Source organism: Streptomyces sp. WG5, assembly GCF_049974565.1.
GTDB lineage: Bacteria > Actinomycetota > Actinomycetes > Streptomycetales > Streptomycetaceae > Streptomyces.
Window position 1 is genome coordinate 112,111 of record NZ_JBNGGC010000010.1, and the last position, 115,014, is coordinate 227,124.

Genomic DNA, 115,014 nt, shown 5'->3' on the forward strand with positions numbered 1-115,014 from the left:
CGCGACGCGGACCAGGTTGACCTCCGGCTGCTGCGCGGTCAGCTGCACCCCGGCAGTCTGGGTGTGGAAGCGCAGCATCAGCGACTTGGGGTTCTCCGCGCCGAACTCCTCGCGCATCACCCGCGCCCAGATCCGGCGGGCCGCGCGGAACTTGGCGACCTCCTCCAGGATCGTCGTACGCGCCACGAAGAAGAAGGACAGCCGGGGCGCGAAGTCGTCGACGTCCATGCCGGCCGCGACCGCCGTGCGCACGTACTCGATGCCGTCCGCGAGGGTGAACGCGATCTCCTGCGCGGGTGACGCGCCCGCCTCGGCCATGTGGTAACCCGAGATCGAGATGGTGTTCCACTTCGGGATCTCGGCCTTGCAGTACTTGAAGATGTCCGCGATCAGCCGCAGCGACGGCTTGGGCGGGAAGATGTACGTCCCGCGCGCGATGTACTCCTTCAGCACGTCGTTCTGGATCGTGCCGGTCAGCCGGTCGGCGGCCACCCCCTGCTCCTCGGCGACCAGTTGGTAGAGCAGCAGCAGCAGCGAGGCGGGGGCGTTGATCGTCATCGACGTCGACACCTTGTCCAGCGGGATCCCGCCGAACAGCACGCGCATGTCGTCGATCGAGTCGATCGCCACGCCGACCTTGCCGACCTCGCCGCTCGCGATCGGGGCGTCCGAGTCGTGCCCCATCTGCGTGGGCAGGTCGAAGGCGACCGACAGCCCCATCGTGCCGTTGGCGATCAGCTGCTTGTACCGGGCGTTCGACTCCGTCGCCGTACCGAAGCCCGCGTACTGACGCATCGTCCACGGCCGGCCCGTGTACATCGACGGGTACACGCCCCGGGTGAAGGGGTACTTCCCCGGCTCGCCCAGCTTCTCCGCCGGGTCCCAGCCCTCCTGGGCCTCGGGCCCGTAGACCGGTTCGATGGGCAGTCCGGACTCTGACTCGCGCGCCATGGTGTGATGCCTCCCGCTGAGCACATGTTCGAACGGCTCGAACTACCCGTCAATTGCTCGCCACTGCAGACCGATCGTCCGACGGACTGTATCCGCGCGCGTGCGCCCGGTGGAGAGGCGCACGCTGGGACCTTGCTCACAACCTCGTTGCGGTCCCGGTCACAACGATGCCGCGCCGTTCGCGAAGCGTCATCCGCGGGGAACATCTCGGGGGACGTCCGTGCAGGATGGTGAGACGGCGGGGGGCCGTGATGCGTATGACGCGGGTGGGAAACAGGGGAAGGGCGGCTGCCGTCGCCCTCGCGGCCGTACTGGCGGCGGGCGGCTGCACCGTGCAGGGCACGGTCACCGACGGCAAGGGGCGCGCGCCGGTGCGCATCGACGTCACCGGCGCGCCGCCGAAGCACACACCGGCCGGCGACGGGCCGGCGAGCGCCCCGCCCGCCCGCAGCGAGCCGCCGGTGCTGTGGAGGCTGGGCGACACCGGCCGGGACGTCCGCGAACTCCAGGCCCGGCTCCGTCAGGTGGAGTGGCTCGTCGACGGCCCGACCGGGACGTACGACGACCTGACCGAGCGCGCGGTGAGCGGTTTCCAGGGCAAGCGCGGGCTGCCCGTGACGGGCCGCACCGACACGGTCACCTGGCAGCGGCTGCTGGGGATGTCGCGAGAGCCGGGCACGTGGGAGCTGTACCTGATGGGCGGGCAGCCGGCCGCCGCACCCGACCCGCGCTGCCTGACCGGCCGGGTGCTGTGCGTCAGCAAGTCGAGCCGGACGCTGCGCTGGATGGTCGACGGACGGACCGTGTCGACGATGCCGGTGCGGTTCGGCTCGCAGTACACGCCGACCCGGGAGGGCGTGTTCCACGTCTACTGGAAGTCCCGCCACCACGTCTCGACGCTCTACGACTCGGCCATGCCGTACGCGATGTTCTTCAGCGGCGGCCAGGCCGTGCACTATTCGTACGACTTCGCCGCCCGCGGCTACGCGGGCGCCTCGCACGGCTGCGTCAACGTACGGGACGAGGCGGCGATCGCGGATCTGTACGCCCAGGTGCGCAACGGCGACAAGGTCGTCGTGTACCGGTGAGGTGGCGAGGCGCACGAGGAAGGGGGGCGCGGGCGGGACCGGGGGAACGTGTCCCGCCCGCGCCGAGGTGCACGAGCCGTAGGTACGGGGGGAACCCCGGCTCGGTGCAACAGCCGATGACCAGTCGGCTCACTCATTACTGCGCCACGGTGCCCGAAAGTGTCACACCCGCGGCGGGGAAAACCTCCGGAGTCCGAGAAAGCGCAGGTCGGAGGGCATCTCCGAAAGCGGACGAGGTGTGCGCCGGGTAGGCCGGCCGCTGCTGCGCCAGAGGGGGGAGGGCCCAGGGGGCGCGCGGACCGTGGTGGTGCCCGGGGGGCGGGGTTATGTGAGGACCGTCGTCGTCATCGTCCTTGCCGCCCTTGTCACCGCCGCCCTTCTTTCCGCCTTCGCCTCCCTTGCCGCCGTTGCCGCCGTTGCCGCCTTTACCGCTGTTGCCGCTGTTGCCTTCTTTGTCCGGCTTGTCGCCCTTGCCGCCCCTGCCGCCGGAGCCACCCGAGCCCTTCTCGCTCTCCCCGGACTCGTCGGGCTCCCTGCCGTCCTTGCCCCTGCCGCGGCCCGGGGCGGAGCCGGCAGACCCGGCGAGGAGGTCGCCGCAGTACTTCCCGACCCGGGACGAACCCCCGGCCGCGTCCTTCAGCGCACGCCCGCGGGCGCCCTCCGGCTCCCTGCCGGCACGTACGTCACGGCAGGCCGCCGCGAGGTCCGGCCACCCCCGGCCGGAGCCGTTCTCCGCCCGGTCGTGGGAGGTGTCGCCGGAACCCGCTCCGGGGTCGGAGCCGCGGTCCTCGGCCGTGCCGCCGTCCGCTCCGCTCTTCGCGCCGCCCCGGTCCGGCGCGCCGGGCGCGGGGCCGCCGGGCGCCGGTCCGCCCTCCACGCCCTCGAGCGGTGAGGGCGAGGTGCGCGAGTGGTCGGGGGACGCGGCGGCCGAGACGGTGGCGGCGGGTTCCGGTTCGGCGCCGTCGAACGGCGCCGGCAGGACTCCGGTTCCGGCGGCGACCGCCACCCCGCCGACCATGCCGGCGGTCAGCGCGGCGGCCAGCCCGAAGCGCAGCGGACGGCTCCAGCGGGGCTGCCGGGTGCCGTCGCCGCGCGGGCCGATGCGGATCAGCCCGGCGTCGGAGGGCTGTGCGCCGGCGCCGCTCCCGGCGGCGGCCGGCGTCCCCGTCGGCGCGGCCTTCCGCTCGGCCCGCGCCGCGCGGAAGGCGGCCAGCGCGGCGGCCTCGCCGGGGAGTTCCCCGCCGCTCGGCACCGGTGGCGCGGAGAGTGCGCCCAGCGCCCGGGCGAGCCGTTCGGCCCGGTCGCGGTCCGCGGGGTCGACAGCCTCGAGTGACTCTCCGCGCAGCAAGATCTCCGCCGTTTCGCGGTCCAGCCACCTGTCCTGCTCGTCGGCCATCACATGTCCTTCTGCGTCCGCGCACGCGTATGCGTCACAGTCGCGGACGTCACCGCACGGTGGTGCGGTTCTCGCTGAGGCGGCAGGGCGTCGAGCCCGCCACCCGATTCCGGATCGCCGCCGAGCAGCTCGGCCAGGCGCTTCAGGCCGCGGTGCGCCGCCGTGCGGACGGCGCCGGGCCGCTTGCCCAGTGTCTCGGCGGCGCTCTTGGCGTCGAGGCCCACCACCACGCGCAGGACGACGGCCTCGGCCTGGTCCTGGGGCAGCCGGGCGATGAGGGAGAGAGTACTGCCGGTGGCCAGGGCCTCCATGGCCTCGTCCGCGGTGTCGGACTCGGCGGGCCTGCCGGTCAGCTCCGTCTCGTCACCGCCCGTCGCCGGCCGGCGACCGCGCATGCGGATGTGGTCGAGCGCGCGGTTGCGGGCGATACGGGCGGCCCAGCCCCGGAACCGGTCGGCGTCGCCGTCGAACCGTTCCAGGTCACGGGCGATCTGCAGCCAGGCCTCGGACGCCACGTCCTCGGCGTCCGGATCGCCGACCAGTGTCCGCACGTATCCCAGCAGCCGCGGATGCACTGCGCGGTACACAGCCCGGAACGCGGTCTCGTCCCCGTCCTGTGCCGCACGCACCGCGGCGGTCAGCTCCGCGTCGTCCCCCAGCACCGAGCCTCTCTTTGCGCCTCAGCCGGCGCCGCTCTCGCGGACCGGGTACTCGCCGTCGTGGTCCCTCACTTGATGGTCGCGGTGGTCCACTGCGGGTGTGGAGCGGGAGTGAGGCTCCCACTGATCGGCGCGAATGGCACGTTACGTCTTGAAACCGCCACTCGTCCATGTCCTCATCCCATTGCCGTACAAGATGCAACTAAGCCGTGACGCGGTGGGGTGTGACAGAAAACGCAGCCGCGGCGCTGTAGGGAGTACGGGCCGCCGCGCGGCCCGTGCCGCGCGACGGCCGGGGCCTCTCCTGTGGGGGGTGGCGGCCCCGGCCGTTGCCTCGGCCGCCTCGATCGTCGTCGGTGAGGTTACTGGCCCTTGCCGGGGGTCCGGTCCGCCGACCCCGTGCCGCCTCCGCCGCCGTTCCCGTCGGCAGCGTCACCGGCGTTGCCGTTCGACCGGCCCGGCTGGGCCGGCCCGGCCGCGCCGCTCGGCCTGTTCGTGCCGCCCGGGGCTCCGGGGGTGCCAGGAGTTCCGGGGGTTCCGGGAGTGCCAGAGGCTCCTGGGGTGCTCGGGGTTTCCGGGGTGCTCGGGGTCCCCGAGGTGCTCTGCCGGTCCCCTTCGGCGCGCTGCTCCGCGCAGTAGGAGGCCACGTTCCCCGGATCGCCCGCCGCCGCGACGAGCCCCTGCCAGGCCGTGGCGTCCAGCGCCTTGCCGCGGCCCTCCAGCCGCTCGTACGCGCGGCAGCGGGCCTCCGTGTCCCCGGCGGCGGCCGGGCGGTCCGGCCCCGCCGAGGTGGCGCCGGGAGCCGTGCGGCCGGGGCGCGGGGTGTTCACGGGCCGGACCTCGGTGCCGCCCGTTGCGGCAGGCGGACGGGAGCGGTCCGGCCCGGCGGCGTCCGTGGCCGAGCCGCCTCCGCCGCCGATCGCCGCGTAGGCGACGCCGCCCAAGGTGATGCTCGCGAGCAGTACCGAGAGCGCGGTCTTCAGCGTGCGCCCCGCGCCTGTGCGCGCACGCGGGCGCCAGTCGTCCCGCCGGCGACTGCGCGCCGCCCGGCCCGGCGCCGCGTCCAGGGCGTCCCGGAACGCGGCCACGGCCCGTCGCTCGCCCTCGGCGTCGACGCGCTCGTCCCGCAGGGCGGCGGCGAGCAGCCGCTCCATCCCGGGGGTGTCGTGGCGGGCGGGACGGGGTCCGGCGTGGCCACCGCCTTCGCCGTGCTGTGCGCCCATGTCCGCCTCCGTTCCCGCTCGGTCGGCCGGGACGCCGCCGTCGGTGCCCGTCATGTCGACTCCCCCAGCGTCCTGGGCGCGTCATCCGTCACACGGTCGACACCCATCTGCCGTGCCAGCCGCTTCAGTCCCCGGTACGTCGCCGTGCGCACCGCGCCCGGCCGCTTGCCGAGGACGCGCGCGGCGGACGGCCCGTCGAGGCCGACGACGACCCGCAGCAGCACGGCCTCGGCCTGGTCGCGGGGCAGTCCCGAGACCAGGGCCAGGGCGGCCTCCGTGGACAGCGTCTCCAGGGCCTGGTCGTGCGTGGAGTGCGGGCCGGGCAGGTCCAGGACGTCCTGTTCCAGTGCCGTCGCCCGGGGCCGTACCTTCTGGCGGCGCAGGTGGTCCAGGGCCCGGTGCCGGGCGATCGTCGCCGTCCAGCCCCGGAAGCCGGCCCCGTCGCCCCTGAAGCGCCGCAGGTCGCGGGCTATCTCCAGCCACGCGTCCGACGCGACGTCCTCGGCGTCGTCCCCGACGAGTCCGCGCAGGTAGCCCAGCAGGCCGGGCTGCACGAACCGGTAGGCGGCCGCGAAGGCGGCCTCGTCACCTTCCTGGGCCCGCGCGACGGCCGCACCCAGTTCCCCGTCGTACACCTGTACGCGACGGGGTTCACCTCGCTGGCCCAAGAACCGTCCTCGTCCGTACCGAGTTCTCCGCGCGCTCGGGTGAGCCCGCCCCCACGGTCATCAGCGTCGGCGCGCACGGAAGTGTCACAGGGAACGGACGTGTCACGGCGCGCGGTGCGGACGGAGGGCCCTCGCGTGACGGCGGGCGGGACGCGCAGAGCCCGCCCGGCACACGAGGACCTCGCCGCCGCGGGTGCCCGGGCCGAGCAGTGTGCCGCGTGGCCACCCGCGGCCGGGGCCGTCCGTGCGCACTCCGCCGGTCAGGAAGCCGGCGGTCCGCGGGCCGGCCGGGGAGCAGTCCCGCGGCAGCCTGTCGCCGGCCGTGGCGCGGCGGACGAACGCCGCCGCGTGAGCCCGCGTCGCGCGGGCGCGCGGTACGCGGTCGCCCGCCTCGTCCCGCTGCTCCGTCCGGACCACCCGCCCCTTCACGCCGGTGACGGGAGTCCGCGCCCGCGGCCCGGCTCCCCCGCCGATCCAGCGGACGGGGCGCCCCGGGTGTCACAGGTCCGCGTCCGGTGCGCCGTTCCGGCGCGCTCCATGACAGATGAATCGTTTCCGCACGGTTCTCGGCCGGGCCGTCACCGGATCACCCCCGCGTCCCGGCACAGCAGCCGGAGCGACCCGTCGCCGGCGAAGCAGCGGCGGGCCTCGTCGATCGGGTCCCACAGCCGGCCGTCGGGCGTGCGGACCCAGTGGTCGCCGCCGGTCGCCCACCATTCGCCGCCGACCTGCCGCACGATCACCTCGCCCGCGTAGGCGCCGAGTCCGCGCAGCACCGCCTCCACGGCGGCGTACGGCGCTCCCTCGCGCCGGATGCCGTCGATCACGCGGTCGACGCGCCACAGGCTCTGCGCCGAGTAGTCCAGGCGTATCCGGGCGCCCTCGCGCATCGTGGACACGGCGTCCGCCGCCCACCGCACCGGCTTCGCGGCGGCCGCCGGCCGGGGTTCCTGCTGGGTCGTCAATCCGCTGGTCACAGTCGTCACATGTGCTGGAGCGTTGCCGGGCCGACTTTCGTCACACGGTTGCGCGGGCCGTTCCGCAACCGGCGCAGGACCACCCCACCTCCACCACGACCGCCGCACGTCCGCCGCGCGTCCCCCGCACGATCGACACAGACGGGGACGGTGGCGGACCCGCGGCCGTCCGGTGGCCGGTACGGCGGTCAGCCCGGGCCGGTACGGCGGTCAGCCCGGGTGCCCGGCCCTGCGGTCAGCCCCGTCCGCGCGCCCGGCGGGACACCACCGCGCGCAGCACCCGGCGGCCCTCGGTGGAGACTTCCATGGCCCGGCGCAGCCCGGCCGGGCCATGGCCGGCGAGCACTTCGAGGACGGTGACCTGGCGGCGCAGTTCGGCGGCGACGAGCGGCGACAGCCCGTCCGTACCGCCCGTGCCGCCCTCCGTACCGCCTTCCGTGCCGCCCTCCCGGCGGGCGGCGGCCTCGGTGGCGGCGTCCGCCGCGGGGTCGAGGAGCCGGTGGACGCGGAGTGAGGCGACGGAGCAGGCGTCGGCCCACGCCCGCACCCCGGCGCCGGAGCACTCGGCGGGCACGGCGGCCAGCATCCGGCGGGCCAGGAACACGGCCTCGTCCTCGCCCTCGGCGTCGGGCCCGGCGAGCCTCTCGCGCACCTGCGCCAGCCCCGTCGCCCAGTCGGGCCCGTCGCCGGCGTCGCCGGCCAGGCTCGCCCACAGGGGTCTGAGGACCTCGTCGTCACCACCCAGCAGGGGAACACAGCGATCGAAACAAGCCAGTCCACTCCCGGCGAGTCCGCGTGTGTCGGCCCGCGCGATCAGTTCCACCAGGCTCATCCGATACCTCCCTGTTCCTGCCGCCCCGTCCCGTTCACCACCACGGAGCCCGCACTTCCCCTTACTGCGTGCGACGGAGCGGGAGTGTCACAGCGGCACCACACCCAGCCTGTCGAGGAACCGGAAGAAGAGGTTTTCGGCCACCGGCCCGTCATCGCGGACGGCACCGGCACCGGCGGCTGCTTCGGCACCGATCTCGCCACCGGCCTCGGCACCGGCACGCGGGTCGGCCGACAGCACCTCCGCCAGCTCCCCGGCGCTCGCGGTGCGCCCGGCCTCGGCGGCCCAGGCCACGGCACGTTCGGCGGCGTCCCGGGGCTCCAGGAAGTAGTCCTCGAGGGTGAGCCCGTCGTTCTCGGCCCCGAGGTACCCGGCCATCGCGGCCCGGGCCAGGCAGGTCGTCCACGCCCCGCTCTCCGGCGCCGCCGCCTCCACGACCACGCAGTCGCTGTCCATGACGTACCCGAACAGCGCGGGCGCGCCGGTCTGCCCGGCCAGGTCGTTCATGTTCCCGACGTCTCCGTCACCGCCCGGGAACTCCCACACCTGCCAGCCGTCCGACGTGGACCGGCGCAAGGTCATGTCCGCGGCGCCCGACAGCGCGTCCAGTTCCGCGAGCGGCCGCTCGGCGCGGCCCACGACGAAATACCCCCAGTAGCCCATGTCCCGGCTCCCCCCGGCGTGTCGGTTCGGCTCGTCCACAGACCACCACAGCCGTACGGGAGTTCGCAGCCGTATCGGACAATCCGCGCGACGGCCGGAGGGGGCGTGCGGAATCAGTCGAGCCGGTTCGCCAGCGCCTTGAAGTCCGCCCAGGACAGCTCGGGCTTGTCCGGGTCCCACAGCTTCTGGACCGTCGCCGCCAGGGGCAGCCGGATGCCTTCGGCGACCTGGGCCTGCGTCTGGGCGTTCGGCAGGTCTCCCCAGACGGCGAAGCTGCCGCCCAGGATCTGGTCGTCGTACTTCGCGTCGACCGCGGTGGTGCCGCGCACGACGCGCGGGGTCCACTGCTCGTAGATGCGCTCGCCGGTCGGGTAGACGAAGGTCTGCGGCTCGCCGAGCACGTAGTAGAGGAACTCGTCGTTGTAGTTGAGGACCTCGCGGCCCGCGCTCAGGTACTCCGCGGGCGGACGGGCGCCGATCTCCTTGCCGGTCCAGTAGGCGACCTTGATGTCCTTCAGGGGTTCGACGGACGTGTCCTTGAAGAAGCCGTCGTTCCACGCGCGCGGTATGCGGTCGTGGGCCAGGGCCGTCTCGGCCCGTCCGTTCAGCCAGCCGGTGGTGAGGTCGGCGACGGTGGCACCGGAGCCGTACGCCTTGCGCGCGGCGGCGGCGAGCTGCGGGTAGGACGCCTCGGGGTCCGCGACGACGAGCGCCTGGTACTCGTCGGCGCCGAGGTGGAACCGGGAGCCGGGGAAGAGGTCGGCGTACTCGTCGATCAGGTCGTCGACGATCTCGGCGGCCTCCGGCTTGGAGATGTCGATCGCGCCGCGCGTGGGCGTGCCCTGCGCGTTGCGCAGCTGGAGGTCGGGGTGGGCGGCGATCACCGCACCGAGGTGGCCCGGCGAGTCGATCTCGGGGACGACGGTGATGTGCCGGGAGGCGGCGAGGTCGATGATCTCCTTGACCTCGGCCTTGGTCAGGTGGTCGTCGGAGACGATCTCGGGGTGCGAGTCGGACTCGATGCGGAAGGCCTGGTCGTCGGAGAAGTGCAGGCCCAGTTCGTTGAACTTCAGGTCGCCGAGTTCGCGGATCCGGTCCTTTATCCAGTCGGCGTCGTAGTGCTTGCGCGCGATGTCGAGCATGAACCCGCGCCGCGGCTTGGCCGGCTCGTCCTTCACCACGCCCTCGGGGGCGCTGCCCCCGCCGTCCACGGCCTGCTTCAGGGTGCGGGTGCCGTAGTAGACGCCCGCCTCGGCCGGCCCACTGAGGGTGACCCGTCCGTCGCGCACGGTCATGGTGTACGACTCGGGGTCGGCGCCCTTCTCCTCCTTGACGTCGAGCAGCACGTCCCCGGCGCGCCCGCCGTCCTCCTCCCCCGCGTACGTCAGCCCCAGCTCGCCCGCTATCAGGCGCCCCTCGTCGGCGAGCCGGGCGTCGGCGACGACGACGCGGTGCGCCTTCTCCGGCTGCCAGCCGGGGCCGCGGGCCGGGGTGTGGTCGCGTACCGCGGGTATGGTGAGCGGCTCCTCGGACAGCGGGTAGGAGCGGCTGGGGCTGGGTGCCGCCGCCTCTTCGGACGGCCCCGCGGCCGAGCCCCCGGGCCCGCCGCCCTCACTGTCGGTGGCCCACAGGCCGACTCCCAGACCGAGCGAGGCGACCACCGCACCGGTGATCACGGCCCGCTGCCTCACCTTGCGCGCCGGTGTCCGGCGTCCGTGCTGGCTCACAGCGCCAACCTACGGCCGTGAGCTCCACCATGCGTCCACCACATGTTCCGAAACTCTCCCGTTCGAGTGAAATTCGGGCATCGGACGGACACGTCATGCCGTCACTCGATACCGTGACGCCACATCTCTCGCACGATCCCCTGCCGACACACACGTGAAGCCCACAAGGAACCACGCTGCCTTCGCACCGTCTCCCAGACCTCCCCGGCCGAGTGGCCATACCGGTACCGGCGCAAACCCGCGCCGCACCGGTAACCGCCTCCTCACTGGAGCACTTCAACACCGCCCCCGCCGACGAGGCCGTCCAGGCCCTCCTCACCTGCCTGAACAGCCACCACTGGGCCCACCGCCTCGCCGCCCACCGCCCCTACCCGGACCTGCCCGCCCTCCTGGCGGCAGCGGACGAGGCGGCGTACGACCTCTCCCCGGACGACCTGACGGAGGCCCTGGCGACGGAGGCCCTGCCGGCCCTGCCCGCGGACACGTACGCGGCGGCCCACACGGCCCTGGGCGCGGCCACCGCGGTCTACGAGAGCCGATTCGGACACGCGTTCGTCATCTGCCTGGACGGCATGCCCGCCCACGAAGCGCTGGACCACGTACTCGAAGGCATCCGGTCACGATTGGCAAACGATCCGGAGGAAGAACGCGGAGTCGCGGCAGAGGAACTACGGCACCTGGCCAGGGCCCGGCTGGCCGGCTCCCTGAGCGGCGCGACCCCCTGACATCGGCGGTGCGCGGCCGGCCACGGGCGACCCGCGGCCCACACCCGGCAAACCGCCCGAACCACCCGCCTGAGGCCCGTCCGCTGCTCTTTTGAGTGCAACTTTGATCACACAGGCAGGCCCCCCGTGAGCGCCGCAGGCAACCGTCGCTACGATGCTGGGGGCCGGTGGACCGTACCCGGCCGGGCCCGACCGACAAGGAAAGCCGGCGCGGCCCCAATCCCCGCTCCCGGAGGAAACTTCCGTGCCGGCTGGAACGCTGTACCGCGGCCGGGAAGGAATGTGGTCCTGGGTGGCTCACCGAGTCACCGGCGTCCTCATTTTCTTCTTCCTGTTCGTCCACGTGCTGGACACCGCTCTCGTCCGTGTGTCCCCCGAGGCCTACGACACCGTCGTGGCCACCTACAAAACGCCGATCGTCGCGCTGCTGGAGTACGGCCTCGTCGCGGCCATCCTCTTCCACGCGCTCAACGGCCTGCGCGTCATCGCCGTCGACTTCTGGGTCAAGGGCGCCCGCTACCAGAAGCAGATGCTCTGGACCGTCGTCGGCCTGTGGGTCGTGCTGATGATCGGGGCGATCTACCCCGTCCTCGGCCACGCCGCTCGTGAACTGTTCGGGAGCTGACGCCAATGTCCACGACTGAATCCCCCGCTTCCGGAGTCGGCCCCGTCGAGGGTGCCTCGGTCTACACGGTCGACAACCCGGCGCCGCTCATCGAAGCCCCCCGCCAGCGCACCAAGAAGACCCCCAAGTCCACCCGGGGCAACTTCGAGATGGTCGCGTGGCTGTTCATGCGCCTGTCCGGCGTGGTGCTGGTCGTCCTGGTCATCGGCCACCTGCTCATCCAGCTGGTGCTGGACGGCGGCGTCTCGAAGATCGGCTTCGCCTTCGTGGCGGGCCGCTGGGCCTCGCCGTTCTGGCAGGTCTGGGACCTCCTGATGCTCTGGCTCGCGATGCTGCACGGCGCCAACGGCCTGCGCACGGTCATCAACGACTACGCGGAGCGTCCGAACACCCGGCTGTGGCTCAAGGGCCTGCTCTACACCGCCACGGTGTTCACCATCCTGCTGGGCACGCTGGTGATCTTCACCTTCGACCCGAACATCCGCTAGGCACGGGGCTGCGAAAATCATGAAGGTACACAAGTACGACACCGTCATCGTCGGCGCCGGTGGCGCCGGCATGCGCGCGGCCATCGAGTCGACGAAGCGCAGCCGCACCGCCGTCCTGACGAAGCTCTACCCCACCCGCTCCCACACGGGCGCGGCGCAGGGCGGCATGGCCGCCGCGCTCGCCAACGTGGAGGAGGACAACTGGGAGTGGCACACCTTCGACACGGTCAAGGGCGGTGACTACCTGGTCGACCAGGACGCCGCCGAGATCCTGGCGAAGGAGGCCATCGACTCGGTCCTCGACCTGGAGAAGATGGGCCTGCCGTTCAACCGGACGCCGAACGGGACGATCGACCAGCGCCGCTTCGGCGGTCACAGCCGGAACCACGGCGAGGCCCCGGTCCGCCGCTCCTGCTACGCGGCCGACCGCACCGGTCACATGATCCTCCAGACGCTGTACCAGAACTGCGTCAAGGAAGGCGTGGAGTTCTTCAACGAGTTCTACGTCCTGGACCAGCTGATCACCGAGGTCGACGGCGTCAAGAAGTCCGCCGGCGTGGTCGCGTACGAGCTGGCCACCGGCGAGATCCACGTCTTCCAGGCGAAGTCCGTGATCTACGCGTCCGGCGGCACCGGCAAGTTCTTCAAGGTGACGTCGAACGCGCACACGCTGACCGGTGACGGCCAGGCGGCCGTGTACCGGCGCGGGCTGCCGCTGGAGGACATGGAGTTCTTCCAGTTCCACCCGACCGGCATCTGGCGCATGGGCATCCTGCTGACGGAGGGCGCCCGCGGTGAGGGCGGCATCCTCCGCAACAAGGACGGCGAGCGCTTCATGGAGAAGTACGCGCCGGTCATGAAGGACCTCGCGTCCCGTGACGTCGTCTCGCGCTCCATCTACACCGAGATCCGCGAGGGCCGCGGCTGCGGTCCCGAGGGCGACCACGTCTTCCTGGACCTCACCCACCTCCCGCCGGAGCAGCTGGACGCCAAGCTGCCCGACATCACGGAGTTCGCGCGGACCTACCTCGGCATCGAGCCCTACACGGACCCGATCCCGATCCAGCCCACCGCGCACTACGCCATGGGCGGCATCCCGACCAACGTCGAGGGTGAGGTCCTCGCGGACAACACCACCGTCGTCCCGGGCCTGTACGCGGCCGGCGAGGTCGCCTGCGTGTCCGTCCACGGCGCCAACCGCCTGGGCACCAACTCGCTGCTGGACATCAACGTCTTCGGCAAGCGGGCCGGCATCGCCGCCGCGGAGTACGCGCAGAAGGCGGACTTCGTCGAGCTGCCGGAGAACCCGGAGTCCCTGGTCGTCGAGCAGATCGAGCGGCTGCGCAACTCCACCGGCACCGAGCGGGTGGCGACGCTGCGCCGCGAGCTGCAGGAGACCATGGACGCCAACGTCATGGTGTTCCGCACCGAGCAGACGATCAAGACGGCCGTCGAGAAGCTCGCCGAGCTGCGCGCCCGCTACCAGAACGTGGCGATCCAGGACAAGGGCAAGCGGTTCAACACCGACCTGCTGGAGGCCGTCGAGCTGGGCAACCTGCTCGACCTGGCCGAGGTCATGGCGGTGTCCGCGCTCGCCCGCAAGGAGTCGCGCGGCGGTCACTACCGCGAGGACTTCCCCAACCGCGACGACGTCAACTTCATGCGCCACACCATGGCGTACCGCGAGGTGGGCGACGACGGCGCCGAGTCCATCCGGCTCGACTACAAGCCGGTCGTCCAGACCCGCTACCAGCCGATGGAGCGTAAGTACTGATGGCTACCCCTGTCATGGAGAAGAGCGACAAGGCCCCCGAGCCCGGCTTCGCCGACTCCCCGTACATCACGGTCACCTTCCGCGTCCGCCGGTTCAACCCGGAGGTCTCGGCGGAGGCGACCTGGGAAGACTTCCAGCTGGAGATCGACCCGAAGGAGCGCGTCCTCGACGCGCTGCACAAGATCAAGTGGGACCTGGACGGAAGCCTGACCTTCCGCCGTTCCTGCGCGCACGGCATCTGCGGGTCGGACGCCATGCGGATCAACGGCAAGAACCGCCTCGCCTGCAAGACGCTGATCAAGGACATCAGCCCCGAGAAGCCGATCACGGTCGAGCCCATCAAGGGCCTGACGGTCCTCAAGGACCTGGTCGTCGACATGGAGCCGTTCTTCCAGGCGTACCGGGACGTGATGCCCTTCCTGATCACGAAGGACACCAACGAGCCGACGCGTGAGCGGCTGCAGTCCGCCGAGGACCGCGAGCGCTTCGACGACACGACGAAGTGCATCCTGTGCGCCGCCTGCACGTCCTCGTGCCCGGTGTTCTGGAACGACGGGCAGTACTTCGGCCCGGCCGCGATCGTCAACGCGCACCGCTTCATCTTCGACTCGCGCGACGAGGCCGGCGAGCAGCGGCTGGAGATCCTCAACGACCGCGACGGCGTCTGGCGCTGCCGCACGACCTTCAACTGCACGGACGCCTGCCCGCGCGGTATCGAGGTCACCAAGGCGATCGCCGAGGTGAAGCGGGCACTGATCACGCGCCGCTTCTGACGTCCGCCGGCGCGTGACGCCGTACGTCCGTGAGGGCCCCGTCTCCCCTGGAGACGGGGCCCTCTGGCGCATGCCACCCGATCGGGCAAGAACGGTCGCCGGAAGAGCCCCGCGGGCCTGATCCGGCCTGCGTGGACGCTCTCGGCACCAGCCCACGGGAGGCACGTGATGTCCGCTGCGTCCGTCGAGCGATCACGACGCCGGGTCGGTCACCGGCCAGGACCGACGGTCGCGGGCCCGTTCCAACGGGCGGCGGCACCACCGCGTCGATCGGTGGTGCCGCCTCGTTCTGTCGTCAGCGTGGTTCGGGGCCCTCGGCCGTACGGCCGCGGGGAGCGGTCCCGGGCCCCGGTACGCCGGGGGCCAGCCGCGCAGCGAGAGTCGGGGCCCGAGAGCGGCCGTCCGCCCGGGCGGGTGACCCCTTCGCCGCCCCGCCGCGGGTCCGGCCCACTGCGCGTCGCGCGCACCTAATGTGACGTCATGTCAGATCATGAGTCGTACGAACTGCTCGGGTTCGACAACGTCCTGCTGCCCGTCGGCGACCTCGCCGAGGCCGTCGGCTTCTACGAGCGGGCCGGCTTTCCGGTCGCCTTCCGGCTCGACGAGGCCGGGATCGCCCTGCTGAAGGCCGGCGGCGAGACCCCGGGCCTCCTGCTGCGGGTGGAGGAGGAGTTCGGGCGCCGGCCGCCGCCGTGGCCCTCCGCGCGGGTGTGGCTGGAGGTGATGGACGCCCGCGCCGCGGACCGGGCACTGCGCGACGCGGGGGTGGAGCCGCTCGGCGACCCCTTCCCCGTCGCCACCGGCTGGACCGTGGAGTTCGCCGACCCGTGGGGCAACGTCATCGGCCTCACGGACTACTCCAAGCGGCCGGAGCTGGGCCGCCGGCCCTGACCCACCGCACCCCCGAATACTCACTTGAACGCGTTCAAAAACAGGTCTACAGTCTCCTCCGTCAGCGTTTTGAACGCGTTCAAGAAGGGGTGGGGCATGGACCGCACCGTCATCGCCTACGTCATCTACCTGCTGGTCAGCATCGGCCTGACCGTCTGGGTGGCCCGCACGCTCAGCCGCAACGGCCGGGTCTTCCTCGCCGACGTGCTGCACGGCAACGAGAAGCTCGCCGACGCTGTCAACCACCTGCTGGTGGTCGGCTTCTACCTCGTCAACCTCGGCTTCGTCGCCCTCTACCTGAGCGGCGACGAGACCATCGCCGACACCCGCCAGATCTTCGAGGCGCTCTCGACCAAGCTGGGCGTGGTGCTCCTGGTGCTCGGCGTGATGCACCTGGGCAACGTGTACGTGCTCAACCGGATCCGGCGGCGGGGGATGATGGAGCGGGAACAGGTCCCGCCGGTCCCGCCGCAGGCCTGGGTGGCCCCTGCGGCCGGTGCCTGAGCCGATGGCACCGACGGCACCCGCTCCCCCGACGGCCGCCGCCCCGGTACGCCGGCTCACCGTCCTCTACGACGCCGAGTGCTCCCTGTGCACCCACGTACGGGACTGGCTGCTGCGGCAGCCCCGGCTGGTGCCGCTGGAGCCGGTCCCGGCCGGGTCGGACGAGGCACGCCGGCGCTTTCCCGGCCTCGACCACTCGGCCACCCTCGACGAGGTGACCGTCGTGGGCGACGCCGGCCAGGTCTACCGGGGCGCCGCCGCCTGGATCGTCGTCCTGTGGGCCCTGCGCGAGCACCGGCGACTGGCCCACCGGCTCAGCACGCCCACCGGGGCGAGGCTGGCCCGCGGTGTCGTCCTGGCCGCCGCCAAGTGGCGGGGCGCGCAGCGGCGATGGGGCGGCCAGGGGTACCGCCGCGCCGGCATCGACGGGGGCGGCGCGAAGCGCCTCGGTGAGGGGCGGCGGCCGGGTGACGGATGGGTGTACGAGCCGCGCCTCGGGTGGAGGTACACCGGACCCGGCTGCGACGACGGCACCTGCGCCAGTCGTTAGGCTCTGGTCCCGTGCCTGCGAAGAACGACGGCCCCGACGACGGAGCCCCCCTCAGCAAGTCCGAACAGACCCGCGCGCTGATCCTGGAGACGGCCATGCGGCTCTTCCAGGAACGCGGTTACGACCGGACGACCATGCGGGCCATCGCCCAGGAGGCCGGGGTCTCCGTCGGCAACGCGTACTACTACTTCGCCGGCAAGGAGCACCTGATCCAGGGCTTCTACGACCGGATCGCCGCCGAACACCAGGCGGCGGTCCGGGAGGTCCTGGCCCGGGAGACCGACCTGGAGGCACGGCTGGGGGGCGTGCTGAAGGTCTGGCTGGACATCGCGACGCCGTACCACGAGTTCGCCGTGCAGTTCTTCAAGAACGCGGCCGACCCGGACAGTCCGCTCAGCCCCTTCTCCCCGGAGTCGGAGCACGCGCGCGTGGAGGCCATCAACATCCACCGGCAGGTCCTGGCGGGCGCGAAGACCAAGGTGCACGCGGAACTGCGGGACGTCCTGCCCGAGTTGATGTGGCTCTCCCAGATGGGCCTCTGCCTGTACTGGATCTTCGACCGCACGGAGGGGCGCGAACGCAGCTACCGCCTCGCCGAACGCGGCGCCCGGCTCACCGCGCGGGGCGTCGCGCTGGCCCGCTTCCGGGTGCTGCGCCCGCTGGTGCGCGAAGTGCACGAACTGTTCACGGACTTCCTGCCCGGGATGACCAAGGCACTCCCGGACCCGGCGAAGAGGACGGCACCCTCCGCGGACCCCCCTGGGGACGACGCCCCCGAGGAGGGCCCGCGGGGCGGGTCCTAGGCCTCCAGCGAGGCCAGCTCGATCACCGTGATGTCCGACTCCGCCCCCACGCGCGTGGGCGGGCCCCAGGCGCCCGCGCCGCGGCTGACGTACAGCTGGGTGTCGCCGTAGCGCTCCAGGCCCGCGACGGTGGGGTTGGCGAGGCCGGCGAGGAGGCTGCCCGGCCAGAGCTGGCCGCCGTGGGTGTGGCCGGAGAGCTGGAGGTCGACGCCGTGGTCGACGGCGTCGTGGATCTGCACCGGCTGGTGGGCGAGCAGCACGCACGCGCGGGCCCGGTCCCGGTCGCCGAGGGCCTTGGCGTAGTCGGGGCCCTGGCCCTCGTCCTCGCCCGCCACGTCGTTGACGCCGGCGAGGTCGAAGTGGGGCAGCTCGGTGCGGGCGTTCTCCAGCGGGATCATCCCGAGCCGCCGCACCTCGGCGACCCACTGCTCGGCGCCGGAGAAGTACTCGTGGTTGCCGGTGACGAAGTACGCGCCGTGCCGGGCCTTCAGCCGCGCCAGGGGGGCCGCCGCCGGGCCGAGGTCCTTCACGCTGCCGTCCACCAGGTCGCCGACGACGGCGATGAGGTCGGGCTGCGTGGAGTTGATCGTGTCGACGACCTTCTGCGCGAAGCCCCGGCCGAGCACCGGGCCGAGGTGGATGTCGCTGACCACGGCGATGCGGTAGCCGTGCGCCGCGCGCGGGAGCTTGGCCAGCGGCACGGTGACCCGCTTCACCGTCGGGCCGTTCAGCACGCCGTACGTGCCGTAGCCGACCGTCCCCACGGCCGCCGCGGCGGCGGCACCGGCGACGACCCGGGAGACGAAGAGGCGGCGGGAGGGCAGGGCGAGAGGGCTCTCGGGCGTGCCGTCGGCCGGGGCGCCGGGGGCGGCCGGCGCCCCGGGTATCCCAGGTGTCTCAGGTGTCTCAGGTGTCTCAGGTGTCTTGGGCGGGGCCGTTCCGGCCGGTATGCGCTCCGTGTCCGCGGCCGGGGACCTCAGCGGCTCCGGCTCCGGCTCGGCCGCCGCCTGCCGCGCGGCCGCCCGCCGCTCCAGGAAGCGCCGCAGCAGCGGGCGGACGGCCTCGCCCACGAGCAGCGCCAGCACCAGGTAGAGGCACAGGGCCAGCCACAGGTAGCCCGGCCAGGCCAGGACGCGCTCGAGCCAGAAGGGGGCCACTCGCCTGGCGACCAGCGCGCCCACGGCCAGTACCCAGCCCCCGGCGATCACCACCACGCCGATGCGGCGCACGGGGCCGGGGCCCCGGGTCGTGTCGCGGAACAGACGCCTCCACACGTACCAGTTGGACGCCACGAGGACGCTCACCACTGCCAGCGCGACAAGCGCGTAGACGACCACCATGCCGTCGTATCCCCTCGGTTGTGGCGTCCGTGACGCCTATGACCTTCGGCGCAGTGCGCGCAGCGAGAGCAACCCGATGACCCCGACGGCCGTCCCCAGTACGAAGGAGACGACGGCGAGCAGCAGGTGCACCCAGAAGTACGCCGTGGGGTCGCCGTCCTCGAACGCGAGCCCACTGCTGTCCTTGATCAGATTTTTGACGAAAGTGATCCAGATGATCCAGCTCCACACCCCGAAAGCGAGCAGGAACCAGGAGACGGGGCGGCTGAGCTTCATGCACCCAGTATCGCCGCCGGGTGTCCGGATCCGTGCCCGGGGTGGGGAGGGGGGTGGGACCGCGCCGCTCGCGGGCGGTACGTTCTCGCTCGTGCCCGCACCCAAGAAGGCCGTCAGGCGATCCCTGTCGGTCACCTCCGCCGCCGTGACCGCTCTCGCGCTCCTCTCCCCCGTCGCGCTCGCCGCCCCGAGCCCCTCGACGAACCCGTCGGCCAGTCCCTCCGCCACTCCCCCCGCGTCGATGTCGGCCGTGGGCGGCGCCCGGCTCGGGCAGCCCGGGACGCAGGTGGACCTGGCCGGTGGGGCGCCCGTGCTGCCGAAGGACCTCACCGCCCGCTCGTGGATCGTGGCCGACGCCGAGTCCGGTGACGTGCTCGCCGCGCACAACGCGCACTGGCGGCTGGCCCCGGCGAGCACGCTGAAGATGCTGTTCGCCGACACACTGCTGCCGAAGTGGCCGAAGACGGCCACCCACACGGTCACCCCCTCCGACCTCGCCGGCATCGGCGCCGGCTCCAGCATGGTCGGCATCAAGGAGAAGGAGACCTACACCGTCCACGACCTGTGGCTCGGTGTCTTCCTGCGCTCCGGCAACGACGCGGTGCGCGTGCTGTCCGCGATGAACGGCGGTGTCGGCCAGACCGTAGAGGACATGAACGAGCACGCCGAGGAACTGCAGGCCCTCGACACGACCGTGGTCAGCCCCGACGGCTACGACGCGCCGGGACAGGTCTCCTCCGCGTACGACCTGACCCTGTTCGCCCGCTCGGGGCTGCAGAAGAAGGACTTCCGCGAGTACGCCTCGACGGTCCGCGCGAAGTTCCCGGGCGAGACGAAGAAGGACGAGAAGGGCAAGACGTCCCGCACGCCCTTCGAGATCCAGAACACCAACCGGCTGCTCGCCGGCGACTCGGACGTCTCCGTCTACCCGGGCATCGCCGGCGTGAAGAACGGATACACCACCAACGCGGGCTACACCTTCACGGGCGTCGCCGAGCAGGGCGGCAAGGTCCTGCTCGTCACGGTCATGAACCCGGCGAAGGACGAGCACAACGAGGTCTACAAGGAGACCGCCCGCCTGTTCGACTGGGGGTTCGCGGCGGCCGGCAAGGTGCGGCCGGTGGGCGAGCTGGTCCCGCCGAAGAGCGCCGTGCAGGCGAGCTCCGAGCCCGGTGCGGGCGCCTCCGGGGAGGCCGGCGGCAGCGGGAAGGGCGCGGCCGGCACGAAGCCGGTGGCGGGCGCCCCGGCCGCGGACGGCTCCGGCGGCATCGGCATCGCGGCCGGTCTCACCGCCGGACTGCTGGTCCTGCTCGCGGGCGGCGCGTTCCTGGTCAACCGGAAGTGGCCGCTGCCGGACCTGGTCCGTCGCCGGACGCGCCCGTGACGTTCCGTCCCCCCGTTTCGCCCACTTCCTCCTCTTTGCTTCCCGTCGCCGTCCAGGAGGCGCAGAACAGCACCAGCTTCGAGGTGAAGTTGATCCACAGCAGCAGGGCGACGGGGACGCCGAAGGCTCCGTACATGCTCTTCGCGGCGACGCCCTGCACATAGCCGCTCAGCAGCAGTTTCAGCAGCTCGAAGCCGATCGCGCCGATCAGCGCGGCCCGCATCAGGCGGCGGCGCTCGGGCTGGACGCCGGGAAGCAGGGTCAGCACGTACAGCAGCAGGAGGAAGTCGGCGAGTACGGCGACGGCGAACGCGGCGACGTAGAGCAGCACACCGCCGAAGCCGCCGCCGAGACCCAGCTGGCGGATGATCCAGCCGACCAGCGACGAGGCCACGGTGGAGATGCCGACGGTGACCAGGAGCGCGCCGCCGAGGCCGACGAGGACGCCCGCGTCCTTGGCCCGGTGCAGGACCGGGTTCTCCTCCTCGTCGGGCAGCTCCCAGACGGCGCGCAGGCAGCCCCGGGTGGCGTCGACCCAGCCGACGCCGGTGAACAGCAGCAGGGCGCCGGAGATGAGGCCGACGGTGCCGGCGTTGTCGATCAGGCCCTGGATGTCGAGCTGGTCGGAGATGCCGGGGATCTGCTCGGCGATCGTGTCCTGGAGCCGGCCCTGCTGGTCCTCGCTGAGCGTGGCGGCGGCGACGGCGGCGGCCAGGCTGAGCAGCGGGAAGAGCGCGACGAAGCTGGTGAAGGTCATCGCGGCGGCCAGGCGCGTCCACTTCACCCGGTCCAGCCGCTCGTACGAGCGCCACGCGTGCGTGGTCATCAGCCGTGCCGCCCACGGCCCCACCACGGGGAGCTTCTTCAGCCAGTCCATGATCCGACCCTGCCCCCGCTCGCCCCGGTCCATGATCCCGTCGTGCCACCGGTTCCGGCCCCGGTGCGGAAGACCAGTGTCCTTGTGCCCCAGAACCGCAGGGCCGTGGCCAGGACCATGCCGATTCCCGCGCCGGAGACCGTGTCGGCGCGCTGGGAGGTGAGGCCGAGGCCGTAGTGGCTGACGGCCAGGCACAGCAGCTGTACGGCGGCTCCGGCGGCGTTCACCGCGAAGAAGACGGCGTACGGGCGCAGGCCCCGGGGGCGGGTGTGCCGGTAGGTGCCGAGCGCGTTGCCCGCGTAGGCCACGGAGCAGCCGGCGACGAAGGAGAGGGTCTTCGCGGTGAGCGGGTCGAGGCCCACCGGGCCGCGCAGGGCCGTGAAGAGGGTGAGGTCGACGGCGTAGGCGAGGAGTCCGGCGGCGGCGAAGCCGATCACCTCGCGCCGTGTTCCCTTGGCGGGGCCGTCTACCAATTGGCCACCGCCAGGCCGTACATCGCCGCCCACACCACGCCGATCAGGGCGAGCGCCCGGTCGCGCAGGACGACGTCCTCGGGTTCGCCGGCGGTGCCGCGGTCGGCGAAGATGGCGTAGCGCAGCACGGCGAGGACGAAGGCGACCATGGACAGCTGGCGCCAGGGCAGCACGCTGGTGTGCGGGACGCCGCCCTCCTCCATGGCCCACAGGCAGTAGCCGAGGACGGCGACGCCGGCCGCGAGCTGCCAGACGAAGCGGAGGTAACCGGTCGTGTACTCGGTGAGCAACGCACGCGTGGCACCGGCTTTTCCGGCCATCTGGACGGCTTCGGAGTAGCGCTTGGCGGCGACCATGAACAGCGCGCCGAAGCCGGTCGTGACGAGGAACCAGCGCGACAGGGGGATGCCGAGCGCGAGTCCGCCGATCATCGCCCGCATCAGGAAACCGGTGGTGACGACGGCGAGGTCGACGACCAGGACGTGCTTGAGGCTGACGCAGTACGCCAGTTGCATCGCGAGGTAGGCGGTCAGCACGACCGCGACCGCGGGCGGGCACAGCCACGCCGCGACGACGGGCCCGAGGACGCCCAGGGCCCCGCCGGCGACGTAGGCGACCGGCACCGGGACCTGCCCGGCGGCGACCGGGCGGTGCCGCTTGACCGGGTGGGCGCGGTCGGCCTCGGCGTCGCGGGCGTCGTTGACGAGGTAGACGGCGGCGGCGCAGGCGGTGAACAGGGCGAAGACCAGGGCGAGCCGGCCGAGGGCGTACCAGGAGAACAGCTCACCGGCGGCGGCCGGGGCGGCGACGACCAGGACGTTCTTGATCCACTGGCGGGGGCGTGCGGTCCTGAGCAGACCGGCCGGGACGCCCGCCCCGCGCGGCGGCCCGGGCTCCCGCCGCCGCTCCGGTGCGCGTTGCCGCAGGACGGCCGTGTCAGCCACGGGTGCCTCCGCGCATCCAGTCGGCGCCGAGCCGGGCCGTGAGCGCGCCCAGGGCCGCGCCCGCCGCCACGTCGGAGGGGTAGTGGACGCCGGTGACCAGCCGGGAGGCGCACACCGCGGCGGCGAGCGGCCAGGCGGCGTGCACGCCGAGCGCGCCGAAGACGACGGCGGCCGCCGTGGCCGAGGTGGCGTGGCAGCTGGGGAAGGAGTGCCGGCCGGCGGTGCGCACCAGGGGTACGACGTGCGCGGGGCGTGGTCGGCGCACGACGCGCTTCACGCCCATGCCGACGAGGTGCGCCCCCGCGGTGAGGGCCGTGCCGCGCAGCCAGGCCGTGCGCCGCGTGCCGTCCACGGCGGCCGAGGCGAGGCCCGCCGCGAGCCACAGCGCTCCGTGCTCCCCGGCCCGGGACAGGACGCGCGCGGCACCGGCCACGCGCGGGTCCGTGCCGCAGGCTCTGAGCGCCGTCACGATCCGGTGGTCCATGTCGTCGAGGTCGTCCATGTGGACTCACTGTTCACCCCGGCGGCACGGGAAGCCCGGCAGGATCGAGCGACATACCATTAATCACCCGTTTCAGGGACGGGCGGAATGTTTTGGAACTAATCGTTCACATAGTGGCGATACGGTCGCCGGCATGTCTGCCGACACCGTTCCCGACGCCGACTCGGGCCCCGCCACCGGGTGGGGCCCCGACGACGACTGGGGCCCCGTCACCGGGTGGGGCCGCACCGCGCCGACCGCCGCCCGGCTGATCCGCCCCCGGACGTACGAGGAGGCCGCCGACGCCGTCCGGGACTGCGGGGCCCGCGGGGGCATCCCGAGGGGCCTGGGGCGGGCGTACGGGGACGCCGCGCAGAACGCGGGGGGCGCCGTGCTCGACATGACGGCCCTGGACCGCGTCCACGCCATCGACGCCGACGGCGGCACCGTGCTCTGCGACGCGGGGGTCTCCCTGCACCGGCTGATGGAGGTGCTGCTGCCGCTCGGCTGGTTCGTGCCGGTGACGCCCGGCACCCGCTACGTGACGGTCGGCGGCGCGATCGGCGCGGACATCCACGGCAAGAACCACCACGTGTCGGGGTCCTTCGCGCGGCACGTCCTGTCGTTCGAGCTGCTCACCGCCGACGGCCGGGTCCGCACCGTGGACCGGGGCACACCGCTGTTCGACGCGACCGCCGGCGGCATGGGCCTGACCGGCGTGATCCTCACCGCGACCGTGCGGCTCCAGCCTGTCGAGACCGCGCTGATGTCGGTCGACACCGAACGCGCCGCCGACCTGGACGACCTGATGGCCCGCCTGACGTCCGGCGACCACCGCTACCGCTACTCGGTCGCCTGGATCGACCTCCTCGCACGCGGCGCGGCGACCGGCCGCGCGGTGCTCACCCGGGGCGACCACGCCCCGCTGGACGCACTGCCGCGCGGCTCCCGGGCGCGACGGGCCCCCCTGGCCTTCCGCACCTCCCGGTTCCCGGCCGCCCCCGACCTCGTCCCGGACGGGCTGCTCAGCCGGACGACGGTGGGGCTCTTCAACGAACTCTGGTACCGCAAGGCCCCCCGCAGGCGTACCGGCCGCCTCCAGCGGATCTCCGCCTTCTTCCATCCCCTGGACGGCGTCCCGCACTGGAACCGGATCTACGGCCGCGGCGGCTTCGTGCAGTACCAGTTCGTCGTCGGGCACGGCCGGGAGGACGCCCTGCGCCGGATCGTGCGGCGGATCCGGGAGCACCGCTGCCCGTCCTTCCTCGCCGTCCTCAAGCGCTTCGGGGACGCCGACCCGGGCTGGCTCTCCTTCCCCGTGCCCGGCTGGACCCTCGCCCTGGACATCCCGGCGGGCCTGCCGGGCCTCGGCGGTTTCCTCGACGGCCTCGACGAGGAGGTCGCCCGGGCCGGCGGCCGGGTCTACCTCGCCAAGGACTCCCGGCTGCGGCCCGAGCTGCTCGCCGCCATGTATCCGCGCCTGGACGACTTCCGTGCGCTGCGCGCGGAGCTGGACCCGCGCGGGGTGTTCGTCTCGGACCTGTCCCGGCGCCTCGGCCTCTAGGAACCCCTCCGGGCATCCCGGCCCCCTCCAGGCCCCTCCCCACAAACCTCCAGGAGCTGTCGTGAAGGACGCCTTCGGCATCCCCCAGTCCCTTCTCGTCCTCGGCGGTACGTCCGAGATCGCGCTCGCCACCGCGCGCCGGCTGGTGGCCCGCCGCACCCGCACCGTGTGGCTGGCCGGCCGCCCCTCCCCCGCCCTGGACGCGGCGGCCGGGCAGCTGCGCGGCCTCGGCGCCGAGGTGCGCACCGTCGCCTTCGACGCGCTCGAGACCGGGTCCCACGAGGCGGTGCTCGGCAAGGTCTTCGCCGAGGGCGACATCGACCTGGTGCTGCTGGCCTTCGGCGTGCTGGGCGACCAGGCGCACGACGAACGCGAGCCGCTGAACGCCGTGCGGGTCGTGCAGACCAACTACACCGGCGCGGTCTCGGCCGGACTGGTGAGCGCCCGCGCGCTGCAGGCGCAGGGACACGGCTCCCTGGTGGTGCTCTCGTCCGTGGCCGGGGAGCGGGCCCGCCGCGCCAACTTCATCTACGGCTCCAGCAAGGCCGGCCTGGACGCCTTCGCGCAGGGCCTCGGCGACGCGCTGCACGGCACCGGCGTGCACGTCATGGTCGTACGCCCCGGGTTCGTGCGGTCGCGGATGACCGCCGGAACGGAGGAGGCTCCGCTGGCCACGACGCCCGAGGCGGTTGCCACGGCGATCGAGCTGGGACTGCGGCGCCGCTCGGAGACGGTGTGGGTGCCCGGCGCGCTGCGCGTGGTGATGTCGGCGCTGCGGCACCTTCCGCGGGCGGTGTTCCGGCGGCTGCCGGTGTGAGACGCCGCGGGCTCCCTACCGGACCGGCAGGGAGCCGCTCTCCACGCGTCCCGCCTGCGGGGGCACCGTGGTGCTGCCGAAGGGGAACTCGCGGAGCTTGCGCCACACCCCGTCGGCGCCCTGCTCGTAGAGCGCGAAGCCGGTGCAGGGCCACTGGGCCTCGTAGCCGGACAGCTCCTCGAAGGCGCGGTCCATCGCCGCTTCGTCGATGCCGTGCGCCACGGTGACGTGCGGGTGGTACGGGAACTGGAGTTCGCGGGGCACCGGCCCGGAGGTGTCCCGGACGCGCCTCTGCAGCCAGGAGCAGGCCGCGGCGCCCTCGACCACCTGGACGAAGACCACGGGTGACAGCGGGCGGAAGGTCCCGGTGCCGGAGAGCCGCATCGGGAAGGGCCGGCCGCGCGCCGCCACCTCCGCCAGGTGCGCCTCGACCGCGGGCAGCGCGCCGCCGTCGACCTCGGTCGGCGGCAGCAGGGTGACGTGCGTGGGGATGCCGTGGGCCGCGGCGTCGCCGAAGCCCGCGCGCAGCTGCTGGAGCTTGCTGCCGTGAGGCTCCGGGACCGCGATCGACACGCCGATCGTTACGGTCCCCACGTCGTCTCCTGTCGTCACGTGTCACTCGGTGTGTGTCGCTGTGTCGGACACCCGGATATCGACTGTACGGCCACGACCGTGCCCGGGGCAGGCGCAACCGGAGTGATGTGCAGCGCTACGGCGGCGTGCCGGGGCGCACGAGGGGTGCTGGGGCAGTGGTCGGGGCGCTGCCGCGGGTCAGTGCTTGGCGGGCAGGAAACCCACCATGTCGTACGCCCGGGAGAGGGTCTCCGTGGCGACGGCGCGGGCCTTCTCCGCGCCCTTGGCCAGGATCGTGTCGAGCGTCTCCGGGTCGTCCAGGTACTGCTGGGTGCGCTCCCGGAAGGGGGTGACGAACTCCACGACGACCTCGGCGAGGTCCGTCTTCAGGGCGCCGTAGCCCTTGCCCTCGTACTTCTGCTCCAGCTCCGGGATCGCCGCACCGGTGAGGGTGGAGTAGATCGACAGCAGGTTGCTGACCCCGGGCTTGTGCTCGCGGTCGAAGCGGATCACGGTGTCGGTGTCCGTGACGGCGCTCTTCACCTTCTTCGCCGTGGTCTTCGGCTCGTCGAGCAGGTTGATCAGGCCCTTGGGGGTGGCCGCCGACTTGCTCATCTTGGCGGTCGGGTCCTGGAGGTCGTAGATCTTCGCCGTCTCCTTGAGGATGTACGCGGAGGGAACGGTGAAGGCCTCGCCGAAGCGGCCGTTGAAGCGCTCGGCCAGGTCGCGGGTCAGCTCGATGTGCTGGCGCTGGTCCTCGCCGACGGGGACCTCGTCGGCCTGGTAGAGCAGGATGTCGGCGACCTGGAGGACCGGGTAGGTGAACAGGCCGACGGAGGCGCGGTCGGCACCCTGCTTGGCGGACTTGTCCTTGAACTGGGTCATGCGGCTCGCCTCGCCGAAGCCGGTGAGGCAGTTCATGACCCAGGCGAGCTGGGCGTGCTCGGGGACGTGGCTCTGGACGAAGAGCGTGCAGCGGTCCGGGTCGAGCCCGGCGGCCAGCAGCTGGGCGGCGGCGAGCCGGGTGTTGGCGCGCAGCTCCTTCGGGTCCTGCGGGACCGTGATCGCGTGCAGGTCGACGACCATGTAGAACGCGTCGTGGGACTCCTGGAGAGCCACCCACTGGCGGACGGCGCCCAGGTAGTTGCCGAGGTGGAACGAGCCTGCGGTGGGCTGGATCCCGGAGAGCACACGAGGTCGGTCATTCGCCATGCCCACCATTCTCTCAGGTCCCACCGGCGGCTCGTTCCCCCGGGCGGCGACCGTCAGCCCAGGTCGATCTCCGGGTACAGGGGGAAGCCCCGCACCAGGTCCGTGGCGCGCTGGGCGATCTCCTGTGCCACCTTCTCGTCCAGGACGTGGGAGGCCTTCGACGGGGCGCCCGACTTGGTGGTGCCCGGCTCGGTGGTGGTCAGGACACGGTCGATGAGGCCCGCGACCTCGTCCATCTCCGCCGTGCCCAGGCCGCGCGTGGTGAGCGCGGGGGTGCCGACGCGGATGCCGGAGGTGTACCAGGCGCCGTTCGGGTCGGCGGGGATGGCGTTGCGGTTGGTGACGATGCCGGAGTCGAGGAGGGCGGTCTCGGCCTGGCGGCCGGTGAGGCCGTAGGAGGACGCCACGTCGATCAGGTTGAGGTGGTTGTCCGTGCCGCCGGTGACCAGGGTGGCGCCGCGCCGCATGAGGCCCTCGGCGAGGGCGCGGGCGTTGTCGACGATGCGCTGGGCGTAGTCCTGGAAGGCGGGCTGCCGGGCCTCGGCGAGGGCGACGGCCTTGGCGGCCATGACGTGCGGGAGCGGGCCGCCGAGGACCATCGGGCAGCCGCGGTCGACCTGGTCCTTGAGGGAGTCGTCGCACAGGACCATGCCGCCGCGCGGGCCGCGCAGCGACTTGTGGGTGGTGGTCGTCACGATCTGGGCGTGCGGGACCGGGTCGAAGTCGCCGGTGAGGACCTTGCCCGCGACCAGGCCAGCGAAGTGGGCCATGTCGACCATGAGGGTGGCGCCGACCTCGTCGGCGATCTCGCGCATGATCCGGAAGTTCACCAGGCGGGGGTACGCGGAGTAGCCGGCGACAATGATCAGCGGCTTGAACTCGCGGGCCGTGGCGCGCAGGGCCTCGTAGTCGATGAGGCCGGTGGCCGGGTCGGTGCCGTAGGAGCGCTGGTCGAACATCTTGCCGGAGATGTTCGGGCGGAAGCCGTGGGTGAGGTGGCCGCCGGCGTCCAGGGACATGCCGAGCATGCGCTGGTTGCCGAAGGCGCGGCGCAGCTCGGCCCAGTCGGCGTCGGTCAGGTCGTTGACCTGGCGGGCGCCGGTCTTCTCCAGGAAGGGCACCTCGACGCGGGCGCCGAGGACGGCCCAGAAGGCGACGAGGTTGGCGTCGATGCCGGAGTGCGGCTGGACGTAGGCGTGGCGGGCGCCGAAGAGCTCGCGGGCGTGCTCGGCGGCCAGCGACTCGACGGTGTCGACGTTGCGGCAGCCGGCGTAGAAGCGGCGGCCGACGGTGCCCTCGGCGTACTTGTCGCTGAACCAGTTGCCCATCGCCAGGAGGGTGGCCGGGGAGGCGTAGTTCTCGGAGGCGATCAGCTTGAGCATCTCGCGCTGGTCGGCGACCTCCTGGCCGATGGCGTCGGCGACGCGCGGCTCGACGGTGCGGATCACGTCGAGGGCGGCGCGGTAGGCGGTGGATGCGGGGGACAGCTCTGCGGACACGGGGACCTCCGGACGTTGTGTTCGGCGTTCACGGTACGGACGGCCCAGGCGCACGGCACTCGCTGCTCGGGCCGCTCCCCGATGGTCGGTCCCATCCCAGCGCGCCAGTCACGGCCCTCGGTCAGCGTACCGGGCGGCCCGCGATGCCGTGGTCCGGCGTCCACCATGCGGGAGCGTCCGCCCGGTGGCCGGGCGCGCCCGCGTGGCGGAGCCGTCGTGTCGCGCGGTCCCGCGGCCCCCGGGACGCTTCCCGGATGCCCCTCAGAGGATCACGTGGGGCAGGAAGCGGGCGTACTCGTCCGTCACCAGGCCCGACGACTCCCTGATGCCCAGGCCCGCCGACTCGTTCTCCACCACCCACGCGCCCAGCACCACGCGGTTGCCGTCGAAGTCGGGCAGGGGGGCCAGTTCCTGGTAGCAGCAGGGCTCGTCCCGTACGACGGGGGCGGCGCCGGCCTCGTGGACCGTGACGCCCGCGCCCTCGCGGCCCAGCAGGGGCTTGGCGACGTAGCCCGTCGTGCCGGCCAGCCCCCTCGGGCCGTCGAGGTAGGCCGGGAGGAGGTTGGGGTGGCCGGGGTACAGCTCCCAGAGGACCGCCAGCAGTGCCTTGTTGCTGAGCAGCATCTTCCAGGCGGGCTCGATCCACAGGGTGGTGCCGGTTCCGCCGCCGTTGTCGAGGGTGTCCAGGACGTGGTCGGCGAAGCGGTCGGTGGTCAGCCACTCCCACGGGTAGAGCTTGAAGACGCTGCGGATGAAGCGGAGCCCGGCGTCGACGAAGCGCCCGGACAGGCGGTCCCAGCCGATCTCCTCCATGGAGATCCACTCGGTCTCCAGGCCGGCCTGCTCGGCGGTCTCCTTGAGGTAGGCGACCGTCATCAGGTCCTCGCCCAGCTCGTCGGCCTCGGAGTTCGCGAAGTACAGCGGGCTGCCGGGCGGGAGGAGGGCGGCCTGCTTCTTCCAGGCGTCGACGAGGCGCTCGTGGAGGCTGTTCCACTGGTCGGCGCCGGGGAAGCGCTCCTCCATCCAGAACCACTGCGGGGAGGCGGCCTCCACCAGGGAGGTGGGGGTGTCCGCGTTGTACTCCAGGAGCTTGGCGGGCCCCGTGCCGTCGTAGCGCAGGTCGAAGCGGGCGTAGACGGAGGGGAGTTCGGCGCGGCGCTGCCAGGCCTCGGTGACCGCGTCGACCACCCGCGGGTCGGTGATGCCGAGGTCGGCGAAGCGGCCGGCGGTGACGATGTGCTCGGCGGCCGCCAGGCACATGCGGTGGAGTTCCTCGACGGCCTCCTCCAGCGCCTCGACCTCCGGGAGGGAGAAGACGTAGTAGGCGCTCTCGTCCCAGTAGGGGCGCAGGGAGCCGTCGGGGTAGCGGGTCAGCGGGTAGATGCAGCCCTGCTCCTCCACGGTCTGCTGCCAGCCGGGGCGGGGCTCGGTGGTGCGGCGTTCCATGTCCGGGCTCAGCCGCCGCCGCTGCCGGAGCCCGAGCAGCCGAAGCCGCCGCGGTCGACGGCCTCCTCGCGGCTGAAGGTGCCGTAGTCGGCCCAGCCGTTGCTGACGTCGGCGTCGTAGTACCAGTCGGCGTCGCCCACGGCCTTCGAGCCGGTCTTCTTGCCCGACTTGCAGTTCTTGTCGGCGACGACCTTGTAGCCGTTGATGTAGTCGTAGCTGTCGCGGTCCACGCAGCGGCGGTCCGGGTCCGAGCCGCACGCGCTCAGGGCCGCCGCGAGCACTCCCATGCCGCCGAGCACCACGGTGCTCGACCGCAGCCGTCGCCGGGTCTTCGCCATGTCCGTCTCTCCCCCGTTGTCCGCTTTCCGGTACGGCAGTTGGGCCGATCGAGTGTACGGCCGTCGCCGGGGGACTCTACGGCAGCGCCCGGCAGAGCGCGTCCAGGGCCCCCGCCCAGGCGTGGTCGGGCGGGGTGCCGTAGCCGACGACGAGGGCGTCCAGCGGGGCGACGGCGGCGTCCGGGTGCCGGAAGGTGGACAGGCCGTGGACGGCGAGTCCGTGCCAGGCGGCGGCCCGCACGGTCTGCTGCTCGGTGCCGGGGGGCAGTTGGAGGACGGCGTGCAGTCCGGCGGCGATGCCGGTGACGCGCACCTCGGGGGCGCGCTCGGCGAGGGCGGCGACCAGGGCGTCGCGGCGGCGCCGGTAGCGCAGGCGGGCGGCGCGGACGTGCCGGTCGTAGTCGCCGGAGGCGAGGAACTCCGCGAGGGTCAGCTGGTCCAGGACGCCCGGGGTGCGGCCCGCCATGCAGTCCATGGCGTCCTCCACGAGCGACGGCGGCAGCACCAGCCAGCCCAGGCGCAGTCCGGGGGCGAGGGACTTGCTGGCGGTGCCGAGGTAGACGACGTGGTCGGGGTCGAGGCCCTGGAGGGCGCCGACGGGCTGGCGGTCGTAGCGGAACTCTCCGTCGTAGTCGTCCTCCAGGATCAGTCCGCCGGTGCGGCGGGCCCGGTCGATCAGGGCCGTGCGGCGCTCGGGGAGCAGGGGCAGGCCCATCGGGAACTGGTGGGAGGGGGTGAGCAGGACCGCCTGGGCGCCGGCCGGGCCGTCGTCGGGGGGCCGGGTGCCGCGGTCGTCGAAGGGCAGCGGGGGTGTGGCGAGGCCCGCGCGGGCGAGCAGGCCGCGGTGGTGGGGCAGGCCGTAGGACTCGACCGCCACGGAGCGGGTGCCCCGGTGGCGCAGCAGGCCCGCGAGTACGCCCAGGCCGCCGAGGAAGCCGGCGCAGACGACGATGCGGTCGGGGTCGGCGTGTACGCCGCGGGCGCGGGAGAGGTAGCCGGCGAGCGCGGTGCGCAGTTCGGGCCGGCCTCGGGGGTCGCCGTAGCCGAGGGCCCGGTCGGGGGCGGCGGTCAGGGCGCGGCGGGCGGCGCGCAGCCACTGGGCGCGGGGGAACGACGCGAGTTCGGGGGTGCCGGGGATCAGGTCGTAGGCGGGGCGGGCCGGTTCCCGGCGGTGGGGTGCGGAACGGTCGTCGGGGGTGGCGGGGGTGCGGTCGGCGACGCGGGTGCCGGAGCCCTGGCGGGCTGCGAGCCAGCCCTCGGCGACGAGGTCGGCGTAGACCTCGGCCACGGTGTTGCGGGCCACGCCCAGGTCGGCGGCGAGGGACCGGGAGGAGGGCAGCCGGGTGCCGGGGGCCAGCCGGCCGCCGCGGACGGCGTCGCGCAGGGCGTCGGTGAGGCCCCGGCGAAGTCCGGGTCCGGACCGGTCGAGATGCAGGTCTACACCGAAAGTGGCCCATGGTTTCGCCATGGGAATGGACCATACCCGTGGGCTGCCTGGCTCCTAGTCTCGAGGGCATGACGACGAACGAGGACATCACCGCGGCATCCGACGCCTTCGCGTCCGAGGAGGCCCCCCGGCTGGAGTGGGCCAAGCACGCCCCCGAGGTCTGGAAGGCGATGCTCGGGCTGGAGAAGGCGGCGGGCCGGGGCCTGGACCCGAAGCTGAAGGAACTGGTGAAGATCCGCGCCTCGCAGCTCAACCACTGCGCCTTCTGCCTGGACATGCACACCAAGGACGCGCTCGCGGCCGGCGAGAGCGTGGAGCGGATCGTGCAGCTCAGCGCCTGGGAGGAGTCGCGGCACTTCTACACGGAGAAGGAGCTCGCGGCGATCGAGCTGACCGAGGCGGTGACCGTGCTGACGGACGGCTTCGTGCCGGACGACGTGTACGGGAGGGCCGCCAAGCTCTTCGACGAGACGGAGCTGGCCCACCTGATCGCCGCTATCACGGTGATCAACGCCTGGAACCGGTTCGGCGTGACGTGCCGGCTGGCGCCGGGCCACTACACGCCGGGGCAGCACGGATGACGGGCCTCACGACGCCCCCGGTGACGGGAGCGGAGCGTTTCCGTGCCCTGCACCACGGCCGGGCGCCCGGCGACCCGCTCGTCCTCCCCGGCCCCTGGGACGCGGTGAGTGCCCGGGTCTTCGCGGACGCCGGGTTCCCGGCGCTGGCGACGCCCAGCGCGGGCGTGGCGGCGTCCCTCGGGTACGAGGACGGGGCGACCCCCGCCGACGAGATGTTCGCGGCCGTCGCGCGGATCGTGCGGGCCGTGGACGTGCCCGTGTCGGCGGACGTCGAGGACGGGTACGGGCTGGCGCCGAAGGAGCTGGTGGAGCGGCTGCTGGAGACGGGCGCCGTGGGCTGCAACCTGGAGGACTCCACCGACGGGGTGCTCAAGGACCCGCGGGAGCACGCGGACTGGCTGGCCGAGGTGCGGGCGGCGGCCGGGGACCGGCTCTTCGTCAACGCCCGGATCGACACCTTCGTCAGGGGCGTCGGTGATCCGGGCTCGGCGATCGAGCGGGCCGCGCTGTACGTCGCGGCGGGTGCCGACTGCGTGTATCCGATCGGCGCCCCCGACGGCGTACTGCCGCTGCTGCGGTCCGGCATCCAGGGGCCGGTGAACGTCGGCGGGCGGCCCGGGGAGGGCCCCGCGTCCGCCGAGCTGCGGAGGCTCGGCGAACTCGGGGCCACCCGGATCACGTTCGGGCCGGGGCTCCAGCGGCGCGCGGAGGGCGTGCTGCGGGAGATCGCGGCGGAACTGGCCGGGTGAGGGTCAGGGCAGCCACTTCTTCCAGACGGACTCGTGGCTGTCCACCCACTTCTTCGCCGCCTCGTCGGGCCGCATCTTCTGCTCGGCGATCATCAGGGAGACCTGGTTCTGGTCCTCGGTCGTCCACTCGAAGTTCTTCAGGAACTGAGCCGCGTCGCCGCCGTCCTCCGCGAAGTCGGCGTTGAGGTACTTCTGGAGCGGGGTGACCGGGTAGGCGCAGTCGACCTTCGCCGGGTCGGCGTCGCAGCCCTCCTGGTACGGCGGCAGCTTCACCTCCGTCATCGGCACCTTCTCGAACAGCCACTGGGGGGTGTACCAGTAGGTCAGGAAGGGCTTCCTCTCCTTGGCGAACTGCTTGATCTGGGTGATCTGGGCGGCCTCGGAGCCGGCGAAGACGACCTGGTAGTCCAGGTCCAGGTTCTCGACGAGGGCCTTGTCGTTGGTGACGTAGGACGGGGAGCCGTCCATCAGCTGGCCCTTGTCGCCGCTCTCCGCGGTGCGCAGCAGTTCGGCGTACTTGTCGAGGTTCTTCCAGTCGGTGACGTCCGGGTGCTTCTTCGCGAAGTACGTCGGGACGAACCAGCCGATGTGCCCGGTGACGCCGAGGTCGCCGCCGGGGGCGATGGTCTTCTTGTCCTCGACGTAGCGCTGCTCCTGCTCGGGGTGGCCCCAGTCCTCCAGGATGGCGTCGACGCGGCCCTGGCTGAGCGCGTCCCAGGCGGGGACCTCGTCGACCTGGACGGTGTCGACGCGGTAGCCGAGCTCGTGCTCCAGCAGGTACTGGGCGACGGCCACGTTGGCCTGGGCGCCGACCCAGGACTGCACGGACAGGGTGACGGTCCTGGCGCCCTGGGCGTTCGCGTACGGGGACGCCTGCTCGGTCATGTCGGCGGCGCCGCAGCCGGTGGCCAGCGCCAGCACGGCGACGGCCGCCGTGATCCGCCTGCGTGACATCTCAGGCTCCCTTCTTCGTACGGCGTTCGGTCGGCTGGGTGACCCGGTCGAGCATCAGGCCGAGGCAGACGATCGCCGCGCCGGCCACCAGGCCGGTCGCCAGGTCGCCCTGCGCCAGGCCGAAGACGACCTGGTAGCCGAGGGCGCCGCCGCCGACCAGGCCGCCGATGATGACGACGGCGAGGACCAGGACGACGCCCTGGTTGACGGCGAGCAGCAGGGCCGGGCGGGCCAGCGGGAGCTGGACCTGGCGGAGCTGCTGGCCGCTGGTGGCGCCGAGCGAGCGGGCCGACTCCATGGCGGCCGGGTCCACCTGGCGCAGGCCCTGTGCGGTGATGCGGACGACGGCCGGGAGGGCGTAGACGACCGCGGCGGCCACGGCCGGGGCGCGGCCCACGCCGAAGAGGGCGACGACCGGGATCAGGTACACGAACTGCGGCATCGTCTGGAAGACGTCCAGCACGGGCCGCAGCAGGCGCTCGAAGCGGTCGCTGCGGGCGGCGGCGATGCCCGTCGCGAAGCCGATGACCAGCGTCACGGCGACGGCCGCGAGGACCTGGGAGAGCGTGTCCAGGGACGGCTTCCACACGCCGAGCACGCCGATCGCGGCCATGGCGAGGACGGCGGTGAGCGCGGTGCGCCAGGTGCCGATCAGCCAGGCCAGGGCGGCGACGACGAGGAGTACGGACCACCAGGGCAGCCAGTGCAGGCCGTCCCGGAGGGGGTTGAGGACCCCGTTGGTGAAGTGCGCGGCCCAGTCGGCGGTGCCGCCGACGACGGGGACGCCGGAGTAGAGGTGGGCGGTCATCCAGTCGACGGCCCGGTTGACGGGCTCGGCGATGTCCGCCTCCCACCCGTCGGGCCAGTCGAGCAGGCCGGCGATCCGTCCCGCGACCGCGACGGCCGCGGCGGCGGCCACGACGTACAGCCAGGTCAGCGGGGACGTGCGGGACTCGCCGAGCCGCTCCCCCGCCGCGCCGGTCACGCGGTCCAGGACGACGGCGAGCAGCACGATCGGGATGCCGGCCGCGAGGGCCGCGCCCACGTCGACCGAGGCGAGCGCCTGGTAGACGCGGTCGCCGAGGCCGCCGGCGCCGATGACGGAGGCGATGACGGCCATGGAGAGCGCCATCATGATCGTCTGGTTGACACCGAGGAGGAGTTCCCTGCGGGCCAGTGGGACGCGGGCGGTCAGCAGCCGCTGGCGGGCGGTGGTGCCGAGGGACTCGACGGCTTCGAGGACCTCCTTGTCGGCACCGCGCAGGCCGAGGGCGGTGAGCCGGGCCATGGGCGGGGCGGCGTAGACGACGGTGGCCAGGACTGCGGCGGGGACGCCGATGCCGAAGACCAGGACGACGGGGAGGAGGTAGGCGAAGGCGGGCAGCACCTGCATGGTGTCGAGCACCGGGCGCAGGACGCGGTCCATCCGGTCGGAGAGGCCGGCGGCCAGGCCCAGCAGGGCGCCGACGGCGACCGACGCGAGGACGGCGACGACCATCAGGGCGAGGGTCTGCATGGTCGGCACCCACATGCCGAGCAGGCCGCACGCCAGGAACGCCACGGCGGTGCCGAGCGCCGGCTTCACGCCGGCCACGCGCCAGGCGACCAGGGCGCCGACCGCGGTGACCCCGGCCCAGCCGACGGCGAGGAGGGCGAGGTAGACGGCGCGTACGGCGATGACGACGACGTTGCTGACGTGGCCGAAGAAGTAGAGGAACAGCGGGTGGCTGTCCCGGTTGTCGATGATCCAGTCGCTGGTCTTGCCGAGCGGTTCGGAGACGTCGACGGTGAGGGCGGACGGCCAGGTGGTGCCGCCCCACTGGGTGACGGCGAGGGGGACGAGGACCGCGGCGGCCACCGCGAGGGTGAGGAGCTTGCGGGCGGCGGGGCGGGTGAGGAGGCCCGGCGGGGCGGTCGTCCGGGCCGGTGCGGTGATCGTCGCCATCAGACCGCCTCCTTGGGCAGCTCCGCCTCCTCGGGGAGGACGGCCGCCCCCTCGGGGCGTTCCTCGGGCCCGGCCGTGCCGGCGACGACACCGAGCAGCGCGTCCGCGTCGACCACGCCCAGGCAGCGGCCGTCGTCCATGACGCGGGCGGCCGAACCCGCCCGCGCGACCGCCTCGATGGCCTCCGAGACGGTGGCGTCGGGGCGCAGGGCCGGGCCCGTGCCCGCCTCGTCGGACGAGGTCGCGGGGCGCATGGCCGTACGGACGGTGAGGACCTGCTCGCGCGGCACGTCCCGGACGAACTCGCGGACGTAGTCGTCGGCGGGCGAGCCGACGATCTCCTCCGGGGTGCCGAGCTGCACGACCCGGCCGTCGCGCATCAGGGCGATGCGGTCGCCGAGCTTGAGGGCTTCCTGGAGGTCGTGGGTGATGAAGACCATCGTGCGGCCCTCCTCGCGGTGCAGCCGGACGACCTCCTCCTGCATGTCCCGCCGGATCAGCGGGTCGAGCGCGCTGAACGGCTCGTCGAAGAGCAGCACCTCGGGGTCGACGGCGAGCGCGCGGGCGAGGCCGACGCGCTGGCGCTGGCCGCCGGAGAGCTGACCGGGGCGGCGGTGCTCCAGGCCCTCCAGGCCGACCTTGGCGACGACGGCGGCGGCCCGCTCGCGGCGCTCGGCGCGGCCCATGCCCTGGACCTCCAGGCCGTAGGCGACGTTGTCGAGGACCGTGCGGTGCGGGAGCAGGCCGAAGTGCTGGAAGACCATCGCGGCGCGGTGGCGGCGCAGTGCGCGCAGCCGGGACTTGTCCATGGCGCGGACGTCCTCGCCGTCGATGGCGATGGACCCGGCCGTCGGCTCGATGAGGCGGGTCAGGCAGCGTACGAGGGTGGACTTGCCGGAGCCGGACAGGCCCATGACGACGAAGACCTCGCCCTTGCGCACGTCGAAGGAGACGTCGGCCACGGCGGCCGTGCAGCCGGTGCGCGAGCGCAGCTCGGCCGGGGTCAGCGCGGCCAGCTCGGGGTCGGCGGGGATCCGGGCGGCCTTCGGTCCGAAGACCTTCCACAGGCCGTCCACGGAGAAGACGGGAGTGTCCGGCCCGTCGGTACCCGGCGGCGTACTGGCGCTGGTGGTGGTGCTCATCGGGCATCACCGCCGATCAGCTCGACGGCGCGCTCCCCGACCATGAGCACGCCGATCATCGGGTTCACGGCGGTCATCGTCGGGAAGACGGAGGCGTCGGCGATGCGGAGGCCCTGCAGGCCGCGGACGCGCAGCTCGGGGTCGACGACGGCCGTCCCGTCGGTGGCGGCGCCCATCTTGCAGGTGCCCGCCGGGTGGTAGACGGTGTGGGCGACCTTGCGGGCGTACTCGCTCAGCTCCTCGTCGCCGGTGACGTCCGGGCCGGGGCAGACCTCGCGCTTGAGCCAGCCGGCCAGCGGCTCGGTCGTGGCGATCTCACGGGCGATCTTGATGCCGTCGACGAGGGTGCGGCCGTCGTAGTCGTCCTCGTCGGTGAAGTAGCGGAAGTCCAGGGCGGGCTTCACGGACGGGTCCGCGCTGGTCAGGTAGAGACGGCCGCGGCTCTTCGGCTTGGGGATGTTCGGGGTCATGGAGACGCCGAACTCCGGCCGCTCGTAGCCCAGTCGCTCCGGGTTGTCCGTGAACGGGATCTGGTAGAAGTGGAACATCAGGTCGGGGCCCGCGTGTTCGGGGTCGCGGCGCACGAACAGACCGGCGTCGGAGTCCATCGCGGAGTTCTCCGGGATGGGGCCGTCGGTCTCCCACACGATCACCGACTCGGGGTGGTCGAGCAGGTTCTCGCCGACACCGGGCAGGTCGAGCACCACGGGTATGCCGAGTGCCTCGAGGTCCTCGCGGGGGCCGATGCCGGAGTGCAGCAGCAGGCGGGGCGAGTCGACGGCGCCGGCGCACAGGACGACCTCGTTGCGGGCCTTGACCAGGATCTCCTCGCCGTCCTTGGTGCGCACGTGGACGCCCTCGGCGCGGGTGCCGTCGAGCTGGAGCCGGTACGCCCAGGTCTCCAGCATGATCGTGAGGTTGGGGCGCTCGTCCATCACCGGGTGCAGGTACGCCACCGACGCCGACGAACGCTTGTTGTTCTCGGGGTGGTAGGCCAGGTCGAAGAAGCCGACGCCCTCGGCGAAGGGCTTCTTGTTGAAGCCCTCGATCCGGGGGACCTCCAGCGCCTTCTGCGCGGCGTCGACGAAGTCGCGGGCGATGGCGTTCCGGTCCTTCTCGTCGACCGGGACGATGTTGTTCTTGAGACGCGCGTAGTACGCCTCCATCGGCACCGCGCCCCAGCCCTTGGCACCGGCGGCCTCCCACTCGTCCCAGTCGGACGGCAGCGGCTTGAAGGCGATGAGGGTGTTGTGCGAGGAGCAGCCGCCGAGCACCCGGGCGCGGCTGTGCCGGATGTGCGAATTGCCGCGTGGCTGCTCGGTGGTGGGGTAGTCGTAGTCCAGCTCACCGCCGAGCAGGCCCATCCAGCGGCGCAGGGTCAGCACGTCGTCGCGGCCGACGTCGCTGGGTCCGCCCTCGATGACGGCGACGGTGACGTCCGGGTTCTCGGTGAGGCGGGAGGCGATCACCGATCCCGCGGTGCCGCCGCCTATGACGACGTAGTCGTAGACGTGGGTGGTCTCGGGCATGGGGGTACTCCAGAGGGTGGGCGGACGGGGGCCCGGGCGGGCGGGCCCGGGTGGGGACGGGCGGGCGGCGGTGGGCCTCGGTCAGCCGGAGAACCAGCGGACGGGCTTCGGGGCGAGGTTCTGGTAGACGTGCTTGCTCTCGCGGTACTCGGCGAGGCCCGCGGGGCCCAGTTCGCGGCCGACGCCGCTCTTGCCGAAGCCGCCCCACTCCGCCTGCGGGAGGTAGGGGTGGAAGTCGTTGATCCAGACGGTGCCGTGGCGCAGCCGGCCGGCGACCCGGCGGGCGCGGCCCGCGTCGGCGGTCCAGACGGCACCCGCCAGACCGTACTCGGTGTCGTTGGCGAGGGCTACGGCCTCGTCCTCGGTGCGGAAGGTCTCGACGGTGAGCACCGGCCCGAAGACCTCCTCCCGTACGACCCTCATCTCCCGGTGGCAGCGGTCGAGGACGGTGGGCTCGTAGAAGTAGCCGTTCTCCGGCCGCTGGGGGGACGGCTCGGGGCGCCTGCCACCGCAGCGCAGCTCGGCGCCCTCGGCCAGCGCGGAGGCGACGTAGTCCTCGGTCCTGGCGCGCTGCTGCTCGGAGACGAGCGGGCCGCACTCGACGCCGTCCTCGGTGCCGCGGCCGAGGCGGATCCTCGCGGCGCGGCGGGCGAGTTCGGCGACGAAGCGTTCGCGGACCGACTCCTCGATGATGAGCCGGCCGCCCGCCGAGCAGACCTGGCCGCTGTGGATGAAGGCGGCGTTGAGGGCCTGGTCGACGGCGGTGTCGAAGCCCTCCTCGGTCTCGCAGGCGTCGGCGAAGACCACGTTGGGGTTCTTGCCGCCGAGTTCGAGGGCGACCTTCTTGACGGTGACGGCGGCGGCCTGGGCGACCTTGGTGCCGCTGACCAGGCCGCCGGTGAAGGAGACCAGGTCGACGTCGGGGTGCTCGGCGAGCCGGGCGCCGACCGTGTGGCCGGGGCCGGTGACGATGTTGGCGACGCCGGTGGGGAGGCCGGCCTCGACCAGCAGGTCGATCAGGGCGATCGTGGTGAGGGGGGTGATCTCACTGGGCTTGATCACGAAGGTGTTGCCGGCGGCGAGCGCGGGGGCGATCTTCCAGCTGGCCTGGAGCAGCGGGTAGTTCCAGGGCGTGATCATCGCGCAGACGCCGACCGGCTCGTGCACGACGACGCTGTGGATGTCGGGCGACCCGGCGTCGACGACCCGGCCGGGGGCCTCGCCGGCGACCAGGTCGGCGAAGTAGCGGAAGGCGTCGGCGACGCAGTCGATGTCGACGCGCCCCTCCTCGACGGTCTTGCCCGCGTCGCGGCTCTCCAGCAGGCCGAGCGTCTCACGGTCGCGCGCGAGGAGGCCGGCGACGCGGCGCAGCAGGGCGGCGCGTTCGGCGACCGGCGTGTGCGGCCACTCGCCCGCGTCGAAGGCGCGCCGGGCGGCGGCCACCGCGAGGTCGGTGTCCCGCTCGTCGCCCTCCGCGACCACGGCGAACGGCAGGGCGTCCGCGGGATCGAGGATGTCGCGCGTTCCCCCCGAGACGGCCGCCCGCCACTCGCCCCCGGCATGGATGGTGTCGCGCGCCCGGAGTTCCGTACTGTCCGCCATGATCGTCAATGCCTTCCGTTCCCTGTTCAGCGCCCGTGAGTCACGCAGGTGTCATCCACGGGACCGGGTGCACCTGCCCTTCGGCCCCGAATGCATGCGGGCCGGGGGCCGGAAGTGTGCCGGGTCACTGAACAAAGGGACGGAACCGTACACATCACCCGCCCTGTGGGTGCTGTGTCACGGGGTGCCGGCACCGGCCCCGCAGGCCGTGGACGGCGGGCAGAAGTGGCCGAGGGCCGTCCGCAGCATGGCCCGCTCGTCCTCGCGGCCGTCCGCATCGGCTCCGTAGGCGGTGACCGCGTAGACCTCGCCGTCGGCGGCCACGAAGCGTTCGTCGACGACGTGCCAGGTGCCGACGTCGGGCTCGCCCCTGAGGGAGTCGGCGAGGTACTCGAGCCGGGACCCGGTGAAGTCGCCGTCGTCCAGGGTCTCCAGGGAGAGCTTCCGGAAGCCGTCGGCCTTGGCCGTGCCGTCGGAGAGGAACACCTCGAAGGACGCGTCGGGCGAGGCCTCCTCCACCTGGTACACCTGCAGCCGCCGTGCGCCGTCGGGGCTGCGGTAGTTGACCACGTCGATGCCGTACTTCGAGGGCACCGCGTCGCGCACCCAGCCCACCGGCCGGGCGAGGGTGAAGCCCTCCGGGTCGGTGTGCAGCCGGTAGCCGCCGGGCAGCCCGGCGGCCGTGCCGGACGGCGCCCCTGGCACGCCGGTGGGTGCCACCGCCTCCTCGCTCCCGGGTGACTCCTCGGTGCCGAGCGCCTCCTCGGTCCGCAGCGTCGAGGGTCCGGGGGCCGGAGGGACGGCGGTGGCGGACGCGCCGGTCGGCCCCGCCGACCCCGCCGCCCGGCCGCCGCGGTCGTCCGTCTCGTCGCCTGCCGGGACCACCTGCGTCAGGACGAGGGCCACCGCGACCCCGACCGCGGCGGCTCCGCCCAGCACGGACCACATGAGCCTGCGGCCGGGCCCGCCGGTGCCGGCGGAGGGTGCCGACGGCGGCTGCCCCTGGGATGCGCGGGGTGCGCGGGGTGCGCGGGGTGCCTGGGATGCCGGTGGCGGTGGCTCTTGGGACTGCTGGGATCCAGGAGACCCCTGAGGCACCTGGGGCGCCTGGGGTGCCGACCGGTGCGGTGGCGGCGGGGTGACCGGTGCCGTGCCGCCCGCGGTGTCCTCCCAGCGCTGGGTCGCCTCGTTCCAGTACCGCCGCTGTCCCCCGCTCACCGGCTCACATCCCCAGCATCCCGGCGACCGTCCCGAAGGACGCGAACAGCGACAGGGCGGCCTGCGATTCCTCGAGCAGGCCCCGCAGCCGCTGGAGGCGCCCCTCGGGGGCCGTGCCGGTACGGGTGATCTCCTCCTCGGTGTCCGCGAGGGCCGTGTCGAGCCGGTCGGTCTGCCCGGTGCGCTGGATCCGCGCCAGGTCGGCACGGAGCTCCCGCACCGCTCTCAGCAGTTCCTCGGCGGCCTGGTCGCGCGCCGCCGTGGTGCCGTAGTGGCTCGTCACGTTCGCGTTGTCGCCGACGGCGAACGTCGCCCCCTGGGCGTTCCCGATGTGGACGGTCGGCTCATTCTGCGCCATTGCTTCCGGATCCCTTCTGCGGCGCGGGGCCGCCGGTCTTGGACGAGACGTGGGCCTTGTCGCCGACGGCGAAAGTGGCCCCTTCGGCGTTGCCGATGTAGGTGCTGCCGTTGCTGAGGTTCACGATCTTCTGCACGAACTCACCGGTTTCGTAACCGGCGTCGGCGAGGGCCAGCCGCACCCCGTGCCCCACGCGGTCCTGGATGCTCCTGAGGTAGCGGCTGACGTCCATCTCCTGGAAGGTGGACCCGGTGGGCGCCGAGGCCAGCTCCCGCACGGAGGCGGCGGGGCCCGCGGGAAGCGCGCCCGTGTGGCCGCCGGTCAGCAGCCGCCACCCGTACACCAGGCCCCGGCCGAGGGTGACCAGGGAACGGCCCACGGAGCCGGGCACCAGGACGGCGGCTCCGGCCGCCTTGCCCAGCGCGTTGTTGTTGCGGAACCGGTGGGAGGCGCGGTCGGCGTCCTTGAAGTCCCCGCGTACCGGTGTCAGCACGTGCGGGGCGATCTCCAGCATGAGCATGCGGCCCTGGGTGTGCAGGCGCACGAAGACCGTGACGACCAGCTCCTCCTCCCAGCCGCCGACCCGGATCCGCAGGAAGTGCCGCCGCTTCTCGGCGCCCTCCTCGACGGCACCCGCCCGGTGCTGCTCGAACTCCTCCCAGCTGTACGGGGCCTGCTCACGGTTGCGCAGCCCCTCCACCGGGAGGAACACGCACTCGTCGATCTCCAGCCGCCGCAGCCGGTCGCGCACTCCGGCGCCCGCGTACTCGGAGGGCACGCGCAGCTGTTCGATCAGGGGCCGGACGCGGTCCAGGATCGCCCGGTTGCTGAGCGGCTGCTGCCTCCTCTCGCCGTCCGGCCGCAGTTCGACGGCCAGGACCCAGGTGTCGTACGCCGCTCCCGCACCGCAGAACGGGTGCTTCTCGTCGTACATGATCAGCGGCGCGTGCTGTTCCAGCCGGATGCGCCCCATCAGCCGCCGGAACCGCTCGCCCTCGGCCTTCTCCGCCGGGTCGCCGGCGGCGTCCGGGAAGCGTTCCGGGGAGAGTTCGGCGGCGAGCGCGCGGGCGAACTGGTTGCGCTGCGCGGCCACGCAGAGCCCGATGAGCACGAGGACGGCGATCCCGAACCAGGCCTGCCACACCTCGATCAGCCCGGCGCCGTCCCCGACGGACAGGAGCGCCACGTCGGTGATCTCCTGCCAGTCGGCGCTGCCGGAGCCGTAGAAGTCGTCCGGCGATCCGTACGAGGAGTCGTCGTCCGAGCCTCCGCCGAACGCGACGGCGACCATGACCCACATGAAGAAGGCGAACTGCAGGCGCCCCCACCAGCGCGCGAGGAAGGCCGCGAGCCGCCGGTACAGGGGCGGTCGCTCGGCGCGGCCCCTGATCCAGGGGGCCAGTGCGAGCAGCACGCTGGGCCACAGGAGGACGGCGAGCAGCCAGCCGCTGAGCGGCATCCCCACCACCCACAGCCCGATGACGGCCGCGGACCACAGCAGTTCCTGCCGGCGGGCCCGCAGGGCGTGCGCGAGGACCCGGGCCGCGTCGAAGCCGAGCGACGGCGCCACGATCCGCTGCTCGTCGAGATACAGCTCCTCGATGACGCGGTCCCGGTAACCGGGGTCGAGGTAGGCGCCCGCGCACAGCAGCCGGGTGGCCTCACTGGCGTACGGCGGGACGGGCGGGGGTTCCGGTGGTGCCCCCGTGCTCTGCTGGGGTTGCTGCGGTACGTAGGCGGTGCTCACGCGGATCCCCCGATGCGCGGGAAGTCCGTCGGCGACGGACGAGGTGACGGCGCATCAGCATAGGGGATGGTGACCGCCCGCATGTACGGAGCGTCAACCGGGCGTCACGTGGAACGGGCCGGTCCCCGGACCGCCGTGGCGGATCCGGGGACCGGTGCACCGGCCGGATGCCCGGTCCGGCGGTGTCGTGCTGCGGGACGTCAGATGAGGCCGAGGGCGCGGACCGCCTCGCGCTCCTCCGAGAGCTCCTTGACGGAGGCGTCGATGCGGGCGCGGGAGAACTCGTTGATCTCCAGGCCCTGGACGATCTCGTACTTCCCGTCCTTCGTGGTGACCGGGAAGGAGGAGATGATGCCCTCCGGGACGCCGTAGGAGCCGTCCGACGGGATGCCCATGGAGGCCCAGTCGCCCTCGGCGGTGCCGTTGACCCAGGTGTGGACGTGGTCGATGGCGGCGTTGGCGGCGGAGGCGGCCGACGAGGCGCCGCGGGCCTCGATGATGGCGGCGCCGCGCTTGGCGACGGTCGGGATGAAGTCCTCGGCCAGCCACTTCTCGTCGTTGACCACCTCGGCGGCGTTCTTGCCGGCGATGGTGGCGTGGAAGATGTCCGGGTACTGGGTGGCGGAGTGGTTGCCCCAGATGGTCAGGCGCTTGATGTCGGTGACCGACGTGCCCGTCTTCTTCGCGAGCTGGGTCAGCGCGCGGTTGTGGTCCAGGCGGGTCATGGCGGTGAAGCGCTCGGCCGGTACGTCCGGGGCGGCGGCCTGGGCGATCAGGGCGTTGGTGTTGGCCGGGTTGCCGACGACGAGGACCTTGATGTCGTCCGCGGCGTGGTCGTTGATGGCCTTGCCCTGCGGCTTGAAGATGCCGCCGTTGGCCTCCAGGAGGTCACCGCGCTCCATGCCCTTGGTGCGCGGGCGGGCGCCCACGAGCAGGGCGACGTTGGCGCCGTCGAAGGCGACGTTCGGGTCGTCGGTGATCTCGATGCCCCGGAGGAGCGGGAACGCGCAGTCGTCCAGCTCCATCGCGGTGCCCGCGGCGGCGTTGAGCGCCGGGGTGATCTCCAGGAGGCGGAGCTTGACCGGCACGTCCGCGCCGAGCAGCTGGCCGGAGGCGATGCGGAAGAGCAGGGCGTAACCGATCTGGCCGGCCGCGCCGGTGACGGTGACGTTCACGGGAGTGCGGGTCATGGCGTTCTCCGTATGACAGCTGGCGGTGGGGCGTCCCGGCCCCGGGTTTTTGATCGATCTCTTGGTATCAAGAGATCCATCCAGCCGTCAGGCTATCGCGCCCGCGGAGTCCGGCACGTCCGGGTCGGTGTGGCCCGGCCCACAGGACCACCGACGGGTCACCCGCCCGCACGAACGGAGAGGACCGGGGGCGGGGAACAGGGGGCCGGGGCGGCGCGAGGGGCGTGAAGAGGCGGCCGCCTGTCCGGGAGAGGGGGGACGAAGCGACCGCCGTTCGGGGATACCGTTGCCGGACTCCCGTGGGGGTACTTCTCGCGTGCCCGTGATGCCGCGGGCCATGCCTGCCGCGGACGGATTTTCTCCCGGGAGGGCCGGCCGCACGCCTGTCCGGGCGACCCTGTCCTCCGTGCGACCTTCCACGCCGTACGGGCTCCGTACGGCGCTCTCCGCCGTGCGGCCCTTCTCCCCCGTACGGCTCTCCTGCCCGTACTGCCCTCTCCCCCGTGCGGCCACCGCCTGTCGGCTACTCCGTGCAGCCCTTCTGGCCCGACGCCAGCGTCACGCACGCCTTGGCCTCGGTCTCGGACTTCACGGCCACCATCGGGGTGTACGCGACGGTGTCGCCGGCCTCGGTGACCGTGCCCGTCTGCGGGGCACTGCCGCCCGCGCTGACCTGGACCTCGTCGCCCTGCACGGCCTGGGTGACGCGGGCCCACGCGGCGCCGCAGGTCTTGCTGTAGCGGACCTCGACGGCGGAGGTGCCGACGGTGGCGGTCGCGGCGGTGGTCACCAGGTCGCCGCCGCAGCCCATGATCTCCGGGTCCTTGCCGGTGCAGGCGTCGCCGCTGCACTTCACGCCCGGCGGCAGCTGGGTGTCGGCGCTCACGGTGGGCGACGGGGAGGGCTTGGCGCTCTCGTTCTCCGTGTCACCGCCGTCGTTCAGCAGGAAGAAGGCGCCGGCGATCACGACGAGCACGCCGACGACGCCCGCGACGAACGTCGTCATCCGCTTGCCGCCCGCCCCGGAGGACCGGCCGTCCCCTGAACCGGAGCCGTCGCGCGGTGGCTCACCGTACGAACCGGAGGCCCCGGCGGGACCGAAGGGCGCGGAGGGAACCGACGGTCCGGGGCCGTTCGGTGCGGCGGCGGCCGGCATCGCCGTGGTCCGGGCGGTTTCGCCGGTACCGGTCGGCGCCGTGCGGTCACCCGTCGGCGCCGGTCCGCGGTACCCGGCGACGCCCCACGAGTTCCCGTCGGCCGTGCGGCCGGACGAGGGGACCGGGGGTGCGCCGGGCGCACCGCCGCCCATGACCGTGCCGAGGGCGGCGTCGGGGCTCTCGGCGGCGGTCGGCTGCGCGGGGACCGACGGCGGCAGCGTGGGCGCCACACCGGCCGGCCCGGCGATGCCGGGTCGGGCCGTCGTACCGCCGCCGTTCCGGCCGGTCCGGCTCCCCCTGCCGCTCCTGCTTCCGCTGCCCGACTTGGCCGCGGACGCTCCCAGCTCGCCGAGCGCGGCGCGCGCCTGGGAGATCCGGATGGCCTCCATGGTCATGTCGTGGCGCATCTCCGAGCGGCTCCAGGCACGCTCGGCCAGCTCCCACATGGTGGTCAGGTGAACGGGGTTGGTCCCCGTCACCTCGGCCAGGGCCACGATGGCGCCCTTCGGCGCCAGCAGCCGGCCGTTCAGATAACGCTCCCAGGACGTCTTGCTGTAGCCGGTCGCGTCGGCCACCGACGCGATGCCCAGCTCGCTGCGGTCCACAAGTCGGCGCAACTGGCTGGTGAACTCTCTGATCTGCGGATCGAGTTCCTCCGGCAAGGCCTTCCAACGAGGCATTGCTTCCCCCTCTTCCCCCCGGTGACGTGCTGTTCGTTCCCCCGCTCGGCCCTCGCGCGGCGTCCCACACGGAGTCCCGTTCTGGCTACCCACAGGGATGCGCCCGGTCAGGATCTCAGTTCCCGGGGTGGGGGCGCACAGGAGCACAGGGGTCGCGAACGAGCACCGTCGCACGCCCGTCGACCCGTGGTCCAGTGTCCCACCGGCATTCCCATGCCCTGAACCGAACCCCTGACGGTAACGCTGTCCTCGAACGACTTCGCGGCAAATCCCGGAACTTGTCAATACTTCGACGCACGGTGCGCGCTCGGGCGTTCACGCGCGGCACGGATGTCACATCTCTCACAGCTCGCGTAGCGGAGTAGCGGAACGGTCACTTCCGTGCCACAGCACCCTGACAGGCGTTGAACAGGGCGTTCCACGTGCAGGAGGGTTGGTTCCGGCGACGGCCCGCCCTTCCACGGGGGTGAGGACGGGCCGTCGCCGGCGCACCCTGAAGAGCGCCGGCTCGCCGTGCGGCGCTACCTCACCGTGAAGTGCAGGGCGTCCTTCAGGAACGGGATCTCCAGCACCGGGTCCGGCTGCGCCATCAACGCCAGCAGGACGATGGAGAGGCCCAGGACCCCGTAGGTGGCGATGTCCGTGAAGCGCGAGCGCACGGCGAGCATGCCGACGTCGGGCAGCGCCCAGCGCAGCGCGGCACCGACCAGCAGGGCGGCACCGACCAGCAGCGTCCCGGAGCGGAACACGTCCATCGCGGTCAGCAGCAGGCCGGTTCCGACCAGGCCGACCACGAGGAGGATCGGCCACTGCCGGGCGGGCGCCGGGGCGTCGCCGGTCGCGGCCCGGCCGCCGCCCTCGGGTCGCGCGGTGTCACGGGTGAAGAGCGGGAAGCGTCGCGTGATCCGCCGCGGTCTGCCCGTGGCGTCGGGCGCGCTGACGGGATCCCGGACGGTGAGGTCCCCTGGGCCCCCCGGGTCCCCCGAGCCCTCCGGGCGTTCGGCGTCGGTGTCCTCAGCCGGCACTGCGCTCCGCCGCCTCCACCACGTTGACGAGCAGCTGGGCCCGGGTCATGGGGCCGACGCCGCCGGGGTTCGGCGAGATCCAGGCGGCGACCTCGGCCACGCCGGGGTGGACGTCGCCCATGATCCTGCCCTCGGCGTTGCGCGAGACGCCGACGTCGAGGACGGCCGCGCCCGGCTTGACGTCCTCGGGCCGGACCAAGTGCGGGGAGCCGGCCGCGGCGACGATGATGTCGGCGCGCTTGAGGTGGGCGGACAGGTCCCGGGTGCCGGTGTGGCACTGGGTCACGGTGGCGTTCTCGCTGCGCCGGGTGAGCAGCAGCGGCATCGGGCGGCCGATGGTGACACCGCGGCCGACGACCACGACCTCGGCGCCCTTGATCTCCACGCCGTAGCGGCGCAGCAGGGTGAGGATGCCGTTGGGGGTGCAGGGCAGCGGCGCCGGCTCGTTCAGGACGAGGCGGCCGAGGTTCATCGGGTGCAGGCCGTCCGCGTCCTTGTCCGGGTCCATCAGTTCCAGGATGCGGTTCTCGTCGATGCCCTTGGGCAGCGGAAGCTGGACGATGTAGCCGGTGCAGGCGGGGTCGTCGTTCAGTTCACGGACGACCGCCTCGATCTCCTCCTGGGTCGCCGTGCCCGGCAGTTCGCGCTGGATGGAGGCGATGCCGACCTGCGCGCAGTCGCGGTGCTTGCCGGCGACGTACTTCTGGCTGCCGGGGTCGTCGCCGACCAGGACGGTGCCGAGGCCGGGCGTGACGCCCTTCTCCTTCAGCGCCGCCACGCGGGCGGTCAGTTCGGACTTGATCGCGGCTGCGGTGGCCTTGCCATCGAGAATCTGGGCGGTCATGCCCCCCATCCTCGCGGATGACGGGCCCCCGGTTCCAATCCGGCCGGCATGCGGGCAGCCACGGCAGCCACCCGTCACCTCCCGGAGCTCCGACGGAACACCGCCAGAGCACCGCGGGCCCCTCCCGGGAGGGGCCCCGGAGCACCCCCGGGAGCGCTGCGCTGCCGGAGCACTGCCGCGCCGCCACCGGAGCACCCGGAGCGATGTCCGGGCTCTTCAGAACATGTCCCACCATGCCTCATCATGATCGACGTGGTTGCACTTGCACAACACCTCGCGACCGGGCTGGACAAGCAGGAGACCGGTCGAGAACGATTGGGCGCACAGTGCCGCGGGGCCGTACCGGGGGGACGAACCGCTTCGACGAACCTCCTCCTCCGAGTCGAGCCGCGCGTCGTCCCCGCACTTGACAGCGACGGAGGAAGTCCCGCCATGAGTTTCGGCGACCCGAACAACCCCTACGGTGCGCCGCAGGGCCAGCAGCCCGGCTACGGCCATCCCCAGCAGCCGCCCCAGGGCCAGCCCGGCTACGGCTACCCCGGCCAGCAGCCCCCGGGTCAGCCCGGCTACGGCTACCCGGCGGCGCCGCCCGTGCAGCAGCCCTACGGCGGCGCCCCCACCTCGATGCCGGGCACCGTCAGTGCCGCCCGCGTCATGCTGTGGGTGATGGTCGGTTTCCAGGTCCTCGGCACCGCCCTGTTCGCCATCTCCGCGGCGGCCGTCGACCAGGCCAAGGACGACCCCGCCTTCGAGGAACTGGCCGACTACTCGTCCGGCGTGCTGTGGGCCTTCGCCGCACTCGCGCTGGTCTGGGGCGTCTGGGCGTCCGTCCTGGCCGCGAAGTTCAGCTCCGGCGGCAACGGCCTGCGCGTCACCGCGCTGGTCTTCGGCATCCTCACCGCGATCATCGCCGTCTACCCGTTCACCCTGTTCGGCATCTTCCACCTGGTGTTCGGCATCCTGATCGCCGTGTTCGCCGGCAACCGCAACGGCGCCGCCTGGTTCCAGCGTCCTCGTTACTGAAGCCGCCGCCGAAGCCCCCGCGACAGCGCGGAGCGCTGTCGCGCCCATCACCCCACAGGGCCGTGTCTCACCCGTACGAGGGAGACACGGCCCTGGTGCGTCGCAATAGTCTGACGTGGTAGCCGTCAGGCACGGGGAGACGCACCTTGTACAGCATCATCGTGGTACCTCCGCCGACCACGGAGGACGAACGCACCCGCACCCAGATCCGCCTCGCCCCCGGTGAGCGCCTCGTCTTCGGGCGGTCCGTGCCCGAGGGCGGCCTGCTGATCGGGCACGACGGAGTGTCCCGCAGAGCCGGTGAGATCGCCGCCCACGGCACCTTCTGGACCGTGAGCAACCTGTCCGCCCACCAGACCTACGTGGTGGAGAACCCGGAGGGCGCCGGCGAGCACATCAAGGTGGCGCCGGGCCGGCTGGACGCCCCGGTGCCGTTCGAGTTCTCGCGGATCGTGCTGCCCGCCGCCGGCGACCTGCTGCCGGTCGAGGTGTGGGCGCCGCGCCACGACTATCTGCGCGCCGAGGCCGACAGCGACGGCGAGCCGACCGCCCCGGCCTTCTCCGTCGACCGCACCAAGCGGTACTTCGCCGTCCTGGCCGCCCTGTGCGAGCCACGGCTGCGCGGGGCGCCGCACGCGCCGCTGCCGACCGTCGAACAGGTCGTCGAGCGGCTGCGGCCCGGCTGGCCGGCCGCGTCGCGCACGTCCGTCCAGTGGAACATCGACTACCTGGCGGTGAAGCTGCGGCTGAAGCCGGGCCCGGAGACCGCGGAGGCGGGCGCCCGGCTCAACGGCAAGAAGGAGTCCCTGGTCTCCATGGCGCTCCGCTTCGACCTCGTACGGGAGGACGACCTCGTGGTCCTCACGGCACCGCCGCGCCAGGTCTCCCGGTGACCGAGCCGTACGCCGTCACCGTCCCCAAGGGCTACCGGGTCGGTGTCTGGGAGGTGCGGGCGCCGATCGCGACGGGTGCCTTCGGCAGCGTGTACGAGGCCCGCCGCGTCGGCGACGGCGACGGCGGTCTGCCCCAGACGGCCGCCCTGAAGTTCCTGCCCACCGGTACGGGCACGCCCCGCCAGCTGTCCCACCTGCGTGAACTCGTCGAGCGTGAGGTCGAGTTGCACCGCAGGCTGCGGCGGCCCCGACTGGTGCGGATGTACGAGACCCTCGTCGTCGACGACCCGGCCCGGCCCGCTCTCGACGGCGCCACCGTCCTCGTACTGGAGAAGGCGGAGGGCTCGCTGTCCGCCCTGCTGTCCGCGTCGCCACGCCCGGCCGCCGGGCCCGCGCTGCTCGGGCAGGTCTGCGAGGGCCTGGCCCAGCTGCACCGGGCCGGGTGGGTGCACGGGGACCTGAAACCGGCCAACGTGCTGCTGATGAGGGACGGTTCGGCCCGGCTCGCCGACTTCAACATGGCGGCCGAGCTCGAAGGCACGCACGCCTACACCCCCGCCTTCTCCACACCGGACTACACCCCGCCCGAACTCCTCTGGTCCGAGATCGGCGAACGCGGCCGCCGCATCCGCCCCTCCGCCGACGTCTGGGCCTTCGGCGTCCTCGCCCACCTCGTGCTCACCGGGTCCTTCCCGCTGCCCGGCGGCACCCCGACGGCCCGCCGCGACGCCGGGGCCGCCTACGCGCGCGGCACCGAGGAACTGCGGCTGTCGCCCGCACTGCCCGAGGCGTGGCGGGAGACCGTACGCGCCTGCCTGACCCGTACGCACGCCGAACGCATCGGCACGGACGCCCTGTCACGACGGGTGGCGGCGGCCACGGGCGGTACGGGCGGCCGGTCCGTCCTGGCGCGCCGTCCGCTCCGCCGGCGCACGGCGCTCGCCGCGGCGGCCACCGCCCTGGCCGCCGCCGTGGCCGCCGCCGCGCTCGGCTACGGCATCGCCGCCCGGAGCGGCGACGGCCCCGGACCCGGCGCCCGGGGCTCCGGGGGCGGCACCACGACCGTCTCCGCCGCCTCCTACGGCGCCGCCGAACTGCGCACCGACCGGGGCGTGCCGCCCGCCTACCGCCTGCTGATCGTCGAAACGGCACGCGACTGCGGCCGCGAGGACGTCAGCCCGCCCCTGATCGCGGCCATACTGAAGGTGGAGAGCGACTTCGACCCGGACCTCGCCGACCCCGTCAACGACGAGTACGGCATCGCCCGCTGGACCCCGGCCGTCCTGCGCTGGTGGATGAACGAGGACGGCACACCCGCCGACTCCGTCCCCGAGCCCCCGTTCCCACCGGCCGAGTCCATCCCCGCGATGGGCCGCTACCTGTGCTGGATCACGCCCCGTCTCGGCACCGGCCTGCCCGGCGACCGCCGGGTCCTGATCGCCGTCGCCTACCGGACGTCGTACGACAAGGTGAACGACGCGGGCGGGGTTCCCCCGAAGAACCGCGCCTACGCCGACCGCGTCGCTCACTACCTCAAGGAGTACACGCCGCCCGGGCGGAAGTGACCCTGAGAGGTACGAGGTACCGCGCCGCGGGCGCCCCGGGCACGCTGTGAGCACACCGCTTCAGCGGTACGACTCCGACGTTCATGGGGGAACAACAGTGAACATCATCAAGCCCGCCGCGCTGCTCCTCGCGGCCTCGGCCCTCGTCGCCGGTTCCACGGTCGCGGCCACCGCCGCCGACCCGGCCGGCACCCGGGTGACCGCCCTCCAGCAGGCGGCCGACAGGGTGCTGGCCGACAAGCCCAAGCCCCTGCACGTGTCCGCCGACGCGGTCGAGTACGAGGGACTGACCGTCACCGAGGCGCCCAAGACCAAGGCCGCCAAGGACCTGGCCTGCGACTACGGCCACCTGTGCATGATCGTCAAGGGCACCAAGTTCGACTTCTACAAGTGCCAGACGTGGAACGTCACGAACTGGACCGGCAACGGGCCGTTCACCAACAACCAGACACCGGGCACGGTCGCCAAGTTCTTCAACAAGGACGGCAGCGTCCGCTGGACGTCGACGGCCTACCAGGCCGGCACGGCCACCTGGGACCCGATCTGGTCCCTGCGCCCCTGCTGACGGTCCGCCCGAACGGGCATGGCCTCCGGTCCCCTCAGGGGCGGCCGGGGGCCATGCCCGTTCACGACGGGGTGCCCCGGATCACCGGGGGGCTTCACCGCGCACCGCACCTTCCGGATGCCCCGCGGTCCCCGAGGGCCCCGTGCGGGTCCGCTGCGGTTTCCACGGGGAACCGTACCGAGGCGGCTTCCGGGCCGTCGTCCGGACGCGCGAACGGGTTGATCGGTGCCGGCCGCGATGGCCGGCACCGATCCCGTCCCTGTTCACCGCGGCCGTCCCCGGGCCGGGGGGCACGCCTCGTTCGGGCGTTCCTGCTCCGCGTTCGCGCCTGCCCCCGGCGTAGGGCGTACCCCCGCGTACGGGCGTACCCCGGTCGGATCTCAGTGGAAGAAGTGCCGCGTCCCCGTGAAGTACATCGTCACGCCGGCCTTCTCGGCCGCCTCGACGACCAGTTCGTCGCGGACCGAGCCGCCCGGCTGGACCACGGCCTTCACCCCGGCCGCGGTGAGGATCTCCAGGCCGTCCGGGAAGGGGAAGAAGGCGTCGGAGGCGGCGTACGCGCCCTGCGCGCGCTCGGCGCCCGCCCGCTCCACCGCGAGCTTCGCGGAGTCGACGCGGTTCACCTGGCCCATGCCGACGCCGACGGAGGCGCCGTCCTTGGCGAGGAGGATCGCGTTGGACTTGACGGCCCGGCACGCCTTCCAGGCGAAGGCCAGGTCGGCCAGGTCGGCCGGGGAGAGGGCCTCGCCGGTGGCGAGCGTCCAGGTGGCGGGGTCGTCGCCCTCGGCCTGGAGGCGGTCGGTGACCTGGAGGAGGGCGCCGCCGTCGACGGGCTTGACCTCGACCCGGGCGGCGGGGGCCTCGGGGGCGCGCAGCACGCGGATGTTCTTCTTCTTGGTGAGGGCTTCGAGGGCGCCGTCCTCGTAGTCCGGCGCGACGATGACCTCGGTGAAGATCTCGGCGACCTGCTCGGCCATCTCCTTGGAGACCGGGCGGTTGACCGCGATCACGCCGCCGAACGCGGACAGCGGGTCGCAGGCGTGCGCCTTGCGGTGGGCCTCGGCGACGTCCGCTCCGACCGCGATGCCGCAGGGGTTGGCGTGCTTGATGATCGCGACGCAGGGCTCGTCGTGGTCGTACGCGGCACGGCGGGCGGCGTCCGTGTCGGTGTAGTTGTTGTACGACATCTCCTTGCCGTGCAGCTGCTCGGCCCGCGCGAGGCCGCCGCCCTCGGGGGAGGTGTAGAGCGCGGCGGGCTGGTGCGGGTTCTCGCCGTAGCGCAGGGTGTGGGCGCGCTCGTACGTGGCGCCCAGGAAGTCGGGGAACCGGGAGTCGTCCACGGGGGCGTACTCGGAGGCGAACCAGGAGGCGACGGCCACGTCGTACGCGGCGGTGTGCTGGAACGCCTCGGCAGCCAGGCGCTTGCGGGCGGCGAGGTCGAAGCCGCCGTCCCGCACGGCGGAGAGCACGTCGGCGTACCGCGACGGGCTGGTGACGACCGCGACCGAGGGGTGGTTCTTGGCGGCGGCGCGGACCATCGACGGGCCGCCGATGTCGATCTGCTCGACGCACTCGTCGGGGGTGGCGCCCGAGGCGACGGTCTCGCGGAACGGGTAGAGGTTGACCACGACCAGGTCGAACGGCTCCACGCCCAGCTCGCCGAGCTGCTGCCGGTGGCTGTCCAGGCGCAGGTCGGCGAGGATGCCAGCGTGCACCTTCGGGTGCAGGGTCTTGACGCGGCCGTCCAGGCACTCGGGGAAGCCGGTGAGCTCCTCGACCTTGGTGACGGGGACGCCGGCGGCGGAGATGCGGCCGGCCGTGGACCCGGTGGAGACGAGCTCGACGCCCGCCTCGTGGAGCCCGCGGGCGAGCTCCTCCAGCCCGGTCTTGTCGTAGACGCTGACGAGCGCGCGACGGATGGCCCGCTTGTTGCTCTCGGCGGTGGCGGTCACTGGATAACTACCTTTCGTCCCTCAATGCGATAGCCGTTGCGGGCGAGCCGCCCCACGACATCGACGAGCAGCCTTCGCTCGACTTCCTTGATGCGCTCGTGCAGAGCGCTCTCGTCGTCCTCGTCCCGGACCTCCACCACGCCCTGCGCGATGATCGGCCCGGTGTCGACGCCGTCGTCGACGAAGTGGACGGTGCATCCGGTGACCCTGGCGCCGTACGCGAGCGCGTCCCGCACACCGTGGGCCCCCGGGAAGCTGGGGAGGAGCGCGGGGTGGGTGTTGACGAACCGCCCCCCGAAGCGGGCCAGGAACTCCTTGCCCACGATCCTCATGAACCCGGCCGAGACGACGAGGTCCGGCTCGTGGGCGGCGACGGCCTCGGCGAGCGCCGCGTCCCACTCCTCCCGGCTCCCGTAGTCCTTGACCTTTCGTACGAAGGTCGGCAGCCCGGCGCGTTCCGCGCGCGCGAGCCCTTCGATCCCGTCGCGGTCGGCGCCGACGGCGACGATCTCGGCTCCGTAGGCCTCGACGCCGGTGGCGGCGATCCCGTCGAGCAGTGCCTGCAGGTTGGTGCCGGATCCGGAGACCAGTACGACAAGGCGCTTGGCTCGCTGGGCCACGGGCTTGGCAGCCACGGTGGGGGCCTTTCTCGGGGGAGCGGTCGGGGTGCGGGGTCGGTTCGGCACGGCCGCCGTTCCCACGGCTTTCGACTCGGTACGACCGTCGGTTACCCGACCGTACGGTGTGTACGTTGTCCGTTTGTGCGGTCGTACGAATGCTTCACGCCCCCGGATACGGGGAAGTCTACGAAGCGGCCGACCGTCAGCAACGATACCGGCACACCGGACGGCCCCCTCGGGACGGGGGCGTGGCCGGAAGGTAGCGTCTGCGTGGAGCCGGACCGGGAACGCGACCCGCGCGTCACGCGTTCACCAGTCGTGCCGACCGGTTCGCACGTTCCACCAGTTCGCCCGTTCCTTATCGCCAAGGGGAAGACGCTCAGTTGATGCCGGACCGCAGCCTGCGACTGCTCACGCTCCCCCAGCAGTCGGCGCAGCCAGGGGGACGCAGCACCGTGTTGCTGCGGGAGCGCCCCTCCTCGCCGCCCGACACCCCGCCGGACGGGACCGCCAGCGGCGAGCGGGACGGCGCCACCGACAGGGACAACCCGTTCGCACCGCCCCCTGAGGGCACGCCGGACCGCCCCTGGCAGCCCCGGCACCCGTCGGGCGACGGCGGCGACGCCCAGGGGGACGGCGGACGTTCGCCCTGGGGCCGCCAGTGGAGCGACCGGCAGCCCGGCCGCTCCTCCGGCGGCTTCGGCGAGCGACCCGGCGCTTCCGGTTCCGGCCCCGAGGGTCCGGGCGGCGGCACGGGCCCGCGCTGGGACCCGACGGACCCCACCCAGCGGCGTGCCCGCTATGCCCTGCTGAGCGGCATGTGGGCCCTCTTCTTCGCGCTCTTCACATGGCCGTACGTGGCCCTGCTGCTCGGCGCCCTGGCCCTGTACTGGGGCATCAGCGCGCTGCGCGCCAAGCCCCGCGCCGCCGCCGACCCGGACACCCCGGCCCCGCCCGCCGCGCAGACCGGCCGCCCGCAGCGAACCGCCGCGATCAGCGGCCTGGTCACGTCCTCCCTGGCCCTCGTCCTGGTCGCCGCGTCCTTCAGCGCCCAACTGGTCTACAGCGACTACTACACCTGCCGGAACGACGCCCTGACCAACGAGGCGAAGCAGTCCTGCGAGACCCACCTCCCGGAGCAGCTCCGGGACCTGCTGGGCACGGACGACTGACACCTGGCCGTCTCTCGACACCGGCCACGGCACGTGCAGCCCGCCCGGCTGCCGGGGACGGGACCGTCCGGGCCGAAGCGGGGATCCGGGGGCGGCAGCCCCCGGGGCGGTGCGAGGGGGCGGTGCGAGGGGCGGTGCGAGGGGTCATCACCGCCCTCCCGTCACCACCATCGCCCCCGCCACCCCCGCCCGCTGCCGGTGCCGCCCCGCCGCCACCGCCTCACCGAGGGCAACGGCATCCGCTTCCACCGACGTCCAAGGCCGTCAGCCGCCTCTCCGCCCTGCGTCACCGACTCCGGCTGAGGCGCCGGCGTCTCAGCGGCGACGCTCCACTTCTGGACGGGCCACACCCGCGCCGCCACCGCCACGGGCACCGCCACCACCCCGACCCACGCCAGCGTCGCGCCCCCGGCCTGCCACCACACCGGCCCGAACCGGGCCAGGGAGGCACCACCGAGCGGCCCGCCCGCCAGTGCGGCCAGCAGGGCGACGAGGACCGCGCACAGAACGGCGGCCAGTAGGGCGGCGACAACGGTCCGCCACCACGACCACGTCCCGGCGGCCTCGCCTCCTGCCGGCACCGTCTCCGGCCCCGCGCCCGCCGTACCCACCGCGCCCGCCGTACCCACCGCGCCAGCCGTACCCACCGCACCCACCGCACCCGCCGTCGCCGCCCGCGCCGTGCACCACCCCACCACGGCCCCCGCCGCCAGCGGCACCACCCCGGCCATCCAGTGCAGCGGTGTGCCCGGACCCGCGTCCGGCACCGCCGCCAGCAGCGGAAACGGCGGCAGCAACGGTGCGGGAGCGGAGGAGAGGGGGTCCACGACGTGACCGGTGCCGAGCAGGAAACCGGGCCCGAGGGCGTAGGCCGCCGCCCACACCGCCGCGTTCGGCACCAGCGTCAGACAGAGCAGCAGCAGGGTGAAATGGCCCGCCCACCCCTCGGTCAGCTGCAGGAACGCGTCCCGGGCTGCTACTGCGTGCCACACCAGCGACATCGCGAGCAGCAGCGCCCCGCCGCCGACGAGGACCGCCACCCCGGCGCCCGCGGCGCGCGTCGCGGCGCCCAGGCGCGCGTCCGGCTCCACCACCAGTTCCCGAAGGTTCCGGGGCAGCACGCGCAGTGCGCGCCCCACCGGTCCGCCCGGACGGCCGAACGCCGTCCACATACCCGCGCCGGCCGCGCCCATCGTCACCAGCGGCAGCCACACCACCGCCCCCCAGGAGGGCCGCAGCGCGCCGCCCGCCGCGTACAGGCCGACCGGCGCGGCGACAGCGAGGTAACCGAGAACGACCCCGGCCCAGGCGTTGCGCGCGGAGACGGGCGGCGGTCCGGTGTCCGGGAGGGCCCCGCCCCCGCCCACGAGCGCACCGAATCCCCCCTTCGCTCCCGCGCCCGCGCCCACCGCCAGACCAACGTCGTCCCCGGGGTCCGTGGCGTCCCGGGCCGCCCGATGCAGCAGCCACACCGGCAGCAGGAGCAGCAGCAGCGGAGTGACGCCCACGGGCGCGGACCCGCCGGAGAGCGTGTCGGCACGGACCAGTTCGGCTCCGTGGGCCAGCACCCACAGTGCCGCGGCGACGTGCAGGGCTCCGCCGGGCCCGCTGTCGGGGTACGGCGAACTGACCCACAGCACCATCACGAGCACGGCGCACGCCGCCAGCCCCAGTCCCGCCGCGACCACGCCGCCCAGGAAGCCGGCGGCCAGCCCGGGAGACCGGTCGCGCCAGCGGGCGCGCAGCAGAGACAGCGGGGCTCGGTGAGCGGTCGTCTGGATCACGCCCGTCATGGTCCCAACGACACGCGCTTTCCCGACGTAACACGCGAAGGCCCGTTGTGTCGCTCAATATATGTTTATGTACTTTTTCGTACGAAGGGGTGTCCTGTGACACGGAGCCCTGCGCCCCCGCTCCCTCCTCCCAAGGCACGCCGACGCCTGCGTGAGACCGCCGCCCTGACGCAGGCTCAGGTCGCGGAGCGGGTGGGTGTCACCCGTGAGACGGTCCGTGCGTGGGAGAGCGGCCGCACGACTCCGCGCGGCCGGAAACGGGAGGCGTACGCGAAGCTGCTGAACGCCCTGGCCGCGGAGGCGGCGGCGCGGCAGACCGAACCGGCACCCACCTCCGAACCGGAACCGGTGCCCGTCGTCGTGGCCGTCCGTGGGGGATCGGCGAACGCCTCCGCCTCCGAGAAGGCCACCGACAGCCTCGTACTCCCCGCGAAGCCACTGGTGGCGCGGGCACACGGATCGGAAACGGAACAAGAGCAGGAGCAGGAGCAAGGGCAAGGGCAAGAGCGGGGACCGAAGCCGGAGCCGAAGCCGGAAACTGGGCCTGGGCCTGGGTCCGAAGAGCAGCCAGAACCGGAATCGCAGCCCGTGCCGGCGCCCGGTCCGATCGCGTTGACCCCCGCTCAGGCCTTCGACGCGCTGTACGAGTTCGGCGCCCCCTCGCTCGTACGGCAGACCTTTCTGCTGACCGGCCGCCGCGAGCTGGCGCGCCAGTCGGTGGAGCGTGCCTTCCAGGTCGCCTGGGAGCGCTGGCCCGAAGTGGCCCGCGACCGAGACCCGGTGGGCTGGGTGCGGGCGACGGCGTACGAGTACGCGCTCTCGCCCTGGCACCGGTTCCGGCTGCGCCACCGGCACCCGGAGCCGCCGCCCGCCGACCCCTCCGACCGCACCCTGCTGAACAGCCTTCTCAGACTCCCCCCGCCGCACCGCCGCACGCTCATGCTGTACGACGGTGTGGGTCTGGGCCTGCCGGAGACGGCCGCGGAGACGGAGGCGAGTACCCCGGCGGCGGCGAACCGGCTGCTGCGCGCCCGCGAGGCCCTCGCCGACCGGCTGCCGGAGCTGGCCGACCCGCAGGTGCTGCACCGGCGGCTGGCCGAGCTGGCGGCGACCGAGCGGCTGCGGGCGGCCAGACCGCCGACGGTGCGGATGGGCAGCGAACGCCGGGCGCGGTTCCGGACCCGGGCCGCGATCGCCTTCACGGTCGCCCTGATCGGGAGCACCGCGCTGACCCTGCGCACCGCGCCCACGCAGTACGAGCCGCCCGTGTCCCCGGGCGTAACCGTGCGCGGGGTGCCTCCGCGGGTGGCGCCGGGGGCGTTGTCGGACGAACAGGTGGAGCTGCGGCAGAAGCTGCGGGACCAGTGGCAGGACGGGCCGGAGCGGCTGACGCCCCGGCTCGAATGACGGCGCCGCCCCCGACTCGGACGGCTACGCCACCCTGGGCCGGACGACTACGCCGTCCGGGCCCGGACGGCTGTGCCGCCTGGGTGGTCCGGCTGCACCGCCTGGGCGGGACGGCTGTGCCGACCGGGCCCGGATGACGCGCCGTACGCCGAGTGGCCCGCCCCGTGAGAGGGGCGGGCCACTCGGCGCGGGAGGACGGCGGTCGGCCGTCCGGACTGTGCTCAGCCGGCGAGGATGGCCCGGGCGAGCTTCGCCGTCTCGGTCGGCGTCTTGCCGACCTTGACGCCGGCGGCCTCCAGGGCCTCCTTCTTCGCCTGGGCGGTGCCGGACGAACCGGAGACGATGGCACCGGCGTGGCCCATGGTCTTGCCCTCGGGCGCGGTGAAGCCCGCGACGTAGCCGACGACCGGCTTGGTCACGTTCTTCGAGATGAACTCCGCCGCACGCTCCTCGGCGTCGCCGCCGATCTCGCCGATCATGACGATCAGGTCGGTCTCGGGGTCGGCCTCGAACGCGGCGAGCGCGTCGATGTGCGTGGTGCCGATGATCGGGTCGCCACCGATGCCGACGGCGGTCGAGAAGCCGATGTCACGCAGCTCGTACATCATCTGGTACGTCAGCGTGCCGGACTTCGAGACCAGGCCGATGCGGCCCGGCTTGGTGATGTCGCCCGGAATGATGCCGACGTTGGACTGGCCCGGCGTGATGATGCCGGGGCAGTTCGGGCCGATGATCCGGGTCTTGTTGCCCTTCTTGCCGGCGTACGACCAGAAGGCGGCCGAGTCGTGCACGGCGATGCCCTCGGTGATCACGACGGCCAGCGGGATCTCGGCGTCGATGGCCTCGACGACCGCGTCCTTCGTGAACTTCTCCGGCACGAAGATGACGGAGACGTTGGCGCCGGTCTTCTCGATGGCCTCCTTGACGGTGCCGAAGACCGGTACCTCGTTGCCGTCGAAGTCCACGGACTGACCCGCCTTGCGCGGGTTGACGCCGCCCACGACGTTGGTGCCGTCGCCGAGCATGAGCTTGGTGTGCTTCATGCCGGTGGCGCCGGTCATGCCCTGGACGATGACCTTGCTGTCCTTGTTGAGCCAGATAGCCATGGTGTGTTGGTGTCCTCGTCCTGAGTGCTTACTTGGCGGCGTGGGCCAGCTCGGCGGCCTTGTCGGCCGCGCCGTCCATGGTGTCGACGCGCTGGACCAGCGGGTGGTTGGCGTCGGTGAGGATCTTGCGGCCCAGCTCGGCGTTGTTGCCGTCGAGGCGGACGACGAGCGGCTTCTCGACCTTCTCGCCGCGGTCCTCGAGGAGCTTCAGCGCCTGGACGATGCCGTTGGCGACCTCGTCGCAGGCGGTGATGCCGCCGAACACGTTGACGAACACGGAGCGGACGTCCGGGTCGCCGAGGATGATCTCCAGGCCGTTCGCCATGACCTGGGCGGAGGCACCGCCACCGATGTCCAGGAAGTTGGCGGGCTTGACGTTGCCGTGCTTCTCACCGGCGTACGCGACGACGTCGAGGGTGCTCATGACGAGACCCGCGCCGTTGCCGATGATGCCGACCTCGCCGTCGAGCTTGACGTAGTTGAGGTTCTTCTCCTTGGCGGCGGCCTCGAGCGGGTTGGCCGCGGCCTTGTCGTGGAGGGCCTCGAAGTCCGGGTGACGGAACTCGGCGTTGTCGTCCAGCGACACCTTGCCGTCGAGGGCGATGACGTCGCCGGAGACGACCTTGGCCAGCGGGTTGACCTCGACCAGGAGGGCGTCCTCCTTGATGAAGGTGTCCCACAGCTTGACCAGGATGTCGGCGACCTTGTCGGCGACCTCGGCCGGGAACTTCGCGGCCTCGACGATCTCGCGCGCCTTCTCCGGCGTCACGCCGTCGATCGCGTCGATCGGCGTCTTGGCGACGGCCTCCGGACGGGTGGCCGCCACCTCCTCGATCTCCATGCCGCCCTCGACGGAGGCGATGGAGAGGAAGGTGCGGTTGGCACGGTCGAGGAGGAAGGAGACGTAGTACTCCTCGACGATCTCCGGGGCGGTTTCGGCGATCATCACCTTGTGGACCGTGTGGCCCTTGATGTCCATGCCGAGGATGTCCGTCGCCCGGGCGACGGCCTCGTCCGCGGAGGCGGCCAGCTTCACGCCACCGGCCTTGCCACGACCACCGACCTTCACCTGCGCCTTGACGACGGACTTGCCGCCCAGACGCTCGGTGATCTCGCGCGCCGCCTCAGGCGTGTCGATGACTTCACCGGCCAGCACCGGTACATCGTGCTTGGCGAAGAGGTCCCTCGCCTGGTACTCGAACAGGTCCACGCGCTTCCGTCCCTATCAGTGATCTCGCGGTTCGTTGGATGCGTGGGCGTGCCGCGAGGGCAACGTGACGTCCGCTGTGTCACAAGGGGAGCGCACACGGTGACCGAGCGCGCGGCATGTCCGTCTCGCAGGTTATCGCCGGTTGCGGGGGGTCTCTAAATCGTAGGTCACACCTGAGCGGTGATGCCTGTCACATGATGCCGTGCTCACTGGCACGGGGTGCCGGGTGTGAGGGGGTCTGCAGGGGGGCGGGCGAGCGCCGCTCAGGCGGGCTCGGTGGGCCTTGCGGGGCTCGGGCGCGGGGCTGGGGCGCGGGGCTGGCGCGCGGTGCTGGGGCGCGGGGCTCGGGCGCTCGGTGGCTCGGTGGCTCGGTGGCCTCGGAGGCTCGGAGGCCTCGACCGGCTTTCGCCGGGCCGTGGGAGAGGCCTCACCGGGCTGGGGTTGGCCCGGTGAGGCCCGTCGGGCTCCCCGGAGGCGCACAGGTGCGGTCCTGGGGAGCGGGCCTGCTGATACCCACCCCAATGGGAACCAGCAGGCCCCGACCGCGGGGGTTTCGGCCACACGGAGGCCGACGGCTTTCGGCCGTCCGGGACCTGCCGCCCCGCGGAGTCCATGCCCGCCGCAGTGGTCCGCCACCGTGCCGGTGTCACGCCGGGCCGACCTCGGGGCGACGCCGGCGTCACGGACCACCGGTCACGGGGGCTCGGGGACATTTCCGGATGCCGGGCCGGTGATACGGCCGCGGCGGCGTCCGCCCGGAGGAGTGAGAGGTGTCCGGACGGCGGGCAGACCTCTCCGCCCGCACGGAGGGGCTGTGGCGGAGGAGGCCTCTGCGCTAGGCAGGAGAGACGGGAATGTCCCGGTGCCGGTCCTGGGTCCCGGCCGCGTCGGCACCCACCAGGGCGCCGGGCACGAGTCGGAACGGGAGGCGGTGGTGCGGGGTGACCGCGTGTGCGTCACCCTTGCGCGGCATTCCCTGATCTGCGCCGGACACGCTGCCCAGCGTGCCGTCGGGGGCGCCGGCGGGCGCCTGGTGGGCGGGGGCGTGCTCGGTGGGTGCGAGCACGGCGCGACGGCTGTCGACGCGCGCCGCGGCGGGCGCCCCGTCGGCGACTTGCCCCGGCCCGTACGCGACCTGTCCCACGCCTCCGGCTCCGGCTCCGTCGGGGGCCCGGACGTCTGAGGTGTCGGAGGTGTCGGAGGTGTCGGAAGTGCCGGAGGAGTCGGCAGTGGCGGCGTCGGATGTGCCGGATGCGTCGGGCACCGTTCTCGAGGGCTCGGGGTGCGAGTCCGGACCGACCGGCGTCAACCAACCGGGAAGTCCGGTCCTGCCGGACGGATCCGGCAGGACCGACGGCTGAGCAGACGACGGCAGGGAGGGTGCCGACGGAAGCGCCGGCAACGCCTCCAGCGGCGGCGCCTCCGCCTGCGCGACCGCGCCGAGCCCCTCGGTCACCGCCTTCACCACGTCACCGACCGGCCGCACGAGGCGGCCCTCCACGGACCGGACGACGTTCTCGGCCACAGGACGAGGGTCCGGAAGCGCCACGTCGGAGCCGGGAATGCCCCAGGGACTCCGCCCCCGCCGAGAGCCCTGGTCCGGACCGGAGCCCTTCGCGCTCCCGGAGTCCTGAGCGGTGGAGTCCTGAGCGGTGGAGTCCTGGGCGGTACCGGCGCTCCGGACCGTGCCGGGCCCCTGGCCCGCACCGGAGTCCCGCGCACTACCCGAGTCCTGGGCGGTACCGCCGCTCCGGACCGTGCCGGGCCCCTGCACGGTCGCTGATCCCCGTGCTTCCCGCGGGCGCTCCCCGGCAACGTCGACGACCTGGCCGACCACCCCGCGTACCGACGGCGTTCCTCCGGCCGCCCACGCCCGCTCTCCGCAGAGCACCCCGAGCACCAGGAGTCCGCCCACCAGCAGCGCCACCTGCAGCGCACGCCGCCCGGCCGCCCTGCGCATCATGCGCAGAGCGGCACCAGGCAGGGCTGCGGACCAGATCAAGAGGGAGATTCCTCCCGTGCGGCGGAACGGGTCGCGTACCGATCAACCCATCGACACATCGCGCGATTTTCGCACGGGAGTCCGGAGATTGCGCAAGCCCGGCTTCAGCGATGGTCGGTCATATCCGTTGTGCAGGTGGCAGTCGGGCCCCCGGATCGACACGGCGTCATCCGGCATCCGGTATCGGCAAGGGCCGCTTCTCGATCGCTGCGGCCATCACCTCAGGGAAGAGATCGGGCGTGCAGGCGAACGCCGGTGCGTCCAGCGCGGCGAGCGCTGCCGCATGCTCCCGGTCGTACGCGGGCGCCCCGTCGTCGGACAGCGCCAGCAGCGTCACGAACTGCACCCCCGACGCCTTCATCGCCGCGACCCTCTTGAGCATCTCGTCCCGTATGCCTCCCTCGTACAGGTCGCTGATCAGCACGACCACCGTCTCCGCGGGCCGGGTGATCCGCGACTGGCAGTACGCCAGCGCACGGTTGATGTCCGTGCCTCCGCCGAGTTGGGTGCCGAAGAGCACGTCGACCGGGTCGTCGAGCTGGTCGGTGAGGTCGACGACCGCCGTGTCGAAGACGACGAGCCGGGTGTCGATCGACCGCATGGACGCCAGCACCGCGCCGAACACGGACGCGTACACGACGGACGCCGCCATCGAACCGGACTGGTCGACGCAGAGGACGATCTCCTTCTTCACGGACCGGGACGCCCGGCCGTAACCGACGAGCCGCTCCGGCACGATCGTCCGGTACTCGGGCAGGTAGTGCTTGAGATTGGCCGCGATCGTGCGGTTCCAGTCGATGTCGTGGTGGCGGGGCCGGCTGATGCGGGCGCTGCGGTCCAGGGCGCCGGTGAGGGTGGCCCGGGTGCGGGTGGCGAGTCGCTTCTCCAGGTCCTCGACGACCTTGCGCACGACGGCCCGCGCCGTCTCCTTCGTCGTCTCCGGCATCGCCTTGTTGAGGGAGAGCAGGGTGCCGACGAGATGGACGTCGGCCTCCACGGCCTCGAGCATCTCCGGCTCCAGCAGGAGCGTGGCGAGACCGAGCCGGTCGATCGCGTCCCGCTGCATGACCTGCACGACGGAGGACGGGAAGTAGGTCCGGATGTCCCCCAGCCAGCGCGCCACGGCCGGCGCGGAGGCCCCGAGCCCCGCCGAACGGTCGCGCCCCGCCCGCGGTGTGTCCCCCTTCCCGTAGAGCGCGGTGAGCGCCCCGTCCATTGCGGCGTCCTGTCCGGAGAGCGTGCGACCGGTGCCGTCGGCCGGATCACCGCCGAGGACGAGCCGCCACCGCCGCAGCCGTTCCTGCGCTGGGTCGGCAACCAGCCGGTCGGTCGTCATGCGTCCACTCCCACAAGGTCGTTGTCGTCGGATCCCGGCCGCCGGCCACCGGAGCCCGGCCCGACGGTTCCCGTGCACGCGTCCATCCCATCGGCCCCGCCAATCACCTGCGCCCCGCCGGCCTTCTGCGCCCCCTCAGTCACATCCGCCCCGTCGGCTGCTTTCGCCCCGTCAGCCACCGGCGCCCTGCCGATCGGATCCGCCCCGCCTGCCACCTCGGCCGAGTCCATCGCGTCGGCCACACCCACCGCGTCGGCCACTTCCACCGCGTCCACGCCCAGCAGCAGCCGGATCACCGGCAGCACGGCGTCGGCACGTCCGGTGTCGAGCCCGGCCGCGAAGCCGGGTATGCCGGAGCCGGCCGTCGTCACGCTCCCCCGCCACTGCGGTCCGCGCCGGACCAGCTCACCGAGGCTGCGCCGCACTCCCGGCTCGTAGGCCGAGAAGGTGCGCCGCAGCAGCGGCAGCACGTCCGTGAACGCCTCCGCCGGCACTCCGGTCAGCCAGGCGTCGATCAGGCCGAGCAGTCGCTCGTCGTGCAGGAGGAGCATGCCACCGCCCGAGCCGCCGCCGACGAAGCCCTCGATCCAGGCCGCCGCGTCCGCCGGTGGCGTCCCCCGGGACAGCACCAGGCCCATGAGCCGTGCCGCCTCTCCCGGTGCCAGCTCGCCGTCGTCCAGCAGAAGCCGTACGGCACGTCCCCGGACGACGCCGGGTACGGTCTCCCGCACGGAGAGCGCCCGCAGCACGGCCCGCCAGCGGGACCGCAGGTCGCCGTGGCCCGGCGCGGGTGCGTCACCGAGCAGGCCCACCGCGCCGTGCACGGCATCCACGTGTCGGCGCATCTCCTCGGCCGCGTCCGCGTCCAGCGCGGCGCAGGCCGCGGGCAGACCGACGAAGATCCGTTCGGCGAGACCCGCAGCGACCTCGGCAAGGGCGCTGGTGTCGGTGCCGCGTACATCGCCGTAGCGCAGGGAGCGGACGAGGGCCGGCAAGGCCTGGGCGAGGTGGCCGACATCCGCGTCGAGCGCCGCGCGGTCGGCGAGTATCCGCATCACCGGGGGCAGCGCGTCCGGCAGTTCGGCCAGCAGGCAGCGTTCGGCGAGCGCGGTGACCTCGGCGAGGCCCTGCGCGGTGGCGGCGTCGGCCTCGGCCCTGGCCGTCGCGGCGGCGAGCACGGTCGTGCCCCACACCCCGGCCTCGGCGACCCGCACCGACAGCTCCGGCTCCCACCGCAGCCGCCACGTCTCGCGGAACGTGCCCGTGCTGCCCCGTGAGGCGGCCGGCTCGCCCCAGCCGACGCCGAGCAGCCGCAGCCGGTGCAGCAGTCTGCTGCGCCCCGCGTCGGTCTCCTTGCGCAGGTCGAGTTCCAGCTCCCGCTCCAGTGCCTCCGGCTTGAGCCGCAGCCGCCGCTGGATCCGGTCGAGGTCGCGCTGCAACGGCACCGCCGGTGCCCCCGCGGGCACCGCCCCCAGCACGTCCCCCACCACCAGCCGGTCGTGCACGAGCGCCAGCGGCACGTCCGAGCCCTCACACATCACCGCCCGTACGGCGTCCGTCGTCTCGCCCAGCCCCGGGAGTGGACGCCCGCGCATCACCGCGAGGGTCCCGGCCAACCGCACCGCCTCGATGACGTGCGCCGCGGAGACGGCCTGGCCCTCCTCCCTCAGCAGCCCGGCCACCTTGGTCAGCCACCGCTCGACGGGCCGGTCCGGCGCGCCGAACAGATGCCCGTACCAGCCCGGCGACTCGATGCCCGCCCCGTACCCTCCGGCCCGGGACAGCCTGCGGTGGGTCCAGGGCACCCAGGTCATGTCCACCTTGGTCCTCGGCAGCCCCTTCAGCAGCGCCCGGTCGGCGGCGACGGCGACCTTGCGCCGCAACGCGGGCACGTGCCACGCACCGCACACCACGGCGACGCCCTCGGCGAACTCGCGCCGCGCCGCACGCACCTGGAGCCGCATGTAGGCCTCCCGCACCAGGTCCCGGTGGTGCCCGCCGTACTCCTCCGTCTCCCGCAGCGCACCCATGGCCTCCTCCAGGGCCGTGAACGGCGCGAGCACGTCCCCGCCTGCGACGCCGCGGTGCTCGACGACGTCCTCCCACCAGCGCTCGGGATCGTCGTGGCCGGCGGCCCGGGCGAGGGCGGCGAGCGGATCGCCCCGGACGGAGCCGGGGACGGCGGCACCGGGCTCGATCCCCTTGCCGGGTCCGGGCTCCCCCGGTCCCGTCCCCTCCACCGCACCGTCCGCTTCCTGCCATGCCAGCGTGTGTGTGGCAGGGAGATCGATGAAGCGGGCCGGGACGTCGTGTTCCAGGGCCCAGCGGACGGCCACCCACTCCGGAGAGAACTCGGCCAGCGGCCAGAAGGCCGAGCGTCCGGGCTCGTCCACGGCGTGGGCCAGGAGCGCGACCGGCGGCCTCATGTCCTCGTCGGCGGCCAACGGGATCAGGGCGTCGGCCTCCGGCGGCCCTTCGATGAGCACGACGCCCGGCCGGGACGCTTCCAGCGCGGCCCGGACCGCCCGTGCCGACCCCGGACCGTGGTGTCGTACGCCCAGCAGTAGCGGTCCGCCCCCGGAACCCACGGAACCCACGGTTCCGCCCAGCCTGCCGGTCGCACCGCTCCCGGCCCCGTCAGTGTCCGCCACGCCGTCCCCCTCGCCTACGGGTCCAGGTCGAGTCCCCGTCGTCCCCCGCCGGGCAGAGCACCGGAGCACCCGGTCCATGACGCATCCGCTTCCGCATCCGCATGTCGCTCACGAGGTCACCTCCCGGCAGGCCCGGTAGAAGTCCTTCCAGCCGTCGCGCTCGCGGACGACCGTCTCCAGATACTCCTGCCAGACGACGCGGTCGGCGGCCGGGTCACGGACGACGGCGCCGAGAATGCCCGCGGCGACGTCACCGGGCCGCAGAACCCCGTCACCGAAGTGGGCGGCCAGTGCCAGCCCGTTGGTGACGACGGAGATGGCCTCCGCCGTCGACAGCGTGCCGCTCGGCGACTTCACCTTCGTACGCCCGTCGCTCGTCAGCCCGTCGCGCAGCTCCCGGAAAACGGTGACGACCCGACGGATCTCGTCAATGCCGTCGGGAGCCGACGGCAGGTCGAGGGAGCGGCCGACCTGGTCGACGCGGCGCGAGACGATTTCGACCTCCGCCTCGGCGGTCTCCGGCAGCGGCAGTACGACCGTGTTGAAGCGGCGACGCAGCGCACTGGACAGGTCGTTGATTCCGCGGTCACGGTCGTTGGCGGTGGCGATCAGATTGAAGCCGCGGACCGCCTGCACCTCCTGGCCCAGCTCCGGTATCGGAAGGGTCTTCTCCGACAGGATCGTGATGAGTGTGTCCTGCACGTCGGCCGGAATGCGGGTCAGTTCCTCCACGCGGGCGGTCATGCCCTCCGCCATGGCCCGCATGACCGGGCTGGGCACGAGGGCGTCCCGGCTGGGGCCGTGGGCGAGGAGCTGAGCGTAGTTCCAGCCGTAGCGGATCGACTCCTCGGGTGTGCCTGCCGTGCCCTGCACCAGCAGGGTCGAGTCGCCGCTGACGGCCGCCGCGAGGTGTTCGGACACCCAGGTCTTGGCGGTGCCGGGAACACCCAGCAGGAGCAGGGCCCGGTCGGTGGCGAGCGTGGTGACGGCGACCTCGACGAGGCGGCGCGGGCCCACGTATTTCGGGGTGATCACCGTGCCGTCGGGCAGGGTGCCGCCGAGCAGGTAGGTGGCGACGGCCCAGGGCGAGAGCTTCCAGCGAGTCGGGCGCGGACGGTCGTCGTGCGCCGCCAGTGCGGCGAGTTCGGCCGAGAACGCGTCCTCGGCGTGCGGGCGCAAGGCCTCCGCTGCGGTCGCGGAACCGATGCGACTCGGTTCGACGGACGCCGGCTCCCCGGACGCCGGCTCCACCGACTTCGTTCGCTGCGACTTCGGTTCTGCGGACTTCGGTTCTGCGGACTTCGGTTCTACGGACACAGGCATGGCTGATTCCCCCTCCAGCTCGGCCGGTTCGATCTGTCATCCACGGTGCACCACACCACTGACAATCACTCTGACCTGCAAGAACACTTCCGCTTGGGCCGATTGTCAGTGGCGGGACCTACCTTCGATGGCATGACTCAGCAGGGGGAGCGCTGGACCACGGACCAGGTGCTGGCACTGGCGCCCGACGCCTCGTCACGCACAGCGGGGAGCAGGCTCGGAAGGGCCGGTCCGTGGTCCGGAGTGGGGAGTTCCGACGACGAGGGGACGGTGTGGGGGCTGTGCAAGGGCAGCGGCAGCAGGCCGTATCAGACGGCCGTCGACATCGCGGGCGCGTCCGGGCCCGCGTACAAGTGCGGTTGCCCGAGCCCCAAGGTCCCGTGCAAGCACGTGATCGGGCTGTTGCTGCTCTGGACCGTCGGTGAAGGAGCCGTGCCGGGGGGCCGGGCGCCGGACTGGGTGACGCAGTGGGTCGCCGGACGCCGCGAGCGCGCCGAGAGGAAGAGGACGGCGGGCGCTTCCGGGTCCGCGGCCGGGCCCGGTGCGTCGGAGGCGGCGCGGCGCCGGGCGGAGCAGCGGACCGAGCGGATCACCGGGGGTGCGACGGAGCTGGAGCAGCGGCTGACGGACCTGCTGCGCGGTGGTCTGGCCGGCGCGGACCAGGCGGGGTACGGACTGTGGGAGGAGACGGCGGCCCGCATGGTCGACGCCCAGGCGTCGGGGCTGGCCTCGCGTGTGCGGGAGCTGGGGGCCGTACCGTCTTCGGGTCCCGGCTGGCCGGTCAGGCTGCTGGAGGAGTGCGCTCTCCTACACCTGCTCGACCAGGGCTGGCTGCGCCGCGAGCAGCTGCCGGACGGCCTCGCGGCGACGGTCCGTTCACGCGTCGGCCTGATCACGTCCGCGGCCGGTCCCCCGGTGCGGGACCACTGGCTGGTCCTCGCCCAGTACGACACGGCAGACGCACGACTGACGACCCGTCGCACATGGTTGTACGGCGCGGAGACGGACCGCGCCGTACTGCTCCTCTCCTACGGGGCCGCGGGCCGGGCCCCGGAGCCGGCGCTGCCGGTGGGACTGACCCTGGAGGCGGAGGTGTCGGCGTATCCGGGCGCCGGTCAGCAGCGCGCCGCTCTTGGGCGCCGGTTCGCGCCGCCCGCACCGGCGGAGATACGTCCGAGAGGAGTGACGACCACCCAGGCTGCCGCCCGTTACGGCGAGGCCCTCCGCGACGATCCGTGGCTGGAGTCGGTGCCGGTGACCTTGGACCGGGTCGTCCCGGTACCGGACGGCGACTCCTGGCAGCTGGCGGACGCCGACGGAGACACGGCGCTGCCGCTCCTCCCTGCGGCCGACAACCGGTCGGGACTGTGGCTCCTGGTCGCCCTCTCGGGCGGAGCGCCCCTCAAGGTCTTCGGTGAGTGCGGCCACCGCGGCTTCACTCCCCTGACGGCCTGGCCGATCGGGCCTGGTCCGGCGGTGCCTCTGCGCTGACCCGCCCACGCGACGGGCCGGAAATGAGCCCGTACGGAAGTCCCCGCACAGACCAACCCGTACGGACGAATCTCACAAACAGAACTGCGCGAACAGAACTGCACGAACAGACCTGCACGAACAGACCTGCACGGACATACCCGCACGGATGGAACCGGACCGGTACCTGAAAGGAGTGCCCATGACCAGGACGTCCGCCCCCGCGGACGCGCCCGTCCCGGGCGTCTGGGAGGAACTCGTCACCGCAGCGCTGCTCGGCACGGACCGGCGCACTCCCCCGGGCTGCCGGCCCGGCCCCGGCGCACCGGCGGCGCTGTTGGACGCGGCGGCGGCGGAGACCGTCCGCCGGCGCGCCGGCCTGCTCCCCGCCCGCGCCGCCCGGCGTGCGGAGCCGGCCCCCCAGGACCCCCGCCCCCCGTTGCCGGCCGCGGCCGTCCGCCGGCTCACGATGCTGCTCGCCGACCGTCCCGGCACGGCGGGTGGCGGCCGCAGAGGCGCCGCGCCCGACCTGATGGAGCTGCTGCCCCAGTTGCTGGCGATGGCGAACGCCCGCGGTTATGCGGCACCGCCCCAGGCGCTGCCGGCCCTGCTGGACGCGGCACGAGGGCGTACCGACCTGCGTCCGGCGGCGCTGGCGTTCGCGGGGCCCCGCGCCCTGTGGCTGGCCCGGCTGAACCCGGACTGGCGGTTCGCCCTGCGCGCGGCGCCCGGCGGAAGCACCGCGCTGCCGGGCCCCGGCGCCACGGAGCGGGTGCGCCGGCTCTGGGAGGAGGGCCTGTTCGCCGAGCGGGTCGCCCTGCTGGCGTCCCTGCGTGCCCGCGACCCCGCAGGCGCCCGCGAACTGCTCGCCTCGACCTGGGCCACGGAGCGGGCCGAGGACCGGCTGATGTTCCTCGACTCACTGCGGACGGGCCTGGAGCCGGCGGACGAACCGTTCCTGGAACAGTCGCTGGCCGACCGCAGCCGCAACGTCCGGGCAACGGCGGCGGAGCTGCTGTCGGCGCTGCCGGATTCGGCGCTCGCCGCGCGGATGGCTGCGCGGGCCGTGACGTGCGTGTCCCTCGACCGCACCCCGGACCCACCGGCGATCACCGTCGAGGCGCCCCACGAGTGCGACGCGGGTATGGAACGGGACGGCGTCGTGGCCAGTCCGCCCTCGGGCCGGGGGGAGCGTTCGTGGTGGTTCGGTCAGTTGGTGGAGGCGGCCCCGCTCGGGATGTGGCCGGAGCGTCTCGGCGGACGTACCCCCGAGGAGATCGTCGCCCTGCCGGTGGCGGACGACTGGCAGGGCGACCTGCACGCCGCGTGGTGCCGGGCTGCGGTGCGGCAGCGGAACGGCGCATGGGCGAGGGCGCTGCTGGGAACACCCACGGCGCCCGAGGCCGGGGGGCCGGGCGCGGTGTCCCTGGCCGAGCGGGCCGAACTGCTCGGCACCCTGGGCTCCGGCGAACGGGCCGAGTGGGTCGCCGGGTTCATCGCGACGCACGGCCTGTCCGAGGCGTTCCAGTTGCTCGGCATGTGCGGAGTGCCGTGGGCACCGCCGCTCGGACGGGCGGTGGTCGACGCGCTCAACATCGCTCGTGATGCCGGGAGCTACCCGTGGAGCTTCAGCGGCGTCATGGGTCTGGCCGAGCGCTGCCTCGACCCCGCGGAGGCGGGGCGACTCGACGGCCTGCTGGCGATACCGGACGAAACGGAGGACGCTTCGCCGGGAGCGGGGGGGTACTGGGCGGAGGCGTTTCAACGGCTCGTCACGACTCTGCGGTTGCGCGCGGCGATGGCCGAGGAACTCGGCGCGGGGGACAGCGGGACGCGGCGCTGACGCCGGCGGCACGCGCCGCGCGCCCGCACCCGGCAAGCGCGTCCCACGCCACTCCTCCACGCCCGCTCCGCCTGCGACCACGACTACTCGCCCGCGACCACAGCCGCCCGCCCGCGACCGCGACCGACCACCCGTCGCCTGCCCGTGTGGCGGCCCCGGAGACCCCGCGTGGCCCCGGACGCCGCGCATGCCCCGCATGCCCCGCATGCCCCGCATGCCCCGCATGCCCCGCATGCCCCAAGCGGCCAGAGTGACCGCCCCGAGTGACCCGAGCAGCCAGAGAGATCAGCGTGGTCCGAGTGACCCGCGTGGCCCATCGGCTCCCCATCGGCTCCGGTGCCGGCCTTCGTGCGCGGCCGCCCGTGCACGCAGACGGGGCGGTTACGCCTCCGCGGGTTCCCGCACGTTCGCCCGCACCCAGTCCACGATCGACGCCGTGGTCGCGCCGGGCGTGAAGATCTCCGCGACGCCCTTCTCCTTCAGGGGGGCGATGTCCGCCTCGGGGATGATTCCGCCGCCGAAGACAAGGATGTCCGCCGCGTCCCGCTCCTTGAGGAGTTCGATCACGGCGGCGAAGAGCGTGTTGTGCGCACCGGAGAGGATGGACAGTCCGATCGCGTCGGCGTCCTCCTGGATCGCGGTGTCCACGATCTGCTCGGGTGTCTGGTGGAGTCCGGTGTAGATGACCTCCATCCCGGCGTCGCGCAGCGCCCGCGCGATCACCTTGGCCCCACGATCGTGGCCGTCGAGCCCCGGCTTGGCCACCACCACGCGGATCGGACCGGCTGCCACACCCATCACTGCCTCCATGAAGCGACTACATCCATCCGTACCGACAAGTACCGCACACTTCGCCGACGCCGTACACAGGGAACGGCATACATAAGACGCACATCGTGCACAAAAGACGCACATCGCGCACATAGCACACAAGCACACGAAGCAGCACACTCTGGCGACGCAGACACCCCGCACCACATCGTCCGGGAAGTGAACGAACGTTATCGCCAGCATCCCGCAACCGGCAGTTTCGCGGTGGATACAGAGGGGGAAATCACACAGTGGGACACGTCCGCCGCACACCGTTCCAGGGCGCGGCGGCAATACGCGTACGGAGAGCCGCAGCGAAGGGCAGTACAGGGCAGCAGCGGGCCTCGTCGCCGTTTCAACGACACCACTGGGCTCACAGAGCGCTGCCACTGCGCAGCGGCGCGCTCCGACGGGCGAACCTCACAGACATCACCAATCACTGGTGTCACGGCTCTCCACGAGGGCACACGGGGGACAGAGGCGTCACCGCGCGTGCCGACAGGAGGTCGGCCCATGAAGGTCACCACGACAGCACTGCCCCTTCTCCCGTTCTGCCAGCGTCTCCTGCCCGGCCTGCCCGGCCTGCCCAGCCTGTCCCACCTGCCCGGGCTTCCAGGACTGCCCGGGCTCACGGGTCTCCCAGGCCGGCTGACCGGACTCTCCCTGACCCTCGTCAAGGCAAGCGCCCTGGAGGTCGCGATCCTCGCCGGGCACTTACTCCTGTACCCCTCGGGGATCATCCAGGAGCGCCGCCCGGTCTCCGCCCTCCCGCCACAGGCCGGCCAGGACCGGCAACCGTCCCCTCCCACCCCCCGGCTCCCGGCCCGCGGCAGCCCCCCGGTCGTCCTGCTGCACGGCTTCATCGACAACCGCTCGGTCTTCCTGTTCCTGCGCCGCAGCCTGGCCCAGCACGGCAGGCACCAGATCGAGTCGCTGAACTACTCCCCTCTGACCTGCGACATCCGCACCGCGGCCGAGCTGCTCGGCCGGCACATAGAGGAAATCTGCGAACGGACGGGCAGTGAGCGGGTCGACATCGTCGGGCACAGCCTCGGTGGACTGATAGCGCGGTACTACGTGCAGCGCCTCGCCGGAGACCTCCACGTCCGGACACTCGTGACGCTCGGCACCCCGCACTCCGGCACCCGGGTGATCCCCCTGGCGAACGCGCACCCGATCGTGCGCCAGATGCGCCCCGGATCGGCGGTACTCGAGGAGCTGGCCCTGCCGTCACCCGGCTGCCGTACACGGTTCGTCAGCTTCTGGAGCGATCTGGACCGCGTGATGGATCCGCTGGAGAGCGCCTGCCTCGACCACCCCGACCTGACGGTGCGGAACGTGCGGGTGAGCGGCATCGGCCACCTCGCCCTCCCCGTACACCCCGCCGTGGCCACCGGGATACGGCAGGCACTCGACACGATCGAGTCGGAGGCGGCCGCGGAAACCGGCAAGCACGCCGGCGGACTGACGGTCGCCTGAGACCCGGGAAACCCCTCAAGACCCCCAGAAGATCCCCACAAGGCGCCGAGAAGACTCCGGTCAGGCTCCAAAAAACGGCCGACACAACCCGTTCGCTATCGAACAAACATCGAACACAAAGCCAAACTCGTGCCCGCCGTCCCCCAAAACACGGCCGATTGCCCGTTTCCTTCGCGCGTGAAACCTGACGAAGATTGTCGTGCCCGTATACCGCCGGGTACAGTCGCCGCACTGCTCTGGCAGCCCCTGTTGTCGAGGCGAAAGAGAAGTTGGTGAACGACCGTCACCCGTCGGGGACCCTGACCACCCCGGCCTCGGCTTCCGACGCCGATCCGACGCAGTACGCGTCGTACGGCACAGGGGAGGCCCAGTACGGCGACCTCACCACGTACGGCGGATACGCCACCACCGGTTTTTCCACCGGCGGCGCCACCACGGCGGCCTTCGACGCGGACCCCCTCTTCGCCTGCCTCCCGGGCCAGGACACCGGAACCCACGACGCCACGGGCACGTACGACACCACGGGGTCCTACGACGCCACGGGCACGTACGACGCGACCCAGTGGTCCACCGGCAGCGGACAGACCCTGAACTACGACGCGTACGCGGCCCAGCACCACGCCGCCTACGACACCGGCGCCTACGACACGACCACGTGGACGGCCGACTACCAGCAGCCCGACTCCGTGCCGCCGCAGGCCACGGGCGTCGAGGCCACCGGGCAGTGGGACACCGGCGCCTGGGCCCAGCCGGAGCAGCCCGGCGAGCCGGCGGATCAGACCCAGCAGTGGCAATGGGGCACGCAGACCTTCGACACCAACACCTTCGCCACCGGTACGTACGAAACCGGCACCTTCGCGACCGGCGCGTTCGCCACCGGCACGGTCGACACCGGCGCCTACGACGCCACGCAGTGGAACTCGGACGGCACCACGGCGGAGAGCCCGCAGACGGCACAGAACACCGCGCCGGAAAGCCCGGCGGACGCCCCGCCGACCGCCGAGGACCCCGCCCCGCGCGACGACGACCTTGCCGCCACCGGCGAACTCCCCACCGTGACCCCTCTCCTGGAGGGCCAGGAAGAGGTCAGCCCGGCCGCCCGGATTCCGGCCGCACGCACCGCCTCCCGCGGTGGGTCGCGTTCCCGCCGCCGCCAGCCCGCCAAGCGTTCGGCGCTGCTGACCATCGCCGTGCCGTCGGCCTGCGTGATGAGCGTCGCCGGTATCGCCGCGGCCTCGGTCGGCGGCCTGACCGGCGACGACGGCAAGGAGACCAGGGCGTCCGCGGCGGACGCGGGCGCGGCGGACGACACGGAGGCGGCGCCGGTGAAGCCGTCCGCGGCCAACAGCAAGCTGGACACCCAGCTCACGAGCCTCGCCGCCGGAGCCGACGACTTCGCCGACCGGGCCAGCCGGACCCAGGAACGCATCGACCTCAAGGCCCAGCAGGCCGCCGAGAAGAAGCGCGCGGCGCAGGAGGCGGCCCGCAAGGAGCGGCTGCGACCCAAGTTCGCGCTCCCGGTCGCCCAGCACGGTCTCAGCGCGTACTACGGCCAGGCCGGCATCAACTGGATGTCCGTGCACAGCGGGATCGACTTCCCGGTGTCGTACGGCACGACGGTGATGGCCTCGACCGACGGCACGGTCCGCACGCAGTACAACAGCGCGTACGGAAACATGATGATCGTGACCGCGAAGGACGGTACGGAGACGTGGTACTGCCACCTCTCCAGTTACCAGGTGCCCTCCGGTACGACGGTGAAGGCCGGCGACGCGATCGCGTTCTCCGGCAACTCGGGCAACTCGACCGGCCCGCACCTGCACTTCGAGGTGCGTCCCTCGGGCGGCTCGGCGATCGACCCGCTCTCGTGGCTGCGCAGCCACGGCCTCAACCCGTCCTGACGCCGTAACGTCTCAGCAGGCCGGCCCCGGACCGGCGTCGCGGGCGCTCGTGGTGCCGCGCCCGCAGCGCAACACCCACGCCGCGCTCACAGCGCACCATGCACGCCGCGCCCGCAGCCGCCACCCACGAGGCACCCGCGACAGGCCCGCGACGCTCCCTCAGAGCTTCTCCACCGGCGCGTACCGCAGCAGCAGCCGCTTCGGCTTGGTGTCGCCGAAGTCGATCGTCGCCTCGGCGTTCGACCCGGTGCCCTTCACCCCGACCACCGTCCCGAGCCCGAACTGGTCGTGCGTGACACGGTCCCCGACCGACAGGGAGACCGTCGCCTGCTCGGCAGCGGCGGACCGGCGCGTGGCGAAGCCGGACGCGCCCGACGCCGAGGAGCGGGAGCGGGACGACGACAGCGAGGCCGCCACGCCCGAGACCGGCGCGGAGGGCGCGGGTCCGTTCGCCCCGGTCCGCTTCCACTCCAGGTGGGGTGCCGGGATCTCCTCCAGGAAACGGGAGGGCGGGTTGTACGACGGCTGCCCCCAGGCGCTGCGCAGCGTGGACCGGGTCAGGTAGAGCCGCTCACGGGCGCGCGTGATGCCGACGTACGCCAGGCGCCGCTCCTCCTCCAGTTCCTTGGCCTGCCCGAGGGCACGCATGTGCGGGAAGACGCCGTCCTCCATGCCGGTGAGGAAGACGACCGGGAACTCCAGGCCCTTGGCGGTGTGCAGGGTCATCAGGGTGACGACGCCGTCGCCGTCCTCCTCGTCGGGGATCTGGTCGGAGTCGGCGACCAGCGCGACCTTCTCCAGGAAGTCGGCCAGGGTTCCGGGCTCCTCGCTCTCGGCCCGCTCCTGTTCGAACTCCAGGGCGACGGCGGCGAGTTCCTGGAGGTTCTCAATGCGTGTCTCGTCCTGCGGGTCGGTGGAGGCCTGCAACTCGGCGAGATAGCCGGTGCGTTCGAGGATCGCCTCCAGCACGGTCGCCGGACCGGCACCGGACTCGACGATCGTCCGGAGGTCCTCCATGAGCGTGTTGAACCGCTTGACGGCGTTCGCGGAGCGCGCGGCCATGCCGTACGCCTCGTCGACCCGCTTCAGGGCCTGCGGGAAGCTGATCCTCTCGCGCTGGGAGAGGGCGTCGATCATGGCCTCGGCACGGTCGCCGATGCCGCGCTTGGGGACGTTGAGGATGCGGCGCAGCGGCACCGAGTCCTCGGGGTTGGCCAGCACCCGCAGGTACGCCAGGACGTCCCGGACCTCCTTGCGCTCGTAGAAGCGGACGCCGCCGACGACCTTGTAGGGCAGGCCGACGCGGATGAAGACCTCTTCGAAGACACGGGACTGCGCGTTGGTGCGGTAGAAGACGGCGACGTCGCCGGCCTTCGCCTCGCCCGCGTCCGTGAGGCGGTCTATCTCGTCGGCGACGAACTGCGCCTCGTCGTGCTCGGTGTCGGCGACGTACCCGGTGATCCGCGAGCCGGCGCCCTGGTTGGTCCACAGGTTCTTGGGGCGGCGGGACTCGTTGCGCTCGATGACCGCGTTGGCGGCGCTGAGGATCGTCTGGGTGGAGCGGTAGTTCTGCTCCAGAAGGATCGTCGTCGCGTCCGGGTAGTCCTCCTCGAACTGGAGGATGTTGCGGATGGTGGCGCCGCGGAAGGCGTAGATCGACTGGTCGGCGTCGCCCACCACGCACAGCTCGGCGGGCGGGACCTCGGCCTCGGGCGGCACGTCGACGGGGTGCTCGGAGGTGCCGACCAGCTCGCGCACGAGGGAGTACTGGGCGTGGTTGGTGTCCTGGTACTCGTCGACCAGGACGTGCCGGAAGCGGCGCCGGTAGTGCTCGGCGACGTCCGGGAAGGCGCGGAGCAGGTTGACCGTCGTCATGATCAGGTCGTCGAAGTCGAGGGCGTTGGCCTCGCGCAGCCGCGACTGGTAGAGGGCGTACGCCTGGGCGACGGTCTTCTCGAATCCGTCGGCGGCCTGGGCGGCGAAGTCCTCCTCGTCGATCAGCTCGTTCTTGAGGTTGCTGATCTTCGCGCTGAAGGACTTGGGCGGGAAGCGCTTGGGGTCGAGGTCGAGGTCGCGGCAGACGAGCGCCATCAGGCGCTTGGAGTCGGCCGCGTCGTAGATCGAGAACGAGGACGTGAAACCGAGCCTCTTCGACTCCCGGCGCAGGATGCGGACGCACGCGCTGTGGAAGGTCATCACCCACATCGCGTTCGCGCGCGGGCCGACGAGCTGCTCGACGCGCTCCTTCATCTCGCCCGCGGCCTTGTTGGTGAAGGTGATCGCGAGGATCTGGCCGGGGTGGACGCTCCGCTCGGCCAGCAGGTGGGCGATGCGGTGGGTGAGCACACGGGTCTTGCCGGATCCGGCGCCGGCCACGATGAGCAGCGGGGAGCCGGAGTGCACCACGGCGGCGCGCTGGTTGTCGTTCAGCCCGTCCAGGAGCGCGGCGGCGTCCAGCGCGGGGCGCGGGGCACCGTCGCGGTAGTGGGTGTCCCGGTCCGGCGGCGCGTCGAACTTCCCGCCGAACAGATCGTGCGGGACCGGCTCCGGTCCGTGATCATCGTCGGGCGGCGGCGGGGGTTCCTCCTCGTGACCGCGGGGGGTCTGGAGGCTCGCCAGGAAGCTGTCGTCAAAGAGGCTGCTCATCGCTCTCCGAGTCTAGGGCGCCCCACCGACAACCCGGCGCCACCCCGGAAATTGGCCGGCACACCGGCACTGAGCACCCCCCGCGACAGATGGCACCACGGAGAGTGACGCCTTCGCCGAAGGTCACGAGAATGTATCGGGCACATCACTCGCCGACCTTCACAGCGGACCCACGGGTTGGCTACGGTGCGGGCAGGCCGCACGCCCCCCTCCGGCGAACGTCGCCGGGCCGCGCGGCCTCCGCCGAGTCCGGCGTGCTCGCACGGCACCCGGAGCCGGGGACCCGACAGGGAGACCTGGGGTGAATCGGCCGCCCTGCCCCCGGCGAACCCGCGGAGGGCGGCCCCGCCACAGGGCACACCTTCCGGACCGCGCCGCCCGACCCCTCCCCCAGGGCCGGGCCGGGCCCGGCCCGGCAGGCGGAGCGTGGAAGGAGTCGCCTCCTTGGCGTCGCACCGCAAGTCGCGCCCCACGGGTACGCGCGTCGCAGGCATACGGACCCCCGCCCTCGCCACGGCGGCCCTCACCTCCGTCGCCCTGCTGTCCCAGACGGCCACCGCCGCGCCGTCGGACGACGACAGGCCGAGCCTCGAAGAGGTCGAGAAGAAGGTCGACGACCTGTACCGGCAGGCGGGGTCGGCGACGGAGAAGTACAACGCCGCCAAGGAGAGGACCGCCAAGCAGCGCAAGCGCGTCGACACCCTCCTCGACGACGTCGCCGAGCGCACCCAGCGGCTCAACGAAGCACGCGAGGCGTTGGGATCCTTCGCCTCGGCCCAGTACCGCACGGGTGCCGCCGTCCCGGAGACCGCGACCTTCCTGCTCGCGGACTCGCCGCAGGACTACTTCGACCGGAACCACCTGATGAGCCGGCTCACCGGCCGTCAGAAGGACGCGGTCGACGACTACGTCACACAGCAGTCCGCGACGGTGGAGAAGCGCCGGGAGGCCACCGAGAGCCTCGAGACGCTCACCGCGTCGCAGAGCGAGCTGCGAACGGCCAAGAGCACCGTCCAGAAGAAGCTCGCCACCGCCCGCGAGCTGCTCTCGGAGCTGACCGCCGAGGAGAAGGCCCGGCTCGCGGCGATCGAGGAGAAGAAGCGGGAAGAGGCCGCCCGCAAGGCCGCGGAGCTCGCGAAGCAGCAGGCCGAGGAGCGCGAGCGGCAGGAGGAGGCCGCCCAGCGGGAGAGCGGCGCCGCCACCGGGTCCGCCGGATCATCCGGCTCCGGTGGCACCGGTGCGGGATCCGGGTCCACCACGCCGGAGTCCTCCCACGGCACCAAGGCCGAGAAGGCGCTCGCCTTCGCCCGCGCCCAGATGGGCAAACCGTACGTGTGGGGCGCCACGGGCCCCGGCTCCTACGACTGCTCGGGCCTCACCCAGGCCGCCTGGAAGGCCGCCGGGGTGACGCTGCCGCGTACCACCTACGACCAGGTCGACGCCGGCACGACGGTCGCGGTCTCCCAGGCGCAGCCCGGTGACCTGGTCTTCTTCTACGCCGACCTCAGCCACGTCGGCCTCTACATCGGCGACGGCATGATGATCCACGCACCGAAGCCCGGCGCGTACGTCCGTGAGGAATCGATCTTCTACGACGGCGAGTCCTCGATCCACAGCGTGGTGCGCCCGGCCTGACCCTCGCGGCTCTCTAGCATCGGGCCCATGTCATCCGGCACCTCTCCCACCTCCCCCTACCCGCTGCGCGCCTGGTGGGCGCAGCGTCCCCCGGCGGCCGGGGCCGCGGTGATGGCGACCGGCATCCTGTCGGTCGCCCTGCACCTGACGGGACACGAGGTCCTGTCCCGGATCGCCCTCGTCCTGGCCTGCGCCGCCTGGCTGACGCTGGCGGCGAACTTCGTCTACCTGCTCCTGGCCGAGCGCGCGCAGTGGGTGACGCGAGCGGGGACGCCGGGCGCGCTCACCGCCGTCGCCGCGACGACCGTGCTCGGCACCCGCTTCTCGCTGCTCGACCGGCCGGCCCTGGCGGCGGCACTGCTGGCGCTGGCGGCGCTGCTGTGGCCGGGGCTGCTGCTCCTGGTGGTACGGCACTGGGGGCGCAGGATGCCCGGCGCCGTGTTCCTGGGCTGTGTGGCCACGGAGGGTCTCGCCGTGCTCGGCGCCACGCTGGCCGCGGCCACCTCGACCCCCTGGCTGGCACACGCGGCCGTGGTGCCGTTCTGGCTGGGGATCGTGCTCTACCTGATCGCGCTGTTCCGCTTCGATCTGCGGCAGGTGGCCCGGGGCTCCGGGGACCACTGGGTGGCGGGCGGCGCCCTCGCCATCTCGGCACTGGCCGGCGCCAAGCTGCTCGCGGCGGCCGGGACGGGCATGTACCTGTGGAACGACGACGACTACGCCGTCCTGCACGACGTGACCGTCTTCCTGCTCGCCCTCGACCTCGCCTGGTACGCGGCACTGCTCGCCGCCGAGATCGCGTGGCCCCGGATCCGCTACGACGTGCGCCGCTGGTCGACCGTCTTCCCGCTCGGCATGACGGCGGCGGCGACACTGTCCGTCGCCGCCGTCCTCGACGTCCCGTGGCTGGAGGCGCCCGGTCAGGCGTTGCTGTGGATCGCGGTGGCCGCGTGGCTGGCGGTGGCCGCGGGGGCGGTCGTCCAGGCCAGGGCCGGGCTGCGGTCCCCGGTCACGGACGCGGCCCTCAGGTCCACAGCACGGCGATGAAGATGTTCGCCACGGTCAGCAGGCCCACGAGGCCGAACAGCGGCTTCTCCACCTTCTCGTCGTCGCGCTTCACATAGACCAGGCCGAGGATCACGATCAGCAGGGCGAGCTTCACGCCCATCTTGACGTTGTCGACGGACTGGTCGTCGGCCTGGTTGAGGCCGATCAGGACGACGCCGGTGACCAGCATCGTCAGCGCGCCGTGCAGCATCGCCGGAACGAAACGGGCCGTGCCCTGGCCCATCGCCTTCATCTGGGTCAGGAAGCCCCCGAGGAGCGACGCGATGCCGATGATGTGCAGGCCGACGAAGATGTGGATGAGTACGTCCATGAGGCCGGAGCCTAATCAGGGACCCGGGCACCCTCCGACACCGGCCCGCCCGGACGCGGGGGCCCTGCGTGGCACTCGCCCCGCCCGTGCGGCCCCATAACACCACACACCCCTCAGCCGTCCCCGATCCGGCACATCGGTCATCACCCTGCGTGAAGACGACGACCGCAGAAGGGGACCCTGCTCACATACGGTCACCGTGCGGTCCGGTACAGCCACTTCCGCGCATCCCGTCACCTGGCCACCACCGCCACGCCTAGCGTCCACCCCCCAGGCAACCGGAGTCGAGCCGTACGGAAGGACGTGGATCGCAGGTGGGAACGCACCGCAGGCCGCGACAGCGCATGATGGGCGGCGGGAGAGCCCGTACGGCGGCCACGATGATCACCCTCGCGGGCGCGGCCACCGCGACGACCCTGGGCGGGACCGGGCACGCCGACCCGAAGCCGACGCCGACGCAGGTGAAAGCCAAGGTGGACAAGCTGTACCAGGAGGCGGAGATCGCCACCGAGAAGTACAACGGCGCGAAGGAGAAGGCGGACGCCGCCGAGCAGCGCCTGGAGGAACTGCGGGACGAGGCCGCCCGCAAGGAGCTCCGGCTGAACTCGGCGCGCGAGGCGCTGGGTTCGGTAGCGGCGGCCCAGTACCGCAGTGGCGGGCTCGATCCGGCGCTGCAACTCGCCCTCTCCTCCGACCCCGACGAGTACCTCGACGGCGCCGCGTTCGCCGAGCGGGCGAGCCGCAGGCAGACGGCCGCCGTCGGCCGGGCACGCAAGGAACTGCGGGACATCGAGCAACTGCGCGGCGCCGCACGCGTCGAGGTGACCTCCCTGACGGCGCGCCGGGCCGAGCTGAAACGCCACCGCGAGACCATCACCGGCAAGCTCGGGACGGCCCGCCGTCTGCTGTCCCGGCTGACGGCCGAGGAACGCGCCCGCCTCGACCCCGACCGCGCCTCCCCCTCCCCGTCAGCTCCCCGGGGCACCCTGTCCGCCTCGTCCTCCCAGGCGCCCGACTCCCGCGCCGCGGCGGCCGTCGCCTACGCCCACCAGAAGCTCGGCAGCCCCTACGTGTGGGGCGCGACCGGTCCCGACGCCTTCGACTGCTCGGGCCTCGTCCAGGCCGCCTACCGCGCGGCCGGCGTCTCCCTGCCCCGCACGACCTACGCCCAGATCGACGCGGGCCGCCGCGTCTCACGGTCCGCACTGCGTCCGGGTGACCTGGTCTTCTTCTACTCCGGCATCAGCCACGTCGGCATCTACATCGGCAACGGCCGCATGATCCACGCCCCGAACCCGTCGGCCCCGGTCCGCGTCGCCCCACTCGACGAGATGCCGTTCGCGGGGGCTACGCGGGTGGTGTGACGGCTCGTCGGCCGCCGTCACGGGCGGCCATGGCGGCTTCACGGGCGAGGGCGACGGCTCTTCCGCCAGACCACCGGTCGTGGAAGGCGTGCACACTCACCGGGAAGGTGCTCACCCCTTTCGCGCTGCCGCGGCCCTCGGACCCCCGAAGCCACCGGCCCGCACGGTCACACCAGCCGCCGGGCCGTGGCCCATCGCGTCAGCTCGTGCCGGTTGGACAGCTGGAGCTTGCGCAGGACCGCCGAGACGTGGGACTCGACCGTCTTGACCGAGATGTACAGCTGCTTGGCGATCTCCTTGTACGCGTAGCCGCGGGCGATCAGGCGCAGCACCTCGCGCTCGCGCTGGGTGAGGCGGTCCATGTCCTCGTCGACCGGCGGGGCGTCGGTGGAGGCGAACGCGTCGAGGACGAAGCCGGCCAGGCGCGGGGAGAAGACGGCGTCGCCCTCCTGGACGCGGAAGACGGAGTCCACCAGGTCCGTGCCCGTGATCGTCTTGGTCACGTAGCCCCGGGCGCCACCACGGATGACGCCGATCACGTCCTCCGCCGCGTCCGAGACGGACAGGGCGAGGAAACGGACGGGCTGCTCCGCGTCACTCATCAAGGGGGCGCAGCGGCGCAGGACTTCGACACCACCGCCGCCCGGGAGGTGGACGTCGAGGAGGACCACCTCCGGCCTGGTCGCGGTGATGACCGTGACGGCCTGGTCGACGTCGGCGGCCTCACCGACGACCTCGACGCCGGTCTCGGCGGTCTGGCCTATCTCGGCCTGGACGCCGGTGCGGAACATGCGGTGGTCGTCGACGAGCACCACGCGCACGTGACGCTCCGCCGCGCCGCCGTTCGCCGGCTGCGCGGGCTGCGCGGGCTGCGCGGGCTGGGCCGCCTTACCCGCTCCCGTGTTTCCGTTCGCCTCGGTCGGGTCGCTCATGACGTCTTCTCCGCCCTCTCCATCTCCAGCTCGACCTCCGTGCCGCCGTCCGGCACCGCGCGCAGCCGCGCCGTGCCGCCGTTGCGTTCCATGCGGCCGATGATCGATTCTCTGACACCCATCCGGTCGGCGGGTATCGAATCGAGGTCGAAGCCGGGGCCTCGGTCCCGGACGGACACGAAGACCGTCCTGCCCTCGACTTCGGCGAAGACCTGAACGGCGCCGCCCTCGCCACCGTACTTGGCGGCGTTCACCATCGCCTCGCGTCCGGCCTGCATCTGTGCGGCGATTCTCTCGTCGAGGGGGCAGTCGCCGACGACCACGACCTCGATGGGAACGCCGTGCTTGTCCTCCACCTCCGCGGCATTGCGCTTCACGGCCTCGGCGAGCGTGGTGGGCTCGTCGTCCTCGTCCTTGCCATTGCCCTCGGGCTTGTAGAGCCAGGCGCGCAGGTCGCGCTCCTGGGCCCGGGCCAGGCGGCGGACCTCGCCCGCGCTCTCCGCGTTGCGCTGGATCAGGGTCAGGGTGTGCAGCACCGAGTCGTGGACGTGGGCGGCGACCTCGGCGCGCTCCTGGGCCCGGATGCGCATCAGCCGCTCCTCCGAAAGGTCCTGCGTCATGCGCACCAGGTAGGGGCCCGCGAGGAGCGTTATCCCGACGAGGACGGCGAGGGCCGCCTGGAGAACGGAACCGAGGTGGGCGGCGGACCCCTGCAGGACGAAGATGCCGGTGACACCGGCCGTCACCAGCAGGACGCCGGCCACGGTACGCAGCAGGGTGACCGTGCGCCGGTGGCGCCCCACCTCGGCCCAGCGGGCCCGGCGTGCGTTGTCCGCCTGGCGCCAGACGAGGGCGACGCCCGCGCCGACGAGGACGGTCGGCCAGAGGTAGGCCCTGGCTCCGCCGCCGAGATCGACGTTCCCCACGAAGACCAGGGCCACGACGACCATGAGGAGCAGGGCGACGATCTGGCCCTTGTCCGGTTTGCGGGTGACGAGTCTGCGGCGGCCGTCCGGAGAGGTCTCGGCGGTGACGAGGGACGGCGGCCGCTGGGCGTCGACGCCGCCGACGCCCAGCGGTACGAAGAACCAGAAGGCCGCGTACAGCAGCGCGCCGAGGCCGTCGGCCATGAACAGCCCGACGAAGGCGAACCGCACCCAGATGACGGGCAGCCCGAGGTGTCCGGCGAGCCCCCGCGCCACACCACCGAGCCAGCGGCCGTCGCTGCTGCGGTAGAGCTTGCGCGGCGGCCGCGGTTCGACGAGTGGTGCTGCTGCGGCTTCCGGCATGACACTGATGGTCACACGGCCGGGGGAGCCGGAGCATCAGGGTCGGTCCCCGAGACTCCCCTGATCTTCGGGCCGCCGGTGCTCCGAACACTCCCCCGGCATCGCGTCAGGGCCGATATCAGGGTCCGACCAGGGTCGAACCGACTGCCGTCCCGGTGCCGCGCCCGTCACCATGGACTCATGACAGATCACGAGCACGCCGCGACGGGTCCGGGGCCCGGCCCCGGCCCGCGCCCACCGCTGGGCGCCGGGCCGCGGGACGCCGCCCCCGCCGCGGATGCCGCGGGTGGTGCGGGGGGCGATGCAGCCGACGCGGGCGCTCCCGCCGGCACCGACGTCCCCGGTCCTCCCCACACGTTCCGGCGCGACCGGCGGCACAAGACGCTCGCCGGGGTGTGTGCGGGTCTCGGACGGCAGTGCGACATCGATCCGGTGATCTTCCGGATCACCCTCGCGGTGCTCTCCGCGACCGGCGGCATCGGCCTCATCTTCTACGGCTTCGCCTGGCTCTTCGTCCCCTACGACGACGAGGACGAGAACGAGGTGCGCAAGCTGCTGACCGGCCGGGTCGACGGCCAGGCGCTGGCGGCCGTGCTGTTCGCCCTGGTCGGCTGCGGGGTCTTCCTGACCATGCTGAACAACGGCGGGGTGCTGTCCTTCGCCGTCATACTCTCCCTCCTGCTGGCGGGCGCCGGGTACTGGTCGCAGCGGCGGAAGGCTCCGGACCCCGACCCCGTCTCCGCCCAGGCCGTCGCCGACGCCCCGCCGGAGGCCCAGGCACCCCCGGTCCTGATCACCTGGCCCTCCTGGTGGCGGGACCCCGTGGTCAAGGACGGCAGCCACGTCGGCGGGACGGGCTACCTGTGGGGTCCACCGGACTCCGAGGACCGGGACATCGCGGCGGCCGTCAACATCGGCCGCGGGGTCCGGGGCGGCGGCCGCGTCGCCGCGGGCGACCGGCGCTCGGGATCCCCTCAGCCGCGCGGCCCCCGCGGCATCGGCGGCTGGGTGTTCCTGTTCGCCCTGCTCGCCGGCTTCCTCGGCACCCGGCTGACCTGGGACGAGCAGCCGCTCGGCACCAGTCTGCAGACCGGCCTGGCCTGTGCGCTCGCCGTCTTCGGCGTCGGTATCGCGGCCAGCGCCTTCCTGGGACGCACGGGAGCCGGCACGATCTTCCTGGCGATCATCACGGCGGGACTGCTCGCCGGATCGGCCGCCCTGCCGAAGGACGTCGGCACCGAATGGGTCCGGACCACCTGGGAGCCCACGACGGTGGCCGGCGTGCGCGAGCAGTACGACATCGGGGCCGGCAGCGGCACCCTCGACCTGTCCGGGCTGGACCTGGCCGAAGGGCAGACCGTGACCACTCGGGCCGACGTGGGCATGGGCCGAATACGGGTCGTCGTGCCGCGGGACGTGACCGTGCGGCTGAGCGTCGAGGTGGGCGTGGGCGACATCCAGCTGCCCGGAGACGGCAAGAAGGACGTGGACGTGGCACCGGGCAAGCACAAGGAGGTCACCCTGTCCCCCACCACGGGCGGCAAGAACGCCGGCACGCTCGACCTCGACCTCCAGGTCGGCGTCGGACAGGCGGAGGTGACCCGTGCTGCGTCATAGGTTCCAGCCCGGGCGGCTGGTCGCCGGCGTCTTCCTGACCCTGGCGGGCGTCATCTACGCCGGGGACGCGGGTGGTCTCTGGGACACACCGTGGTTCGTGGTGATCCCCGTCGTCATGGGCGGCCTCGGCCTCGCGGGAGCGGTCGGCGTCCTGGCCCGGTCCGTACACCGGCGCCGCGGTGCACGCCGCGCGGCGAAAGGGGACCAGCCCCGGGCGGGCCTTCCCGGCTGACGGCTGACGGCTGACGGCGCACGGACGGCCGGCTCCCGCGGGCCGACCCGACGAAGTGAGAGTTCACGCCCGGCGCGGAAGGCCTCCGAGGAAAGCTCCGTCCGCCCACTCCGCCGGCAGCCGGCACAACCTTCCCGGTCGCACCGGACGACTGCGGAACCTACTGGTACCCGCCCGTCCGCTGTCGTCGTCGGGAGCGCAGGACGGCGTCCAGGGAGAGCAGGGGTGCGCCCGCGAGGACGAGAGGGATCCAGGCCATGAGGTAGACGAGATCATTGCCGTAGTAGTACGGGTCGGCGGCCCAGCTGACGGTCAGCCACAGGCTGAGCGAGATCAGCGCGCCGCCGAGCGCCGCCAGGCGCGTCAGCAGTCCGAGCAGCGTGCCGATGCCGACGGCCAGCTCGCCCAGGGCGATGGCGTACCCGAAACCGGAGGGGCTCTTCAGCGCCAGGTCGACCAGGGAGGGGAGGGCCGAGGAATCGCGGACGGCACGCATCATGTCGCCGACGGAGCCGGCGCCCGCGTCCTTCATGAAGGCGCTGTCGGTGAGTTTGTCCAGACCCGCGTAGATGAAGGTGACACCCAGGAAGATCCGTAGGGGCAGGAGGGCGTACCGGGTGGACTGGTCCCGCCAGTCACCGCCGCCCGGGTGCGAGGTGTACGCATCCGTCCGCATACCGTGAGTCATCTTTGCCAGCCGCCTCTCGCCCGCGTGCCGAGACATGCTCAACAGAGCATACGTACGACGTACAGGCCGCGTTCAATCCCTCTTCGACCGGTTTCTTCCTGTCGGTTTCGACAGGTGGTCGTTATCGACAGGTTGGCGATTCCTGGAGGTTGGCGTTTCCGGGAGGCGGGTGTTCTCGGGAGGCGAGTGTTCCCGGGGGTTGGCGATGCGACAGATCACCGGTCGGCAGCGGGCTCGGCGGCGAAGTGTCAGTCCGTCACATCGATGGCGTACCGATTGGTTTCCACGCCCGCGCTCGTGACCACCTGGACGTCCACGCGGCCCGGTTCCACGTCCGCCGGCACCGGGACCGTCAGCAGGTCGTCCGTGGGGTTGCTGAAGCCGCCCGTCACGGGGACCAGCGGCACGTGGACGTTGACCGCGCCGATGCGGACGACCATCCGGGACAGCCGGTCCGCGCGTTGAGCACCCGGTGGTACGAAGCCGGCGCCGCGGATCTCGATGTCGTCGCCGGTGCGGATCGGCGCGTCCAGGTCACCGGCCTCCCGCGCCCGTACCACGGAGAGGATCACGGGACGCCCGCCCTCCGCGTACTTCGCGGCCACATAGGTCGCCGCCGAGACCAGCACCACGACCGCCAGCCCCCACGGCAGATCCGGCAGTTGTTCCGAGCGCCGGGCCAGCCGCACCGCCGCGAACACCAGGGCGACGGTGCTGATCACCACGTACTGGATGTCGGCGAAGGAACCGCGTCCCGCGTCGTCCGTCAGCAGGTCGGCCGCACGCGGCCGGTCCGCCCGTACCTTCTGCAGCCGCTGCCCCAGCACCCGCAGTCCGACGACCCGCCGCACCAGCACCGCGATCCCGCACACCACCGCCAGCACCGTCACCGCGCCGACGCCGCGGGCGAGGTCCAGCCCGGAGATCAGCGCGTCCCGTCGGCCGTGGCCCGAGGCAACCGCCAGCTGTCCGGCCAGGACGAGTACCGCGTAGGCGACGAAGAGCACCCAGAGGGCCGCCACGGCCCGGGACGTGGACAGACGGTTGTCCTCGCCGATGACCGGGGCCAGCGCCCCGCCCCGCGCCCGGTGGAACCACGACGCCGCCGTCAGCGCACCGGCCACGACCAGCGCGGCCGCCAGCCCGGCGGTGCGCGCTGCCGTCCAGCCGGTTCCGATCGCGGTGAGCGACTGCCCCAGGAGCAGCAGCACGACCGCGGCCCACACGACGGCCGCCGTGCGGCGCCCCAGGTTCGCGAGCCACGCCCGGCCCTCGGCACGACCGCGTTCGGCGACGAGTCCCGCGGACTGGGTCAGCTCCTCCGAAACCCACTGCCGGGAAGCCGAGGGCGAGTGCGCCACCGCGGCCGGCAGCCCTTGTCCGGCCGCGAACTCGTCCCGCCTGACCAGGAACGCGGCAACCGCCCGGCGGTGCCCCTCACGGGCGCCGTGCGGACAGTCCCCGCAGGTGCAGCCGCCCCCGTGCGCCGCCTCGTACGCGCCTTTGTCCGAGCCGCTCCCGCGTCTCGCCTCCTGCACCGCCACGCCCGACGCCCGCCTTCCCGAACCCTGCGAAACCCAGTATCGACAACTCCGGCACCGCCCGCGGCAGAACCCGTAAGTCCCGTGGGACGAAAGCGAATTGTGCCGTACACAACCCCCTGCGCGCGCGCCGCCCCCGGTCCGCTCTGCTCAGCGCGGGTGACACGCGGACCGCCGTGTTGACCCGGCTGCGAGAATTCCCTTATGGCCGAGATCATCCAGCGCGACGGGACCTGGGCGTTCGACGGCAGTACGGTCCGGATCACGCCGGGTCTGCACCGCTCGGTTCCGCTGTTCCGGCAGACGTACGGAGAGGTCTCGGTGCCGCTGGAGGCCGTCGCGGGCGTCGTCTTCGAGCCGGAACGCAAACGCGGGCGGCTGCGTCTGAGACTGCGCGAGGGCGCCGACCCCCTCCTCCAGGCGACCGGCGGCCGGCTGCCCGACGCGGCGGACCCGTACCGGCTGACGGTGGACATCGACCACTGCGGGGTCGCCGAGTACGTCGCCGCGGAGATCCGCCGCGCGCTGCTGCTCGACCGGATCCCCGAGGAGCCCGCGCAGGCCTACCTGCTGCCCGGGCCGCCGGTGCCGGTCTCGGTGCGTTCCTCCGACGGCACGGTCTCCTTCGACGGCGCCCGGGTTCGGGTCGACTGGGCCGACACCTCCGACCGGGTCAAGCGCGCCTCCGGCCCGCGGATCATCGACATCGGCGACCTGGCACAGGTCGAGTGGCTTCCCAACTCAGGGGTGTGCGACGGTTTCCTGCGGTTCGTGACCCGGGAGACGGTGTTCTCCACGCTGCCGCCGGAGAAGGACCCGTACGCCCTGGACCTGTGGGGCAGCGCCCGCCGCGATCTGCTCACCGCGCTGATCGCGACCGCGGTCACGGCCCGGCTGCCGCATCCGTCGGCCCGTACGGACGGTGCGGGCCGTTCGGACGGTGCGGGCGGTGCGGGCGGTGCGGGGCGTTCGGGCGGTGCGGGCGGTGCGGGCGCCACTTCGGAGCGCGTCGGGAGCGGATCCCCGCCCCGGCGGGTCACACCCGCCGTACCGTCGGCACCGTCCGCAGCGGACCACCACGACGTCCTGCTGCGCAGGCTGCGCGAGCTGGGCGAGCTGCATCGCAGCGGCGTTCTCACGGACGCGGAGTTCGCCGCGACGAAGACGGCCGTACTCAGGGACTTCTGAACCCGGGGACATCTGAGCGCGGACGGGTTCCGGTTCGATGTCCGACACGAGGTGTCGGGTATGAGGTCCACACTCGGGGTATGACATCGAGCACCGTCGCCGACTGGGCCGCCTTCGCCACCGCCGAACCCGCACTGGCCGCGACCGTCGAGGCACGCTTCGGCGCGTACACCCACCACACCCTCGCCACCCTGCGCAGGGACGGCTCACCCCGCACCAGCGGTCTGGAGGTGCGTTTCCTGGGCGGCAAGCTGTGGCTCGGCATGATGCCCGGTTCGCTGAAGGCGCTCGACCTGCGCCGCGACCCGAGGTTCGCGCTGCAGGCGAACCCGGGGGACGGCACCGGCATGGGGGGCGGGGACGTACGGATCGGCGGCCGGGCGGTCGAGGTCGAGGAGGCCGAGGCGCGGGCCGCGTACGTGAAAGAGGTGGAACCGCCGGAGCCGTTCCACCTCTTCCGTACCGAGCTGACGGAGGTCGTACGGACCTGCGTCGAGGGCGACTGCCTGGTCGTCCAGGTCTGGCAGCCCGGGGAGCCCCTGCGCACGGTCAGGCGCGCATAGGGCCGGGGGTCACTCCCACTCGATCGTCCCCGGGGGCTTCGAGGTCACGTCGAGGACGACCCGGTTGACGTCCTTGACCTCGTTGGTGATGCGCGTCGAGATCTTGGAGAGCACGTCGTACGGCAGCCGGGACCAGTCGGCCGTCATGGCGTCCTCGGAGGAGACGGGCCGCAGCACGATGGGGTGGCCGTAGGTGCGGCCGTCGCCCTGGACGCCGACGGAGCGGACGTCCGCGAGCAGCACCACGGGGCACTGCCAGATGTCACGGTCGAGGCCGGCCGCGGTCAGCTCCTCGCGGGCGATGGCGTCGGCCTCGCGGAGCAGGTCGAGCCGCTCCTTGGTGACCTCGCCGACGATCCGGATGCCGAGGCCCGGGCCCGGGAACGGCTGGCGCTGGACGATCTCGTCCGGCAGGCCGAGCTCCTGGCCGACCATCCGGACCTCGTCCTTGAACAGCTGGCGCAGCGGCTCGATGAGCTGGAACTCGAGGTCCTCGGGGAGCCCGCCGACATTGTGGTGGGACTTGATGTTCGCCGTGCCGGTGCCGCCGCCGGACTCGACGACGTCCGGGTAGAGGGTGCCCTGGACGAGGAACTCCACGGCGGGGCCCTCGTCGGCGATGATCTCGGCCTGGGCCTGCTCGAAGACGCGGATGAACTCGCGGCCGATGATCTTCCGCTTCTCCTCGGGGTCGGAGACCCCGGCCAGCGCGTTCAGGAACCGCTCGCTGGCGTCCACGACCTTCAGCTGCACGCCGGTCGCGGCGACGAAGTCCTTCTCGACCTGCTCGGTCTCGCCCTTGCGCATCAGTCCGTGGTCGACGTAGACGCAGGTCAGCTGGGAGCCGATGGCCTTCTGGACGAGGGCGGCGGCGACGGCGGAGTCCACGCCGCCGGACAGGCCGCAGATGGCGCGCTTGTCGCCGACCTGCTCGCGGATGGCCGCGACCTGCTCCTCGATGACGTTGCCCGTGGTCCAGTTCGGGCGCAGGCCCGCACCCCGGTACAGGAAGTGCTCCAGCACCTGCTGTCCGTGCGTGGAGTGCATCACCTCAGGGTGGTACTGGACGCCGTAGAGCTTCTTCTCGTCGTTCTCGAAGGCGGCGACCGGGACGACGTCCGTGGAGCCGGTGACGGTGAAGCCCTCGGGGGCGGCGGAGCAGGCGTCGCCGTGGGACATCCACACGGCCTGCTCGGCCGGGGTGCCCTCGAAGAGGGTGGAGGACGGCTTGGAGACCGACAGGTCGGTGCGGCCGTACTCACGGGCGCCGGAGTTGTCGACGGTGCCGCCGAGGGTCTGCGCCATCAGCTGGAAGCCGTAGCACATGCCGAAGACGGGGACGCCGGCCTCGAACAGGGCGCGGTCGACGGTCGGGGCGCCGGGCTCGTACACCGATGAGGGGCCGCCGGAGAGGACGATGGCCGCCGGGTTCTTGGCGAGCATCTCCGCGACCGGCATGGAACTCGGCACGATCTCGCTGTAGACCCGCGCCTCGCGGACACGGCGGGCGATGAGCTGGGCGTACTGCGCGCCGAAGTCGACGACCAGGACGGTGTCGGGGGCGGCGGCAGCGGGAGTCGCTGATGACACGGGGTGCCTTCCGGCGGTCGGGCGGGGGTCTTGTGCTCCCGATTCTACCGAGGCGGGCAGGTGACACGTCCCGCCCGTGGTGCCCGGCGACCACCGCCCGCACGTCTCACCATGCGAACCGGCTTGGACACCGTCCGTCCCCGGGGCATACTGGCCCCATGCTCACGCACCAGACCTTCGTCTTTACCTATGGCAACCGGCCCGCCGGCTGCCATGGTCGTGCTGCTTGAGCAACTGACAAGCGACTTCCCAGGCGCCCCGGGCCGACAAGGTCCGGGGCGTCTGGCGTTTCCGGGTTTGTCGGCCGGGCCACCACCCCTTCGGCGAGGAGCCACCGACATGACCGTCACCGCAGCAGACACGGCCGACAAGACCGGCGCCCGCACCACCGAGGCCGCCGACGTGATCACCGGCGCCCGTGAACGCATCGACGCCCTCGACGACCGGATCATCGGGCTGATCCAGGAACGGATGGCCGTCTCCGCCGTCATCCAGGAGGCGCGGATCACCTCCGGTGGCCGGCGCGTGAACCTCTCCCGCGAGATGGAGGTCCTCGACCACTACCGCCAGGCGCTGGGCAAGCCGGGTACGGCGCTGGCGATGACGATGCTGGAGCTGTGCCGCGGGCGCGTCTGAGGGCCGCGGCCGAGTCCGGGCGTCTTCTCACCCGTACGGCGCGTGACCGGTGCCCGAGCCCGTCGTTGGTCCCGGTGTCCGTGTCAGCCAGGGGCGGGCCCGAAAGAACCACGCGTGGCTCGCTGGAGCGGTGAGACGTGCGGATCGTGCCGTGCGTCGTGGGACCTCGCTCCAGAAAAGTGACCGGACGGCAGGGGACAGCAGCCCGGTCACCCAAGAGAACGGCCGGCTCCGGGGACGCCCGGAGCCGGCCGACGGAAGAAGGGTCCGGGTCCGGACCGAGCGGCCGCGGAGGCCGTCCCCTCCCGCACGATGCGGCGCGCGGACCGGCCGAGTCCCGTACGCAGCCCCCACACCACCACTCACGCCACTCGAGGCAAGCGGCGCAACCCCCCGGCGCCGCTCCCCGGGCACCGGCGCAGCCCTGACGCCGGTGCTGGCCGAGGAAGGGCCCCGCGGCGCACCTCCCGCGGGGCCCTTCGCCGTGCCCCGCCCTCCCCGCTCTCCCCGCTCTCCCCCGCTCTCCCCTCCCGGCCGTCTGCCTTTCCCTCTCCCCACCCACCCACGGGCGTGACGTGGGTCACATAAAGTTCTTGTGAGTTCGGGGGCAACCATTCACAGACTTCGCCGATCAAACAGGCCGAACCGATCGAGCAGACCGGTCCGAAGGGTCCACCGCGTCCCACACGCGGAGGCCTCCTCAGAGCCCCGTACCGCCATCATCGCGGTACGCCTGACTTCACGAGGTCTTCATGAAGCTTCGCCGCGCCATCGTGACCATGGCCGCGACGTCCGTCATCGCTCCGCTGGCACTCCTGTCGGCACCGGCCGCCTCCGCGACCGAGAGCCCGGCCCCGGCAGCGAGCTCCTCGTCCGGGACGGACACCTCCTCGGGCGATCAGAACGACTCCTCCGACGGGAAGACGACCCCCACGGACGAGCAGAGCACCCCGTCGGACGACCAGTCCACGCCGTCCGACGACCAGAGCACGCCGTCCGACGACCAGTCCACGCCGTCGGACGACGCGTCGACGCCGTCCGACGACGAGAGCACCCCCGGCGGTTCCGGGACGACCGACCCCGCCCCCTCCACGTCGGCGCCGACCGACGAGCCGACGGAGCCGGAGGAGCCCGAGGTCCCGTTCTGCGAGGAGCTCGACTCCGAGTACTCCGCCGCCAAGGTGTCGGCGGACATCAAGGGCCTGCCGGGCAAGATCGTCGCGGGCGACGGCCACCACGCGTTCCAGCTCGTCGTCACCAACGAGTCGAAGACCGACGTCAAGGAGGTCGCGTTCTACGCCGAGGTGGAGAACTTCGAGTTCGAGGACGAGTCGAAGTTCCTCAGCTCGTACGTCGACCTGGAGTTCAAGAACCCCGAGACCGGCGCCTGGGACCGCATCGGCAGCGACGAGTGGGCCGGTGACTACTTCTTCTTCGTGGAGAAGCTGAAGGCCAAGGCGAGCAAGACCGTCGACCTGCGGGTCAGCATCGACGCCAAGGCCCCGGCCGGCGACGCCTACTCCTTCGCCTTCGGCGCCTACCTGGACAACGTCGACGGCCAGGAGTGCATCGCCGCGGGCTGGGCCGAGTACCCCTTCCAGGTCCTGAAGCCCGGCTCCAGCAACCCCGCCCCGGGCACCGCCACTCCGAACGACAAGGGCGGCAAGGGCGGCAAGGGCGGCAAGATCTCGGTGAAGAAGCCGCAGGGCAACGTCTCCCAGCTGCCGACCGGCAGCCTCGCCGAGACCGGTTCCAGCTCCGCACTGCCGATGATCGGGCTCGCCGGCGGACTCGCCGTCGTCGTCGGTGGCGGCGCGGTGTTCCTGGTCCGTCGCCGCAAGGCCGGTATCGAGGCGTAACCAGCGGTACGGCCTGACGGCAGAACAGTAAGGCCGCAAGACGGGAAGGACCTGCGCTCGGAGGGGGGCGCAGGTCCTTCCGTGTGTCCGCTGCCGCTACTTCTTCGGCGGCACCGCCGGTATCCCCAGGAACGGCAGCCGCAGCGCGCCGAAGGCCTCCGCCGGAACCGCCGGGGACTTCGGCTCGACGGGGGCGAGGCGTTCGTACGCCGTTCCCTGGGCCGGGCGCGGGTCGCTCTCACCCTTGTTCGGCCAGTACGCCATCGCGCGCTCGGCCTGGGCCGTGATGGTCAGGGACGGGTTGACGCCCAGGTTCGCCGAGACCGCGGCACCGTCGACGACCGAGATGCCGGGATGCCCGTAGAGCCGGTGGTACGGGTCGATGACGCCCGTCTCGCGCGAGGCGCCGATCGGGCAGCCGCCCAGGAAGTGCGCGGTGAGCGGGGTGCCCATCAGCTCGCCGACGTTGGAGCCGGCGAAGCCGCCGATCTCGGCCGCCAGGGCCGAGGCACCCTCCGTCGCGGCCTTGATCTGCTTGGGGTTGGGCGAGCCGTGGCCCTGGCGGGCGGTGAGCAGACCCTTGCCGATGCCCGCCGGCTTCAGATGCGTCGTCAGGGAGTTGTCCAGTGACTGCATCACCAGGCCGATGATGGTCCTCTCCGACCAGCGCCGGTTGGACAGGGAGCGCAGGATCCACGTGGGGTGCCTGGCCGCGTGGCCCAGGAAGCCCAGGACGCGGGACGCGCCCGAGGCGGTGGGCCCGGCGTAGGGGACCTGGAGGATCGACAGGCCGCCCATCGAGTTGGAGCCCTTGCCGTAACGGACCGGCTCGATGTGGGTGCTGGCGTCCGGATGGATCGAGGACGTGATGGCGACGCCGCGCGTGAAGTCGGCCCGCGGCTCGCCGGTGGCCCTGCGGTAGCGCCGGTCGTCGGTCTGGGCGCCGACCAGGGCCTCGGAGTTGGTGCGGGTCAGCTCGCCGAGCCTGTCGGACAGGTGGGGGAGCCGGCCGCTCGCCTTCATGCGGTGCAGCAGCGTCTGGGTGCCGTAGGTGCCGGCGGCGAGGACGACCCGGCGGGCCGTGAAGGTGCGGCCCGCGCCCTTCTTCTGCCGGTGGGTGGGGAGGGTGGCCAGCGCGAACCCGCCGCGTGAGTCGTCGGTGACCGAGACGACCGTCGTCATCGGGTGCACGACCGCGCCCGCCTTCTCGGCGAGGTACAGGTAGTTCTCGTTGAGGGTGTTCTTCGCGCCGTGCCGGCAGCCGGTCATGCACTCGCCGCACTCGTTGCAGGCCCTGCGGTCGGGGCCCGCGCCGCCGAAGTAGGGGTCGGCCACCCGCTCCCCCGGCTTCGCCCTCGTCGTGCCGTCGGCGTCCCGGCCGTCGCCGAAGAAGACGCCGACCGGCGCCATGTGGAAAGTGTCGCCGACGCCCATCCGCTCGGCGGCGGCCTTCAGGTGCACGTCGGACGGGGTCGTCGTCGGGTTCAGCCGGACCCCGAGCATGCGCCGGGCCTGGTCGTAGTACGGCGTCAGCTCGTCGTGCCAGTCGGTGATGTCCCGCCACTGGGGGTCGTCGAAGAAGGGCTTCGGCGGGACGTAGAGGGTGTTGGCGTAGTTGAGGGACCCGCCGCCGACACCGGCGCCCGCCAGGACCATGACATTCCCGAGCAGGTGGATGCGCTGGATGCCGAACATGCCGAGCCTGGGAGCCCAGAGGTAGTTCTTGAGGTCCCAGGAGTTCCTGGGCAGCGACGCGCGGGTGAAGCGGCGGCCGGCCTCCAGAACACCGACCCGGTACCCCTTCTCGGTGAGGCGGAGGGCGGACACGGATCCGCCGAACCCCGACCCCACGACGACGACGTCGTAGTCGTAGTCGTGGTCGTTCTCGTCCCGGGTCCGGGCGGACTGCTCCTGCGACACGTGCTCTCCTCGTCGAGAACGGGTACGGGTACGGGTGACGGCTGTTCAGTACGGCTCAGTTCTGCTCAGGACTGCTCAGGGCTGCTCAGCGGAAGCGGAAGGCCTTCATCAGGCGCAGGCTCCGGTTCATGAACGCCGCGTACTTCTCGTCGTCCATCCCCAGCGACGGCGCCATCGGCAGCAGCCGCTGGTGGGCGACGGTCTGGGCCTCGGTGTACTTGAGGATGCCCTCGGAGCCGTGCCTGCGGCCGAGGCCGGAGGCCTTCATGCCGCCCATCGGGGACTGGACGCTGCCGTAGGCGGGGGCGTAGCCCTCGTTGATGTTGACGGTGCCGGTGCGCAGGCGGGCGGCGACGTCGCGGCCACGCCGGGCGTCCCGCGTCCAGACCGAGGAGTTCAGTCCGTACGGCGTGGAGTTGGCCTGCTCGACCGCCTCGTCCTCGGTCGTGAAGCGGTAGACGGAGACGACCGGGCCGAAGGTCTCCTCGGTGCACACGGTCATGGGGGCCGCGACCCCGTCGAGAATGGTCGGCTCGTAGAAGTACGGGCCGATGTCCGGACGGGCGACTCCGCCGGCGACGAGCTTCGCGCCGTGCGCGACCGCGTCCGCCACGTGCCGCTCGACGGTCTCCAGTTGCCGCTCCCCCACCAGCGAGCCCATGTCGGCGCCGTAGGCCAGGGAGGTGCCGAGCCGCATGGCCCTGGTGCGGGCGGCGAAGCGCTCCAGGAACGCGTCGGCGACGGACTCGTGGACGTAGAGCCGCTCGATGGAGATGCAGAGCTGGCCGGCCGAGGAGAAGCAGGCGCGTACGGCGCCCGCGGCCGCCTTCTCGATGTCGGCGTCCTCCAGCACCAGCATGGCGTTCTTGCCGCCGAGTTCGAGGCAGACGCCGACCAGGCGGGCGGCGGCGCCCTGGGCGACCTCGCGGCCGGTGCGGGTGGAGCCGGTGAAGGAGACGTAGTCGGCGTGCCTGACGACCTCGGGGCCGACGACCGGCCCGTCGCCGAGGACGACCTGGAAGACCTCCGCGGGCAGTCCGGCCTCGATGAGCAGGTCGCGGGCCCACAGGGCGGTCAGGCAGGTCTCGGTGTCGGGTTTCATGACGACCGCGTTGCCCGCGACGAAGGCGGGGAGCGCGTCGCCTACGGACAGCTCCAGCGGGTAGTTCCAGGGGGCGATCTGGCCGACGACGCCGCGCGGGTGGCGCAGTTCGGTGACCTTCGTCAGGGCCGGTACGGCGCCGGTGTGCCGCTTGGGCCGCAGATACGCGGGGGCCTTGCGGCCGTAGTGCCGGGCGGCGACGGCGACGGCCTGCACCTCCTCGTGGGCGTGCAGGCGGGCCTTGCCGGTCTCCAGCTGGATGAGGTCGAGGACCTCGGCCTGGCGTTCGAGGACCAGGTCGTGGAAGCGGAGCAGGACGGCGGCGCGCTGCCGTACCGGTGTGCGCTCCCACACGGCCTGGGCGGCGCGGGCCCGCTCGAAGGCGGCGGCCACGTCCTCGGGCGTCGACTCGGGCAGGTCGGCCAGCTTCTCACCGGTGAACGGCGTGTGGTTGGCGGTGCGGCCGGAGCCGGCCACGCCCTTGGTGAGCTGGGCGACCAGTTCGGGCGTGACCACGTCGGCGGCGGTGCGGGCGCCCGCCGGGGCGGGGGCGAGAGGGTTCGTGCCGGTGATGTCCGGGGCCTGCGCGTCCGTCATGAGCCGCAGGGTATGACGCCGTGAGGGCTTTGTGTACCCGTCGGTAATCGGGATTCACCGAGTGCTCACACAACGCCAGTGATCGCTGGCAACGAACCCGCTGATCAGGGCGTTACGGGGGAGGGCTGGACCTGATCGATGCGCACCGCCCCGGAGTGGGGCCGGGGTCGCCGGCCACTGCCGTCGTGGCCTCGGCGGCCTGCCCGTCGAGCGCCCGGCCGGTCGGTGCCCGGCGCGTCGGCGCCGACGCGCCGGCCCGGGCGGTACGGCTGCGCGACGAACCGGTCCTGGTCCTTCGTCAGGGGTGGTGGATCTCCCGGTCGGCGATCGCCTCCGTCCACCACGGCCACGTCGTGCGCGTCGACCACCGCGGGGTGGTCGAGCGGGGCCGCGGCGGGCGGTACGGCCATCCGCCGCCCGTGGCCCTCGGTCGCAGACCCGTGACGCACGCTGCCGCTCATCTCCTGCTCAGGTGCGTCGCGGCGGACTCCGAGGGGAACGGAGACGCGAAGGAGGCCCCGGAGGAGGCCCCGGGGGAAACGTCGGTGGAGACCTCGGAAGAGGCTTCGGAAGACCCGGCGGACGGTGGCATCGGCTCCGTCGTGGCGGGCGCCGAACTCGTCGGCGTATCGCCGCCGTCGGCGTCGCCGTCCGCGAGCAGCGCCGCGGTGGTGACGCCCGCGCCCGCCGCCGCGACGACCAGCAGCACCGCGAGGAGCACGCCCCGTGTCACGCGCCGGGGTTCACCGTCCTGGTGCAGCGCCGGCGTACGGCCCGTGGCCAGGAAGGCGCGCAGCATCCGCTCGGCCTCCGCCGCGTCCAGCCGCCGTCCCGGGTCGCGTTCCAGCAGGCCCCGTACGACGGGGAGGATGGGCTCGGCCTGTGCGGGCGGGCGGATCTCCTCGGTGACCACGGCGTGCAGGACGCCGCCCAGCGAGTCCCGGTGGAAGGGGGACGCGCCGCTGAGGACCGCGCACAGCAGTACGCCCAGGGACCACAGGTCGGACTCCGGCCCGGTCCCGGCACCGGACATCCGCTCGGGGGCGGTGTACTCGGGGGAACCGACGAAGGAACCGGTCTCGGTGAGGGTGGTGGCGCCCGCCACCTGGGCCACGCCGAAGTCGGTGAGGACGACCCGGCCGTCCTCGGCCACCAGCACGTTCGACGGTTTCACGTCCCGGTGCAGGATGCCGGCCGCGTGCGCGGTGCGCAGGGCGCCCAGCAGGGCGATGCCGATCCGCGCGGCCTCGGTGGCGTCGACCGGGCCGTGGGTCAGCACCCGGTCGGCGAGTGAGCCGCCGTCGACCAGTTCCATGACCATGTAGGCGCGTGCGTCGGCCTCGACCACGTCGTGCACGACGATGACGTGCGGATGGCTCAGCTGCGCGACCGCCCGGGCCTCGCGCAGGGTGCGCTCGCGGCGCCGCCGGGCCTCGGCCGCGGAGAGGCTCTCGTCGAGGGGGAGCGCCTTCACGGCCACCTCGCGGGCGAGCAGTTGGTCGGTCGCCCGCCACACGATGCCCATGCCGCCGCGGCCGAGCCGCTCGTGGAGCCGGTAACGGCCCGCGATGACACGCCCGCCCGCCCCCTCGGTCATCATGCGTCCCATCATGCCGCACCGGACGCACCGACTCCGGGCCGCCGTCACACGGGTGGCCGACAACCGACGGGTCCCGGGCGCGGCCCGGCCGGCTGCCGGCCGTCGTACGGCGGAGGTCAGCCGGTGTTCTCCTGCCAGCTCTGCAGCACCGACGTGAACTGCCGCCGCATGGTCGGCCAGTCGTTCGCCGGCCCCGACATGTTGAAGGCGTACTCGACGCCGTCGCGGGACATGTACGTTTCCGCCACGGCGCGTCGCGGTCCGGGGAAGGGGGTGTCCTTGGCCAGCGCGGTCCAGGCGTACTCCCACCGGGCGCTGTCGCGGTCGCGGTAGGTGGTGCGCTCCATGGTGACGCGCTGGTAGCCGACCAGGCGGTGGAGCTGCACCTCCAGGTCGAGCTGGTGCGCGTAGGGGTCGTTGTAGTCGGGAGCGGTGTCGACGGATATGCGGATGATGTGCTCGCCGCCGTCCGGGGTGTAGTCGACCTGCTGGAGTTCCCCGGAGTCGTCGAACTCCGTCCGCTGCCACCCCTCGGGCAGGTGGAGGCTGAAACCCAGCGGGTCGTCATGGCGGACCCAGTCGGCCGGGACGGAGCTGCCGGGGTCCTTGCCGGTCGTGACGGAAGCGGAAGGGGAGGGGGAAGTGGGGGTCGAGGACGAGGAGGGGGACGGCGAGTGGGTGGTGTCCGAACCGGCCGACGCGCCGCCCTCGTCCCGCTGCTGGACCACCACGACGGTGCCCGCACCGACCAGGGCCGCGACGGCCACGGCCAGGGCGAGCGTGCGCAGCCGGCCGCGCCGGGGACGCCGGGGACCGGCCGTGCCCGCGGGTCCGGCCGGCGCATGCCCCGCCGGCACGGGGCCCGGCGGCGCGTCGCCGGACGCCGGACGTCCCGTCGCCGCGGGGCCGACCACCGTCGGGCCGGTCATCGGCCGGTACGGCGTCGCGGTGTTCCCGCCCGTCTGCCCCGCAGTCCCCCAGGGGGCCGTGCCGCCGTGCCCCGGCGGGCCCGAGTACTGCGTCGGCACATACGCCTGGGCCGCGTCCGGACGCCGTCCCTCCGCCGCCTCCGCGAGCATCTGCTCGGCTTCGGTGACGTCGGGCCGGGTGGCCGGATCCTTGCGCAGCAGGGCGCTGATGACGGGCCCGAGCGGTCCGGCGTACCGGGGCTCGGCGGCCTCCTCCTCGACGACCGCCTGCATGGTGGTGAGCGGCGACGTACGCCGGAACGGCGATCTGCCTTCCACCGCCGTGTACAGCGTCGCGCCGAGCGCCCACAGGTCGGAGGCGGGGCCCGGGTCGTGGCCGCGGACGCGTTCGGGTGCCAGGTAGTCGACGGAGCCGACGACCTCCCCGGTCCGCGTGATGGTGGAGTCGCCCTCGATCTGCGCGATGCCGAAGTCGGTGAGCAGCACCCGGCCGTCGTCGGCGAGCAGTACGTTGCCGGGCTTGACGTCGCGGTGCAGGACACCGGCGGTGTGCGCGGCGCGCAGGGCGCGCAGCACCCACAGGCCGACACGGGCGGCCTCCCGCGGCTCGACCCGTTCCTCCTCCTTGACCGCGTCGGCCAGTGAGCGGCCCTCGACCAGCTCCATCACGATCCAGGGCCGGCCGTCGTGCTCGAGTACGTCGTGCACGGTGACGACGGCCGAGTGATTGATCCGCGCCGCCGCGCGCGCCTCCCCCCGGGTGCGTGCCAGCAGGATCGCCTGGTCGCTCTCGGAGACGTAGAGCGCGGCGGTCAACTCCTTGATGGCGACGGTCCGGTGCAGCACTTCGTCGTGTGCGCGCCACACCCGGCCCATGCCGCCGCTGCCGATGGCGTCCTCGAGCCGGTAACGGCCCGCGACGAGCCGGCCCTGCATCTGATTCACGTTGCCCCGCAATGGTCTTGTCCAGGGCCAGACTAGGGACCGGCCCGCGTCCGGGGAACGGGTGGGGTGACATGGAACCGCCTTTGTGACGGTTGTCGCTTTCTGCGCCGGACGTCAACCATGCGGCCGAACGTCCGGCGTACCGACGGCATCTGGCAGGCAGTCAGCCCGTGTACTGGTAGGTCGCCGCCGCCTGTTCGTACAGCCGCGTCACCTCGTCGCGTTCCGCCTCCGGGCCGCGGACCTGCAGCACGTGGTAGCGGCCGTCGATCAGCATCGCGGCGTTGCGCACGTACAGCTCGCCGCTGTCGGCACCGGTCCAGGTGAACTGGCCCTCGGCCATGGTCCGTCCGCCGACCTCGATGGTCTTCAGGCCGCTGGAGGTGGACCAGCTGGAGGCGCGGTACGACTCCAGCTCGGGTTCGCTGTCGCGCTGGTAGACCATCGGGTCGTCACCGAACTCGGCCGCGCGGTCCCGGCCGGGTACGACGATGAGCTCGAAGTCGCCCTTGCCGTAGACGACCTGGCCGCTGCCGTTGCGGGGCGTGCGGGCCCAGCCCTCGGCGACCGCGACGCGGAAGCCCTCGGCGTCCTCACGGAGGGCGAAGCCGTCGGCGACGTCGGGGCGGTTGGACTGCGTCCCAGTGGAGCCGCCCCCCGTCCGGGAGGCACTGGGCCCGGACTCGGGGGACGTCTGCTCCGGCCGGGGCTCGCTGCTGACGTCCGGGGAACGCTCGGGCGGCGCGGGGCTCGCCTCTCCGGCGGCGCCCGTCCGGTCGGTGGGGCCGGTGCCGCCCGTGTCGCTCTTCGGCATGAAGAACAGGGCGTAGGCGACCGCTCCGGCCAGGGCGAGCAGTATCAGCAGGAGGAGTGTCCGGCCGAGGCTGCGCGGCGAACGGGCCGCCTCCTGTCTGCCCCGCTTGTGCCGTCCGTGGTGCGCGGGCAGCCCGGCGCGCCGCCTGCGCACCAGCTCGCCCCGGCGACGCACGATGGGCAGCCGGCCGGTCTCGGTGGGCGGGGCCGCGACGACGTGCAGGCCTGCCTCCGGTTCGGGCGCCGAGCGGATCAGTGAGCGCAGCCAGCCGCTCAGCTCCTCGAAGTCGATGCGTTCGGTGGGGTCCTGACGCAGCAGCGACTCCACGACCGGCCGCAGCGGCCCGCACTCCTCGGCGAACGCCGGCGGTTCCGCGCACACGATCTGCACCAGCTCGGCCGTCGAGTCCTCCGGGTAGGGCGCGTGGCCCTGTACGGCGCGGAAGAGCAGCGCGCCCAGCGCCCAGAGGTCGGTGGCGGGTCCGATGGGCGCGGCCAGCTGCCAGTTCTCGTGCACGGGTCCGGCCTGTTCCGGCGCCCACCGCTCGGTCACCGGTCCGACCACGGCCATCCGCGTCTGCCGCGCCCGTTCGGCGGCGAGTGCGGTGGCCGGTCCGCGCGGCGCGGGGGTGCGGGCGGCCGGGTCGTCCCAGGTCCCGGTGGTGGTCGCGGGGCCGGGGTCCTGCCGCGGGGCGGCGGGCAGGTCCCGTTGCGCCGCGGGGGCGGGAGGCGCGGAGGACAGGCCGGCGGGGGCGGAGGGGGCCCGGTCGCCGGCGGTGCGGGGGGTGGCACCGTGCCAGGAGGCGGTCCGTACGCCGTAGGGGTCGGTGATCTGCCCGGGCGGGGCGGTGTCGTGCGCTTCGGCGGCCCGGGCATCGGCGGGGGGCGTACCGGGGCCGGCGGCGTGCGGGGACTGGTCCGGACCGGGCACGGAGGAGGGCCGCGCCCCGCCGGACCGGGACCCGGCCCCGGTGCCCGTGCCACGGGGCGGCTGGACGGCGTCGGTGTCGTCGTCGGGGGCGGGGCGGGCGCCGGGCAGGGCCGCGCGGCCGTTCTGCGCCTCCTGGACGCGGGCCGCGGCCCGCGCACCGGCCCGGTAGGCGGCGATCGCCCCGGCGCGCGCGGCGCGCACGTCCCCGGCGGCGGTGAGCGGCGTGGGGGCGAGCCCGGCGGCAGCGCCGCCCTGCCCCTGGGCACCCGGTACGGGCAGCCCGCCGACGGCCCGCGCCTCGATGGCGGACCGCCGGGCAGCCTCGGGATCGGCATCGCCGGGTCCGGGCATCCCGGTCCGCACACCCCCGGAGGCGGCGCCCCCGGCCCCGGCCCCGGGACCAGGAAGACCCGGACCGCCAGGACCACCGGGGCCGGAGAACCCGGTGCCGGCACCCAAAGGACCAGGAAGCCCGGCCTCCGCCCCGGCTCCGCCAGGGCCGAGCACCCGGGTCTCCGTGCCCACGCCCCGGCCGAAGGTTCCGTCAGGGGCGGCCGCGGCGCCCGGGCCGTCCTCGCCGTCGGGGGCGGGGACCGGGTCGTACCCGCACAGCGCCTCCTCCGCCGCCCCGACCGCCAGGCCGGTCAGCATCACGCGCCCGTCGTCGCAGACGAGCACCGTGCGCGCGGTGATGTTGCGGTGCACCCAGCCGTACGTGTGGAGCACCCGCAGCGCCAGGAGGACGTCGGAGGCCACCTCGGCCGCCCGGTACGGGGTGAGCGGCTGCTCGGCGAGCAGGGCGGCCAGCGGCCTGGCGGCCACCAGCTCGCTGACGATCCACAGCGAGCCGCCCTCGGCGAACACGTCGAAGACCTGGTCCAGTCGCGGATGGTCGGGGACGGCGGCCGCGGCCTGCGCGGCCTCGACGGCACGCCGTACCACCGGGTCGGCCGGCCGCCGGGGGCCGCCGCCCGCGTCCGGCGACCGCCTGCCGGGGTGCCGGACACCGCCGTCCCGGGCCGTGAAGCCGTCGGGCAGGCCGTCCGCGTCGAGCACCTCGGCCTCGACGACCTCCGGCAACGGCACCTGCCGGATCAGGACTTCCTGGCCGCTGTACGTGTCGAAGGCCCGGGTCTCGGTGAGTTCGTACTCGTCGGACGGCGGCAGGGGCAGGCGGTAGCGGTCGGCGAGCACCCGTCCCGCATAGTCGTCCACGTCGCCACCCCCGGCAGCCCGTCGGTCAATTCCGTTCGCCCGGCGGGCCGTTCCGGCTGCTGACGGTCCGCAAGCCCTCACGATACGTGCCGGAGGCAACCCCCAAAGAGTGGATGCCAGATATCGGACCGCTCAAACCCGGGGCCCGACGGTTCAGGACTTGGGCCGGAAGGTCTTCGTCAGGGTCTGCCAGGTGTCCCGGCGCAGGTCACTGCCCCAGTCGGCGGCCTTCGCGGTGTACATGAGCGCGTAACCCTGGTGGTCGTTGACGACGAACCCCCGGTCCACGGTCCGGTACTCCGTGCCGCCGTCCGTGTAGGTGAACTCCCAGTCCGCCGCGTTCCAGCCGCGGTAGCCCACCTTCTCTATGCGGATCTTCTGGTACTGGGAGCGGACCATGTACCGCTCCTGGTTCTTCCAGTCCGCGACCGGGTCGCCCTTGGGCGTGGAGGTCCAGGCGACGAGCAGCTTCTGCCCCTGGGGGCCGCTGAACCGGTCGCCCGCGGAGCCCGTGGACTGGTACTTCCAGCCCTCGGGCAGTCTGATGCCGTAGCCCTGTTTGCCCTGGTGGGTGGTGGCCGCGCCTTCGTTGTCACCGGATTTTCCGGCATCGCCCGCCCCGGCCCCGGCGTCGCCGGACGCACTCGCTCCGGAGCCGGGCGCGCTGCCCGGGTTTCCGTCCGTCGCCGTGTCCGACGCCGCTCCGTCGGTACCGGTACCGCTCTCCTGGTCCTGCTCGGTGCCGCCGCTCGCGGTGGCGGTGGCGGTGGTCTTGTCACCGCTTCCGCCCGCGGCCCCGTTCTCGTCGTCACCGCCGAGCGTGAGGGCCAGCACGGTGCCGAGCACGGCGAGGGCCACGACGACGGCAATGATCACCAGCGTCCGGCGCGGCACCACGTCGGTGAGCGGAGCCCGGGGCACGGGCCGGGGCGGCAGGTCCGGCGGCGGCACGACGGGCCAGCCGGAACTCCGGGCGCCCGCGGGCGTGTTCACCGCACCGGGCTGCTCGGGGCCCGCTCCGGCACCGGCGGCACCGGCGCCCTGCCTTCTCGCCGGCGACGAGGCTGCGGCCCCCGGACCATGCGAAGCGGCGGCGGCAGCCGCCCCGGCAGTCCTCGCCACGGCGGTTCCCGAGGCGGCCGAGGCCCCGGCGGACGCGGTGGACGCGGCGGCGTCCGTCGCGGCCCGGTCGGTGCCGGACGGCTTGACGCGGGAGGCAGCCGCGGCGCCGGCCGCACCGGCCCCGACCGCGGCCTTGCGCACGGAGCGCAGCGCCCCGCGCAGCCGCTCCCCGGCTTCCTCGCCCCGCTTGCCCCCGGAGCCCGCCGGACCGCCCCGGCGGGTCCGCTCGTCCGGCTGAGCCGGCAGCGGCACGACCTTGGTGGCGTCGGCCGGTTCGGTCTCGTCCGCCCGGTCCGGGGCGTGGATGACCTTGTTGAGCATCGCGCGTGCGCCCGCGTCGTCGAGCCGCAGGGCGGGGTCCTTGTTGAGCAGCCCGAAGATGACGTCCCGCAGCGGGCCGGCGTTCTTCGGCTCCTCCAGGTTCTCCGTCATCACCGCGGTCAGCGTCGCGATCGCGGAGCCCTTGTCGTAGGGCGGTGAGCCCTCCACCGCCGCGTACAGCAGTCCGCCGAGCGACCACAGGTCGGCGGCGGGTCCCGGCTTGTGGCCGCGGGCGCGCTCCGGGGAGATGTAGGAGGGGGCGCCGACGAGCATGCCGGTGGAGGTGATGGACGGGTCGCCCTCCACCTGGGCGATGCCGAAGTCGGTGAGGACGACCCGGCCGTCCTCGGCGATCAGGACGTTGGACGGCTTCACGTCGCGGTGCAGGATGCCCTCGCGGTGCGCGGAGCGCAGGACGTCGAGGACGGCGAGGCCGACCTCCGCCGCGCGCTTCGGCTCCAGCAGGCCGTCCTCGCGGATGGCCTCGGCGAGCGACTTGCCCTCGACGAGTTCCATCACGATCCACGGCCGGTCGTCCTCCTCGACCACGTCGTAGACCGTCACGGCGCTGTTGTTGCGGATCCGCGCGATCGCCTTCGCCTCGCGCAGCGTGCGCGTGATCAGGCGCCGCTTCTCCTCCTCGTCGATGTTCCCCGGGAACCGCAGCTCCTTGACGGCGACCGTGCGTCCGAGGGTCTCGTCCTCGGCCCGCCACACCGTCCCCATGCCGCCGCGGCCGAGCACGTCTCCCAGCCGGTACCGCCCGGCGAGGAGACGTGCGCTCTTGTCCGTACGGGATGTCCCCGCCCGCTCCGCCTCCGACATGCGTCCCCTCATGCAACCCGCCCTGACAGAGCCTTCATTGTCCCTCACCCGACAAGTGCTCGACGCCCAGGGTGCCTCTGGCGGCGACCGGGCGAGGGGGCCGGTGGAGCGGCGGGGTGACCGTGAGTCACACCCGCCCCGGCAGCCCCTGCCACCTGCCCTAACGCGGCACGATGTCCGGCGCTCCCAGCCGGGCCGCGTCGGCCGTCAGGTCGTCCGGCTGGCGCTGCGACTCCCGCTCGGCCTCGACCCGCTTCTCGTAGTGCTGGATCTCCCGTTCGATCTGGTCCTTGTCCCAGCCGAGCACCGGCGCCATCAGTTCGGCGGCCTCGCGGGCGCTGCGCGTGCCCCGGTCGAAGGTCTCGATGGAGATGCGGGTGCGCCGGGTGAGTACGTCGTCCAGGTGCCGCGCGCCCTCGTGCGAGGCGGCGTAGACGACCTCGGCGCGCAGGTAGTCGTCGGCGGCGTGCAGGGGTTCGCCGAGGGAGGGGTCGGCGGCGATGAGCTCCAGCACCTCCTCCGCCATGGCGCCGTACCGGTTCAGCAGGTGCTCCACGCGTACGACGTGCAGGCCGGTGCGCGCGGCGACCCGCGCCCGCGCGTTCCACAGCGCCCGGTACCCCTCGGCGCCGAGCAGCGGCGTCTCCTCGGTGACGCAGTCGGCGACCCGCAGGTCGAGGCCGTGCACCGCCTCGTCCACGGCGTCCTTGGCCATCACCCGGTACGTCGTGTACTTGCCGCCCGCGACGACGACGAGGCCGGGCACCGGGTGCGCGACGGTGTGCTCGCGGGACAGCTTGCTGGTGGCGTCGGACTCGCCGGCCAGCAGCGGGCGCAGACCGGCGTAGACGCCCTCGACGTCGTCGCGGGTGAGGGGCACGGACAGCACGGAGTTGACGTGTTCCAGCAGGTAGTCGATGTCCGCGCTGGAGGCGGCCGGGTGGGCCTTGTCCAGGTCCCAGTCGGTGTCCGTGGTGCCGATGATCCAGTGCCGGCCCCAGGGGATGACGAACAGCACGGACTTCTCGGTGCGCAGGATCAGGCCGGTGCTGGAGTGGATGCGGTCCTTGGGCACGACCAGGTGGATGCCCTTGGAGGCGCGGACGTGGAACTGGCCGCGCTCGCCGACCATCGACTGGGTGTCGTCGGTCCACACCCCGGTCGCGTTCACGATCTGCTTGGCGCGGATCTCGTACTCCCCGCCCGCCTCGACGTCCTGGACGCGCGCGCCGACCACGCGCTCGCCCTCGCGCAGGAAGGCGGTCACCCGCGCGTGGTTGGCGACCGGGGCGCCGTAGGCCGCCGCCGTGCGCACCAGCGTGGCCACGAAGCGGGCGTCGTCCATCTGGGCGTCGTAGTACTGCAGCGCGCCGACCAGCGCGTCCTTCTTCAACGCGGGCGCCACCCGCAGGGCGTGACCGCGGGTCAGGTGGCGGTGCATCGGCAGGCCCCGGCCGTGGCCGCGGGCCATCGACATGGCGTCGTAGAGCGCGACACCCGAGCCGGCGTACAGCCGTTCCCACCCCTTGTGCTGCAAGGGGTACAGGAACGGCACCGGCTTCACCAGGTGCGGCGCGAGCCGCTCCAGCAGCAGGCCGCGCTCCTTCAGCGCCTCCCGCACGAGCGCGAAGTCGAGCATCTCCAGGTAGCGCAGGCCGCCGTGTATCAGTTTGCTGGACCGGCTGGAGGTGCCCGACGCCCAGTCCCGCGCCTCGACCAGGCCGGTGGACAGGCCGCGTGTCACCGCGTCGAGCGCGGTGCCCGCGCCGACCACACCCGCCCCCACCACCAGTACGTCAAGCTCGCGCTCGGCCATGGCCGCGAGCGACTCGGCGCGCTGCGCCGGCCCCAGGGTCGCTGTCCTCACTGCTGCCTCCCGCTGTCCGTCGCGTCGGCCGCACCCGTCGGGGCGAAGCCCGGTTCCTGGTACCCACCATGCCCAGATTCTGACCGGCCCGCCCGACATCGGCCGCCGCACGGCCCCAGCCTGTGGACAACTTCCCCGCAGCTCACCACCGGGACTCGACACTCACCGAAACTCCGCGGATCAATCCCGCATAACGGTCATATTTACTCCTAGTCTGACGTTGTGCTCGCCCATTCTGTCCACCGGGCTTGCGCACCTGCCCCGCTTCGGTTATTGGGAAGGACGGCCCACGCCATGCCCGCAGATCTCGCCGTCATCGGACTCGGCCCGTACGGCCTGCCCCTGGCCCAGGCCGCCGTCGCCGCGGGCATCCCCACCCTCGGCTACCGCACCGGCCCCGAGGCCGATCCGCTCACCCCCGCCGAGGTGCGCCGGATGCTCGCCACCGGTTTCCGGGCCCCCACCGGACCGGCCGAGCTGGGCCGCGTCCGCACCGCCGTCATCTGCGCCCCGACCCGGCCCGGCGCGGACGGCCGCCTGGACCTCACCCAGGTCGAGGCGGCGGCCCGCACCCTCGCCGCCCACATGCGCCCGCACACCACGGTCATCCTGGAGTCGCCCGTGCAGCCCGGGACGACGGAGGGGTTCCTGCGCCCGGTCCTGGAGCAGGGCTCCGGGCTGCGCGCCGGCCGCGACTTCCACCTCGCCTACTCGCCCAGCCGCGTCGACCCCGGCAACCGCGACTTCACCCCGGCCAACACCCCGAAGGTCATCGGCGGCCTCACTTCCGCCTGCACCGAGTCCGCCGCCACCTTCTACGGCCGCCTCACCGACAAGGTGGTCCGCGCGCGCGGCCCCCGTGAGGCGGAGACGGTCCAGCTCCTGGAGACCAATTTCCGGCACGTCAACATCGCCCTCGCCAACGAGATGGCCGTCCTCTGCGACGACCTCGGTGTCGACCTGTGGGACGTCCTGCGCTGCGCGGAGACCAAGCCGTTCGGCTTCCAGGCCTTCCGCCCCGGGCCCGGCGTCGGCGGCCATTCCGTCCCCCAGGACCTGACCGGCCAGGCCCCCCACAGCCTGCGCATGGTGGAGCTGGCCCAGCAGGTCAACTCCCAGATGCCCCGCTACGTCGTCCAGCGCGCCGCCGCCCTCCTCAACGAGCACGGCAAGTCCGCGCGCGGCGCCCGGGTCCTCCTCCTCGGCGTCACCTACAAGGCCGACCTCGCCGACCAGCAGGCCAGCCCGGCCGAGGAGATCGCCACCCGGCTGATGTCGATGGGCGCCGCGATCAGCTACCACGACCCGCACGTCCCGTCCTGGAACGTCGCCGGCCGCCCCGTCCCCCGCGCCGACTCCCTCTACGAGACCGCCGCCGACGCCGACCTGACGATCCTCCTCCAGCAGCACCGCACGTACGACCTCCAGGGCCTGTCGGTCAAGGCCCAGCTGCTCCTGGACACCCGGGGGGCCACGCCCACGGGGGCGGCGCACCGGTTGTGAGGAGGGGGCGCGGGGGCCTAGGGGGGGCGTGGAGGCGGCCGCTCACGTCCCGTACCTCCACAGGACGCGCCTCCTGTGTCGCCGGACAGGGACATGACCGGCCCGGCACGGCCCGTTTACCCGCTCATCCGCCCCGAAGCCACCGCGAACCCCCGCACACGCGAAGGAGGCCGGTCGCCCCGTCAGGGCGACCGGCCTCCTCGCAGCCGTCGTACGACTGCCGCTACCGCCGGTGCTGCGAGTCCCCCACCGTCACCTCGACGCGCTGGAACTCCTTCAGCTCGCTGTACCCGGTCGTCGACATCGCCCGGCGCAGCGCCCCGAAGAAGTTCATCGAGCCGTCGGGGTTGCGGGACGGTCCGGTGAGGATCTCCTCGATGGTGCCGACCGTGCCGAGGTCGACCTTCTTGCCGCGGGGCAGCTCCTCGTTGACGGCCTCCATGCCCCAGTGGTTGCCCCTGCCCGGCGCGTCGGTCGCGCGGGCCAGCGGCGAGCCCATCATCACGGAGTCGGCGCCGCAGGCGATCGCCTTGGGCAGGTCGCCGGACCAGCCGACGCCGCCGTCGGCGATGACGTGCACGTACCGGCCGCCGGACTCGTCCATGTAGTCCCGGCGGGCCGCCGCCACGTCCGCCACCGCCGTGGCCATGGGCACCTGGATGCCCAGCACGTTGCGCGTGGTGTGGGCGGCGCCGCCGCCGAAGCCGACGAGGACGCCCGCCGCGCCGGTGCGCATCAGGTGCAGGGCCGCGGTGTAGGTGGCGCAGCCGCCGACGATGACCGGGACGTCGAGCTCGTAGATGAACTGCTTCAGGTTCAGCGGCTCGTGCGAGCTGGAGACGTGCTCCGCCGAGACCGTGGTGCCGCGGATGACGAAGATGTCCACGCCCGCGTCCACGACGGCCTTGGAGAACTGGGCGGTGCGCTGCGGGGAGAGCGCGGCGGCGGTGACGACGCCCGAGTCGCGCACCTCCTTGATGCGCTGCCCGATCAGCTCCTCCCTGATGGGAGCCGCGTAGATCTCCTGGAGGCGGCGGGTCGCGTTGTCCGTGTCCAGCTCGGCGATCTCGTCGAGCAGCGGCTGCGGGTCCTCGTACCGGGTCCACAGGCCCTCGAGGTTCAGCACGCCGAGGCCGCCGAGCTCGCCGATGCGGATGGCGGTGGCCGGGGAGACGACCGAGTCCATGGGAGCGGCCAGGAACGGCAGCTCGAAGCGGTAGGCGTCGATCTGCCAGGCGATCGAGACCTCCTTCGGGTCCCGCGTACGGCGGCTGGGGACGACGGCGATGTCGTCGAAGGCGTACGCCCGGCGGCCGCGCTTGCCGCGCCCGATCTCGATCTCAGTCACGTCTGTGGCCTTTCCCTGATGCGTTGCAGCGCCTTCCAGTATCCCCGACGGGCACACCGAGGGCGGCCCCGGATGCTTCCGGGGCCGCCCTGGAAGGCCTTCTGCCTACTTGCTGCGGCTGTAGTTCGGTGCCTCGACCGTCATCTGGATGTCGTGCGGGTGGCTCTCCTTGAGGCCCGCGGAGGTGATCCGCACGAACCGGCCGTTGTCCTGGAGCTGGGGCACGGTCCGGCCGCCGACGTAGAACATCGACTGGCGCAGGCCGCCGACCAGCTGGTGGACGACCGAGGAGAGCGGGCCGCGGTAGGGCACCTGGCCCTCGATGCCCTCGGGGACCAGCTGCTCGTCGGAGGCGACGCCCTCCTGGAAGTAGCGGTCCTTGGAGAACGACTTGCGGTCGCCGCGGGTCTGCATGGCGCCCAGCGAGCCCATGCCGCGGTACGACTTGAACTGCTTGCCGTTGATGAACATCAGCTCGCCCGGGGACTCCTCGCAGCCCGCGAGCAGCGAGCCCAGCATCACCGTGTCGGCGCCCGCGACCAGGGCCTTGGCGATGTCTCCGGAGTACTGGAGGCCGCCGTCGCCGATGACCGGGATGCCGGCCGCCTTGGCGGCGAGCGAGGCCTCGTAGATGGCCGTGACCTGCGGGACGCCGATGCCGGCGACGACGCGGGTGGTGCAGATGGAGCCGGGGCCGACACCGACCTTGATGCCGTCCACGCCGGCGTCGATGAGCGCCTGGGCGCCGTCGCGGGTGGCGATGTTGCCGCCGATGACGTCGACGCCGGAGGAGTTGGACTTGATCTTGGCGACCATGTCGCCGACGAGGCGGGAGTGGCCGTGCGCGGTGTCGACGACGATGAAGTCGACGCCCGCCTCGATCAGCGCCTGGGCGCGCTCGAAGGCGTCACCGGCGACACCGACGGCGGCGCCGACCAGCAGCCGGCCCTCACCGTCCTTGGCGGCGTTGGGGTACTTCTCGGCCTTGACGAAGTCCTTGACCGTGATCAGGCCCTTGAGGACGCCGTGGTCGTCGACCAGCGGCAGCTTCTCGATCTTGTGGCGGCGCAGCAGCTCCATGGCGTCCGCGCCGGAGATGCCGACCTTGCCGGTGACCAGCGGCATCGGCGTCATGACCTCGCGCACCTGCCGGGAGCGGTCGGTCTCGAAGGCCATGTCGCGGTTGGTGACGATGCCGAGCAGCTTCTTGTTGCCGTCGGTGACCGGGACGCCGCTGATGCGGAACTTGGCGCACAGGGCGTCGGCCTCGCCGAGGGTGGCGTCCGGGTGGATGGTGATGGGGTCGGCCACCATGCCCGACTCGGAGCGCTTGACCAGGTCGACCTGGTTGGCCTGGTCCTCGATGGACAGGTTGCGGTGCAGAACGCCGACGCCGCCCTGGCGGGCCATCGCGATCGCCATGCGCGACTCGGTGACCTTGTCCATGGCGGCGGACAGCAGCGGGATGTTGACCCGGACGTTCCTGGAGACGTACGAGGTGGTGTCGATCTCGTCGGGTGCCATGTCCGACGCGCCCGGCAGCAGCAGCACGTCGTCGTAGGTCAGCCCGAGCGTCGCGAATTTTTCGGGCACTCCGTCGACGTTGGCAGTCATGACACCTTCCCCAAATGGCCTTGATCGGTGCGGATGTCCATGCTAACGGGAAGTGGACGTGGCTCATTCCACGATCATGGGCGCCCGTGGTGTTCGTAGCTTCGTACGGAACCGTCATCCCGCCCGTTCACCGGCGCGGGACCGGGGCGGAACCGGGGCCACAGCCGGGTCCGCTACTGCTCCGCCAGTGCCCGCAGCCGGCTCAGCGCCCGGTGCTGCGCGACCCGGACGGCGCCGGGTGACATTCCCAACATCTGACCCGTCTCCTCTGCCGTGAGCCCCACCGCGATGCGCAGCAGGAGCAGCTCCCGCTGGTTCTCGGGCAGGTTGGCCAGCAGTTTCTTGGCCCAGGCGGCGTCGCTGTTGAGCAGCGC

95 protein-coding genes and 1 riboswitch (2 of these 96 cut by a window edge) are annotated in these 115,014 nt (G+C 72.8%); of the genes, 35 read left to right on the plus strand and 60 right to left on the minus strand.

Annotation, left to right across the window (positions count from 1 at the left end):
* Nucleotides 1-951: the 5' portion of an acyl-CoA mutase large subunit family protein gene (locus ACP4IX_RS12725; protein WP_426525693.1), read on the minus strand. It extends 630 nt beyond the left edge of the window; 951 of the gene's 1,581 nt are visible here — the first part of the coding sequence; it begins with the start codon at nucleotides 949-951; the stop codon falls past the left edge of the window.
* A 251-nt stretch (nucleotides 952-1,202) separates the two neighbouring features.
* Between ACP4IX_RS12725 and ACP4IX_RS12730 the strand changes: the two genes are divergently transcribed.
* Entirely contained in the window at nucleotides 1,203-2,039 is an 837-nt protein-coding gene (locus tag ACP4IX_RS12730) for a L,D-transpeptidase family protein (protein WP_426555533.1), read from the plus strand.
* A gap of 136 nt (nucleotides 2,040-2,175) precedes the next feature.
* Here the strand turns inward: ACP4IX_RS12730 and ACP4IX_RS12735 are convergent, their stop codons facing one another.
* From ACP4IX_RS12735 to ACP4IX_RS12770, 8 genes are all read right to left on the minus strand, one after another.
* On the minus strand, nucleotides 2,176-3,435 hold the full coding sequence (locus ACP4IX_RS12735; protein WP_426555534.1) for a hypothetical protein: 1,260 nt from the start codon (nucleotides 3,433-3,435) through the stop codon (nucleotides 2,176-2,178).
* Nucleotides 3,435-4,097 carry an RNA polymerase sigma factor gene (locus tag ACP4IX_RS12740; RefSeq protein WP_426555535.1) on the minus strand — a complete coding sequence of 221 codons (663 nt, stop codon included), beginning with the start codon at nucleotides 4,095-4,097 and terminating at the stop codon, nucleotides 3,435-3,437. The genes ACP4IX_RS12735 and ACP4IX_RS12740 overlap by 1 nt, the downstream gene beginning before the upstream one ends.
* A gap of 359 nt (nucleotides 4,098-4,456) precedes the next feature.
* Complete coding sequence (locus ACP4IX_RS12745) at nucleotides 4,457-5,371, minus strand: hypothetical protein (protein WP_426555536.1); 915 nt, start codon at nucleotides 5,369-5,371, stop codon at nucleotides 4,457-4,459.
* Nucleotides 5,368-5,985 carry an RNA polymerase sigma factor gene (locus ACP4IX_RS12750; RefSeq protein WP_426555537.1) on the minus strand — a complete coding sequence of 206 codons (618 nt, stop codon included), beginning with the start codon at nucleotides 5,983-5,985 and terminating at the stop codon, nucleotides 5,368-5,370. Before ACP4IX_RS12750 ends, ACP4IX_RS12745 begins: the two co-directional genes overlap by 4 nt.
* Before the next feature lie 578 nt (nucleotides 5,986-6,563).
* Entirely contained in the window at nucleotides 6,564-6,950 is a 387-nt protein-coding gene (locus tag ACP4IX_RS12755) for a hypothetical protein (protein ID WP_426555587.1), read from the minus strand.
* A 247-nt stretch (nucleotides 6,951-7,197) separates the two neighbouring features.
* Complete coding sequence (locus tag ACP4IX_RS12760; RefSeq protein ID WP_426555538.1) at nucleotides 7,198-7,794, minus strand: hypothetical protein; 597 nt, start codon at nucleotides 7,792-7,794, stop codon at nucleotides 7,198-7,200.
* A gap of 87 nt (nucleotides 7,795-7,881) precedes the next feature.
* A complete protein-coding gene (locus ACP4IX_RS12765; protein ID WP_426555539.1) occupies nucleotides 7,882-8,457 on the minus strand; it encodes a hypothetical protein in 576 nt (191 codons plus the stop codon).
* A gap of 113 nt (nucleotides 8,458-8,570) precedes the next feature.
* On the minus strand, nucleotides 8,571-10,133 hold the full coding sequence (locus ACP4IX_RS12770) for a beta-N-acetylhexosaminidase (RefSeq protein WP_426555588.1): 1,563 nt from the start codon (nucleotides 10,131-10,133) through the stop codon (nucleotides 8,571-8,573).
* Nucleotides 10,134-10,396: 263 nt separating this feature from the next.
* On the opposite strand from ACP4IX_RS12770, the gene ACP4IX_RS12775 reads away from it, so the two are divergent.
* From ACP4IX_RS12775 to ACP4IX_RS12815, 9 genes are all read left to right on the plus strand, one after another.
* Nucleotides 10,397-10,909, plus strand: coding sequence for a 2-oxo-4-hydroxy-4-carboxy-5-ureidoimidazoline decarboxylase (locus ACP4IX_RS12775; protein WP_426523220.1), 513 nt, complete (start codon nucleotides 10,397-10,399; stop codon nucleotides 10,907-10,909).
* Between the two features lie 244 nt (nucleotides 10,910-11,153).
* Nucleotides 11,154-11,534 (plus strand): succinate dehydrogenase, cytochrome b556 subunit, encoded by a 381-nt coding sequence (sdhC, locus tag ACP4IX_RS12780; RefSeq protein ID WP_426523219.1) that lies wholly within the window; start codon nucleotides 11,154-11,156, stop codon nucleotides 11,532-11,534.
* A gap of 5 nt (nucleotides 11,535-11,539) precedes the next feature.
* Nucleotides 11,540-12,022 (plus strand): succinate dehydrogenase hydrophobic membrane anchor subunit, encoded by a 483-nt coding sequence (locus tag ACP4IX_RS12785; RefSeq protein ID WP_426523218.1) that lies wholly within the window; start codon nucleotides 11,540-11,542, stop codon nucleotides 12,020-12,022.
* 19 nt (nucleotides 12,023-12,041) lie between these two features.
* Complete coding sequence (gene sdhA / locus ACP4IX_RS12790; protein ID WP_426523217.1) at nucleotides 12,042-13,796, plus strand: succinate dehydrogenase flavoprotein subunit; 1,755 nt, start codon at nucleotides 12,042-12,044, stop codon at nucleotides 13,794-13,796.
* The gene (locus ACP4IX_RS12795; protein WP_029394386.1) at nucleotides 13,796-14,569 is read left to right on the plus strand and encodes a succinate dehydrogenase iron-sulfur subunit; all 774 of its coding nucleotides are present in this window, start codon (nucleotides 13,796-13,798) and stop codon (nucleotides 14,567-14,569) included. The genes sdhA and ACP4IX_RS12795 overlap by 1 nt, the downstream gene beginning before the upstream one ends.
* Nucleotides 14,570-15,049: 480 nt before the next feature.
* Nucleotides 15,050-15,460: a VOC family protein gene (locus tag ACP4IX_RS12800; protein ID WP_426523216.1), complete on the plus strand. Its 411-nt coding sequence runs from the start codon at nucleotides 15,050-15,052 to the stop codon at nucleotides 15,458-15,460.
* Between the two features lie 96 nt (nucleotides 15,461-15,556).
* Nucleotides 15,557-15,964: a hypothetical protein gene (locus ACP4IX_RS12805; protein ID WP_426523215.1), complete on the plus strand. Its 408-nt coding sequence runs from the start codon at nucleotides 15,557-15,559 to the stop codon at nucleotides 15,962-15,964.
* A gap of 4 nt (nucleotides 15,965-15,968) precedes the next feature.
* A complete protein-coding gene (locus ACP4IX_RS12810; RefSeq protein ID WP_426555540.1) occupies nucleotides 15,969-16,514 on the plus strand; it encodes a thiol-disulfide oxidoreductase DCC family protein in 546 nt (181 codons plus the stop codon).
* 11 nt (nucleotides 16,515-16,525) lie between these two features.
* Nucleotides 16,526-17,317, plus strand: coding sequence for a TetR/AcrR family transcriptional regulator (locus ACP4IX_RS12815; RefSeq protein ID WP_426523213.1), 792 nt, complete (start codon nucleotides 16,526-16,528; stop codon nucleotides 17,315-17,317).
* Here ACP4IX_RS12815 and ACP4IX_RS12820 read toward each other — a convergent pair.
* The gene (locus ACP4IX_RS12820) at nucleotides 17,314-18,657 is read right to left on the minus strand and encodes a metallophosphoesterase (RefSeq protein WP_426555541.1); all 1,344 of its coding nucleotides are present in this window, start codon (nucleotides 18,655-18,657) and stop codon (nucleotides 17,314-17,316) included. The two genes, ACP4IX_RS12815 and ACP4IX_RS12820, sit on opposite strands and share 4 nt — an antisense overlap.
* 36 nt (nucleotides 18,658-18,693) lie before the next feature.
* Complete coding sequence (locus ACP4IX_RS12825) at nucleotides 18,694-18,933, minus strand: SCO4848 family membrane protein (protein WP_426523211.1); 240 nt, start codon at nucleotides 18,931-18,933, stop codon at nucleotides 18,694-18,696.
* Between the two features lie 91 nt (nucleotides 18,934-19,024).
* On the opposite strand from ACP4IX_RS12825, the gene ACP4IX_RS12830 reads away from it, so the two are divergent.
* Nucleotides 19,025-20,317 (plus strand): D-alanyl-D-alanine carboxypeptidase family protein, encoded by a 1,293-nt coding sequence (locus ACP4IX_RS12830; RefSeq protein WP_426555542.1) that lies wholly within the window; start codon nucleotides 19,025-19,027, stop codon nucleotides 20,315-20,317.
* Here the strand turns inward: ACP4IX_RS12830 and ACP4IX_RS12835 are convergent.
* Genes ACP4IX_RS12835 through ACP4IX_RS12850 form a run of 4 tightly spaced genes read right to left on the minus strand, consistent with a single transcriptional unit; the run spans nucleotide 20,265 to nucleotide 23,113 of the window.
* The gene (locus tag ACP4IX_RS12835; RefSeq protein WP_426555543.1) at nucleotides 20,265-21,194 is read right to left on the minus strand and encodes a YihY/virulence factor BrkB family protein; all 930 of its coding nucleotides are present in this window, start codon (nucleotides 21,192-21,194) and stop codon (nucleotides 20,265-20,267) included. The two genes, ACP4IX_RS12830 and ACP4IX_RS12835, sit on opposite strands and share 53 nt — an antisense overlap.
* Nucleotides 21,182-21,667, minus strand: coding sequence for a GtrA family protein (locus tag ACP4IX_RS12840; RefSeq protein WP_426555544.1), 486 nt, complete (start codon nucleotides 21,665-21,667; stop codon nucleotides 21,182-21,184). Before ACP4IX_RS12840 ends, ACP4IX_RS12835 begins: the two co-directional genes overlap by 13 nt.
* A complete protein-coding gene (locus tag ACP4IX_RS12845) occupies nucleotides 21,661-22,611 on the minus strand; it encodes a decaprenyl-phosphate phosphoribosyltransferase (protein ID WP_426555545.1) in 951 nt (316 codons plus the stop codon). Before ACP4IX_RS12845 ends, ACP4IX_RS12840 begins: the two co-directional genes overlap by 7 nt.
* Nucleotides 22,604-23,113 carry a phosphatase PAP2 family protein gene (locus ACP4IX_RS12850; RefSeq protein WP_426523206.1) on the minus strand — a complete coding sequence of 170 codons (510 nt, stop codon included), beginning with the start codon at nucleotides 23,111-23,113 and terminating at the stop codon, nucleotides 22,604-22,606. The genes ACP4IX_RS12845 and ACP4IX_RS12850 overlap by 8 nt, the downstream gene beginning before the upstream one ends.
* Before the next feature lie 133 nt (nucleotides 23,114-23,246).
* Here ACP4IX_RS12850 and ACP4IX_RS12855 point away from each other — a divergent pair, with 133 nt between their 5' ends.
* Complete coding sequence (locus tag ACP4IX_RS12855; RefSeq protein WP_426523205.1) at nucleotides 23,247-24,656, plus strand: FAD-binding protein; 1,410 nt, start codon at nucleotides 23,247-23,249, stop codon at nucleotides 24,654-24,656.
* Between the two features lie 61 nt (nucleotides 24,657-24,717).
* The gene (locus ACP4IX_RS12860; RefSeq protein WP_426523204.1) at nucleotides 24,718-25,473 is read left to right on the plus strand and encodes a decaprenylphospho-beta-D-erythro-pentofuranosid-2-ulose 2-reductase; all 756 of its coding nucleotides are present in this window, start codon (nucleotides 24,718-24,720) and stop codon (nucleotides 25,471-25,473) included.
* 15 nt (nucleotides 25,474-25,488) lie between these two features.
* Here the strand turns inward: ACP4IX_RS12860 and ACP4IX_RS12865 are convergent, their stop codons facing one another.
* The 6 genes from ACP4IX_RS12865 to ACP4IX_RS12890 form a co-directional block, all read right to left on the minus strand.
* Nucleotides 25,489-26,067, minus strand: a complete 579-nt coding sequence (locus ACP4IX_RS12865) for a 2'-5' RNA ligase family protein (protein WP_426523203.1) — start codon at nucleotides 26,065-26,067, stop codon at nucleotides 25,489-25,491.
* 177 nt (nucleotides 26,068-26,244) lie between these two features.
* Nucleotides 26,245-27,267: a tryptophan--tRNA ligase gene (gene trpS / locus ACP4IX_RS12870; protein ID WP_426523228.1), complete on the minus strand. Its 1,023-nt coding sequence runs from the start codon at nucleotides 27,265-27,267 to the stop codon at nucleotides 26,245-26,247.
* 44 nt (nucleotides 27,268-27,311) lie between these two features.
* The gene (locus ACP4IX_RS12875; protein WP_426523202.1) at nucleotides 27,312-28,757 is read right to left on the minus strand and encodes a glycine hydroxymethyltransferase; all 1,446 of its coding nucleotides are present in this window, start codon (nucleotides 28,755-28,757) and stop codon (nucleotides 27,312-27,314) included.
* A 35-nt stretch (nucleotides 28,758-28,792) separates the two neighbouring features.
* A riboswitch (ZMP/ZTP riboswitch) is annotated at nucleotides 28,793-28,879 on the minus strand.
* Between the two features lie 139 nt (nucleotides 28,880-29,018).
* Complete coding sequence (locus ACP4IX_RS12880) at nucleotides 29,019-30,203, minus strand: glutathionylspermidine synthase family protein (RefSeq protein WP_426555546.1); 1,185 nt, start codon at nucleotides 30,201-30,203, stop codon at nucleotides 29,019-29,021.
* 8 nt (nucleotides 30,204-30,211) lie between these two features.
* Complete coding sequence (locus ACP4IX_RS12885; protein WP_426523200.1) at nucleotides 30,212-30,541, minus strand: hypothetical protein; 330 nt, start codon at nucleotides 30,539-30,541, stop codon at nucleotides 30,212-30,214.
* Between the two features lie 76 nt (nucleotides 30,542-30,617).
* On the minus strand, nucleotides 30,618-32,009 hold the full coding sequence (locus ACP4IX_RS12890; protein ID WP_426555547.1) for a PLP-dependent aminotransferase family protein: 1,392 nt from the start codon (nucleotides 32,007-32,009) through the stop codon (nucleotides 30,618-30,620).
* 47 nt (nucleotides 32,010-32,056) lie between these two features.
* On the opposite strand from ACP4IX_RS12890, the gene ACP4IX_RS12895 reads away from it, so the two are divergent.
* Complete coding sequence (locus ACP4IX_RS12895) at nucleotides 32,057-32,569, plus strand: carboxymuconolactone decarboxylase family protein (RefSeq protein WP_426523198.1); 513 nt, start codon at nucleotides 32,057-32,059, stop codon at nucleotides 32,567-32,569.
* The gene (locus ACP4IX_RS12900; RefSeq protein WP_426555548.1) at nucleotides 32,566-33,318 is read left to right on the plus strand and encodes an isocitrate lyase/PEP mutase family protein; all 753 of its coding nucleotides are present in this window, start codon (nucleotides 32,566-32,568) and stop codon (nucleotides 33,316-33,318) included. Before ACP4IX_RS12895 ends, ACP4IX_RS12900 begins: the two co-directional genes overlap by 4 nt.
* Nucleotides 33,319-33,321: 3 nt before the next feature.
* Here the strand turns inward: ACP4IX_RS12900 and ACP4IX_RS12905 are convergent, their stop codons facing one another.
* The 12 genes from ACP4IX_RS12905 to ACP4IX_RS12960 form a co-directional block, all read right to left on the minus strand.
* Entirely contained in the window at nucleotides 33,322-34,272 is a 951-nt protein-coding gene (locus ACP4IX_RS12905; RefSeq protein WP_426555549.1) for an ABC transporter substrate-binding protein, read from the minus strand.
* Nucleotide 34,273: 1 nt separating this feature from the next.
* The gene (locus ACP4IX_RS12910) at nucleotides 34,274-36,217 is read right to left on the minus strand and encodes an ABC transporter permease (protein ID WP_426555550.1); all 1,944 of its coding nucleotides are present in this window, start codon (nucleotides 36,215-36,217) and stop codon (nucleotides 34,274-34,276) included.
* Nucleotides 36,217-37,359, minus strand: coding sequence for a quaternary amine ABC transporter ATP-binding protein (locus ACP4IX_RS12915; protein WP_426555551.1), 1,143 nt, complete (start codon nucleotides 37,357-37,359; stop codon nucleotides 36,217-36,219). Before ACP4IX_RS12915 ends, ACP4IX_RS12910 begins: the two co-directional genes overlap by 1 nt.
* Nucleotides 37,356-38,888: a GMC family oxidoreductase gene (locus ACP4IX_RS12920; protein ID WP_426523193.1), complete on the minus strand. Its 1,533-nt coding sequence runs from the start codon at nucleotides 38,886-38,888 to the stop codon at nucleotides 37,356-37,358. Before ACP4IX_RS12920 ends, ACP4IX_RS12915 begins: the two co-directional genes overlap by 4 nt.
* An 81-nt stretch (nucleotides 38,889-38,969) precedes the next feature.
* Entirely contained in the window at nucleotides 38,970-40,490 is a 1,521-nt protein-coding gene (locus ACP4IX_RS12925; RefSeq protein ID WP_426555552.1) for an aldehyde dehydrogenase family protein, read from the minus strand.
* 177 nt (nucleotides 40,491-40,667) lie between these two features.
* Nucleotides 40,668-41,438, minus strand: coding sequence for a hypothetical protein (locus tag ACP4IX_RS12930; protein ID WP_426555589.1), 771 nt, complete (start codon nucleotides 41,436-41,438; stop codon nucleotides 40,668-40,670).
* 274 nt (nucleotides 41,439-41,712) lie between these two features.
* On the minus strand, nucleotides 41,713-42,066 hold the full coding sequence (locus ACP4IX_RS12935) for a hypothetical protein (protein ID WP_426555553.1): 354 nt from the start codon (nucleotides 42,064-42,066) through the stop codon (nucleotides 41,713-41,715).
* On the minus strand, nucleotides 42,053-43,813 hold the full coding sequence (locus ACP4IX_RS12940; RefSeq protein WP_426555554.1) for a hypothetical protein: 1,761 nt from the start codon (nucleotides 43,811-43,813) through the stop codon (nucleotides 42,053-42,055). The genes ACP4IX_RS12935 and ACP4IX_RS12940 overlap by 14 nt, the downstream gene beginning before the upstream one ends.
* Nucleotides 43,814-44,013: 200 nt before the next feature.
* Complete coding sequence (locus tag ACP4IX_RS12945) at nucleotides 44,014-45,003, minus strand: malate dehydrogenase (protein WP_426523190.1); 990 nt, start codon at nucleotides 45,001-45,003, stop codon at nucleotides 44,014-44,016.
* Between the two features lie 523 nt (nucleotides 45,004-45,526).
* Nucleotides 45,527-46,840: a DUF2690 domain-containing protein gene (locus ACP4IX_RS12950; protein ID WP_426555555.1), complete on the minus strand. Its 1,314-nt coding sequence runs from the start codon at nucleotides 46,838-46,840 to the stop codon at nucleotides 45,527-45,529.
* 521 nt (nucleotides 46,841-47,361) lie between these two features.
* Nucleotides 47,362-47,865 carry a DUF3017 domain-containing protein gene (locus tag ACP4IX_RS12955; RefSeq protein WP_426523188.1) on the minus strand — a complete coding sequence of 168 codons (504 nt, stop codon included), beginning with the start codon at nucleotides 47,863-47,865 and terminating at the stop codon, nucleotides 47,362-47,364.
* Nucleotides 47,855-48,709 carry a bifunctional methylenetetrahydrofolate dehydrogenase/methenyltetrahydrofolate cyclohydrolase gene (locus ACP4IX_RS12960; protein ID WP_426523187.1) on the minus strand — a complete coding sequence of 285 codons (855 nt, stop codon included), beginning with the start codon at nucleotides 48,707-48,709 and terminating at the stop codon, nucleotides 47,855-47,857. The genes ACP4IX_RS12955 and ACP4IX_RS12960 overlap by 11 nt, the downstream gene beginning before the upstream one ends.
* 432 nt (nucleotides 48,710-49,141) lie before the next feature.
* On the opposite strand from ACP4IX_RS12960, the gene ACP4IX_RS12965 reads away from it, so the two are divergent.
* The 4 genes from ACP4IX_RS12965 (at nucleotide 49,142) to ACP4IX_RS12980 (ending at nucleotide 52,755) form a co-directional block, all read left to right on the plus strand.
* Nucleotides 49,142-49,732, plus strand: coding sequence for a hypothetical protein (locus ACP4IX_RS12965; protein ID WP_426523186.1), 591 nt, complete (start codon nucleotides 49,142-49,144; stop codon nucleotides 49,730-49,732).
* A gap of 146 nt (nucleotides 49,733-49,878) precedes the next feature.
* Nucleotides 49,879-50,625, plus strand: coding sequence for an FHA domain-containing protein (locus ACP4IX_RS12970; RefSeq protein ID WP_426523185.1), 747 nt, complete (start codon nucleotides 49,879-49,881; stop codon nucleotides 50,623-50,625).
* Entirely contained in the window at nucleotides 50,622-52,190 is a 1,569-nt protein-coding gene (locus ACP4IX_RS12975) for a protein kinase domain-containing protein (RefSeq protein WP_426555556.1), read from the plus strand. The genes ACP4IX_RS12970 and ACP4IX_RS12975 overlap by 4 nt, the downstream gene beginning before the upstream one ends.
* Nucleotides 52,191-52,287: 97 nt before the next feature.
* Complete coding sequence (locus tag ACP4IX_RS12980) at nucleotides 52,288-52,755, plus strand: hypothetical protein (RefSeq protein WP_426555557.1); 468 nt, start codon at nucleotides 52,288-52,290, stop codon at nucleotides 52,753-52,755.
* A gap of 380 nt (nucleotides 52,756-53,135) precedes the next feature.
* Here the strand turns inward: ACP4IX_RS12980 and purH are convergent, their stop codons facing one another.
* Nucleotides 53,136-54,707: a bifunctional phosphoribosylaminoimidazolecarboxamide formyltransferase/IMP cyclohydrolase gene (gene purH, locus ACP4IX_RS12985; protein ID WP_426555558.1), complete on the minus strand. Its 1,572-nt coding sequence runs from the start codon at nucleotides 54,705-54,707 to the stop codon at nucleotides 53,136-53,138.
* Nucleotides 54,704-55,342: a phosphoribosylglycinamide formyltransferase gene (purN, locus tag ACP4IX_RS12990; protein WP_426523181.1), complete on the minus strand. Its 639-nt coding sequence runs from the start codon at nucleotides 55,340-55,342 to the stop codon at nucleotides 54,704-54,706. The genes purH and purN overlap by 4 nt, the downstream gene beginning before the upstream one ends.
* Before the next feature lie 371 nt (nucleotides 55,343-55,713).
* On the opposite strand from purN, the gene ACP4IX_RS12995 reads away from it, so the two are divergent.
* Nucleotides 55,714-56,499, plus strand: coding sequence for a hypothetical protein (locus ACP4IX_RS12995; RefSeq protein ID WP_426523180.1), 786 nt, complete (start codon nucleotides 55,714-55,716; stop codon nucleotides 56,497-56,499).
* A 161-nt stretch (nucleotides 56,500-56,660) separates the two neighbouring features.
* Here the strand turns inward: ACP4IX_RS12995 and ACP4IX_RS13000 are convergent, their stop codons facing one another.
* On the minus strand, nucleotides 56,661-58,292 hold the full coding sequence (locus ACP4IX_RS13000) for a DUF6350 family protein (protein ID WP_426555559.1): 1,632 nt from the start codon (nucleotides 58,290-58,292) through the stop codon (nucleotides 56,661-56,663).
* A gap of 96 nt (nucleotides 58,293-58,388) precedes the next feature.
* Between ACP4IX_RS13000 and ACP4IX_RS13005 the strand changes: the two genes are divergently transcribed.
* Complete coding sequence (locus ACP4IX_RS13005) at nucleotides 58,389-59,699, plus strand: helix-turn-helix domain-containing protein (RefSeq protein WP_426555560.1); 1,311 nt, start codon at nucleotides 58,389-58,391, stop codon at nucleotides 59,697-59,699.
* Between the two features lie 221 nt (nucleotides 59,700-59,920).
* On the opposite strand, the gene sucD is transcribed toward ACP4IX_RS13005, so the two are convergent.
* The 6 genes from sucD to ACP4IX_RS13035 form a co-directional block, all read right to left on the minus strand.
* The gene (sucD, locus tag ACP4IX_RS13010; RefSeq protein ID WP_426523177.1) at nucleotides 59,921-60,805 is read right to left on the minus strand and encodes a succinate--CoA ligase subunit alpha; all 885 of its coding nucleotides are present in this window, start codon (nucleotides 60,803-60,805) and stop codon (nucleotides 59,921-59,923) included.
* A gap of 28 nt (nucleotides 60,806-60,833) precedes the next feature.
* Nucleotides 60,834-62,015, minus strand: coding sequence for an ADP-forming succinate--CoA ligase subunit beta (gene sucC, locus ACP4IX_RS13015; RefSeq protein ID WP_053135877.1), 1,182 nt, complete (start codon nucleotides 62,013-62,015; stop codon nucleotides 60,834-60,836).
* Nucleotides 62,016-62,850: 835 nt separating this feature from the next.
* The gene (locus ACP4IX_RS13020; protein WP_426555561.1) at nucleotides 62,851-64,017 is read right to left on the minus strand and encodes a hypothetical protein; all 1,167 of its coding nucleotides are present in this window, start codon (nucleotides 64,015-64,017) and stop codon (nucleotides 62,851-62,853) included.
* Nucleotides 64,018-64,183: 166 nt separating this feature from the next.
* The gene (locus tag ACP4IX_RS13025) at nucleotides 64,184-65,353 is read right to left on the minus strand and encodes a VWA domain-containing protein (RefSeq protein ID WP_426555562.1); all 1,170 of its coding nucleotides are present in this window, start codon (nucleotides 65,351-65,353) and stop codon (nucleotides 64,184-64,186) included.
* Nucleotides 65,350-68,004, minus strand: a complete 2,655-nt coding sequence (locus ACP4IX_RS13030) for a DUF5682 family protein (protein WP_426555563.1) — start codon at nucleotides 68,002-68,004, stop codon at nucleotides 65,350-65,352. The genes ACP4IX_RS13025 and ACP4IX_RS13030 overlap by 4 nt, the downstream gene beginning before the upstream one ends.
* 108 nt (nucleotides 68,005-68,112) lie before the next feature.
* Complete coding sequence (locus ACP4IX_RS13035) at nucleotides 68,113-69,210, minus strand: ATP-binding protein (RefSeq protein ID WP_426555590.1); 1,098 nt, start codon at nucleotides 69,208-69,210, stop codon at nucleotides 68,113-68,115.
* Between the two features lie 249 nt (nucleotides 69,211-69,459).
* Here ACP4IX_RS13035 and ACP4IX_RS13040 point away from each other — a divergent pair, with 249 nt between their 5' ends.
* Both ACP4IX_RS13040 and ACP4IX_RS13045 read left to right on the plus strand, forming a co-directional pair.
* Nucleotides 69,460-70,818 (plus strand): SWIM zinc finger family protein, encoded by a 1,359-nt coding sequence (locus ACP4IX_RS13040; protein WP_426555564.1) that lies wholly within the window; start codon nucleotides 69,460-69,462, stop codon nucleotides 70,816-70,818.
* Nucleotides 70,819-70,999: 181 nt separating this feature from the next.
* Nucleotides 71,000-72,640 (plus strand): DUF5691 domain-containing protein, encoded by a 1,641-nt coding sequence (locus tag ACP4IX_RS13045; protein ID WP_426555565.1) that lies wholly within the window; start codon nucleotides 71,000-71,002, stop codon nucleotides 72,638-72,640.
* Nucleotides 72,641-73,021: 381 nt separating this feature from the next.
* Here the strand turns inward: ACP4IX_RS13045 and ACP4IX_RS13050 are convergent, their stop codons facing one another.
* A complete protein-coding gene (locus ACP4IX_RS13050; RefSeq protein WP_426555566.1) occupies nucleotides 73,022-73,438 on the minus strand; it encodes a cobalamin B12-binding domain-containing protein in 417 nt (138 codons plus the stop codon).
* 525 nt (nucleotides 73,439-73,963) lie between these two features.
* Between ACP4IX_RS13050 and ACP4IX_RS13055 the strand changes: the two genes are divergently transcribed.
* Both ACP4IX_RS13055 and ACP4IX_RS13060 read left to right on the plus strand, forming a co-directional pair.
* Nucleotides 73,964-74,929 (plus strand): esterase/lipase family protein, encoded by a 966-nt coding sequence (locus ACP4IX_RS13055; RefSeq protein ID WP_426555567.1) that lies wholly within the window; start codon nucleotides 73,964-73,966, stop codon nucleotides 74,927-74,929.
* Nucleotides 74,930-75,201: 272 nt separating this feature from the next.
* Nucleotides 75,202-76,830, plus strand: a complete 1,629-nt coding sequence (locus ACP4IX_RS13060) for a peptidoglycan DD-metalloendopeptidase family protein (protein ID WP_426523169.1) — start codon at nucleotides 75,202-75,204, stop codon at nucleotides 76,828-76,830.
* A 159-nt stretch (nucleotides 76,831-76,989) separates the two neighbouring features.
* Here the strand turns inward: ACP4IX_RS13060 and pcrA are convergent, their stop codons facing one another.
* Complete coding sequence (pcrA, locus tag ACP4IX_RS13065; protein WP_426523168.1) at nucleotides 76,990-79,476, minus strand: DNA helicase PcrA; 2,487 nt, start codon at nucleotides 79,474-79,476, stop codon at nucleotides 76,990-76,992.
* A gap of 444 nt (nucleotides 79,477-79,920) precedes the next feature.
* On the opposite strand from pcrA, the gene ACP4IX_RS13070 reads away from it, so the two are divergent.
* On the plus strand, nucleotides 79,921-81,111 hold the full coding sequence (locus tag ACP4IX_RS13070) for an NlpC/P60 family protein (protein ID WP_426555568.1): 1,191 nt from the start codon (nucleotides 79,921-79,923) through the stop codon (nucleotides 81,109-81,111).
* 27 nt (nucleotides 81,112-81,138) lie between these two features.
* Nucleotides 81,139-82,158 carry a tellurite resistance/C4-dicarboxylate transporter family protein gene (locus ACP4IX_RS13075; protein WP_426523166.1) on the plus strand — a complete coding sequence of 340 codons (1,020 nt, stop codon included), beginning with the start codon at nucleotides 81,139-81,141 and terminating at the stop codon, nucleotides 82,156-82,158.
* On the opposite strand, the gene ACP4IX_RS13080 is transcribed toward ACP4IX_RS13075, so the two are convergent.
* Nucleotides 82,136-82,489, minus strand: coding sequence for a hypothetical protein (locus ACP4IX_RS13080; RefSeq protein WP_361210449.1), 354 nt, complete (start codon nucleotides 82,487-82,489; stop codon nucleotides 82,136-82,138). The two genes, ACP4IX_RS13075 and ACP4IX_RS13080, sit on opposite strands and share 23 nt — an antisense overlap.
* A 314-nt stretch (nucleotides 82,490-82,803) precedes the next feature.
* Between ACP4IX_RS13080 and ACP4IX_RS13085 the strand changes: the two genes are divergently transcribed.
* Nucleotides 82,804-83,853: an NlpC/P60 family protein gene (locus ACP4IX_RS13085; RefSeq protein WP_426555569.1), complete on the plus strand. Its 1,050-nt coding sequence runs from the start codon at nucleotides 82,804-82,806 to the stop codon at nucleotides 83,851-83,853.
* A gap of 167 nt (nucleotides 83,854-84,020) precedes the next feature.
* On the opposite strand, the gene ACP4IX_RS13090 is transcribed toward ACP4IX_RS13085, so the two are convergent.
* Both ACP4IX_RS13090 and ACP4IX_RS13095 read right to left on the minus strand, forming a co-directional pair.
* Nucleotides 84,021-84,785 carry a LuxR C-terminal-related transcriptional regulator gene (locus ACP4IX_RS13090; protein ID WP_426555570.1) on the minus strand — a complete coding sequence of 255 codons (765 nt, stop codon included), beginning with the start codon at nucleotides 84,783-84,785 and terminating at the stop codon, nucleotides 84,021-84,023.
* Nucleotides 84,782-86,074 carry a PspC domain-containing protein gene (locus ACP4IX_RS13095; RefSeq protein ID WP_426523163.1) on the minus strand — a complete coding sequence of 431 codons (1,293 nt, stop codon included), beginning with the start codon at nucleotides 86,072-86,074 and terminating at the stop codon, nucleotides 84,782-84,784. The genes ACP4IX_RS13090 and ACP4IX_RS13095 overlap by 4 nt, the downstream gene beginning before the upstream one ends.
* 180 nt (nucleotides 86,075-86,254) lie before the next feature.
* On the opposite strand from ACP4IX_RS13095, the gene ACP4IX_RS13100 reads away from it, so the two are divergent.
* Nucleotides 86,255-87,691, plus strand: a complete 1,437-nt coding sequence (locus ACP4IX_RS13100) for a PspC domain-containing protein (RefSeq protein ID WP_426555571.1) — start codon at nucleotides 86,255-86,257, stop codon at nucleotides 87,689-87,691.
* A complete protein-coding gene (locus tag ACP4IX_RS13105) occupies nucleotides 87,678-87,923 on the plus strand; it encodes a hypothetical protein (RefSeq protein ID WP_426523161.1) in 246 nt (81 codons plus the stop codon). Before ACP4IX_RS13100 ends, ACP4IX_RS13105 begins: the two co-directional genes overlap by 14 nt.
* Nucleotides 87,924-88,083: 160 nt before the next feature.
* Here the strand turns inward: ACP4IX_RS13105 and ACP4IX_RS13110 are convergent, their stop codons facing one another.
* Both ACP4IX_RS13110 and ACP4IX_RS13115 read right to left on the minus strand, forming a co-directional pair.
* A complete protein-coding gene (locus ACP4IX_RS13110) occupies nucleotides 88,084-88,611 on the minus strand; it encodes a DoxX family membrane protein (protein WP_426523160.1) in 528 nt (175 codons plus the stop codon).
* Between the two features lie 248 nt (nucleotides 88,612-88,859).
* A complete protein-coding gene (locus ACP4IX_RS13115; protein WP_426555572.1) occupies nucleotides 88,860-90,155 on the minus strand; it encodes a hypothetical protein in 1,296 nt (431 codons plus the stop codon).
* Between the two features lie 201 nt (nucleotides 90,156-90,356).
* Here ACP4IX_RS13115 and ACP4IX_RS13120 point away from each other — a divergent pair, with 201 nt between their 5' ends.
* Nucleotides 90,357-91,340, plus strand: a complete 984-nt coding sequence (locus ACP4IX_RS13120) for a DUF4429 domain-containing protein (RefSeq protein ID WP_426555573.1) — start codon at nucleotides 90,357-90,359, stop codon at nucleotides 91,338-91,340.
* Nucleotides 91,341-91,420: 80 nt separating this feature from the next.
* Complete coding sequence (locus ACP4IX_RS13125; protein WP_426555574.1) at nucleotides 91,421-91,903, plus strand: pyridoxamine 5'-phosphate oxidase family protein; 483 nt, start codon at nucleotides 91,421-91,423, stop codon at nucleotides 91,901-91,903.
* A 9-nt stretch (nucleotides 91,904-91,912) separates the two neighbouring features.
* Here the strand turns inward: ACP4IX_RS13125 and guaA are convergent, their stop codons facing one another.
* On the minus strand, nucleotides 91,913-93,493 hold the full coding sequence (guaA, locus tag ACP4IX_RS13130) for a glutamine-hydrolyzing GMP synthase (RefSeq protein WP_426523156.1): 1,581 nt from the start codon (nucleotides 93,491-93,493) through the stop codon (nucleotides 91,913-91,915).
* Nucleotides 93,494-93,832: 339 nt separating this feature from the next.
* Here guaA and ACP4IX_RS13135 point away from each other — a divergent pair, with 339 nt between their 5' ends.
* Nucleotides 93,833-94,129 carry a chorismate mutase gene (locus ACP4IX_RS13135; RefSeq protein WP_426523155.1) on the plus strand — a complete coding sequence of 99 codons (297 nt, stop codon included), beginning with the start codon at nucleotides 93,833-93,835 and terminating at the stop codon, nucleotides 94,127-94,129.
* Between the two features lie 752 nt (nucleotides 94,130-94,881).
* Nucleotides 94,882-95,988 carry an LAETG motif-containing sortase-dependent surface protein gene (locus ACP4IX_RS13140; protein WP_426523154.1) on the plus strand — a complete coding sequence of 369 codons (1,107 nt, stop codon included), beginning with the start codon at nucleotides 94,882-94,884 and terminating at the stop codon, nucleotides 95,986-95,988.
* Nucleotides 95,989-96,084: 96 nt separating this feature from the next.
* Here the strand turns inward: ACP4IX_RS13140 and ACP4IX_RS13145 are convergent, their stop codons facing one another.
* From ACP4IX_RS13145 to ACP4IX_RS13175, 7 genes are all read right to left on the minus strand, one after another.
* Nucleotides 96,085-97,908 carry a GMC oxidoreductase gene (locus ACP4IX_RS13145; protein WP_426555575.1) on the minus strand — a complete coding sequence of 608 codons (1,824 nt, stop codon included), beginning with the start codon at nucleotides 97,906-97,908 and terminating at the stop codon, nucleotides 96,085-96,087.
* A gap of 85 nt (nucleotides 97,909-97,993) precedes the next feature.
* On the minus strand, nucleotides 97,994-99,607 hold the full coding sequence (locus tag ACP4IX_RS13150; protein WP_426555576.1) for a succinic semialdehyde dehydrogenase: 1,614 nt from the start codon (nucleotides 99,605-99,607) through the stop codon (nucleotides 97,994-97,996).
* A gap of 457 nt (nucleotides 99,608-100,064) precedes the next feature.
* The gene (locus tag ACP4IX_RS13155) at nucleotides 100,065-101,216 is read right to left on the minus strand and encodes a serine/threonine-protein kinase (RefSeq protein WP_426555591.1); all 1,152 of its coding nucleotides are present in this window, start codon (nucleotides 101,214-101,216) and stop codon (nucleotides 100,065-100,067) included.
* Nucleotides 101,217-101,323: 107 nt separating this feature from the next.
* Nucleotides 101,324-103,072 (minus strand): protein kinase domain-containing protein, encoded by a 1,749-nt coding sequence (locus ACP4IX_RS13160; protein ID WP_426555577.1) that lies wholly within the window; start codon nucleotides 103,070-103,072, stop codon nucleotides 101,324-101,326.
* A gap of 172 nt (nucleotides 103,073-103,244) precedes the next feature.
* Nucleotides 103,245-106,040: a protein kinase gene (locus ACP4IX_RS13165; RefSeq protein WP_426555578.1), complete on the minus strand. Its 2,796-nt coding sequence runs from the start codon at nucleotides 106,038-106,040 to the stop codon at nucleotides 103,245-103,247.
* Between the two features lie 153 nt (nucleotides 106,041-106,193).
* Complete coding sequence (locus ACP4IX_RS13170; RefSeq protein WP_426555592.1) at nucleotides 106,194-108,308, minus strand: serine/threonine-protein kinase; 2,115 nt, start codon at nucleotides 108,306-108,308, stop codon at nucleotides 106,194-106,196.
* Nucleotides 108,309-108,468: 160 nt separating this feature from the next.
* Nucleotides 108,469-110,175 carry a glycerol-3-phosphate dehydrogenase/oxidase gene (locus tag ACP4IX_RS13175; RefSeq protein WP_426523147.1) on the minus strand — a complete coding sequence of 569 codons (1,707 nt, stop codon included), beginning with the start codon at nucleotides 110,173-110,175 and terminating at the stop codon, nucleotides 108,469-108,471.
* A gap of 294 nt (nucleotides 110,176-110,469) precedes the next feature.
* On the opposite strand from ACP4IX_RS13175, the gene ACP4IX_RS13180 reads away from it, so the two are divergent.
* Entirely contained in the window at nucleotides 110,470-111,678 is a 1,209-nt protein-coding gene (locus tag ACP4IX_RS13180) for a nucleotide sugar dehydrogenase (RefSeq protein WP_426523146.1), read from the plus strand.
* Nucleotides 111,679-111,901: 223 nt separating this feature from the next.
* Here the strand turns inward: ACP4IX_RS13180 and ACP4IX_RS13185 are convergent, their stop codons facing one another.
* The 3 genes from ACP4IX_RS13185 to ACP4IX_RS13195 all read right to left on the minus strand — a co-directional run.
* A complete protein-coding gene (locus ACP4IX_RS13185) occupies nucleotides 111,902-113,026 on the minus strand; it encodes a GuaB3 family IMP dehydrogenase-related protein (RefSeq protein WP_426523655.1) in 1,125 nt (374 codons plus the stop codon).
* 105 nt (nucleotides 113,027-113,131) lie between these two features.
* Nucleotides 113,132-114,640, minus strand: coding sequence for an IMP dehydrogenase (gene guaB, locus ACP4IX_RS13190; protein WP_426523654.1), 1,509 nt, complete (start codon nucleotides 114,638-114,640; stop codon nucleotides 113,132-113,134).
* Nucleotides 114,641-114,813: 173 nt separating this feature from the next.
* Nucleotides 114,814-115,014: the final stretch of a sigma-70 family RNA polymerase sigma factor gene (locus ACP4IX_RS13195; RefSeq protein ID WP_382720506.1), read on the minus strand. 387 nt of this gene lie beyond the right edge of the window; only the last 201 of its 588 coding nucleotides appear in the window; its start codon lies beyond the right edge, outside the window — the gene reads right to left on this strand; it ends in the stop codon at nucleotides 114,814-114,816.

Coding starts and splice junctions, on each gene's coding strand:
- ACP4IX_RS12730 (WP_426555533.1), top strand. CDS start 1,203: ATGCGTATGACGCGGGTGGGAAACAGGGGAAGGGCGGCTGCCGTCGCC.
- ACP4IX_RS12735 (WP_426555534.1), bottom strand. CDS start 3,435: ATGGCCGACGAGCAGGACAGGTGGCTGGACCGCGAAACGGCGGAGATC.
- ACP4IX_RS12745 (WP_426555536.1), bottom strand. CDS start 5,371: ATGACGGGCACCGACGGCGGCGTCCCGGCCGACCGAGCGGGAACGGAG.
- ACP4IX_RS12760 (WP_426555538.1), bottom strand. CDS start 7,794: ATGAGCCTGGTGGAACTGATCGCGCGGGCCGACACACGCGGACTCGCC.
- ACP4IX_RS12765 (WP_426555539.1), bottom strand. CDS start 8,457: ATGGGCTACTGGGGGTATTTCGTCGTGGGCCGCGCCGAGCGGCCGCTC.
- ACP4IX_RS12785 (WP_426523218.1), top strand. CDS start 11,540: ATGTCCACGACTGAATCCCCCGCTTCCGGAGTCGGCCCCGTCGAGGGT.
- sdhA (WP_426523217.1), top strand. CDS start 12,042: ATGAAGGTACACAAGTACGACACCGTCATCGTCGGCGCCGGTGGCGCC.
- ACP4IX_RS12795 (WP_029394386.1), top strand. CDS start 13,796: ATGGCTACCCCTGTCATGGAGAAGAGCGACAAGGCCCCCGAGCCCGGC.
- ACP4IX_RS12800 (WP_426523216.1), top strand. CDS start 15,050: ATGTCAGATCATGAGTCGTACGAACTGCTCGGGTTCGACAACGTCCTG.
- ACP4IX_RS12805 (WP_426523215.1), top strand. CDS start 15,557: ATGGACCGCACCGTCATCGCCTACGTCATCTACCTGCTGGTCAGCATC.
- ACP4IX_RS12810 (WP_426555540.1), top strand. CDS start 15,969: ATGGCACCGACGGCACCCGCTCCCCCGACGGCCGCCGCCCCGGTACGC.
- ACP4IX_RS12820 (WP_426555541.1), bottom strand. CDS start 18,657: ATGGTGGTCGTCTACGCGCTTGTCGCGCTGGCAGTGGTGAGCGTCCTC.
- ACP4IX_RS12825 (WP_426523211.1), bottom strand. CDS start 18,933: ATGAAGCTCAGCCGCCCCGTCTCCTGGTTCCTGCTCGCTTTCGGGGTG.
- ACP4IX_RS12835 (WP_426555543.1), bottom strand. CDS start 21,194: ATGGACTGGCTGAAGAAGCTCCCCGTGGTGGGGCCGTGGGCGGCACGG.
- ACP4IX_RS12850 (WP_426523206.1), bottom strand. CDS start 23,113: ATGGACGACCTCGACGACATGGACCACCGGATCGTGACGGCGCTCAGA.
- ACP4IX_RS12855 (WP_426523205.1), top strand. CDS start 23,247: ATGTCTGCCGACACCGTTCCCGACGCCGACTCGGGCCCCGCCACCGGG.
- trpS (WP_426523228.1), bottom strand. CDS start 27,267: ATGGTGGGCATGGCGAATGACCGACCTCGTGTGCTCTCCGGGATCCAG.
- ACP4IX_RS12880 (WP_426555546.1), bottom strand. CDS start 30,203: ATGGAACGCCGCACCACCGAGCCCCGCCCCGGCTGGCAGCAGACCGTG.
- ACP4IX_RS12885 (WP_426523200.1), bottom strand. CDS start 30,541: ATGGCGAAGACCCGGCGACGGCTGCGGTCGAGCACCGTGGTGCTCGGC.
- ACP4IX_RS12890 (WP_426555547.1), bottom strand. CDS start 32,009: ATGGCGAAACCATGGGCCACTTTCGGTGTAGACCTGCATCTCGACCGG.
- ACP4IX_RS12895 (WP_426523198.1), top strand. CDS start 32,057: ATGACGACGAACGAGGACATCACCGCGGCATCCGACGCCTTCGCGTCC.
- ACP4IX_RS12900 (WP_426555548.1), top strand. CDS start 32,566: ATGACGGGCCTCACGACGCCCCCGGTGACGGGAGCGGAGCGTTTCCGT.
- ACP4IX_RS12905 (WP_426555549.1), bottom strand. CDS start 34,272: ATGTCACGCAGGCGGATCACGGCGGCCGTCGCCGTGCTGGCGCTGGCC.
- ACP4IX_RS12910 (WP_426555550.1), bottom strand. CDS start 36,217: ATGGCGACGATCACCGCACCGGCCCGGACGACCGCCCCGCCGGGCCTC.
- ACP4IX_RS12915 (WP_426555551.1), bottom strand. CDS start 37,359: ATGAGCACCACCACCAGCGCCAGTACGCCGCCGGGTACCGACGGGCCG.
- ACP4IX_RS12920 (WP_426523193.1), bottom strand. CDS start 38,888: ATGCCCGAGACCACCCACGTCTACGACTACGTCGTCATAGGCGGCGGC.
- ACP4IX_RS12925 (WP_426555552.1), bottom strand. CDS start 40,490: ATGGCGGACAGTACGGAACTCCGGGCGCGCGACACCATCCATGCCGGG.
- ACP4IX_RS12930 (WP_426555589.1), bottom strand. CDS start 41,438: ATGTGGTCCGTGCTGGGCGGAGCCGCCGCGGTCGGGGTCGCGGTGGCC.
- ACP4IX_RS12935 (WP_426555553.1), bottom strand. CDS start 42,066: ATGGCGCAGAATGAGCCGACCGTCCACATCGGGAACGCCCAGGGGGCG.
- ACP4IX_RS12945 (WP_426523190.1), bottom strand. CDS start 45,003: ATGACCCGCACTCCCGTGAACGTCACCGTCACCGGCGCGGCCGGCCAG.
- ACP4IX_RS12950 (WP_426555555.1), bottom strand. CDS start 46,840: ATGCCTCGTTGGAAGGCCTTGCCGGAGGAACTCGATCCGCAGATCAGA.
- ACP4IX_RS12960 (WP_426523187.1), bottom strand. CDS start 48,709: ATGACCGCCCAGATTCTCGATGGCAAGGCCACCGCAGCCGCGATCAAG.
- ACP4IX_RS12965 (WP_426523186.1), top strand. CDS start 49,142: ATGAGTTTCGGCGACCCGAACAACCCCTACGGTGCGCCGCAGGGCCAG.
- ACP4IX_RS12995 (WP_426523180.1), top strand. CDS start 55,714: ATGCCGGACCGCAGCCTGCGACTGCTCACGCTCCCCCAGCAGTCGGCG.
- ACP4IX_RS13000 (WP_426555559.1), bottom strand. CDS start 58,292: ATGACGGGCGTGATCCAGACGACCGCTCACCGAGCCCCGCTGTCTCTG.
- sucD (WP_426523177.1), bottom strand. CDS start 60,805: ATGGCTATCTGGCTCAACAAGGACAGCAAGGTCATCGTCCAGGGCATG.
- ACP4IX_RS13025 (WP_426555562.1), bottom strand. CDS start 65,353: ATGACGACCGACCGGCTGGTTGCCGACCCAGCGCAGGAACGGCTGCGG.
- ACP4IX_RS13040 (WP_426555564.1), top strand. CDS start 69,460: ATGACTCAGCAGGGGGAGCGCTGGACCACGGACCAGGTGCTGGCACTG.
- ACP4IX_RS13045 (WP_426555565.1), top strand. CDS start 71,000: ATGACCAGGACGTCCGCCCCCGCGGACGCGCCCGTCCCGGGCGTCTGG.
- ACP4IX_RS13050 (WP_426555566.1), bottom strand. CDS start 73,438: ATGGGTGTGGCAGCCGGTCCGATCCGCGTGGTGGTGGCCAAGCCGGGG.
- ACP4IX_RS13055 (WP_426555567.1), top strand. CDS start 73,964: ATGAAGGTCACCACGACAGCACTGCCCCTTCTCCCGTTCTGCCAGCGT.
- pcrA (WP_426523168.1), bottom strand. CDS start 79,476: ATGAGCAGCCTCTTTGACGACAGCTTCCTGGCGAGCCTCCAGACCCCC.
- ACP4IX_RS13075 (WP_426523166.1), top strand. CDS start 81,139: ATGTCATCCGGCACCTCTCCCACCTCCCCCTACCCGCTGCGCGCCTGG.
- ACP4IX_RS13080 (WP_361210449.1), bottom strand. CDS start 82,489: ATGGACGTACTCATCCACATCTTCGTCGGCCTGCACATCATCGGCATC.
- ACP4IX_RS13090 (WP_426555570.1), bottom strand. CDS start 84,785: ATGAGCGACCCGACCGAGGCGAACGGAAACACGGGAGCGGGTAAGGCG.
- ACP4IX_RS13095 (WP_426523163.1), bottom strand. CDS start 86,074: ATGCCGGAAGCCGCAGCAGCACCACTCGTCGAACCGCGGCCGCCGCGC.
- ACP4IX_RS13100 (WP_426555571.1), top strand. CDS start 86,255: ATGACAGATCACGAGCACGCCGCGACGGGTCCGGGGCCCGGCCCCGGC.
- ACP4IX_RS13110 (WP_426523160.1), bottom strand. CDS start 88,611: ATGACTCACGGTATGCGGACGGATGCGTACACCTCGCACCCGGGCGGC.
- ACP4IX_RS13120 (WP_426555573.1), top strand. CDS start 90,357: ATGGCCGAGATCATCCAGCGCGACGGGACCTGGGCGTTCGACGGCAGT.
- ACP4IX_RS13125 (WP_426555574.1), top strand. CDS start 91,421: ATGACATCGAGCACCGTCGCCGACTGGGCCGCCTTCGCCACCGCCGAA.
- ACP4IX_RS13135 (WP_426523155.1), top strand. CDS start 93,833: ATGACCGTCACCGCAGCAGACACGGCCGACAAGACCGGCGCCCGCACC.
- ACP4IX_RS13140 (WP_426523154.1), top strand. CDS start 94,882: ATGAAGCTTCGCCGCGCCATCGTGACCATGGCCGCGACGTCCGTCATC.
- ACP4IX_RS13150 (WP_426555576.1), bottom strand. CDS start 99,607: ATGACGGACGCGCAGGCCCCGGACATCACCGGCACGAACCCTCTCGCC.
- ACP4IX_RS13155 (WP_426555591.1), bottom strand. CDS start 101,216: ATGGGACGCATGATGACCGAGGGGGCGGGCGGGCGTGTCATCGCGGGC.
- ACP4IX_RS13160 (WP_426555577.1), bottom strand. CDS start 103,072: ATGCAGGGCCGGCTCGTCGCGGGCCGTTACCGGCTCGAGGACGCCATC.
- ACP4IX_RS13170 (WP_426555592.1), bottom strand. CDS start 108,308: ATGTCGGAGGCGGAGCGGGCGGGGACATCCCGTACGGACAAGAGCGCA.
- ACP4IX_RS13180 (WP_426523146.1), top strand. CDS start 110,470: ATGCCCGCAGATCTCGCCGTCATCGGACTCGGCCCGTACGGCCTGCCC.
- guaB (WP_426523654.1), bottom strand. CDS start 114,640: ATGACTGCCAACGTCGACGGAGTGCCCGAAAAATTCGCGACGCTCGGG.